Source organism: Pandoraea pnomenusa (genome assembly GCF_000767615.3).
Lineage (GTDB): Bacteria > Pseudomonadota > Gammaproteobacteria > Burkholderiales > Burkholderiaceae > Pandoraea > Pandoraea pnomenusa.
On sequence record NZ_CP009553.3, the window covers coordinates 346,029 to 454,592 of the forward strand.

At 63.3% G+C, this 108,564-nt stretch carries 126 protein-coding genes, 1 tRNA gene, 1 pseudogene and 1 riboswitch (2 of these 129 running past the window's edge); of the genes and pseudogenes, 99 read left to right on the top strand and 29 right to left on the bottom strand.

The genetic code is table 11. From position 1 onward, the window contains the following. On the bottom strand, positions 1-69 hold the 5' portion of the coding sequence (locus tag LV28_RS25545) for an amino acid aminotransferase (protein WP_038619133.1). Its footprint begins 1,131 nt before the window's first position; only the first 69 of its 1,200 coding nucleotides appear in the window; it begins with the start codon at positions 67-69; its stop codon lies beyond the left edge, outside the window. Positions 70-268: 199 nt separating this feature from the next. On the opposite strand from LV28_RS25545, the gene LV28_RS25550 reads away from it, so the two are divergent. Then, positions 269-1,201: a LysR family transcriptional regulator gene (locus tag LV28_RS25550; RefSeq protein WP_023593812.1), complete on the top strand. Its 933-nt coding sequence runs from the start codon at positions 269-271 to the stop codon at positions 1,199-1,201. A gap of 18 nt (positions 1,202-1,219) precedes the next feature. On the opposite strand, the gene LV28_RS25555 is transcribed toward LV28_RS25550, so the two are convergent. Further along, complete coding sequence (locus tag LV28_RS25555) at positions 1,220-1,681, bottom strand: hypothetical protein (protein WP_048806476.1); 462 nt, start codon at positions 1,679-1,681, stop codon at positions 1,220-1,222. A 140-nt stretch (positions 1,682-1,821) separates the two neighbouring features. On the opposite strand from LV28_RS25555, the gene LV28_RS25560 reads away from it, so the two are divergent. Together LV28_RS25560 and LV28_RS25565 are read left to right on the top strand one after the other, a co-directional pair. Beyond that, positions 1,822-2,238, top strand: a complete 417-nt coding sequence (locus tag LV28_RS25560; RefSeq protein WP_036641580.1) for a DUF302 domain-containing protein — start codon at positions 1,822-1,824, stop codon at positions 2,236-2,238. Between the two features lie 281 nt (positions 2,239-2,519). Then, a complete protein-coding gene (locus LV28_RS25565) occupies positions 2,520-3,230 on the top strand; it encodes a dienelactone hydrolase family protein (protein WP_023593815.1) in 711 nt (236 codons plus the stop codon). A 355-nt stretch (positions 3,231-3,585) separates the two neighbouring features. On the opposite strand, the gene LV28_RS25570 is transcribed toward LV28_RS25565, so the two are convergent. Beyond that, positions 3,586-3,894, bottom strand: a complete 309-nt coding sequence (locus tag LV28_RS25570) for a DUF4148 domain-containing protein (RefSeq protein WP_023593816.1) — start codon at positions 3,892-3,894, stop codon at positions 3,586-3,588. Between the two features lie 155 nt (positions 3,895-4,049). Between LV28_RS25570 and LV28_RS25575 the strand changes: the two genes are divergently transcribed. Together LV28_RS25575 and LV28_RS25580 are read left to right on the top strand one after the other, a co-directional pair. Further along, complete coding sequence (locus tag LV28_RS25575) at positions 4,050-4,448, top strand: CopD family protein (RefSeq protein ID WP_023872503.1); 399 nt, start codon at positions 4,050-4,052, stop codon at positions 4,446-4,448. Between the two features lie 127 nt (positions 4,449-4,575). Next, positions 4,576-5,367: an AraC family transcriptional regulator gene (locus tag LV28_RS25580; RefSeq protein ID WP_024788538.1), complete on the top strand. Its 792-nt coding sequence runs from the start codon at positions 4,576-4,578 to the stop codon at positions 5,365-5,367. On the opposite strand, the gene LV28_RS25585 is transcribed toward LV28_RS25580, so the two are convergent. Together LV28_RS25585 and LV28_RS25590 are read right to left on the bottom strand one after the other, a co-directional pair. Continuing rightward, positions 5,315-6,037 (bottom strand): HAD family hydrolase, encoded by a 723-nt coding sequence (locus LV28_RS25585; protein WP_023593819.1) that lies wholly within the window; start codon positions 6,035-6,037, stop codon positions 5,315-5,317. The genes LV28_RS25580 and LV28_RS25585 overlap by 53 nt on opposite strands. Positions 6,038-6,406: 369 nt before the next feature. Further along, on the bottom strand, positions 6,407-7,801 hold the full coding sequence (locus LV28_RS25590) for an aminotransferase-like domain-containing protein (RefSeq protein ID WP_038619129.1): 1,395 nt from the start codon (positions 7,799-7,801) through the stop codon (positions 6,407-6,409). 419 nt (positions 7,802-8,220) lie between these two features. Here LV28_RS25590 and rpsL point away from each other — a divergent pair, with 419 nt between their 5' ends. From rpsL to dsbD, 35 genes are all read left to right on the top strand, one after another. Beyond that, positions 8,221-8,595: a 30S ribosomal protein S12 gene (gene rpsL / locus LV28_RS25595; protein ID WP_010804142.1), complete on the top strand. Its 375-nt coding sequence runs from the start codon at positions 8,221-8,223 to the stop codon at positions 8,593-8,595. 126 nt (positions 8,596-8,721) lie between these two features. Next, complete coding sequence (rpsG, locus tag LV28_RS25600; protein WP_023593821.1) at positions 8,722-9,192, top strand: 30S ribosomal protein S7; 471 nt, start codon at positions 8,722-8,724, stop codon at positions 9,190-9,192. Positions 9,193-9,309: 117 nt separating this feature from the next. Beyond that, positions 9,310-11,412, top strand: a complete 2,103-nt coding sequence (gene fusA / locus LV28_RS25605; protein ID WP_023593822.1) for an elongation factor G — start codon at positions 9,310-9,312, stop codon at positions 11,410-11,412. 83 nt (positions 11,413-11,495) lie between these two features. After that, positions 11,496-12,704, top strand: coding sequence for an elongation factor Tu (tuf, locus tag LV28_RS25610; RefSeq protein ID WP_023593823.1), 1,209 nt, complete (start codon positions 11,496-11,498; stop codon positions 12,702-12,704). Between the two features lie 119 nt (positions 12,705-12,823). Next, complete coding sequence (rpsJ, locus tag LV28_RS25615; protein ID WP_010804138.1) at positions 12,824-13,135, top strand: 30S ribosomal protein S10; 312 nt, start codon at positions 12,824-12,826, stop codon at positions 13,133-13,135. A gap of 205 nt (positions 13,136-13,340) precedes the next feature. Then, entirely contained in the window at positions 13,341-13,997 is a 657-nt protein-coding gene (gene rplC / locus LV28_RS25620; RefSeq protein ID WP_023593824.1) for a 50S ribosomal protein L3, read from the top strand. A gap of 2 nt (positions 13,998-13,999) precedes the next feature. Continuing rightward, a complete protein-coding gene (gene rplD, locus LV28_RS25625; protein WP_010804136.1) occupies positions 14,000-14,620 on the top strand; it encodes a 50S ribosomal protein L4 in 621 nt (206 codons plus the stop codon). Continuing rightward, on the top strand, positions 14,617-14,931 hold the full coding sequence (gene rplW, locus LV28_RS25630) for a 50S ribosomal protein L23 (RefSeq protein WP_010804135.1): 315 nt from the start codon (positions 14,617-14,619) through the stop codon (positions 14,929-14,931). The genes rplD and rplW overlap by 4 nt, the downstream gene beginning before the upstream one ends. Before the next feature lie 2 nt (positions 14,932-14,933). Continuing rightward, positions 14,934-15,764, top strand: coding sequence for a 50S ribosomal protein L2 (gene rplB, locus LV28_RS25635; RefSeq protein WP_023593825.1), 831 nt, complete (start codon positions 14,934-14,936; stop codon positions 15,762-15,764). Positions 15,765-15,777: 13 nt separating this feature from the next. Next, entirely contained in the window at positions 15,778-16,053 is a 276-nt protein-coding gene (gene rpsS, locus LV28_RS25640; RefSeq protein WP_010804133.1) for a 30S ribosomal protein S19, read from the top strand. Positions 16,054-16,063: 10 nt separating this feature from the next. Then, entirely contained in the window at positions 16,064-16,393 is a 330-nt protein-coding gene (gene rplV, locus LV28_RS25645; protein WP_023593826.1) for a 50S ribosomal protein L22, read from the top strand. A 9-nt stretch (positions 16,394-16,402) separates the two neighbouring features. Further along, positions 16,403-17,206, top strand: a complete 804-nt coding sequence (gene rpsC, locus LV28_RS25650; RefSeq protein WP_023593827.1) for a 30S ribosomal protein S3 — start codon at positions 16,403-16,405, stop codon at positions 17,204-17,206. Positions 17,207-17,208: 2 nt separating this feature from the next. Next, positions 17,209-17,625, top strand: a complete 417-nt coding sequence (gene rplP, locus LV28_RS25655; RefSeq protein ID WP_010804130.1) for a 50S ribosomal protein L16 — start codon at positions 17,209-17,211, stop codon at positions 17,623-17,625. Positions 17,626-17,639: 14 nt separating this feature from the next. Continuing rightward, positions 17,640-17,834: a 50S ribosomal protein L29 gene (gene rpmC, locus LV28_RS25660; RefSeq protein ID WP_010804129.1), complete on the top strand. Its 195-nt coding sequence runs from the start codon at positions 17,640-17,642 to the stop codon at positions 17,832-17,834. Continuing rightward, positions 17,831-18,103, top strand: a complete 273-nt coding sequence (gene rpsQ / locus LV28_RS25665; protein ID WP_010804128.1) for a 30S ribosomal protein S17 — start codon at positions 17,831-17,833, stop codon at positions 18,101-18,103. Before rpmC ends, rpsQ begins: the two co-directional genes overlap by 4 nt. A 265-nt stretch (positions 18,104-18,368) precedes the next feature. Then, positions 18,369-18,737, top strand: a complete 369-nt coding sequence (gene rplN, locus LV28_RS25670) for a 50S ribosomal protein L14 (protein WP_010804127.1) — start codon at positions 18,369-18,371, stop codon at positions 18,735-18,737. A gap of 11 nt (positions 18,738-18,748) precedes the next feature. Then, entirely contained in the window at positions 18,749-19,057 is a 309-nt protein-coding gene (gene rplX, locus LV28_RS25675) for a 50S ribosomal protein L24 (protein WP_023593828.1), read from the top strand. Positions 19,058-19,076: 19 nt separating this feature from the next. Then, positions 19,077-19,616 (top strand): 50S ribosomal protein L5, encoded by a 540-nt coding sequence (rplE, locus tag LV28_RS25680; protein WP_023593829.1) that lies wholly within the window; start codon positions 19,077-19,079, stop codon positions 19,614-19,616. A 7-nt stretch (positions 19,617-19,623) separates the two neighbouring features. Continuing rightward, on the top strand, positions 19,624-19,929 hold the full coding sequence (gene rpsN, locus LV28_RS25685) for a 30S ribosomal protein S14 (RefSeq protein WP_023593830.1): 306 nt from the start codon (positions 19,624-19,626) through the stop codon (positions 19,927-19,929). Positions 19,930-19,942: 13 nt separating this feature from the next. Continuing rightward, entirely contained in the window at positions 19,943-20,338 is a 396-nt protein-coding gene (gene rpsH, locus LV28_RS25690) for a 30S ribosomal protein S8 (protein ID WP_010804123.1), read from the top strand. A 15-nt stretch (positions 20,339-20,353) separates the two neighbouring features. Then, a complete protein-coding gene (gene rplF, locus LV28_RS25695) occupies positions 20,354-20,887 on the top strand; it encodes a 50S ribosomal protein L6 (protein WP_023593831.1) in 534 nt (177 codons plus the stop codon). Between the two features lie 11 nt (positions 20,888-20,898). Continuing rightward, positions 20,899-21,264: a 50S ribosomal protein L18 gene (gene rplR / locus LV28_RS25700; protein ID WP_010804121.1), complete on the top strand. Its 366-nt coding sequence runs from the start codon at positions 20,899-20,901 to the stop codon at positions 21,262-21,264. A 13-nt stretch (positions 21,265-21,277) separates the two neighbouring features. After that, complete coding sequence (gene rpsE, locus LV28_RS25705; protein ID WP_010804120.1) at positions 21,278-21,796, top strand: 30S ribosomal protein S5; 519 nt, start codon at positions 21,278-21,280, stop codon at positions 21,794-21,796. An 11-nt stretch (positions 21,797-21,807) separates the two neighbouring features. Continuing rightward, a complete protein-coding gene (gene rpmD / locus LV28_RS25710) occupies positions 21,808-21,990 on the top strand; it encodes a 50S ribosomal protein L30 (RefSeq protein WP_023593832.1) in 183 nt (60 codons plus the stop codon). 11 nt (positions 21,991-22,001) lie between these two features. Then, entirely contained in the window at positions 22,002-22,436 is a 435-nt protein-coding gene (gene rplO / locus LV28_RS25715) for a 50S ribosomal protein L15 (RefSeq protein WP_023593833.1), read from the top strand. 23 nt (positions 22,437-22,459) lie between these two features. Then, entirely contained in the window at positions 22,460-23,797 is a 1,338-nt protein-coding gene (gene secY / locus LV28_RS25720; RefSeq protein WP_023593834.1) for a preprotein translocase subunit SecY, read from the top strand. Positions 23,798-23,806: 9 nt separating this feature from the next. Further along, positions 23,807-24,025 carry a translation initiation factor IF-1 gene (gene infA, locus LV28_RS25725; protein ID WP_010804116.1) on the top strand — a complete coding sequence of 73 codons (219 nt, stop codon included), beginning with the start codon at positions 23,807-23,809 and terminating at the stop codon, positions 24,023-24,025. 19 nt (positions 24,026-24,044) lie between these two features. Next, entirely contained in the window at positions 24,045-24,161 is a 117-nt protein-coding gene (gene rpmJ / locus LV28_RS25730; protein ID WP_010804115.1) for a 50S ribosomal protein L36, read from the top strand. A 35-nt stretch (positions 24,162-24,196) separates the two neighbouring features. Then, the gene (gene rpsM / locus LV28_RS25735) at positions 24,197-24,562 is read left to right on the top strand and encodes a 30S ribosomal protein S13 (RefSeq protein WP_038619124.1); all 366 of its coding nucleotides are present in this window, start codon (positions 24,197-24,199) and stop codon (positions 24,560-24,562) included. A 17-nt stretch (positions 24,563-24,579) separates the two neighbouring features. Next, the gene (rpsK, locus tag LV28_RS25740; protein WP_010804113.1) at positions 24,580-24,984 is read left to right on the top strand and encodes a 30S ribosomal protein S11; all 405 of its coding nucleotides are present in this window, start codon (positions 24,580-24,582) and stop codon (positions 24,982-24,984) included. A gap of 152 nt (positions 24,985-25,136) precedes the next feature. Beyond that, on the top strand, positions 25,137-25,760 hold the full coding sequence (gene rpsD / locus LV28_RS25745) for a 30S ribosomal protein S4 (protein WP_023593836.1): 624 nt from the start codon (positions 25,137-25,139) through the stop codon (positions 25,758-25,760). Positions 25,761-25,865: 105 nt separating this feature from the next. Beyond that, the gene (locus LV28_RS25750) at positions 25,866-26,843 is read left to right on the top strand and encodes a DNA-directed RNA polymerase subunit alpha (protein WP_023593837.1); all 978 of its coding nucleotides are present in this window, start codon (positions 25,866-25,868) and stop codon (positions 26,841-26,843) included. Between the two features lie 155 nt (positions 26,844-26,998). Next, complete coding sequence (rplQ, locus tag LV28_RS25755) at positions 26,999-27,391, top strand: 50S ribosomal protein L17 (RefSeq protein WP_023593838.1); 393 nt, start codon at positions 26,999-27,001, stop codon at positions 27,389-27,391. Positions 27,392-27,584: 193 nt separating this feature from the next. After that, on the top strand, positions 27,585-27,917 hold the full coding sequence (gene cutA / locus LV28_RS25760) for a divalent-cation tolerance protein CutA (RefSeq protein ID WP_023872499.1): 333 nt from the start codon (positions 27,585-27,587) through the stop codon (positions 27,915-27,917). After that, positions 27,910-29,934, top strand: a complete 2,025-nt coding sequence (dsbD, locus tag LV28_RS25765) for a protein-disulfide reductase DsbD (protein WP_255315196.1) — start codon at positions 27,910-27,912, stop codon at positions 29,932-29,934. Before cutA ends, dsbD begins: the two co-directional genes overlap by 8 nt. A 120-nt stretch (positions 29,935-30,054) precedes the next feature. Here dsbD and hemB read toward each other — a convergent pair whose 3' ends face one another. Next, positions 30,055-31,053 carry a porphobilinogen synthase gene (gene hemB, locus LV28_RS25770; RefSeq protein ID WP_023593841.1) on the bottom strand — a complete coding sequence of 333 codons (999 nt, stop codon included), beginning with the start codon at positions 31,051-31,053 and terminating at the stop codon, positions 30,055-30,057. Positions 31,054-31,564: 511 nt separating this feature from the next. After that, positions 31,565-32,233, bottom strand: a complete 669-nt coding sequence (gene yihA / locus LV28_RS25775; RefSeq protein WP_023593842.1) for a ribosome biogenesis GTP-binding protein YihA/YsxC — start codon at positions 32,231-32,233, stop codon at positions 31,565-31,567. A 298-nt stretch (positions 32,234-32,531) separates the two neighbouring features. On the opposite strand from yihA, the gene LV28_RS25780 reads away from it, so the two are divergent. The 5 genes from LV28_RS25780 (at position 32,532) to msrQ (ending at position 38,692) form a co-directional block, all read left to right on the top strand. Continuing rightward, positions 32,532-33,188, top strand: coding sequence for a c-type cytochrome (locus LV28_RS25780; RefSeq protein ID WP_023872497.1), 657 nt, complete (start codon positions 32,532-32,534; stop codon positions 33,186-33,188). 167 nt (positions 33,189-33,355) lie between these two features. Further along, positions 33,356-35,491 carry a cytochrome c biogenesis protein ResB gene (locus LV28_RS25785; protein ID WP_023872496.1) on the top strand — a complete coding sequence of 712 codons (2,136 nt, stop codon included), beginning with the start codon at positions 33,356-33,358 and terminating at the stop codon, positions 35,489-35,491. Positions 35,492-35,502: 11 nt separating this feature from the next. Continuing rightward, positions 35,503-36,687, top strand: coding sequence for a c-type cytochrome biogenesis protein CcsB (gene ccsB / locus LV28_RS25790; RefSeq protein ID WP_023593845.1), 1,185 nt, complete (start codon positions 35,503-35,505; stop codon positions 36,685-36,687). Positions 36,688-36,956: 269 nt separating this feature from the next. Further along, complete coding sequence (msrP, locus tag LV28_RS25795) at positions 36,957-37,958, top strand: protein-methionine-sulfoxide reductase catalytic subunit MsrP (protein ID WP_023872495.1); 1,002 nt, start codon at positions 36,957-36,959, stop codon at positions 37,956-37,958. 29 nt (positions 37,959-37,987) lie between these two features. Continuing rightward, positions 37,988-38,692 carry a protein-methionine-sulfoxide reductase heme-binding subunit MsrQ gene (gene msrQ / locus LV28_RS25800; RefSeq protein ID WP_048806475.1) on the top strand — a complete coding sequence of 235 codons (705 nt, stop codon included), beginning with the start codon at positions 37,988-37,990 and terminating at the stop codon, positions 38,690-38,692. Between the two features lie 30 nt (positions 38,693-38,722). Here msrQ and lysA read toward each other — a convergent pair whose 3' ends face one another. Together lysA and lptM are read right to left on the bottom strand one after the other, a co-directional pair. Beyond that, complete coding sequence (gene lysA, locus LV28_RS25805; RefSeq protein ID WP_023593848.1) at positions 38,723-39,991, bottom strand: diaminopimelate decarboxylase; 1,269 nt, start codon at positions 39,989-39,991, stop codon at positions 38,723-38,725. Between the two features lie 139 nt (positions 39,992-40,130). Beyond that, a complete protein-coding gene (gene lptM, locus LV28_RS49565; RefSeq protein WP_072619126.1) occupies positions 40,131-40,358 on the bottom strand; it encodes an LPS translocon maturation chaperone LptM in 228 nt (75 codons plus the stop codon). A gap of 57 nt (positions 40,359-40,415) precedes the next feature. On the opposite strand from lptM, the gene cyaY reads away from it, so the two are divergent. Next, on the top strand, positions 40,416-40,736 hold the full coding sequence (cyaY, locus tag LV28_RS25810) for an iron donor protein CyaY (RefSeq protein ID WP_023593849.1): 321 nt from the start codon (positions 40,416-40,418) through the stop codon (positions 40,734-40,736). A gap of 95 nt (positions 40,737-40,831) precedes the next feature. Here cyaY and LV28_RS25815 read toward each other — a convergent pair whose 3' ends face one another. Then, positions 40,832-43,285, bottom strand: coding sequence for a penicillin-binding protein 1A (locus tag LV28_RS25815; RefSeq protein WP_023872493.1), 2,454 nt, complete (start codon positions 43,283-43,285; stop codon positions 40,832-40,834). A gap of 244 nt (positions 43,286-43,529) precedes the next feature. On the opposite strand from LV28_RS25815, the gene pilM reads away from it, so the two are divergent. The 6 genes and pseudogenes from pilM to LV28_RS25845 all read left to right on the top strand — a co-directional run bounded on the left by pilM (position 43,530) and on the right by LV28_RS25845 (position 50,817). Then, positions 43,530-44,579, top strand: coding sequence for a type IV pilus biogenesis protein PilM (pilM, locus tag LV28_RS25820; RefSeq protein ID WP_081326791.1), 1,050 nt, complete (start codon positions 43,530-43,532; stop codon positions 44,577-44,579). Next, complete coding sequence (locus tag LV28_RS25825; protein ID WP_038619117.1) at positions 44,570-45,235, top strand: PilN family protein; 666 nt, start codon at positions 44,570-44,572, stop codon at positions 45,233-45,235. Before pilM ends, LV28_RS25825 begins: the two co-directional genes overlap by 10 nt. Then, complete coding sequence (pilQ, locus tag LV28_RS25830; protein ID WP_048806474.1) at positions 45,225-47,876, top strand: type IV pilus secretin PilQ; 2,652 nt, start codon at positions 45,225-45,227, stop codon at positions 47,874-47,876. The genes LV28_RS25825 and pilQ overlap by 11 nt, the downstream gene beginning before the upstream one ends. Continuing rightward, positions 47,782-48,315, top strand: a pseudogene (locus LV28_RS25835) (shikimate kinase); the annotation flags it as partial. The gene pilQ and the pseudogene LV28_RS25835, both read left to right, overlap by 95 nt. A gap of 272 nt (positions 48,316-48,587) precedes the next feature. After that, positions 48,588-49,664, top strand: coding sequence for a 3-dehydroquinate synthase (gene aroB, locus LV28_RS25840; RefSeq protein WP_023593855.1), 1,077 nt, complete (start codon positions 48,588-48,590; stop codon positions 49,662-49,664). A gap of 16 nt (positions 49,665-49,680) precedes the next feature. After that, on the top strand, positions 49,681-50,817 hold the full coding sequence (locus LV28_RS25845) for a deoxyguanosinetriphosphate triphosphohydrolase (RefSeq protein ID WP_023593856.1): 1,137 nt from the start codon (positions 49,681-49,683) through the stop codon (positions 50,815-50,817). 318 nt (positions 50,818-51,135) lie between these two features. Here the strand turns inward: LV28_RS25845 and LV28_RS25850 are convergent, their stop codons facing one another. The 3 genes from LV28_RS25850 to LV28_RS25860 form a co-directional block, all read right to left on the bottom strand. Next, complete coding sequence (locus LV28_RS25850; RefSeq protein ID WP_023593857.1) at positions 51,136-51,513, bottom strand: ElaB/YgaM/YqjD family protein; 378 nt, start codon at positions 51,511-51,513, stop codon at positions 51,136-51,138. A gap of 303 nt (positions 51,514-51,816) precedes the next feature. Next, positions 51,817-52,566, bottom strand: coding sequence for an OmpW/AlkL family protein (locus LV28_RS25855; RefSeq protein ID WP_023593859.1), 750 nt, complete (start codon positions 52,564-52,566; stop codon positions 51,817-51,819). A gap of 267 nt (positions 52,567-52,833) precedes the next feature. Further along, entirely contained in the window at positions 52,834-53,682 is an 849-nt protein-coding gene (locus LV28_RS25860; protein ID WP_023593860.1) for an OmpW/AlkL family protein, read from the bottom strand. Positions 53,683-53,879: 197 nt separating this feature from the next. On the opposite strand from LV28_RS25860, the gene LV28_RS25865 reads away from it, so the two are divergent. From LV28_RS25865 to LV28_RS25890, 6 genes are all read left to right on the top strand, one after another. Then, complete coding sequence (locus tag LV28_RS25865; protein ID WP_023593861.1) at positions 53,880-54,581, top strand: REP-associated tyrosine transposase; 702 nt, start codon at positions 53,880-53,882, stop codon at positions 54,579-54,581. A 379-nt stretch (positions 54,582-54,960) separates the two neighbouring features. Beyond that, positions 54,961-59,694, top strand: a complete 4,734-nt coding sequence (locus LV28_RS25870; protein WP_023872488.1) for a glutamate synthase-related protein — start codon at positions 54,961-54,963, stop codon at positions 59,692-59,694. Between the two features lie 95 nt (positions 59,695-59,789). Beyond that, positions 59,790-61,256 (top strand): glutamate synthase subunit beta, encoded by a 1,467-nt coding sequence (locus LV28_RS25875; protein WP_023593863.1) that lies wholly within the window; start codon positions 59,790-59,792, stop codon positions 61,254-61,256. 425 nt (positions 61,257-61,681) lie between these two features. Continuing rightward, positions 61,682-63,001: an MFS transporter gene (locus LV28_RS25880; protein ID WP_048806764.1), complete on the top strand. Its 1,320-nt coding sequence runs from the start codon at positions 61,682-61,684 to the stop codon at positions 62,999-63,001. 60 nt (positions 63,002-63,061) lie between these two features. After that, entirely contained in the window at positions 63,062-63,895 is an 834-nt protein-coding gene (locus LV28_RS25885; RefSeq protein ID WP_023593865.1) for an NAD-dependent epimerase/dehydratase family protein, read from the top strand. Then, positions 63,892-64,812, top strand: a complete 921-nt coding sequence (locus LV28_RS25890; protein ID WP_025250187.1) for an SMP-30/gluconolactonase/LRE family protein — start codon at positions 63,892-63,894, stop codon at positions 64,810-64,812. The genes LV28_RS25885 and LV28_RS25890 overlap by 4 nt, the downstream gene beginning before the upstream one ends. A 31-nt stretch (positions 64,813-64,843) precedes the next feature. Here LV28_RS25890 and LV28_RS25895 read toward each other — a convergent pair whose 3' ends face one another. From LV28_RS25895 to LV28_RS25905, 3 genes are all read right to left on the bottom strand, one after another. Further along, the gene (locus LV28_RS25895) at positions 64,844-66,103 is read right to left on the bottom strand and encodes an MFS transporter (protein ID WP_023593867.1); all 1,260 of its coding nucleotides are present in this window, start codon (positions 66,101-66,103) and stop codon (positions 64,844-64,846) included. A gap of 174 nt (positions 66,104-66,277) precedes the next feature. Continuing rightward, positions 66,278-67,069, bottom strand: coding sequence for an SDR family NAD(P)-dependent oxidoreductase (locus tag LV28_RS25900; protein ID WP_048806473.1), 792 nt, complete (start codon positions 67,067-67,069; stop codon positions 66,278-66,280). Between the two features lie 94 nt (positions 67,070-67,163). Further along, positions 67,164-68,933 carry an ABC transporter ATP-binding protein/permease gene (locus tag LV28_RS25905; protein WP_038621762.1) on the bottom strand — a complete coding sequence of 590 codons (1,770 nt, stop codon included), beginning with the start codon at positions 68,931-68,933 and terminating at the stop codon, positions 67,164-67,166. 252 nt (positions 68,934-69,185) lie between these two features. After that, a riboswitch (TPP riboswitch) is annotated at positions 69,186-69,328 on the top strand. Between the two features lie 134 nt (positions 69,329-69,462). Here LV28_RS25905 and LV28_RS25910 point away from each other — a divergent pair. From LV28_RS25910 to LV28_RS25925, 4 genes are read left to right on the top strand one after another with little or no spacing between them, the layout of a single operon-like run. After that, positions 69,463-70,587, top strand: a complete 1,125-nt coding sequence (locus LV28_RS25910; RefSeq protein ID WP_023593870.1) for an FAD-dependent oxidoreductase — start codon at positions 69,463-69,465, stop codon at positions 70,585-70,587. A gap of 16 nt (positions 70,588-70,603) precedes the next feature. Next, complete coding sequence (gene thiS / locus LV28_RS25915) at positions 70,604-70,801, top strand: sulfur carrier protein ThiS (protein ID WP_023593871.1); 198 nt, start codon at positions 70,604-70,606, stop codon at positions 70,799-70,801. Position 70,802: 1 nt separating this feature from the next. Next, the gene (locus tag LV28_RS25920) at positions 70,803-71,648 is read left to right on the top strand and encodes a thiazole synthase (RefSeq protein WP_023593872.1); all 846 of its coding nucleotides are present in this window, start codon (positions 70,803-70,805) and stop codon (positions 71,646-71,648) included. Between the two features lie 56 nt (positions 71,649-71,704). Beyond that, positions 71,705-72,916, top strand: coding sequence for a thiamine phosphate synthase (locus LV28_RS25925; protein ID WP_255315195.1), 1,212 nt, complete (start codon positions 71,705-71,707; stop codon positions 72,914-72,916). Positions 72,917-73,036: 120 nt separating this feature from the next. Here the strand turns inward: LV28_RS25925 and LV28_RS25930 are convergent, their stop codons facing one another. After that, the gene (locus LV28_RS25930; RefSeq protein WP_048806472.1) at positions 73,037-73,621 is read right to left on the bottom strand and encodes a GNAT family N-acetyltransferase; all 585 of its coding nucleotides are present in this window, start codon (positions 73,619-73,621) and stop codon (positions 73,037-73,039) included. 262 nt (positions 73,622-73,883) lie between these two features. Between LV28_RS25930 and LV28_RS25935 the strand changes: the two genes are divergently transcribed. From LV28_RS25935 to tatC, 27 genes are all read left to right on the top strand, one after another. Beyond that, complete coding sequence (locus LV28_RS25935; RefSeq protein WP_023593875.1) at positions 73,884-74,702, top strand: ABC transporter ATP-binding protein; 819 nt, start codon at positions 73,884-73,886, stop codon at positions 74,700-74,702. After that, positions 74,699-75,466, top strand: coding sequence for a lipid asymmetry maintenance ABC transporter permease subunit MlaE (gene mlaE / locus LV28_RS25940; protein WP_023593876.1), 768 nt, complete (start codon positions 74,699-74,701; stop codon positions 75,464-75,466). Before LV28_RS25935 ends, mlaE begins: the two co-directional genes overlap by 4 nt. 4 nt (positions 75,467-75,470) lie before the next feature. Continuing rightward, positions 75,471-76,010, top strand: a complete 540-nt coding sequence (mlaD, locus tag LV28_RS25945) for an outer membrane lipid asymmetry maintenance protein MlaD (RefSeq protein WP_023593877.1) — start codon at positions 75,471-75,473, stop codon at positions 76,008-76,010. Positions 76,011-76,015: 5 nt separating this feature from the next. Next, complete coding sequence (locus LV28_RS25950) at positions 76,016-76,936, top strand: MlaA family lipoprotein (protein ID WP_038619112.1); 921 nt, start codon at positions 76,016-76,018, stop codon at positions 76,934-76,936. A 207-nt stretch (positions 76,937-77,143) separates the two neighbouring features. After that, the gene (locus LV28_RS25955) at positions 77,144-77,764 is read left to right on the top strand and encodes an MlaC/ttg2D family ABC transporter substrate-binding protein (protein WP_038619110.1); all 621 of its coding nucleotides are present in this window, start codon (positions 77,144-77,146) and stop codon (positions 77,762-77,764) included. A 4-nt stretch (positions 77,765-77,768) separates the two neighbouring features. Further along, the gene (locus LV28_RS25960; RefSeq protein ID WP_023593879.1) at positions 77,769-78,026 is read left to right on the top strand and encodes an STAS domain-containing protein; all 258 of its coding nucleotides are present in this window, start codon (positions 77,769-77,771) and stop codon (positions 78,024-78,026) included. A 379-nt stretch (positions 78,027-78,405) separates the two neighbouring features. Further along, complete coding sequence (locus LV28_RS25965) at positions 78,406-79,332, top strand: ABC transporter ATP-binding protein (protein WP_023872482.1); 927 nt, start codon at positions 78,406-78,408, stop codon at positions 79,330-79,332. Further along, positions 79,329-80,084: an ABC transporter permease gene (locus LV28_RS25970; RefSeq protein ID WP_023593881.1), complete on the top strand. Its 756-nt coding sequence runs from the start codon at positions 79,329-79,331 to the stop codon at positions 80,082-80,084. Before LV28_RS25965 ends, LV28_RS25970 begins: the two co-directional genes overlap by 4 nt. A gap of 18 nt (positions 80,085-80,102) precedes the next feature. After that, positions 80,103-80,342: a BolA family protein gene (locus LV28_RS25975; RefSeq protein ID WP_023593882.1), complete on the top strand. Its 240-nt coding sequence runs from the start codon at positions 80,103-80,105 to the stop codon at positions 80,340-80,342. Further along, positions 80,339-81,679, top strand: coding sequence for a UDP-N-acetylglucosamine 1-carboxyvinyltransferase (gene murA / locus LV28_RS25980; RefSeq protein ID WP_024788444.1), 1,341 nt, complete (start codon positions 80,339-80,341; stop codon positions 81,677-81,679). The genes LV28_RS25975 and murA overlap by 4 nt, the downstream gene beginning before the upstream one ends. Further along, positions 81,676-82,356 carry an ATP phosphoribosyltransferase gene (gene hisG, locus LV28_RS25985; RefSeq protein WP_010808174.1) on the top strand — a complete coding sequence of 227 codons (681 nt, stop codon included), beginning with the start codon at positions 81,676-81,678 and terminating at the stop codon, positions 82,354-82,356. Before murA ends, hisG begins: the two co-directional genes overlap by 4 nt. After that, positions 82,353-83,675, top strand: a complete 1,323-nt coding sequence (gene hisD, locus LV28_RS25990) for a histidinol dehydrogenase (RefSeq protein WP_038619106.1) — start codon at positions 82,353-82,355, stop codon at positions 83,673-83,675. Before hisG ends, hisD begins: the two co-directional genes overlap by 4 nt. Before the next feature lies 1 nt (position 83,676). Next, positions 83,677-84,237, top strand: coding sequence for a hypothetical protein (locus tag LV28_RS25995; RefSeq protein WP_038619104.1), 561 nt, complete (start codon positions 83,677-83,679; stop codon positions 84,235-84,237). 28 nt (positions 84,238-84,265) lie between these two features. Next, entirely contained in the window at positions 84,266-85,330 is a 1,065-nt protein-coding gene (hisC, locus tag LV28_RS26000) for a histidinol-phosphate transaminase (protein WP_023593886.1), read from the top strand. Positions 85,331-85,358: 28 nt separating this feature from the next. Then, positions 85,359-85,946: an imidazoleglycerol-phosphate dehydratase HisB gene (gene hisB / locus LV28_RS26005; protein ID WP_023593887.1), complete on the top strand. Its 588-nt coding sequence runs from the start codon at positions 85,359-85,361 to the stop codon at positions 85,944-85,946. A 111-nt stretch (positions 85,947-86,057) separates the two neighbouring features. Beyond that, positions 86,058-86,684: a MarC family protein gene (locus LV28_RS26010; RefSeq protein ID WP_023593888.1), complete on the top strand. Its 627-nt coding sequence runs from the start codon at positions 86,058-86,060 to the stop codon at positions 86,682-86,684. Beyond that, a complete protein-coding gene (gene hisH / locus LV28_RS26015; RefSeq protein ID WP_038619102.1) occupies positions 86,681-87,319 on the top strand; it encodes an imidazole glycerol phosphate synthase subunit HisH in 639 nt (212 codons plus the stop codon). Before LV28_RS26010 ends, hisH begins: the two co-directional genes overlap by 4 nt. After that, positions 87,307-87,465, top strand: coding sequence for a hypothetical protein (locus tag LV28_RS48605; RefSeq protein ID WP_023593890.1), 159 nt, complete (start codon positions 87,307-87,309; stop codon positions 87,463-87,465). Before hisH ends, LV28_RS48605 begins: the two co-directional genes overlap by 13 nt. Positions 87,466-87,512: 47 nt before the next feature. Next, complete coding sequence (gene hisA / locus LV28_RS26020) at positions 87,513-88,262, top strand: 1-(5-phosphoribosyl)-5-[(5-phosphoribosylamino)methylideneamino]imidazole-4-carboxamide isomerase (protein ID WP_023593891.1); 750 nt, start codon at positions 87,513-87,515, stop codon at positions 88,260-88,262. A gap of 38 nt (positions 88,263-88,300) precedes the next feature. Further along, positions 88,301-89,074 (top strand): imidazole glycerol phosphate synthase subunit HisF, encoded by a 774-nt coding sequence (hisF, locus tag LV28_RS26025; protein WP_023593892.1) that lies wholly within the window; start codon positions 88,301-88,303, stop codon positions 89,072-89,074. A gap of 17 nt (positions 89,075-89,091) precedes the next feature. Beyond that, a complete protein-coding gene (hisI, locus tag LV28_RS26030; protein WP_023593893.1) occupies positions 89,092-89,490 on the top strand; it encodes a phosphoribosyl-AMP cyclohydrolase in 399 nt (132 codons plus the stop codon). A 5-nt stretch (positions 89,491-89,495) separates the two neighbouring features. After that, on the top strand, positions 89,496-89,852 hold the full coding sequence (locus LV28_RS26035) for a phosphoribosyl-ATP diphosphatase (RefSeq protein ID WP_023593894.1): 357 nt from the start codon (positions 89,496-89,498) through the stop codon (positions 89,850-89,852). A 79-nt stretch (positions 89,853-89,931) separates the two neighbouring features. Next, the gene (locus tag LV28_RS26040; RefSeq protein WP_023593895.1) at positions 89,932-90,363 is read left to right on the top strand and encodes a DUF4870 family protein; all 432 of its coding nucleotides are present in this window, start codon (positions 89,932-89,934) and stop codon (positions 90,361-90,363) included. 53 nt (positions 90,364-90,416) lie between these two features. After that, a complete protein-coding gene (locus tag LV28_RS26045) occupies positions 90,417-90,791 on the top strand; it encodes a histidine triad nucleotide-binding protein (RefSeq protein WP_023593896.1) in 375 nt (124 codons plus the stop codon). Between the two features lie 307 nt (positions 90,792-91,098). After that, on the top strand, positions 91,099-91,344 hold the full coding sequence (tatA, locus tag LV28_RS26050) for a Sec-independent protein translocase subunit TatA (RefSeq protein WP_023593897.1): 246 nt from the start codon (positions 91,099-91,101) through the stop codon (positions 91,342-91,344). Between the two features lie 12 nt (positions 91,345-91,356). After that, positions 91,357-91,899: a Sec-independent protein translocase protein TatB gene (tatB, locus tag LV28_RS26055; protein ID WP_023593898.1), complete on the top strand. Its 543-nt coding sequence runs from the start codon at positions 91,357-91,359 to the stop codon at positions 91,897-91,899. A gap of 65 nt (positions 91,900-91,964) precedes the next feature. Continuing rightward, positions 91,965-92,756: a twin-arginine translocase subunit TatC gene (gene tatC / locus LV28_RS26060; RefSeq protein ID WP_023593899.1), complete on the top strand. Its 792-nt coding sequence runs from the start codon at positions 91,965-91,967 to the stop codon at positions 92,754-92,756. 270 nt (positions 92,757-93,026) lie between these two features. Here tatC and LV28_RS26065 read toward each other — a convergent pair whose 3' ends face one another. Further along, the gene (locus LV28_RS26065) at positions 93,027-94,244 is read right to left on the bottom strand and encodes a Do family serine endopeptidase (protein WP_023593900.1); all 1,218 of its coding nucleotides are present in this window, start codon (positions 94,242-94,244) and stop codon (positions 93,027-93,029) included. 18 nt (positions 94,245-94,262) lie between these two features. Here LV28_RS26065 and LV28_RS26070 point away from each other — a divergent pair, with 18 nt between their 5' ends. After that, positions 94,263-95,012, top strand: a complete 750-nt coding sequence (locus tag LV28_RS26070) for a Nif3-like dinuclear metal center hexameric protein (RefSeq protein ID WP_023593901.1) — start codon at positions 94,263-94,265, stop codon at positions 95,010-95,012. Positions 95,013-95,055: 43 nt separating this feature from the next. Here the strand turns inward: LV28_RS26070 and mscL are convergent, their stop codons facing one another. Then, a complete protein-coding gene (gene mscL, locus LV28_RS26075; RefSeq protein WP_023593902.1) occupies positions 95,056-95,502 on the bottom strand; it encodes a large conductance mechanosensitive channel protein MscL in 447 nt (148 codons plus the stop codon). A gap of 414 nt (positions 95,503-95,916) precedes the next feature. On the opposite strand from mscL, the gene petA reads away from it, so the two are divergent. The 6 genes from petA to LV28_RS26105 all read left to right on the top strand — a co-directional run bounded on the left by petA (position 95,917) and on the right by LV28_RS26105 (position 100,093). Further along, positions 95,917-96,531 carry a ubiquinol-cytochrome c reductase iron-sulfur subunit gene (gene petA, locus LV28_RS26080; protein ID WP_023593903.1) on the top strand — a complete coding sequence of 205 codons (615 nt, stop codon included), beginning with the start codon at positions 95,917-95,919 and terminating at the stop codon, positions 96,529-96,531. Between the two features lie 2 nt (positions 96,532-96,533). Next, on the top strand, positions 96,534-97,919 hold the full coding sequence (locus LV28_RS26085; RefSeq protein WP_023593904.1) for a cytochrome b: 1,386 nt from the start codon (positions 96,534-96,536) through the stop codon (positions 97,917-97,919). A 31-nt stretch (positions 97,920-97,950) separates the two neighbouring features. After that, positions 97,951-98,670, top strand: a complete 720-nt coding sequence (locus LV28_RS26090) for a cytochrome c1 (protein ID WP_023872478.1) — start codon at positions 97,951-97,953, stop codon at positions 98,668-98,670. 83 nt (positions 98,671-98,753) lie between these two features. After that, positions 98,754-99,365: a glutathione S-transferase N-terminal domain-containing protein gene (locus tag LV28_RS26095; protein ID WP_023593906.1), complete on the top strand. Its 612-nt coding sequence runs from the start codon at positions 98,754-98,756 to the stop codon at positions 99,363-99,365. Positions 99,366-99,439: 74 nt separating this feature from the next. After that, positions 99,440-99,898 carry a ClpXP protease specificity-enhancing factor gene (locus LV28_RS26100; RefSeq protein WP_023593907.1) on the top strand — a complete coding sequence of 153 codons (459 nt, stop codon included), beginning with the start codon at positions 99,440-99,442 and terminating at the stop codon, positions 99,896-99,898. A gap of 119 nt (positions 99,899-100,017) precedes the next feature. Further along, positions 100,018-100,093: transfer RNA gene (locus tag LV28_RS26105), tRNA-Thr, on the top strand. A 75-nt stretch (positions 100,094-100,168) separates the two neighbouring features. Here LV28_RS26105 and LV28_RS26110 read toward each other — a convergent pair. From LV28_RS26110 to LV28_RS48610, 10 genes are all read right to left on the bottom strand, one after another. Continuing rightward, on the bottom strand, positions 100,169-101,146 hold the full coding sequence (locus LV28_RS26110; protein ID WP_255315194.1) for a tyrosine-type recombinase/integrase: 978 nt from the start codon (positions 101,144-101,146) through the stop codon (positions 100,169-100,171). A gap of 51 nt (positions 101,147-101,197) precedes the next feature. Continuing rightward, positions 101,198-101,452, bottom strand: a complete 255-nt coding sequence (locus tag LV28_RS48225; RefSeq protein ID WP_081326792.1) for a DUF4224 domain-containing protein — start codon at positions 101,450-101,452, stop codon at positions 101,198-101,200. Beyond that, a complete protein-coding gene (locus LV28_RS26115) occupies positions 101,422-104,133 on the bottom strand; it encodes a toprim domain-containing protein (RefSeq protein ID WP_038619092.1) in 2,712 nt (903 codons plus the stop codon). The genes LV28_RS48225 and LV28_RS26115 overlap by 31 nt, the downstream gene beginning before the upstream one ends. 13 nt (positions 104,134-104,146) lie before the next feature. Continuing rightward, entirely contained in the window at positions 104,147-104,404 is a 258-nt protein-coding gene (locus LV28_RS26120) for a hypothetical protein (protein ID WP_155765744.1), read from the bottom strand. Further along, positions 104,392-104,856, bottom strand: a complete 465-nt coding sequence (locus tag LV28_RS26125; protein WP_048806471.1) for a hypothetical protein — start codon at positions 104,854-104,856, stop codon at positions 104,392-104,394. The genes LV28_RS26120 and LV28_RS26125 overlap by 13 nt, the downstream gene beginning before the upstream one ends. A gap of 13 nt (positions 104,857-104,869) precedes the next feature. Continuing rightward, positions 104,870-105,130, bottom strand: coding sequence for a hypothetical protein (locus LV28_RS26130; protein ID WP_038619086.1), 261 nt, complete (start codon positions 105,128-105,130; stop codon positions 104,870-104,872). Positions 105,131-105,284: 154 nt separating this feature from the next. After that, positions 105,285-105,500 (bottom strand): hypothetical protein, encoded by a 216-nt coding sequence (locus LV28_RS26135; protein ID WP_038619083.1) that lies wholly within the window; start codon positions 105,498-105,500, stop codon positions 105,285-105,287. A gap of 98 nt (positions 105,501-105,598) precedes the next feature. Continuing rightward, positions 105,599-105,979: an Ogr/Delta-like zinc finger protein gene (locus LV28_RS48230; RefSeq protein WP_081326793.1), complete on the bottom strand. Its 381-nt coding sequence runs from the start codon at positions 105,977-105,979 to the stop codon at positions 105,599-105,601. Further along, positions 105,976-106,272: a hypothetical protein gene (locus LV28_RS26145; RefSeq protein WP_038619076.1), complete on the bottom strand. Its 297-nt coding sequence runs from the start codon at positions 106,270-106,272 to the stop codon at positions 105,976-105,978. Before LV28_RS26145 ends, LV28_RS48230 begins: the two co-directional genes overlap by 4 nt. A gap of 3 nt (positions 106,273-106,275) precedes the next feature. Further along, on the bottom strand, positions 106,276-106,458 hold the full coding sequence (locus LV28_RS48610) for a hypothetical protein (RefSeq protein ID WP_155765745.1): 183 nt from the start codon (positions 106,456-106,458) through the stop codon (positions 106,276-106,278). A 120-nt stretch (positions 106,459-106,578) separates the two neighbouring features. Between LV28_RS48610 and LV28_RS26150 the strand changes: the two genes are divergently transcribed. The 3 genes in view from LV28_RS26150 to LV28_RS26160 are tightly spaced (at most 59 nt apart) and all read left to right on the top strand, a layout consistent with a single transcriptional unit that may run on beyond the window. Then, positions 106,579-107,055, top strand: a complete 477-nt coding sequence (locus tag LV28_RS26150) for a helix-turn-helix domain-containing protein (RefSeq protein ID WP_255315192.1) — start codon at positions 106,579-106,581, stop codon at positions 107,053-107,055. A 59-nt stretch (positions 107,056-107,114) separates the two neighbouring features. Further along, positions 107,115-107,852: a hypothetical protein gene (locus LV28_RS26155; RefSeq protein WP_038619071.1), complete on the top strand. Its 738-nt coding sequence runs from the start codon at positions 107,115-107,117 to the stop codon at positions 107,850-107,852. Positions 107,853-107,892: 40 nt separating this feature from the next. Continuing rightward, positions 107,893-108,564, top strand: the 5' portion of a protein-coding gene (locus tag LV28_RS26160; RefSeq protein WP_038619068.1) for a hypothetical protein. The gene runs 177 nt beyond the window's last position; only the first 672 of its 849 coding nucleotides appear in the window; its start codon is at positions 107,893-107,895; its stop codon lies beyond the right edge, outside the window.

Genomic DNA, 108,564 nt, shown 5'->3' on the forward strand with positions numbered 1-108,564 from the left:
ATCCTGTCCGAAGGCTTCGTTCAGGCCGAGGATCGGATCGCCGGGATAGGCGTCGACGTGGGAAAACATGCGGGGTTTCGCTCCTTGCCGCCCGGTCCGCCGAGTTCGGCATACCGCGCGGACATAAAGGGGGGGCAGGGGCCGGAGGGCGCCGGGAGACCGACGATCCGGTACGGAATTTTGAAAATCGATTGTGGGCGACGGCCCTTTACGGAACAATCAATCGATTCTGGTCCATTCGTAAGCCGAACTTGATAATCGACCCGTCATGCCCCTGACCCGCGTAACGCTCCGGCAGTTCGAAGCCCTGGTGGCCATCGCCGAGCTGCACAGTTTTGCCGAAGCCGGCCATCGCATGGGCCTCACGTCGTCCGCCGTGAGTCAGCTCGTCGCGGAACTGGAATCGGTGCTGGGCTTTCGTATCTTCGATCGCACGACACGTCGCGTGGCGCTGTCGAGCGCCGGGCGCGACTTCCTCGCCTCGGCCGAATCGGTGCTGCGGCATGTCCAGGCCGCCGAGAAGACGGCCGATGACCTGCGCAATCGCGCGGCGGGTATCGTGCGCGTGGGCGCGCCGCTGGTCATCGCGAGCATGGCGCTGCCGTCGGCGATTCGCGAGTACGCGCAAACGCGCCCGAAGGTCGTGGTGCGCGTGGTCGACACCCCCGTCGATGGACTCATCGATCGCGTGGCCAACGGCGATCTGGATCTCGCCATCGGCCCGAATCGTTCGACGGGGACGCAGGTGGCCGGCGCGCCCGCGTTCGACAGCCCGTGGGTGCTGTGGTGTACGCCGGACCACCCGCTGGCACGGCGTCGTCGCGTGCGATGGACCGATCTGCGAGACACGCCGCTCGTTGCCGCCGGGCGCGACCACGAGCGCAGCGTTGCGCAGATGCGGCTGTCCGCGCCGCCCGACGCGCGCATCACGCCCATCGACGTCGTCGACAACGTGACGACGGCGCTCGGCGTGGCGGCACAGGGACTGGCCGCCACGCTCACGCCAGGCTACGTGGCGGCGCTCGCGCATTCGTTCGGCCTCGTCATGCGGCGGGTCGTGTCGCCGGAGACGATTCGCCAGGTCTGCGTGTACCGGCCGCTCTCGCGCGCGGCGTCGCCGGCGGCCGAAGGATTCGCACAGTTCCTGATGGAATGGCTGCCTCAGTGGAACGCGCGGGTCATGGCGTCGCAGCAAGTGTGAGACTGGCGCGGCGGGCGATCAGCGTCGCCTGCTGTCGGGCGTCGGCATGGCCGCCAGATCTTCGCTCAATTGCGCACGCAGCGTGGCAATGGCCGCCGTGGTGTCGGCCGGCTTGAGTTCCTCTCGCGCGATGGCTTCGCGCAGGTGATGGCGCAGTATCGGATCGTGCGTTTGGCCGAGTGTTTCGCGATAGAACGGCAGGACGTTCTCCGGATGACCGCCTGCGCGGTACAGGTGCGCAATTTCCTCGATGGTGCGGATGGCCGCGAAGGCAGGGCCACCGAAGCGCCCACCCATACCCGGCGGCGGGGGCGGCTGGTCGCGCAATCCCCGCGTGCCATGCGGGTCCTGAACCGGGCGCGGCGCCATGGGGGCGTCGGCGCGCGCGTCGGCGGCGGGGGCGGCGCCGGCCGACGTCGCGAACGTCAAAGCCAGCATCAGGGCAAGCGCGCCCGAGGCACGGCGCAAGGTGATCGTCATGATATGGACTCCGTAATGAAATCGCGTTCGCTGGAACGTCGAACGTCGGCGCCAAGCGTAACGTGCAGGCAGGTAGTCGCCGCCGCCCCGTAACGACGTGTAAGGTAAGGCATGTCCGAGTCGATCGCAGGAGTTCGCCCATGACAACCGATACCTCACCGTACGTGCATCCCGCCACCCTTACTTCATGGCAAAGTCCGGTGGACTTCTACGCCACGCTCACACGCGTGATGGACGCCCTCCGGGCCCATGACATGACGATCTTTGCCGACATCGATCAGAGCGCAGCCGCTGCGTCGGTCGGACAGACGTTGCGTCCGACGCGTCTGGTCCTCTTCGGGAATCCCAAGGGCGGCACGCCGGTCATGAGTGCCAATCCGCATGCCGGGATCGAGCTGCCGCTCAAGGTCATGGTGTGGGCGGCGGCGCCCGATGACGTGCGCGTCGATTTCCTGAATCCGGGCCCGTTGCTGAGTGCACTTTACGGCATCGATTCGGCGCAGACGGCAGGTTTCGGCGCGGTCGCCAGGATACTCGAGGCGGCGCTCGCCGCCTGAGCCCCGGCATGCCCCACGTGGCGGTTCGGTTGTTGAAACGCGCCGTCGGGCCGAGTGGGGCGGTCAGGCCCCCGTCGCAGGCGCGACGGTGCGGCGCAGGCGCCGGATGTCGGCGCCACCCCCTGTACGGCGGGCGTTGGCGCGCGCTGTGCGCCGACACGAAAATCCCTATACTGATTCGGCCTCTCCGTGCGCGCGCACGCGGCAATCCCGCCCCGGCTTCCCGGGGCGCCGCGATCGGCGCGCGGGCAATCCCCCCTTTTTTTGATGGAGCAACTTCCGTGTCGAACAGTCAATGGATCCGTGTCGAAACCGTGGACGGCAGTTTCGATGCCTATCTGGCATTGCCGCCGACGGGCAAGACGACCAACGCCCCGGGCATCGTGCTGGTACAGGAAATCTTCGGCGTGAACGAGCATATTCGCGGTGTCGCCGATCAATATGCGATGGACGGCTACGTCGTACTCGCACCGGACGTCTTCTGGCGTGACGCCCCCCGCGTCGAACTCGGCTATGCGGGCGACGACATGGCGCGCGCGCTGGAACTGCGCAAGTCGGTCGACGTCGAGAAGACCGTCAGGGACGTCGAGGCGACGGTCAAGGCGCTGCGCGGCAAGCTCGACGCCGGCGCCAAGGTCGCCGCCGTGGGCTACTGCTTCGGCGGTCTGGTGTCGTATCTGAGCGCCGCGCGCGGGCTCGTGGACGCGGCCGTGCCATATTACGGCGGCGGCATTCACAACTATCTGGCCGAGGCGCCCAACCTGAACGTGCCGGTGCAGTTCCACTACGGCGCGCTCGACAGCCACATCACGCCGGACATCGTGAAGCAGGTGAGCGAGGCGGTGAAGTCGCGTCCGAACACGGAGGTGTTCGTGTATCCCGGCGCCGACCACGGCTTCAACTGCTGGGCACGCGGCGCGTATCATCAGCCTTCGGCGGTGCTGGCGCACGGCCGTGCGCTGGAGTTCCTGGCCAAAGCGCTGGCGCGTTGAGCGATGCGGTGTTCCGGCCTGCGGCCCGCTCATCAGGCCAGGCCGATGACACCCGTTCAATGACAGGAAGCCCGCTTCGGCGGGCTTCTTCGTTTCAGGCGCGATGCGGCGAGGGGCGGACGATTGGGCGCATCCGACCGACGCTTGCGCCGATTCGCTAAAAAAGCCCGTCGCCGGAGCGACGGGCAAAGTCCTGTGCGTCGAACCACCACGCACAGCGACAGGAGTCTGAGGCCGTGAATCGCAAGCGGCCGGAATTCAGACGGATAGCGCGGGCTGCGCCTCGCGCGTCGTTATGCGCAGAACGCGCGCCGCGCCGCCACCTCGCATGAGGTCGGCGGCGCGGCGGGTTACATTACGAACCGAAGTAGGTCGTGCCGGCGCGTTGCTGGCCACCGACCGAACCCATCGCAATCGGGCTGCCGGCCGAGACCGGCTGTGCGCTGGGGGCCGCCTTCGGGTACACGGCGTCGTGCTGCACCACGAGACCGGCCCGTTGTGCCTGTACCAGCTCGTCGCGAACCTGGGCGCGACTTAGCACGGTCGTTTGCGGCACCCAGGCAAATTCCGACGGACCGTCGAAGGCGTCGCTGGCGAAGGCGGAACCGGCCGAGACGGCAAGCATGGCGGAAACGAGAGCCGAAGCAATAAGCGTGCGTTGCATGATGTTTTCTCCTGTCTTTTGAAAGGGGCGATGTGTTATTCATCGTCGACAATTGAAGTCTATTGATGCACGCACTAACGATAAAGGCGACTTATTGCAAGCCACTCTTGTGTATTCGGAAACAATCGATCAAGCGCTTCCGAGGAGACGTCCCGATGCTCTATCTGTGGATCAAGGCCGTACATCTCATCGCCGTCATCACGTTCATCGCCGGGATGGTGACGATGGCGTTGGGCGGACGCCTGGCGCAGCCCGAATGGCGCCGAATCGCACGCCGTGCGGATTACGGGCTGGCGTCGCCGGCGCTGATCGTGGTGTGGATCAGCGGCCCGGTGCTGGCCGTCATGGCGAACTGGTGGAGCGCGCCGTGGTTCATGGCGAAGCTGGTGTTCGTGCTGATCATCTCGGCGCTGCATGGACGGTTGTCGGCCACGCTGCGGCGGCTCGAACGAGACGGCGCAGCCACGTCGCCGCCGCTGTTCCGCCGTGCATTGCCCGTGGTCTGGGTGTCGATGGCGATCATCGTGGCGCTCGTCATCGTCAAGCCGTTCTGAGCGTTTCGAGACGTATCGCGCGGGGATGATCCGGAAGGTACCCGGCTTGGTCTCCGGGCCCGCCGGTGTTACGCTGGCGACATCGCCAAAAACGTCCCAAAACTACGTCTTTCAAGGCCTGGTGCCGATGCCGATCACTAGTGCGGTACCCCTGGCGTTTCAGGGCACTGACCGCCCCGTCGGCGCGCTGGCGAAGGATTACCCGGATGGGCATGTCGTGCGCCCGCACAGTCATCGGCGCGCGCAACTGATGTACGCGAGCGCCGGCATTCTCGAAGTGCGCACAGACGCATCGTTCTGGGTCATTCCGCCACAACGCGCGTTATGGATTCCGAGGGATGTCACGCATGAAGTGCGCATGCGGGGCAAGGTCGAAATGCGCACTATTTACGTCGACGTGGATCGATGCGGATTCCGCGCACCCGAAGCGCCGGTCTTGATTCGCGTGTCCGCACTGCTGCGGGAGCTGATCCTGCGCGCGATGACGCTTGGTGAGAACTGGTCGCCCGACGGTCGTGACGGCCTGGTCATGGCGCTGCTGCTCGAGGAGATCGAGTGGAAGAGCGATTCGCCACTGCACCTCCAGGTGCCTCGCGATGCGCGGTTGCGCAAGATCTTCGATACTTACCTGAGTATGCCGGCCGACCCGCGCAGCCTCCAGGACTGGGCGGTCGAGGTCGGCGCGTCGAGCCGCACGCTGGAGCGCCGGTTCATGACGGAGTTCGGTTTGCCGTTCCGGGAGTGGCGTCAGCACATGCGCCTGCTCGGTGCGCTGCCATTGCTGGGGGCCGGACGGCCCATCACCCAGGTGGCGCTCGAAGTCGGTTATGAAACGCCGAGCGCCTTCTCCACCATGTTCCGCCGCTTCATGGGCGTGACGCCAAGCGACTACCTGACGCGCGTCCGCGACCCGGACTGAGCCAGTGCATGGCGTCCCACATGTCGTCGTAGACGGGCACGCCCTCGGCGTAGAGCGGCGAGCGCGCGCGCTTCGAGCCAATACCGACGAAGTCGATGCCGAGCGCTCGCGCCACCTTCAGATCCCACAGGCCGTCGCCAATCGATACGATGGCGCGCGGCTGCGTGATGCCGTAGCCCACCTGCGCCCGTTTGATCGCCTCGGCGACGAGCTGCTCGCGCGAGCTGTATTCGGACGCCGTGATGAGCATCGCGTCGGTGTAGTCGATGGCGACAGAGCGCAGCTTGCGATGGCTCACCTGCCGGATGCCACCCGTGGCGAAAACCACGCCCCAGCGCGAGCGATGCGCGGCTTCGACGAACGCGCGCGCGCCGGGAATTTCCGCCAGCCCGTGGGCATTGAGCAGCGCTGTGAAGCGTTCGTCGATCTCGTGCTCGAAGCGCGCCAGATCGTGCGGTTGCGGCAGGGCGCGACCATGCTCGGCATGGGCGTGAATCAGAATGCCGGTATCGGTGTGATGGGGGTAGCTGCCCCAGTCGGTGTTCAGATCCTCGAATTCCAGCGACTCCATGGCGCCGAGCAGCGCACGCTGATGGATGCGCACCGAATCGGTCAGAGTGCCATCGACATCGAGCACCAGAATGCTGTCTTTTTCGAAACTCGCCTGCATGGCTGTTAGTGGACTCGTGTCAGGTGCGGGGGCGGCCGCCGAATTTTGGGAGTGTACGAATTCGCCGCAACGAATAAAACGCGTCGGGTGACATCGGATACGCCGGATGCGACAGACCGCCCTGCAGGATTTGATAGCTTGATCTCGATCATGCCTGAAGACGGGCCCAAAGCCATCCCGGACATGCGATATGCCGCATACGTTACCCGAAACGCGGGCGCGCTTGCGAGAGGCGTTGCCGGTCGATCCGGATGAACGCGGCGGGGCGTCTCTCAGCCCGGTCGGCGCAGGTTCGCGGTGGCGCGGTCAGTGCGGTCATGGCGGCAAACCCGCCGGGAGGCGGCGACCGGTATCGCACCCGGTGTTTCGTCAGACGACCGCCGCGCGCAGGCTCGGCGGCGCTTCGTGCAACAGGGCCCGCAGGCGCATGAGCGCGCTGCCCAGACGCTCGGGATCGCGCACGCCGCCGAGCGAGATCCGGATGGCATTGGGACCGTCGGGCAACAGGCAGAAGGCGTCGGCCGGCGTTACCGCCAGCCCTTCGGCGCGCGCGGCGACTGTCAGCTCGCGCGCGGTCCACGCCGCGGGCAGGGTATGCCATCGATGAATGCCGTGCGCCGGCGCGCTCGCGGCGTCGCCGAGAATTTCCGCAGCGATCGCCTGGCGCTGGGCGGCGGCTTCCTTCACGCCCTCGAGAATGCGGTCGGCCATGCCGTTGTGAATCCACTGCGTCGCGAGCCCCGTCATCAACGGAGGCGCCATCAGGGCAAAGGAGTGCAGGGTATTGAGAAAGACGTCGCGATGGCGGGCGTCTGCCAGCCGGAGGTAAGCGGTGCGCAACCCCGGCGTGAGGCATTTCGACAGCGTGGCCACGTAGTGCACGCGATGCGGTGCGAGACGCGCGAGCGGCGCCGGCGCACCGGGCGCAAGTCGCCAGTAGGGGTCGTCTTCGATGAACGTCAGGTCGAGGGCCTCTGCCACGTCGAGCAACTCGCGCCGGCGGCGCTCCGGCATGGTGCGGGCCGTCGGGTTCTGCAACGTCGGGTTCAGATAGACGAGCCGGGCGCCATGCCCGCGCGCCGCCTCGCGCAAAGCGTCAGGCAGCATGCCGTGGTCGTCGGTCGCCACGCCGGCGAGCCGGCGGCCGAGCGAATGCGCCGCGCCGCGCAAGCCCGGATAGACGATCGGCTCGCACAACACGGTGTCGTCGCGCGCCGTGGTGGCCAGCAGCAGCGCCGCGAGCGTGGCCTGGGCGCCCGGGCAGACAAGGACGTCCGAAGGCGCCAGCGTGCCCAACATCGGGGCGAGCCACAGCGCGCCAGCCTGGCGGTCCGCCATGCCGCCTTCGCCCAGTTGATACGCCATGAGCATCGAAGCGTCGGTGTGACGCAGCACCTCGTCGATGCCCTTTTGCAACATCTCGCCGAGAAACAGGCCGATCGGCGCGGGCGGAATGTTCATTCCCAGATCGAGCACCTGGTCGATCGCGATGCGCGGGGTGCTCACGAAGGTGCCCAGCGGACCACGTCCCTCGATGGCATGACGGTCGCGCGCCCGGTTGTAGGCGCGCGTGACCGTGGTGAAATCGATGCCGAGCCACGACGCGAGTTCCCGCTGCGCCGGTAACCGGTCGCCCGGCCGCAGGCGACCGTCGGCCACGGACTGCTCGATGAAGCTGGCCAGACGCAGGTAGCGAGGCCCCTTTCCCGTGCTCAAAGCGGGTTTCCAGAAGGTGGCGCGCAGGGTGTCGTGAGAGGCGTCCATGGCGATGTCCGGCTTATGTATGGAGAAAATTGTGAAAATTTCCGATGCGTGAAGTGTAGTTTGCATACATGCGGGTCGCAAGGCTTGCATTCGCGAGAGCTGACCGCATCTCGTGACGGGGCCGGGGCGGCCCATGTATCGCCGCGGCGTTGCGGGTCCTGCCGGCAGGGGTATCAAGAGCCGTTAACAATCAACGACTTACGAAGCGATTCCCTGGGCTATTGCATTGACACTTGCAATGGTCCCATGTATAGTCGCAGGCTCCGGTTTTTCCGGCGGTATGCGCGTGTCCAATGCAAAGTGCTTATGCATCAAGGGTTTGGATGCGGGTAATCCGCAAGGGTGATCGGAGATTTGCAGTGAAGTTGCATGGAGGTCCGCCTTGGCTTTCATGCTTTTGACACATTTAGGAAATCACAATGCCAACGATTAACCAATTGGTCCGCAAGCCGCGCACCTCTGCTCAGATCAAGAGCAAGAGCCCGGCCCTGCAGGACTGCCCGCAGCGTCGCGGCGTGTGCACCCGTGTGTACACCACGACGCCGAAGAAGCCGAACTCCGCACTGCGTAAGGTTGCCAAGGTGCGCCTGACGAACGGTTTCGAAGTCATCTCGTACATCGGCGGTGAAGGCCACAACCTGCAGGAACACTCGGTCGTGCTGATCCGCGGCGGTCGTGTGAAGGACTTGCCGGGTGTGCGTTACCACATGGTGCGCGGTAGCCTCGACACGCAAGGCGTCAAGGACCGTAAGCAGGCCCGTTCGAAGTACGGCGCGAAGCGTCCGAAGGCCTAAGCGGCTGAGCGGATATACGTTCGGTGATGGTGGTACATCGTCACTGAGTAAGTGGTCACTCGGCCAGGTGCTGGCTAGTAGGTGGCCTGGAGCGAAGCTCCAACTGAATCAATCAAGGAAGAAATCATGCCGCGTCGTCGCGAAGTCCCCAAGCGCGAAGTGTTGCCCGATCCGAAGTTCGGCAACGTTGAAGTCGCTAAATTCATGAACGTGCTCATGCTTGCCGGCAAGAAGTCGGTTGCGGAGCGCATCGTTTATGGTGCTTTCGAGCAGATCCAAACCAAGGCGGGCAAGGATCCGCTGGAAGTCTTCAACACCGCTCTCGGCAACGTGAAGCCGGTGGTTGAAGTCAAGAGCCGCCGCGTTGGCGGTGCAAACTATCAGGTTCCGGTCGAAGTGCGTCCGTCGCGTCGTATGGCATTGGCGATGCGTTGGTTGCGTGAGGCCGCGAAAAAGCGTAGCGAGAAGTCGATGGCCCTGCGCCTGGCAGGTGAGCTGATCGAGGCCTCGGAAGGCCGTGGCGGCGCCATGAAGAAGCGTGACGAAGTTCACCGCATGGCCGAAGCCAACAAGGCATTCTCGCACTTCCGCTTCTGACGCTGGCAAGCAGTACCTAGAGCAGAAACCGGGGCGGGTGCGCATGAGAAATTGCGCCTCGCCCGTTTGTGTTAGTAGCCCCCTCAAAAATGGCGGCTACATTGAAAGAGGCTTAAAGTGGCTCGTACAACCCCTATCGAGCGCTACCGCAACATCGGTATTAGCGCTCACATCGACGCAGGTAAGACCACGACGACCGAGCGCATTTTGTTCTACACCGGTGTGAACCACAAGATCGGTGAAGTGCACGATGGCGCCGCGACGATGGACTGGATGGAGCAGGAACAAGAGCGCGGCATCACGATCACGTCGGCTGCCACGACCTGCTTCTGGTCCGGCATGGCGAACAACTACCAAAAGCACCGCATCAACATCATCGACACCCCGGGTCACGTCGACTTCACGATTGAAGTCGAGCGCTCGATGCGTGTTCTCGATGGCGCGTGCATGGTTTACTGTGCCGTGGGTGGCGTGCAGCCCCAGTCGGAAACCGTTTGGCGTCAGGCCAACAAGTACGGCGTGCCGCGTCTGGCGTTCGTCAACAAGATGGACCGTACCGGCGCGAACTTCTTCAAGGTCTACGACCAGCTGAAGAACCGCCTGAAGGCCAACCCGGTGCCGGTGGTGGTGCCGATCGGCGCCGAAGAAAACTTCAAGGGCGTGGTCGACCTCATCAAGATGAAGGCGATCATTTGGGACGAAGCGTCGCAAGGCATGAAGTTCGACTACGTCGACATTCCGGCCGAGCTGCAAGCGGAAGCCCAGAAGTGGCGCGAAAGCATGGTCGAGGCCGCTGCCGAGTCGAGCGAAGAGATGATGAACAAGTACCTCGAAGAGGGCGACCTCCCCGAGGCTGACATCATCGAAGGTATTCGTCTGCGTACCATCGCATGCGAAATCCAGCCGATGCTGTGCGGTACCGCGTTCAAGAACAAGGGTGTGCAGCGTATGCTGGACGCCGTGATCGACTTCCTGCCGTCGCCGGTCGACATTCCGCCGGTCAAGGGCACGGACGACAAGGAACAGCCGGCAGAGCGCAAGGCGTCGGACGACGAGAAGTTCTCGTCGCTGGCGTTCAAGATCATGACGGACCCGTTCGTCGGCCAGCTGATCTTCTTCCGCGTCTACTCGGGCGTTGTGAACAAGGGCGACACGCTGCTGAACTCGGTCAAGGGCAAGAAGGAACGCCTGGGCCGTATCGTGCAGATGCACGCCAACCAGCGTGAAGAAATCGACGAAGTGCGCGCTGGTGACATCGCCGCTGCCGTCGGCCTGAAGGACGCGACCACGGGTGACACGCTGTGCGATCCGAGCGCCCCGATCGTGCTCGAGCGCATGGTGTTCCCGGAGCCGGTGATTTCGCAGGCTGTCGAACCGAAGACCAAGGCCGACCAGGAAAAGATGGGCCTCGCCCTGAACCGCCTGGCGCAGGAAGATCCGTCGTTCCGTGTGCATACCGATGAAGAATCGGGTCAGACCATCATTTCGGGTATGGGCGAGCTCCACCTCGAAATTCTGGTCGATCGCATGAAGCGCGAATTCGGCGTGGAAGCCAACATCGGCGCACCGCAGGTTGCCTACCGCGAAACCATTCGCAAGTCGGCTGTGGACGTCGAAGGCAAGTTCGTCAAGCAGTCGGGCGGTCGCGGCCAGTTCGGTCACGCCGTCATCACGCTTGAGCCGAGCGAGCAGGGCGCTGGTTACAAGTTCCTCGACGAGATCAAGGGTGGTGTCATTCCGCGTGAATACATCCCGGCCGTTGACAAGGGTATTCAAGACACCCTCAAGAGCGGTGTTCTCGCCGGCTTCCCGGTGGTCGACGTCACGGTTCACCTGACGTTCGGTTCGTACCACGATGTGGACTCGAACGAAAACGCGTTCCGCATGGCCGGCTCGATGGCTTTCAAGGAAGCCATGCGTCGCGCCAACCCGGTCATTCTCGAGCCGATGATGGCCGTGGAAGTGGAAACGCCGGAAGACTACATGGGCAACGTGATGGGCGACCTGTCGAGCCGTCGCGGCATCGTGCAGGGCATGGACGACATGGTGGGCGGCGGCAAGATCGTGCGCGCCGAAGTGCCGCTGTCGGAAATGTTCGGCTACTCGACGTCGCTGCGTTCGCTCACGCAGGGTCGCGCCACGTACTCGATGGAGTTCAAGCACTACGCTGAAGCTCCGAAGAACGTGAGCGAAGCCATCATCAGCAACAAGAACAAGTAATTGAATTGTCAGGTGTCTGCATCGGGTGATGCAGCACCTTACGCATTGTTTAAATCGTCTATTCAGTATCTGAGGATTCGGAAATGGCAAAGGAAAAATTCGAGCGGACCAAGCCGCACGTGAACGTCGGCACCATCGGTCACGTTGACCACGGCAAGACCACCCTGACGGCAGCGATCGCAACGGTTCTGTCGGCCAAGTTCGGCGGCGAAGCCAAGAAGTACGACGAAATCGACGCGGCGCCGGAAGAAAAGGCACGCGGCATTACCATCAACACCGCGCACATCGAGTACGAAACGGCTAACCGCCACTACGCACACGTTGACTGCCCGGGCCACGCCGACTACGTCAAGAACATGATTACCGGTGCTGCCCAGATGGACGGCGCCATCCTGGTTTGCTCGGCAGCCGACGGCCCGATGCCGCAAACGCGCGAGCACATCCTGCTGGCCCGTCAGGTCGGCGTGCCGTACATCATCGTGTTCCTGAACAAGTGCGACATGGTCGACGACGCCGAGCTGCTCGAGCTGGTCGAAATGGAAGTTCGCGAACTCCTGTCGAAGTACGACTTCCCGGGCGACGATCTGCCGATCATCAAGGGTTCGGCCAAGCTGGCGCTGGAAGGCGACAAGGGCGAACTCGGCGAAGTGGCCATCATGAACCTGGCCGACGCCCTCGACACGTACATCCCGACGCCGGAGCGCGCCATCGACAAGCCGTTCCTGATGCCGGTGGAAGACGTGTTCTCGATCTCGGGCCGCGGCACGGTTGTGACCGGTCGCGTTGAGTCGGGCATCATCAAGGTCGGCGAAGAAATCGAAATCGTCGGTATCAAGATGGATGGCGGCAAGCCGCAAATCGACAAGACGACCTGCACGGGCGTGGAAATGTTCCGCAAGCTGCTCGACCAGGGTCAGGCCGGCGACAACGTCGGTATCCTGCTGCGCGGCACGAAGCGTGAAGACGTGCAGCGTGGTCAGGTGCTGGCCAAGCCGGGCTCGATCAAGCCGCACATGCACTTCACGGGCGAAGTGTACGTTCTGTCGAAGGATGAAGGTGGTCGTCACACCCCGTTCTTCAACAACTACCGTCCGCAGTTCTACTTCCGTACCACGGACGTGACGGGCTCGATCGTTCTGCCGGCCGACAAGGAAATGGTCATGCCGGGCGACAACGTGTCGATCGAAGTCAAGCTGATCGCCCCGATCGCCATGGACGAAGGTCTGCGTTTCGCAATCCGCGAAGGTGGCCGTACCGTCGGCGCCGGCGTGGTTGCCAAGATCCTCGACTAATTCGCGGATTCGATGGAACGGGCGCCGGTTCGCCGGCGCCTGTTTCAGAAATGTCTGTTTGCTCTTTGTGATGTACCCGGCACCCGAACGAGGGCTGCCACGCTCTTTGGAGAATTTCCATGCAGAACCAGAAGATCCGCATTCGCCTGAAGGCTTTCGACTACCGCCTGATCGACCAGTCGGCCGCCGAAATCGTTGAGACCGCCAAGCGCACCGGCGCCATCGTCAAGGGCCCGGTGCCCCTGCCGACGCGCATCGAGCGTTTCGACATCCTGCGTTCGCCGCACGTCAACAAGACGTCGCGCGACCAGCTCGAGATCCGCACGCACCAGCGCCTGATGGACATCGTCGATCCGACCGACAAGACGGTCGATGCGCTGATGAAGCTCGACCTGCCGGCTGGCGTCGACGTCGAAATCAAGCTGCAGTAAGGCTTGCGAGCGACTTTGCTCTTGAAAGCCCCGCCAATGCTGAACCGGCGGGGCTTTTGTTATGCGATTTAGCAACACTTGTCAAGCGATAAAGGCTCGTCTATAATGTCGGGCTCAAGTGTAGTTTTGAAAAGATGGCCCACGTCCGTGGACCATCCTTTTGTCATTTAGCCCCGGCCAATCGCAGTCGGGAATGGAGAAAATCATGAGCCTTGGCCTTGCCGGTCGCAAGGTTGGCATGACGCGTATTTTCACGGAAGACGGTGATTCGATCCCCGTTACCGTGATCGACGTGTCTAACAACCGTGTGACGCAAATCAAGACGGATGAAACGGACGGCTACACCGCCGTTCAAGTCACTTTCGGTAAGCGTCGCGCCACGCGCGTGACCAAAGCCGCCGCTGGCCACTTCGCGAAAGCGGGTGTCGAAGCCGGTGAAATCCTCAAAGAGTTCCGCGTTGACGCCGCCAAAGCTGCAGAGCTGAAGGTGGGCGACGTTGTGAGCACCGATCTGTTCCAGGTGGGCCAGAAGGTCGACGTGCAAGGCGTGTCGATCGGTAAGGGCTACGCCGGTACCATCAAGCGTTACAACTTCGGTTCGGGCCGCGCATCGCACGGTAACTCGCGTTCGCACAACGTTCCGGGTTCGATCGGTATGGCGCAGGATCCGGGTCGTGTGTTCCCGGGTAAGCGCATGACGGGTCACCTGGGTGACGTTACGACCACGGTGCAGAATCTCGTGATCGCGCGTATTGACGCTGAACGTGGCCTGATCTTCGTGAAGGGTGCCATTCCTGGCGCCAACGAAGGCAAGGTTTTCGTGACCTCGGCTGTCAAGGCCAAACTCGCGAAGGGAGCGTAACAATGGAACTGAAGCTCCTGAATGAGCAAGGTCAGGAAGGCGCTGCTGTCAACGCGTCGGACGTCGTGTTCGGCCGTGACTACAACGAAGCGCTGATCCATCAGGTCGTGGTGGCTTACCAAGCCAACGCCCGTAGCGGCAATCGTGCGCAGAAAGACCGTGAACAGGTCAAGCACACGACGAAGAAGCCGTGGCGTCAGAAGGGTACGGGCCGTGCTCGTGCCGGTATGTCGTCGAGCCCGCTGTGGCGCGGCGGTGGCCGTATCTTCCCGAATTCGCCGGAAGAGAACTTCACCCACAAGGTCAACAAGAAGATGTACCGCGCCGGTGTGTGCTCGATTCTGTCGCAGCTCGCCCGTGAAGGTCGTCTGTCGGTCGTCGAGGACATCAAGCTGGATGCTCCGAAGACCAAACTGCTCGCTGAAAAGATCAAGGCCATGGGTCTTGAGTCGGTGCTGCTGATCACGGATAGCGTGGACGAGAACCTGTTCCTGGCCTCGCGCAATCTGGCTCACGTTGCCGTCACCGAGCCGCGTTTCGCCGACCCGCTGTCGCTCATCTACTTCAAGAAGGTGCTGCTGACGAAGGGCGCGATCGCCAAGATTGAGGAGATGCTGTCATGAGCGACGTGCGTAAAAACGACCATCGTCTGTACCAGGTCCTGCTCGCGCCGGTGATCTCCGAAAAGGCGACGCTGGTGGCTGACAAGAATGAACAAGTGGTGTTCCAAGTTGCACGCGACGCGAACAAGCAAGAAGTGAAGGCTGCGGTTGAGCTTCTCTTCAAGGTTGAAGTCGAGTCGGTGCAGATCCTGAACCGCAAGGGCAAGCAAAAGCGCTTTGGCCGCTTCATGGGTCGTCGCGACCACGAGAAGAAGGCCTACGTCAGCCTGAAGCCGGGTCAGGAAATCAATTTTGAAGCGGAGGCCAAGTAATCATGGCACTCGTCAAAACGAAACCGACGTCGCCGGGCCGCCGTTCGCTGGTCAAGGTCGTCAACAAGGATCTGCACAAGGGCAAGCCGTTCGCCCCGCTGCTCGATACCAAGAGCAAGACCGCTGGCCGTAACAACAACGGTCACATCACCACCCGTCACATGGGTGGCGGTCACAAGCAGCACTACCGTATCGTCGATTTCCGTCGCAACAAGGACGGCATCACGGCGAAGGTCGAGCGCCTGGAATACGATCCGAACCGCAGCGCGAACATCGCACTGTTGTGCTACGCCGACGGCGAGCGTCGTTACATTCTTGCACCGAAGGGCATGACCGTCGGCCAGCAAGTGGTGAGCGGCTCGGAAGCGCCGATCAAGGCTGGCAACACGCTGCCGATCCGCAACATTCCGGTCGGTACGACGATTCACGGCATCGAACTGCAGCCGGGCAAGGGTGCGCAGATCGCGCGCGCTGCCGGTACGTCCGCAATGCTGCTGGCTCGCGAAGGCACGTACGCTCAAGTGCGTCTGCGTTCGGGTGAAGTCCGTCGCGTGCACATCGAGTGCCGCGCCACCATCGGTGAAGTCGGCAACGAAGAGCACAGCCTGCGCCAACTGGGCAAGGCCGGTGCGAAGCGTTGGCGCGGTATTCGCCCGACCGTTCGCGGTGTGGCGATGAACCCGGTGGATCACCCGCACGGTGGTGGTGAAGGTCGTACGGCTGCTGGTCGTCATCCGGTCAGCCCGTGGGGTCAGCATACCAAGGGTAAGCGTACCCGCTCGACCAAGCGCACCGACAGCATGATCGTTCAGCGTCGCGGCAAGAAGCGTTAATTGGAGCTAGCAAATGACTCGTTCTGTTAAAAAAGGTCCGTTTTGCGACGCTCATCTGCTGAAGAAAGTGGAAGCGGCAGCTGCATCGCGTGACAAGAAGCCGATCAAGACCTGGTCGCGTCGTTCGACCGTCCTGCCCGATTTCATCGGCCTGACGATCGCTGTGCACAATGGCCGTCAACACGTGCCGGTGTACGTGACGGAAAACATGGTCGGCCACAAGCTGGGTGAGTTCGCGCTCACCCGTACCTTCAAGGGCCATGCGGCCGACAAGAAGGCGAAGAAATAAGGGGCCGATCATGGAAGTGAAAGCAATTCATCGCGGTGCCCGTATCTCGGCGCAGAAGACGCGTCTGGTCGCTGACCAGATCCGCGGCCTGCCGCTGGAGCGTGCGCTCAATGTCCTGACCTTCTCGCCGAAGAAGGCCGCGGTCATCATCAAGAAGGTGCTGGAGTCGGCAATCGCCAACGCCGAGCACAACGAAGGTGCTGACATCGACGAACTGCGCGTCAAGGGCATTTACGTCGACAAGGCGACCTCGCTCAAGCGTTTCACCGCGCGCGCCAAGGGCCGTGGTAATCGCATCGAGAAGCAAACCTGTCACATCACTGTGACGCTGGGCAACTAAGGGGTCACGATGGGACAGAAAATTCATCCGACTGGCTTCCGTCTGGCTGTCAGCCGTAACTGGGCTTCGCGTTGGTACGCCAACAACCAGAATTTCGCGCAAATGCTGAAGGAAGACATCGGCGTTCGCGAATATCTGAAGAAGAAGCTGAAGAACGCTTCGGTCGGCCGCGTGGTCATCGAACGTCCGGCCAAGAATGCCCGCATCACGATTTTCAGCTCGCGTCCGGGCGTTGTGATCGGCAAGAAGGGCGAGGACATCGAGATCCTCAAGGCTGAGCTGCAGAAGCGCATGGGCGTGCCCGTGCACGTGAACATCGAGGAAATCCGCAAGCCGGAAACCGATGCGCAGCTGATCGCCGATTCGATCGCTCAGCAGCTCGAGCGCCGTATCATGTTCCGTCGCGCAATGAAGCGTGCGATGCAGAACGCGATGCGTCTGGGTGCCCAGGGCATCAAGATCATGAGCGCCGGCCGTCTGAACGGCATCGAAATCGCCCGTACCGAGTGGTATCGCGAAGGCCGTGTGCCCCTGCACACCCTGCGCGCCGACATCGACTACGCAACCTCGGAAGCGAAGACGACCTACGGCATCATCGGTATCAAGGTGTGGGTGTACAAGGGTGACACGCTGGGCCGCAACGACGCTCCGGTGGCTGAAGAGCCGGCGGAAGAAAAGCGTCCGCGCCGCAACGCGCGTCCGGGCGACCGCCGCCCCCGTCGTGACGATGCTGGCGACAAGGCCGGCGCGAAGCGCGGTGGTGCACGCCGCCCGGCTGGCAAGCCTGAAGGCGACGCCAAGACTGGAGAATAATCATGCTGCAACCGAAACGCAGAAAGTATCGCAAAGAGCAGAAGGGCCGTAACACTGGCGTCGCCACCCGTGGCAACGAAGTGTCGTTCGGCGAATTCGGCCTGAAGGCGGTCGGTCGTGGTCGTCTGACGGCTCGTCAAATCGAAGCCGCGCGTCGCGCCATGACTCGCCACATCAAGCGCGGTGGCCGTATCTGGATCCGTATCTTCCCGGACAAGCCGATCTCGCAAAAGCCGGCAGAAGTGCGTATGGGTAACGGTAAGGGTAACCCGGAGTACTACGTCGCCGAGATTCAACCGGGCAAGATGCTGTACGAAATGGACGGTGTGGATGAAGCGCTGGCGCGCGAGGCGTTCCGCCTGGCCGCAGCCAAGCTGCCGATTCAGACGACGTTCTTCGTGCGTCGCCTTGGCGCCTGAAGGGAGAATTTGAAATGAAAGCATCCGAACTTCGTGCCAAGGATGTCGACGGCCTGAACAAGGAACTGTCGGATCTGTTGAAGGCCCAATTCGGTCTTCGCATGCAAGCGGGCACCCAACAGCTGAGCAACACCAGCCAGCTGAAGAAGGTGCGCAAGGACATCGCGCGTGTGCGTACCGTGTTGACTGAGAAGGCGAGCCAGAAATGAACGATACCGCTAAGACCTCGCTGAAGCGTACCCTGGTGGGTAAGGTTGTCAGCGACAAGATGGACAAGACGGTTACCGTGCTGGTCGAGCGTCAAATGAAGCACCCGCTCTACGGCAAGTACATCGTGCGTTCGAAGAAGTACCACGCGCACGACGAGACCAACCAGTACAAGGAAGGCGATACGGTCGAGATTCAAGAATCCCGTCCGCTGTCGAAGACCAAGGCCTGGACGGTTTCCCGTCTCGTGGAAGCTGCCCGCATCATCTAAGGCACGCTGAAGCGAAGGCTTGACTTGCAAGTCCGGAATTATCATTGTATAATTCCGGACTTTCCGCTTCTTTCGCCAAAACCGGTCTTTGGTTTCGCAAGGAAGTGGATGGCTTCCGAGGCCGATTCGTATCCTCTGCGAGTCTGGTTGAGGTAGCAAAGTTGTCCACTTTTGAACGACTCAACCCAAACGGCACCCTTTGGTGCTGACGGGGACCAAGACTGACCGACATGTATGTGTCGGATTAAGTTGGGAAGATAACACCATGATTCAAACTGAAACCCGGCTCGAAGTAGCCGACAACACCGGTGCGCGCGAAGTGATGTGCATCAAGGTGCTGGGCGGCTCCAAGCGTCGCTACGCCGGCATTGGCGACATCATCAAGGTCAGCGTGAAGGATGCTGCCCCGCGTGGTCGCGTCAAGAAGGGCGAAATCTACAACGCAGTGGTCGTGCGCACCGCCAAGGGCGTGCGTCGCCAGGACGGCTCGCTGGTCAAATTCGACGGCAACGCCGCCGTGCTGCTCAACACCAAGCTCGAGCCGATCGGCACCCGTATCTTCGGGCCGGTTACGCGTGAACTGCGTACCGAACGCTTCATGAAGATCGTGTCGCTGGCCCCGGAAGTGCTGTAAGGAGCCGACACATGAACAAGATTCGCAAGGGTGACCAGGTCATCGTGCTGACGGGTAAGGACAAGGCCAAGCGTGGCACGGTCCTGGCCGTTGATGGCGACAAGTTGGTCGTCGAGGGCGTGAACGTTGCCAAGAAGCACGTCAAGCCGAACCCGATGAAGGGCACGCAAGGTGGCGTGGTCGACAAGACGATGCCGATCCACGTTTCGAACGTGGCGCTGGTGGATGCCAATGGCAAGCCGTCGCGCGTGGGCATCAAGGTCGAAGACGGCAAGAAGGTCCGCTTCCTCAAGACGACCGGCGCGGTCGTCGGTGCCTAAGTCGCAGGGAGTATAGATAATGGCCCGTTTGCAAGAATTCTATAAGGACAAGATTGTCGCCGAGCTCACGAAGCAGTTCGGTTACAAGTCTGTCATGGAAGTGCCGCGCATCACCAAGATCACCCTGAACATGGGCCTTGGTCAAGCCGTCGCCGACAAGAAGATCATTGAGCACGCCGTTGGCGACCTGACGAAGATCGCCGGCCAGAAGCCGGTGGTGACGAAGGCTCGCAAGGCTATCGCCGGTTTCAAGATCCGCGAGGGTTATCCGATCGGTACGATGGTGACGCTGCGTGGTGAGCGTATGTTCGAATTCCTGGATCGTTTCATCACCGTGGCCCTGCCGCGCGTGCGTGACTTCCGTGGTATTTCGGGCCGTGCGTTCGATGGTCGTGGCAACTACAACATCGGTGTGAAAGAGCAGATCATTTTCCCCGAAATCGAGTACGACAAAATCGACGCGCTGCGTGGTCTGAACATCAGCATCACCACGACCGCGAAGACTGACGAAGAAGCCAAGGCTCTTCTGTCGGCGTTCAAATTCCCGTTCCGTAACTGAGGTAATCGTGGCTAAACTGGCACTTATCGAACGCGAAAAGAAGCGCGCCCGTCTGGCAGCGAAGTACGCTGACAAGCGTGCTGCCCTCAAAGCGATCATCGAAGACACCAGCAAGTCGGAAGACGAGCGTTATGAAGCACGCCTGGCGCTGCAACAGCTGCCGCGTAACGCCAACCCGACCCGTCAACGCAATCGTTGCGATCTGACCGGCCGTCCGCGCGGTACCTTCCGCAAATTCGGCCTGGCCCGTAACAAGATCCGTGAAATCGCCTTCCGTGGCGAAATCCCGGGCGTGACCAAAGCAAGCTGGTAATAGGAGAAGCACCATGAGCATGAGCGATCCTATCGCCGATATGCTGACTCGCATCCGCAACGCTCAGATGGTTGAGAAGGCATCGGTGAAGATGCCCTCGTCCAAGCTGAAGGTCTCGATCGCCAAGGTCCTCAAGGACGAAGGCTACATCGAAGACTTCGCGGTTGAAGCAGAAGAAACCAAGCCGGTGCTGAACATTGCACTGAAGTACTACGCTGGCCGTCCCGTGATCGAGCGCCTCGAGCGTGTGTCGCGTCCGGGTCTGCGTGTGTACAAGAGCCGCAACGACATTCCGCAGGTCATGAACGGCCTCGGCGTTGCAATCGTCTCGACCCCGAAGGGCGTGATGACCGATCGCAAGGCACGCGCCACCGGCGTGGGCGGCGAAGTCATCTGCTACGTCGCCTAACCGAGGAGAGTTGAAATGTCTCGAGTAGGTAAGAGTCCCATTGCGCTGCCGAAGGGCGTTGAAGCAACGCTGGCTGGCAATGTGCTGACGGTCAAGGGTGCCCTGGGTTCGCTGACCCGCGGCGTGAACGCCCTCGTGAACGTCAAGATCGAAGACGGCACCATCACCTTCGCCCCGGCCGACGAAAGCCGCGAAGCGAATGCGCTGTACGGTACCGAACGTGCACTGGTCAACAATATGGTGACCGGTGTGAGCAAGGGTTTCGAAAAGAAGCTGCAACTCGTTGGCGTGGGTTACCGTGCCAAGGCTGAGGGTAACAACCTGAAGCTCGAGCTGGGTTTCTCGCACGATGTCGTGCATGCCATGCCGGAAGGCGTGAAGGCAGAGACCCCGACGCAGACGGAGATCATCATCAAGGGCGTTGATAAGCAACGCATCGGACAAGTGGCTGCGGAAGTTCGCGGTTACCGTCCGCCCGAGCCCTACAAGGGTAAGGGCGTCCGCTATGCGGACGAGGTGGTGATCCTCAAGGAAACCAAGAAGAAGTAAGGGTGCGAAACATGGACAAGAAACAATCTCGTGTGCGCCGCGCTCGCCAGACTCGTATCAAGCTGGCAGCTCAGAAGGTGCATCGCCTTTCCGTGCATCGCACCAACGTGCACATTTACGCGCAAGTTTTTTCGGAAGACGGCACGCAAGTGCTCGCCAGCGCTTCGACGCTGGAAGCCGAAGTGCGCAAGGAACTGGGCGACAAGGAAGGCAAGGGTGGCAACGCTGCTGCTGCCGCGCTGATCGGCCGTCGTATCGCCGAGAAGGCGAAGGCTGCCGGCATCGAAAGCGTGGCTTTCGACCGCTCGGGCTTCCGCTATCACGGTCGCGTCAAGGCTCTCGCCGACGCTGCCCGTGAAGCCGGCCTCAAGTTCTAAGTAAGGATCCGTCATGGCAAAGATGCAAGCGAAAGTTCAGGCTGACGAACGCGACGACGGCCTTCGCGAGAAGATGATCGCGGTCAACCGTGTCACGAAGGTTGTGAAGGGTGGCCGTATTCTCGGTTTTGCCGCGTTGACCGTGGTTGGTGACGGCGATGGCCGCATCGGCATGGGCAAGGGCAAGGCGAAGGAAGTCCCGGTTGCCGTTCAAAAGGCAATGGAACAAGCCCGCCGCAACATGTTCAAGGTGCCCCTGAAGAACGGCACCCTGCAACACAACGTTCTCGGCCAGCATGGCGCCTCGCGCGTCCTGATGTCGCCGGCGAAGGACGGTACCGGCGTGATCGCCGGTGGTCCGATGCGCGCGGTGTTCGAGGTGATGGGCGTGACCAACGTGGTGACGAAGAGCCTTGGCTCGACGAACCCGTACAACCTGGTCCGCGCCACGCTCGACGGCCTGAAGAAACAATCGACTCCTGCTGACATCGCCGCCAAGCGTGGCAAGTCGGTGGAAGAGATCCTCGGCTAAGGGTGATCAATATGTCGCAGCAAACTGTGAAAGTTAAGCTGGTCAAGAGCCTGATCGGCACGCGCGAAGACCATCGCGCGACCGTGAAGGGTCTGGGCCTGCGTCGCCTCAATTCGGTCAGCGAGTTGCAGGATACGCCCGCTGTGCGGGGCATGATCAACAAGGTCTCGTACCTTGTGAAGATCGTCGACTGAGCGAGGGCAACATGGAATTGAATTCGATTAAGCCGGCAGAAGGCGCCAAGCACGCCAAGCGCCGCGTTGGCCGTGGCATCGGTTCGGGTCTGGGTAAAACCGCCGGCCGTGGTCACAAGGGTCAGAAGTCGCGTTCGGGCGGCTTCCACAAGGTGGGCTTCGAAGGCGGTCAAATGCCGCTGCAACGTCGTCTGCCGAAGCGTGGCTTCAAGTCGCTGACGCGTCGTTTCGTGGGCGAAGTTCGCCTGTCGGACCTGAACAACCTGCCGGTCGATGAAATCGATCTGCTCGTTCTGAAGCAGGCCGGTCTGGTGAGCGAGCTGTCGCTGTCGGCCAAGATCATCGCCTCCGGCGAGATCACCCGCAAGGTCGTTGTGAAGGGTCTGGGCGTCACCAAAGGTGCGCTCACTGCCATTCAAGCGGCCGGCGGTTCGGTCGCAGAGTAAGTTAGGACACCCCGGAGCCAGCATTGGCCAAGTCTCCTAATCTCGCTAAGCCTGGTACGCAGGGCCCGAAGTATGCGGATCTGCGTCGGCGGCTGGTTTTCCTGCTGCTGGCGCTGATTGTCTACCGTATTGGTGCGCATATCCCGGTGCCGGGCATCGACCCCGATCAGCTGGCGCAGTTGTTCCAGCGCCAGTCGGGCGGGATCCTGGGCATGTTCAACATGTTCTCGGGCGGTGCGTTGTCGCGTTTCACGATCTTCGCGCTCGGGATCATGCCGTACATCTCGGCGTCGATCATCATGCAGCTGCTGGCGATGGTCTCGCCGCAGTTGGAAGCATTGCGTAAGGAAGGCCAGGCCGGACAGCGCAAGATCACGCAGTACACCCGGTATTTCACGGTGGTGCTCGCGCTCTTCCAGGCAGCGGCGATCGCGGTGACGTTGGAAAGCGAGCCGGGGCTCGTCGTCGATCCGGGCATGCTGTTCCGCCTGACGACGGTGATCACGCTCGTGACCGGCACGATGTTCCTGATGTGGCTGGGTGAGCAAATCACCGAACGCGGGCTCGGTAACGGTATCTCGATCATCATCTTTGGTGGTATCGCGGCCGGTTTGCCGAACGCAGTGGGTGGTTTGTTCGAGCTCGTCAGCACCGGTTCGATCGGCCCGTTCTCGGCGATCGTGATCTGTGCCCTCGTGGTGCTCGTGACGTTCTTCGTCGTGTTCGTCGAACGTGGTCAGCGCAAGATCCTTGTGAACTACGCCAAGCGTCAGGTCGGCAACAAGGTGTACGGTGGTCAGGCTTCGCACCTGCCGCTCAAGCTGAACATGGCAGGCGTGATTCCGCCGATTTTCGCGTCGTCGATCATCCTGTTCCCGGCAACGATCGCGAATTGGTTCGGTGCGGGTGACAACGCGCGCTGGCTCAAGGACATCGCGGCAAAGTTGTCGCCGGGTCAGCCGATCTACGTGATGCTCTACGCACTGGCGATCGTGTTCTTCTGCTTCTTCTACACCGCTCTGGTGTTCAACAGCAAGGAGACCGCCGATAACCTGAAGAAGAGCGGCGCGTTCGTTCCGGGTATTCGTCCGGGCGACCAGACGGCGCGGTATATCGACAAGATCCTGACGCGCCTTACGCTGGCCGGCGCGGCATACGTCACCCTGGTGTGTTTGCTGCCTGAGTTTCTGGTGTTGCGTTGGAATGTCCCGTTCTACTTCGGTGGGACCTCACTGCTGATTATCGTGGTGGTGACGATGGACTTCATGGCGCAAGTGCAGTCGTATGTGATGTCGCAACAGTATGAGTCGCTGCTCCGCAAGGCGAATTTCAAGGGCGGCAATAACATGACGCTTCGCTGATCCGGGATCATGTCGAAAGACGACGTTATTCAAATGCAGGGTGAGGTCCTTGAAAACCTCCCCAATGCCACCTTCCGGGTAAAGCTGGAAAATGGCCATGTAGTACTCGGACATATTTCCGGCAAGATGCGGATGCATTACATCCGCATTCTGCCCGGGGATAAGGTGACGGTAGAGTTGACGCCCTACGATCTGTCGCGTGCGCGGATCGTCTTCCGGGCGAAGTGATTAGAGAGAGGGAATTGTCATGAAAGTTTTGGCATCTGTTAAGTGCATCTGCCGCAATTGCAAGTTTGTGAAGCGCAAAGGCGTGCTGCGTGTGATCTGCAGTTCGGATCCGCGTCACAAGCAACGTCAGGGCTAATCGGCCTTTAACGCTATTTAGTTGGGGAATTACGAATGGCTCGTATCGCAGGGGTTAACATCCCGAACCACCAGCACACCGCAATCGGCCTGACGGCTATTTACGGTATCGGCCGTACGCGCGCTCGCCAGATTTGCGACGCCGCCGGCGTGGCTTACTCGAAGAAGGTCAATGACCTCGACGACGCCGATCTCGAAAAGCTGCGTGACCAAGTCGGCCAACTGACGGTCGAAGGCGACCTGCGCCGTGAAGTGACCATGAGCATCAAGCGCCTGATGGACCTGGGCTGCTATCGTGGTATGCGTCACCGCAAGGGCTTGCCGCTTCGCGGTCAGCGCACCCGTACCAATGCGCGTACCCGCAAGGGCCCGCGTAAGGCCGGCGTCTCGCTGAAGAAGTAACCAGAGGATAGGAACTCATGGCTAAGCAACAGAACAACGCCGCTTCGCAGCGCGTTCGCAAGAAGGTCAAGAAGAGCGTTGCCGAAGGCGTCGTGCACGTCCACGCTTCGTTCAACAACACCATCATCACGATCACCGATCGTCAGGGCAATGCGCTGGCATGGGCGACGTCGGGTGGCCAGGGCTTCAAGGGTTCGCGCAAGTCGACCCCGTTCGCTGCCCAGGTTGCTGCCGAGTCGGCTGGTCGCGTGGCACTGGAATACGGTGTGAAGAACCTCGAAGTTCGCATCAAGGGCCCGGGCCCGGGTCGCGAATCGGCGGTTCGTGCATTGAATGCGCTGGGTATCAAGATCACGGCCATCTCGGACGTGACGCCGGTCCCGCACAACGGCTGCCGCCCGCCGAAGCGTCGTCGTATCTAAGACGCTTCAGAAAATCCTGCTATAATCGCGGGTTCGCGCACGGTCAAGGCCGTGCGCGTAGCAATTTCTAAGACCACCGTCCGGTACATTGGTACCGGACTTGCGTAGTGGGCAAAGTCCGCTGCGTCAGATTTTGAGAAAAAGGAACAACCGTGGCACGTTATATCGGCCCGAAGGCCAAACTCTCCCGCCGTGAAGGTACTGACCTCTTCCTGAAGAGCGCACGTCGCTCGCTCGCCGACAAGTGCAAGCTGGATAGCAAGCCGGGTCAGCATGGCCGCACCTCGGGTGCTCGCACGTCGGACTACGGCAACCAACTGCGCGAAAAGCAGAAGGTCAAGCGTATCTACGGCGTGCTTGAGCGTCAGTTCCGTCGTTATTTCGCGGAAGCCGACCGCGTCAAGGGCAACACGGGTGAAAACCTGCTGCAATTGCTCGAGTCGCGCCTGGACAACGTCGTGTACCGCATGGGCTTTGGCTCGACGCGCGCCGAAGCGCGCCAGCTGGTCGGCCACAAGGCGATCGTGCTGAATGGTGTTGTTGCCAACATCCCGTCGATCAAGGTCAAGGCCGGTGATGTGATCACCGTGCGTGAAAAGGCCAAGAAGCAAGTGCGTATTCAAGAAGCACTGTCGCTGGCTGAGCAAGTCGGTTTCCCGATCTGGGTTTCGGTTGACGCCAAGAAGATGGAAGGCACTTTCAAGGCACTGCCGGAACGTAGCGATATCGCGGGCGACATCAACGAAAGCCTGATCGTCGAATTGTATTCGCGTTAATCCGTATGATGCTGACGCGCCTCACGGCGCGTTTTGCGTTCCGTGCAGGTTGTCACCCATCAGCCTTATCGGTGTAACGAGCCGAGGGTATTGAAAAGGAAACCTATGCAAACCAGTTTGTTGAAGCCCAAGATCATTGCGGTTGAGCCGGTCGGCGAGCATCACGCCAAAGTCGTGATGGAGCCGTTCGAACGTGGCTATGGCCACACCTTGGGCAATGCGCTTCGCCGCGTGCTGTTGTCGTCGATGGTGGGCTACGCGCCGACCGAAGTGACGATCGCCGGCGTTGTGCACGAGTATTCCACCATGGATGGTGTCGAGGAAGATGTCGTCAACTTCCTGCTGAACCTCAAGGGTGTCGTGTTCAAGCTGCATAACCGTGACGAAGTCACCGTTACGCTGCGCAAGGATGGTGAAGGTGTGGTGCGCGCTTCGGATATCGAAGTGCCGCATGATGTGGAACTCATCAACCCCGATCACGTGATCGCGCATCTGGCCAAGGGCGGCAAGCTCGACGTTCAGATCAAGATCGAGAAGGGTCGTGGTTATGTCCCGGGTAACGTTCGTCGTTATGGCGACGAGTCGGCCAAGGTGATCGGCCGCATCGTTCTCGATGCGTCGTTCTCGCCGGTCAAGCGTGTGAGCTATGCGGTCGAGTCGGCCCGTGTGGAACAGCGCACGGACCTGGACAAGCTTGTGATGAACATCGAGACCAACGGTGTGGTGTCGCCGGAAGAAGCGATCCGTCAATCGGCCCGCATTCTGGTGGATCAACTGTCGGTGTTCGCTGCGCTGGAAGGCACGGAAGCCGCCAGCGAAGCGCCGTCGCGTGCGCCGCAGATCGATCCGATCCTGCTGCGTCCGGTGGACGATCTCGAGCTGACGGTGCGTTCGGCCAACTGCCTGAAGGCCGAAAACATCTACTACATCGGCGACCTGATCCAGCGTACCGAGAACGAATTGCTCAAGACCCCGAACCTGGGTCGCAAGTCGCTCAACGAAATCAAGGAAGTCCTTGCCTCGCGTGGTCTCACGCTGGGCATGAAGCTCGAAAACTGGCCGCCGGCCGGTCTCGAGAAGTAAGTTGTATCGACATGGCCGCCCCTGGGCGGCCGTGTTGCTACGTAAGTGCGGCGCGTCGGAAGATTCCGATACGGCCGATAGCGAAGGTACCGGCCCGCGGTGGTTGTCACCGATAGAAGAGCTTGGTCGAAAACTCTGTTTAAAGGAAAGTTGAAATGCGTCACCGTCATGGTCTGCGTAAACTGAACCGTACCAGCAGCCACCGTCTGGCAATGCTGCGTAACATGTCGAACTCGCTGCTGCAACACGAAGCGATCAAGACCACGCTGCCGAAGGCCAAGGAACTGCGTAAGGTCGTCGAGCCCCTCATCACCCTCGGTAAGAAGGACACGGTTGCCAACCGTCGTCTGGCGTTCAACCGCCTGCGCGATCGCGAAATGGTCACGAAGCTGTTCAACGAACTCGGCCCGCGTTTTGCCAACCGTCCGGGCGGCTACCTGCGTATCCTGAAGATGGGTTTCCGCGTGGGTGACAACGCACCGATGGCTTTCGTCGAACTGCTGGATCGTCCGGAAGTCGACACGGAAGCGCCGGAAGTCGCTGAGTAAGCGGTTCCCGCAACGGTCCGTTCAGGACTGTCAGCCGTAATAAGAAGCCAGGTCGTCGACCTGGCTTTTTTGCTTTGAGGTGTTGTCCGAAGCCGGGATCGTCCGCTGCCTGAAAACAATGGGAGATTGCGCACGCTTCATGGCGTCGGTGTACAGTGAACAATCCTCACGCTTGAGCTGTCTATCGCACATCATGGATGCCCTACTCATCGTCTTGACGACGTTTCCCGACGAGGCCAGCGCGGAAGCTGCCGTCGACGGCATGCTTGCCGCACGATTGGCCGCCTGCGTGCAGCAAATGGCGCCGGTGCGTTCGAGCTATCGCTGGCAAGGCAAGCGCGAGACGAGCGTAGAGGTGCCACTGATGATCAAAACGACTGCCGCGCGCTACAGTGCGCTTGAGCAATACATCAAGGAACACCACCCTTACGACGTACCCGAGATCGTCGCCTGGCCCGCCAGCGCGGCATTACCGGCATATGCACGTTGGGTGGAGAGCGAGACGCGGGGAGAGTTGCATGTCTGAGGTTTCGTCGGGGTTCGCCGCGGGGTTCAGTCGTGTTCGGCGCGACGCCAGAGGTGCGCGTGCGTCGATGCATGGCCGAGCGCTACCTGTCTGGCGGTTCGGGGTGTTCATATTCGCGCTGCTGCTGGCATTGCTGGCCGGGCGGGTCCATGCCGCCGACGACTTTCTCGATCCGGATGTTGCCTTCAAGGTTTCGAAGACAGAGCAACCCGGCGTGATCGTGCTGCGGTTCGACGTGGCGAAGGGATATTACCTCTACCGCGAGCGGTTTGCCTTCGCCGCGGACGCGCCTGGCGTGACGCTGGGAGCCCCCGAATTTCCGAAGGGCGAGGTCAAGCACGACGAGACCTTCGGCAAGGACATGGAGGTTTATCACGAGCCCATCGACGTTCGGATCCCGGTGAGCCAGGCCAATGGACCGTTCACGTTGAACGTCACCATGCAGGGGTGTGCTGACAAGGGCTTGTGTTACCCGCCCATGGACAAGCCGCTGAAGATCTCGGCTTCCGCCGTTCGCGGTACACCTGGAGGGCAGGGCGGCGTACAGACCTCGGATGGTCCGAGCAGCGGCACGTCGGGAATGGGGCCGGTATCGCAGGCGTTGCTCGGTGGGAATCCCCGAATGTCGGGCAATTCGCCGATCGCGAGCGCGGCGCCGCAGACGCCGGCCGCGGCGACTTCCGGCGGATGGTTGTCGGCCCGTGAGGACTACAGCGAGGCCGAACGCATCCTGTCCGGGGGAAGCTTCGCACTGGCACTCGGCATTTTCTTTCTGTTGGGGGTAGGGCTGGCGTTTACGCCGTGCGTGCTGCCGATGGTGCCGATTCTCCTGTCGATCGTTGCCGGGCAGGAAGCCAGCCGTGGTAAAGCCGTGCGACTGGCCATTGCCTATGTACTAGGCATGGCGGTGGTCAATACGGTCATCGGCATCGCTGCCGGGCTGTTGGGGCAGGGACTGATCGCGTTCCTTCAGGCCCCCTGGGTCCTGGCACTGTTCGCGCTGTTGATGGTGGGCCTGTCGCTGTCGATGTTCGGGATGTACGAGATCCAGTTGCCGACGGCGCTGCGTGAGCGCATCGACGACGCCGCCCGCAGGCAGCAGTCGGGACAGTGGATCGGCGCCGCGACGATGGGTGTGCTGTCGGGGCTCATCGTGAGCCCGTGCGTGACGGCACCGCTGGCCGCCGCGCTGGCTTTCATCGCGAAGACGGGCGACGCCGTGTTCGGTGGAGCGACGCTCTTCGCGCTGTCGCTGGGCATGGGGTTACCACTCGTCATCCTGGCTGGCGGCGGCGGCGCGCTGCTGCCGCGCGCGGGTGCATGGATGGATGGGGTGAAGCGCTTCTTCGGCTTCCTGTTGCTCGGCGTCGCGCTCTGGATCGTCCGCCCGCTGCTGCCGACGCCGGTGCTGTTGCTCGCTGCCGGTATCCTGCTGTTGGTCGCGGCCACGTTCATGCACGTTTTCGACGGCCTGCCGGATGGTGCCGGCGCCGCGCGGCGTCTGCTCAAGGGGCTGGGCGTGGTGATCGCCTTGATGGGGGCGGTCGCGCTCGTGGGCGCTGCCTCGGGCGCTCGAGACCCGCTGACGCCGCTTGCCGGATTCACGAGCGCAGCCGCTGGCAACGGGAACACGGGGGCGCCGCTGGCGGAAGGCGTCGAGTTTCGTCGTGTGCGCAGCCTCGCCGAGCTGGACCAGGTCGTCTCGGCTGCCGGGCGTCCGGTCATGTTCGACTTCTACGCCGACTGGTGTATCAGTTGCAAGGAGATGGAGCGTTTTGTCTTCACGGATCCGCGGGTGAAGGCCCGGCTCGATCGCGTGGTGCTGATCCAGGCTGACGTGACCGCCAATAACGCCGACGACCAGGCGCTGCTCAAGCGCTTCGGGTTGTTCGGACCGCCGGGCATCATCTTCTTCGACGGAAAGGGTGCCGAAATCGACGGAACGCGCGTGATTGGCGCGCAGTCTGCCGATCAATTTCTGAAGAGCCTGGACAGGGCGTTCGGCCCTGCGGTCTGAGACGCGGCGCGCGGTCAGGCGGATGCTGGCAGGTGCCGCAAGTTGCGGCAGGCTAAAGGAGAAACCGGCCAACCCTCACCTGGGCTGGCCGTTTTTTTGACGCGTCACCCGCAGCGGGCCTTACGCCTGCGCGCGGATCAAGCGTGCTGCGTCGAGCGCGAAGTACGTCAGGATGCCGTCGGCGCCAGCGCGCTTGAACGCGAGCAACGACTCCATCATCACCTTGTCGTGGTCGAGCCACCCGTTCTGTGCGGCGGCCTTGAGCATCGCGTACTCGCCGCTCACCTGATAGGCGTAGGTGGGGAATCGGAACTCGTCCTTCACGCGACGGACGATGTCGAGGTATGGCATGCCGGGCTTGACCATCACCATGTCCGCGCCTTCCTCGATATCGAGCGCAACCTCGCGCAACGCTTCGTCGGAGTTGGCGGGGTCCATCTGGTAGGTCATCTTGTTGCCCTTGCCGAGGTTCGATGCCGAACCCACGGCGTCGCGGAACGGGCCGTAGAAGGCCGAGGCGTACTTCGCCGCATAGGCCATGATCCGCGTGTGAATGTGCCCGCCGGCTTCGAGCGCTTCGCGAATGGCACCGATGCGTCCGTCCATCATGTCGGACGGTGCCACGATGTCCACGCCGGCCTCGGCCTGCGTGAGCGCCTGCTTGACGAGAATGCCTGTCGTCACATCGTTGATCACATACCCGTTTTCGTCGAGTACGCCGTCCTGACCGTGGCTGGTGTATGGGTCCAACGCGACGTCGGTCAGCACGCCCAGGTCCGGGAAGTGTCGCTTGAGCTCGCGCACGGCGCGCGGAATCAGGCCGTCGGGATTCGTGGCTTCGATGCCGTCGGGCGTCTTGAGCGAGGCGTCGACATTCGGAAAGAGCGAAATGACCGGCACGCCGAGCGTCACGCACGTATCGGCTACGCGCAGCAGCTCATCGACCGAGACGCGTTCGACGCCGGGCATGGAGTCGACCGCCTCGCGGCGGTTCTCGCCGTCGAGCACGAACACTGGATAGATGAGGTCGTCGCAGGTTAGGCGGTTTTCGCGCATCAGCCGGCGCGAGAAGTCGTCGCGTCGCATGCGGCGCGGGCGAAGCAAGGGGTAGGAACTCATGCGATCGGTCCTTTGGACGAAAGAATGGTGCGTCGAAAATTTCCGGAAATCGGTCGTGTCGACGTGTCTCGACGACGCAGTGTCGTTGCGGCGGGCTCAACGATTTCGTCAGCGGGAAGGCGCGCAAAAAAAGGCGCTTGCCGGGAAACTTTCGAACGCATGGTATATCATACCAACCGGATGTCCGCACTGCGTGTGGCGTCCCCCGCTTCTCCTCCCTGAGCGGGCGCCTGTCGTTCTACGATTAGGCTTATTTAAACCCGCCGTGCCTACACGGCGGTTTTTTTATGTGCGCGCGAATCGTTACGCCTGCATGCCCGGCGGCCGGGCATTCCGAACGAGGGGGCGCGCGCCTCATCCGTTCGGCCGAGGGGGCGCGATCCGTTTGCCACATCCCCCGAATTTCCCGCAAGACCTAGACGCCTCACCTGGGCCAGCCGCGACGATTTGTCGCGCCTGGCTGCATGCCGGGCCGTCTACCTTACGGGGGCGGAGCGCGAGCGCGCCGGGCTTATTTCCTGGCGCCGTCGCGCGCCGGAATGGCCAGCCAATCCTCAAGCACGCGTTGGGCGGCGTCGACGCCGGTGCGCTTGAGCGACGAGAACAGCTGCGCAGTGAACTGTGGCGGCGTATCGGGATCGTCCGACGGCAGGCCATCGGTACGCGGCAAGGCGGCGAAGCGCTTTTGCGTATCGCGCAACACGACCGTCGCCTCCTGACGCGTGAGCTTGTCGGCCTTGGTCAGCAGCGCGTGAATGGGGCGTCCGGTCGGGAGGAACCAGTCGATCAGCTCGCAATCGAGGTCGGTAAACGGTCGGCGCGAGTCCATGACGAGCACGAGGCCGCGCAACTGAGGACGTTGCACCAGATAGTCGCCGAGCAGTTGTTGCCAGTGCACTTTCACGCCGCCACCCACTTCGGCGTAGCCGTAGCCGGGCAGGTCGACGAGATAGCCGTAGAGATGCTCCAGGTGGGCGATCTCGAAATAGTTGATGTGTTGCGTACGACCCGGCGTCTTGCTCGAGAACGCCAGGCGCTTCTGATTGCACAGGATGTTCAGCGCGCTGGACTTGCCCGCGTTCGAGCGGCCCGCGAAGGCGACCTCGGGCACGGCCGTGGGTGGCAGGTCGCGCAGATGATTGACGGTCGTGAAGAAGCGGGCTTGATGAAGTAGGGACATGGCGGAAACCGGGGAGCGCCGCAGCCACCGAAACCGGGCTGCAACGCGGGCGCAGGCACGCAGGACGGCGAATCGAGTCGCTCACCGGCGAGAGGCCGGGAAGCCCCATTCTGCGGCCTTCTACATGGAAATCCCCTAAAGCCGGGGAAAGTCTTTATTGTACAATATGAAAGTTAACCTTGGCCTTGCCAAGGGCTGCCCGAACGTCTCGCGCGCCGTGAGGTTGGAGGAGAAACATGGCGTCGGACGGTGAGTTCGAACGACCGATTTCCCGACAAAACAGATATAAGGTGTGCGAATGAACCGAGGAGTGTGGAAGTCTCTCGCTGCAACACCGTTGGCGCTGGCATGCTTTCTTCTGAGCGGCGCCGCACAAGCCGCCGACCCTCAGGCGCCCGCCAAGCCGGACCTGAACCGCGGACAGGCAATCGCCACCCAGGTCTGCGCCGCCTGTCATGCGGCGGACGGCAACAGCACTGGCGGCGCGTATCCGAAGCTCGCCGGGCAGCACGCCGAATACCTGGACAAGCAACTTCACGATTTCAAGGCACAGCCCGGCAAGACTGCCGCGCGCAATAATCCGATCATGGCCGGCATGGTTGCGGCACTCTCCGATCAGGACATGCGCAACGTGGCGGCCTACTTCGCTTCGCAGACCCCGAAGCCCGGCGCGGCCCGCGACAAGGACACGGTGGCGCTCGGCCAGAAGATTTACCGCGGCGGCATCGCCGACAAGGGCGTGCCCGCGTGCGCTTCCTGCCACGGCCCGACCGGCGCCGGCATGCCCGCGCAGTACCCGCGCTTGTCCGGCCAATGGGCGGAATACACCGCCGCCCAACTCGTGGCGTTCCGCAGCGGCGCCCGCGCCAACAACGTGCCGATGCACGATGTGAGCTCGCGCCTGTCGGACAATGAAATCAAGGCGGTCGCGGATTACATCGCTGGTTTGCACTGATCGGCGTGCGCTGCCCTGACACCATGTGAACGTCAGGGTATATTCGCTGACTTATAACGAAACCCGCTGCGGCGCCGCAGGGCGACCGGATCGAACTGGTTTAGCATACACAGGGTGGCGGGCGCGTGAGACACGCGTCCCCGCCCTTTTTTGTTGTCGGAAACAGGATGAGCATCAGTACCTCCGGAATGCAGATCAAGGGCGCGCAACGATGGGTGCGCGACGGCGTCGAGCTGGTCAGCTCGATGCGCTTCGCCATCAGCCTGCTCACCGTGCTCGCGATTGCCAGCATCGTCGGTACCGTGCTCAAGCAAGGCGACCCATATCCCAACTACGTCAATCAGTTCGGTCCGTTCTGGGCCGACGTCTTTCGCTCGCTTGGCCTGTACACGGTCTACAGCTCGTGGTGGTTTCTGCTGATCCTGTTTTTCCTGATGGCGTCGACGACGCTATGCATCGTGCGCAATGCGCCGAAGATGATCGCCGATATTCGTAGCTGGCGCGATCACGTGCGCGAGGGCAGTCTGCGCGCCTTCGGTCACAAAGGGGAATTCACCGGACCGGCGCCGCGCGGCGAACTCGTGCCGCGTCTCACGCATTACCTCGGACGTCGCGGCTATCGGTTCGTCGTTCGCGAGCGCGACGGCGCCACGCTCGTCGCCGCCAAGGCCGGCGCGATCAACAAGATCGGCTATATCTTCGCGCACAGCGCGATCGTGATCATCTGCCTGGGCGGGCTGATCGACAGCGATCTGCTGATTCGCGTTCAGATGGCGCTGTTCGGCAAGTCGCCGCTGCAGGGCAACGCGGTGATCGCCCAGATTCCGGAGTCGCACCGTCTCTCGCCGAACAATCCGGCGTTTCGCGGTTACGCCTTCGTGCCGGAAGGCGGCAAGTCGAACACCGCAATCCTGAATTTCCAGGACGGCTCGGTGGTCCAGGATCTTCCGTTCTCGATCGAGCTGAAGAAATTCCACGTCGACTACTACTCGACGGGCATGCCGAAGCTGTTCGCGAGCGACATCGTGGTGACCGATCCCGAGACCGGCAAGACGATGGATGCCACGGTGAAGGTCAACGAGCCGTTCATCTACAAGGGCGTGGCGATCTACCAGTCGAGCTTCGAGGACGGCGGTAGCAAGCTGAAGCTCACCGGTTACCCGATGCGGGGCGCGTCGGACCGTACGTTCGCCTTCTCGGGCGACGTCGGCGGTTCGACCCAACTGCGCGGCGCCGCGGCAGCCAAGGACGAATACACCATCGAATTCAGCGATTTCCGCGCCATCAACGTCGAGAACATCAGCAACGGCAACGGCGAGCGCGACGCTCGAGGCGTGGCTCGCAAGTCGCTGCGCGAAGAAATGGGCAAGCAGCTGGGCTCGGGCGCACGCACCGATCTGGGCAAGGACCTGCGCAATGTCGGTCCGTCGGTGCAATACAAGGTTCGCGACCGCAGCGGCCAGGCGAAGGAATACCGCAATTACATGCTGCCGATCCTCATGGGCGACGGCGAGCGCGTGTTCATGACGGGGGTGCGCGACACGCCGGACGGGCCGTTCCAGTACCTGCGCATTCCGGCGGATGCGGACGGTTCCGTGAAGCAATGGATGATGATCCGGGCCGCGCTGCAGGACGACGCGGCGCGCGCCGAGGCCGCTCGCCGTTTCGCCGCGGAGTCGCTGCCGTCGCAAACGTCGACCGAACTGCGCAAACAGTTGCAGGAGAGCACCAAGCGCGAGCTGGATCTGTTTGCCGGCGTGATCCCGGCAAGCAAAAACAGTCAGGCGCGCGGCGGCCTACAAGCGATCGCGGAATTCGTGAACGAAAAGGTGCCGCAGGATCAGCAATCGAGCGCCGCGGACATGTTCCGCCGCATTCTCGACGGCGCGATCTGGCAGTTGTGGCAGGTTGCCCGTGAGCAGGCGGGGTTGCCGGCCGTCACGCCGTCGCCGCAGACGGAGCTGTTCGTACACACGGCCACCAACGCGCTGTCGGACAACTTCCTGTACGACGCCCCGGTCTTCCTGCAACTGGACTCGTTCGACCAGATCCAGGCGAGCGTCTTCCAGCTCACGCGCTCGCCGGGGAAAAAGATCGTGTATCTTGGCAGCTTGCTGCTGGTGCTCGGTATTTTCTCGATGTTCTATGTGCGCGAGCGGCGTCTGTGGCTGTGGCTCAAGGACACGCCGGAAGGTGGGAGTTCGGTATTGATGGCGGTGTCGACCACGCGCCGTACACTGGATTTCGAAAAGGAATTCGCCCGCACGAAGGCGGAAATCGACGAGATCGTCACACAACGATGAGGGTGAGACAGATGGAGTTATCGCAAAGCTATTCGGAGGCCTCGTGGCTGCGTCGTCGCAGCATCGGCGACTGGCTGTTCGCGCTGGCGCTGGCGCTGGGCGCGGGCTTTGCCCTCAACCGCTACGGCCACTACATGGATTACTACGAGCACACGATTCTGGTGCTCGCGGTGCCGACGTTCGCGGCGCTCGGGTGGCACTGGCGCGCCGTGCGGTGGTTGATGGCGGGCATCGCCATCCTCGCGCTGTCGGGCATCGGGATGTATCACCATGAGCTGGCGCGCGCGGATCAGGCGTTCTTCCTCAAGTACTTCCTCTCGAGCCAGTCCGCCATCCTGTGGATGAGCGCCCTGTTCTTCCTGTCGACACTGTTCTACTGGGGCGGGCTCCTCGCGCGCTCGCCGTTCGGTGCGAGTGTCGGTTCGGCGCTGTGCTGGTCGGCCGTGCTGCTCGGTTTTACCGGCATGATGGTTCGCTGGTACGAGTCGTATCTCGTCGGGGCGGACATCGGTCACATTCCCATTTCGAACCTTTATGAAGTGTTCGTGCTGTTCTGCCTGATCACGGCGTTGTTCTACCTGTATTACGAGCATCGCTACGAAACCCGTTCGCTTGGCCCGTTCGTGTTGCTGGTGATCAGTGCGGCGGTCGGTTTCAACCTCTGGTACAGCGTGGCGCGCAGCGCCTACGAAATTCAGCCGTTGGTGCCGGCCTTGCAGAGCTGGTGGATGAAGATCCACGTGCCGGCCAACTTCATTGGCTACGGCACCTTTGCGCTCGCCGCCATGGTGGCCGTGGCGTACCTGCTCAAGTCGGGCGAGAACAAGCGTCTGGCGGCGGCCGGCAAGCCGCTCGACAGCGGGTTCTTCTCGTCGCGACTGCCGTCGCTCGAACTGCTCGACGACGTGATGTACAAGGCGATTGCCGTCGGTTTCGCCTTCTTCACGATCGCAACGATCCTCGGCGCGCTGTGGGCCGCCGATGCTTGGGGCGGTTACTGGAGCTGGGACCCGAAGGAAACCTGGGCCCTTATCGTCTGGCTGAACTATGCGGCGTGGCTGCACATGCGTTTGATGAAGGGGCTGCGCGGTGTGGTGGCCGCCTGGTGGTCGCTGACCGGTCTGCTGATCACGACGTTTGCCTTCCTCGGCGTGAACATGTTCCTCTCGGGACTGCACAGCTACGGTCAGCTCTGAGTCACCCAAGCCGGGCGGGGGCGATCGGGTCGTCCCGCGCCCCTCGGAAAGCCGCCGCGGGTTCTTGCCGGCGGCTTTTCTCATGACGCAATGTGATCGTACGCAGTGGCTTATGATTGCCGCATGTGGCATGGCGAACGCGAGGAACATCGCGCCTGCGCCATCTGTCTCAAGCTGCATAGGCGGACCGGAACACTGCGCCATGTGGACAAGAGGTCGCGCTGCCGTTTCTTTTGGCGAAACGAGGTGCGCGTCAGGAGAGAGTCATCATGAGTACGCATCAACGCAAACTTCGCGGGGTGGACATCCCGGCGAGCAGCATCACGCCACGTGAGGCCGCCACAGGGCGGCGGCGCTTCCTTCAGGCGTCCGGCGTGGGGTTGACCGGTTGGGGAACTGCCGCGGCGCTTGGCATGCTGGCGCAAACCGACGCGCTGGCGGCAGACAGTCCAGGCACCGGTCTGGCCAGACTGAGTGCCACGCGTAACACGCGTTATGTCGTGACCGACAAGCCGACCGACATCAAGGACGTCACCACCTACAACAACTTCTACGAGTTCGGCACGGACAAGTCCGATCCTGCGCGGCACGCCGGCACACTCAAGCCGCGTCCGTGGCAGATCGCGATCGAAGGCGAGGTCAGGCAGCCGAGGGTGTACGACATCGACGCGCTGCTCAAGCTCGCCCCGCTCGAAGAGCGCGTCTACCGCCATCGCTGTGTGGAGGGATGGTCGATGGTGATCCCCTGGATCGGTTATTCGCTCTCGGCGCTCATCAAACAGGTGCAGCCGACCGGCAATGCCCGGTACGTGGAATTCGTCACCCTGGCCGATCCGAAGCAGATGCCGGGGTTGTCGTACCCGGTGCTGAGCTGGCCGTATGTGGAAGGGCTGCGCATGGACGAGGCGATGCACCCGCTCGCCCTGCTGACGTTCGGCTTGTACGGAGAGGTGTTGCCGAACCAGAACGGCGCACCGGTGCGCATGGTTGTACCGTGGAAATACGGTTTCAAGAGCGCGAAGTCCATCGTGAAAATCCGCTTCGTGGAAAAGATGCCGCTCACCAGCTGGAATCGCGCCGCACCCGATGAGTATGGTTTCTATTCCAACGTCAACCCCGATGTGGATCACCCGCGCTGGAGCCAGGCGACGGAGCGTCGCATTGGCGAGGGCGGTATCTTCACGCCTAAGCGCAAGACGCTGATGTTCAACGGGTATGGCGAACAGGTTGCCAGCCTGTACCAGGGCATGGACCTGCGGAAATTCTTCTGATCGCTTCCCACCTTTCGAGTCGACGCGACGTGTCAGGCACTCCCTCCAAGCCCGGCGACGCCTCCCACGCTCCCCGTGCCGGCGTCGCGACTGGCCGCAGCTCGCGTACCGTGCAGCGCGGGTCGCCATGGATCAAGGTCCTGGTGTTCGCGTTGGCGCTTGCGCCGCTGCTGCGGCTCGTCGTCTACGGACTGACGGATCGATTGGGGGCGAATCCGGTGGAGTTCATTACCCGCTCGACCGGCACCTGGACGCTCGTCCTGCTATGCGTGACGCTGGCAGTGTCGCCGGTGCGGCGCCTGTCGTCGCGCCTGGCATGGCTGCTGCGGTGCCGTCGGATGCTCGGGCTGTTCGCCTTTTTCTATGCAGCGCTGCACTTCACGACGTACTTCTGGCTGGACCAGTGGTTCGACTGGAGCGGCATTCTGCGCGACGTCTCGGGCAAGCGGCCGTTCATTACCGTGGGATTTGCCGCGTTCGTGCTGATGGTGCCGCTCGCGCTGACATCGCCGCATGCGATGGTGCGATGGCTCGGCGGGCGGCGCTGGCAGCGTCTGCACCGCCTGATCTACGTGATCGCCGTGCTGGCGATCCTGCACTATTGGTGGATGAAGGCGGGCAAGAACGATCTTGCCCAGCCGGCGATCTATGCGATCGTGGTGGCGGGCCTGCTGGGCGCACGTCTGGTGGGGTTCGGGCGCCGCGGGGCGTCCCGGGCAGCGCAAACGGACTGAGCGCGGGCAGGCCAGTCCGTGCGCGCGAACTCAGGCGTTGCCGGGCAGCAGCCGTTCGCCCGCGAACAGCGATTCGATCGTCTCGCGTTCGCGCACGAGATAGGCTTCGATGCCGTCGACCATCACTTCGGCGGCGCGCGGACGCGTGTTGTAGTTCGAGCTCATCGTGAAGCCGTAGGCGCCAGCCGAACGAATCGCGAGCAAATCGCCCGGAGCAATGGCCAGGGTGCGATCGCGGCCGAGCCAATCGCCGCTTTCGCAAACCGGACCCACGACGTCATAGGTCGCCCCGTCAGCCGACCGTCGCGTGACCGGATCGATTCCGTGATAGGCCTCGTACATCGCCGGGCGTGCGAGATCGTTCATTGCCGCGTCGACGATGGCGAAGTTCTTCGTCTCGCCGTGCTTGAGAAACTCCACTTTCGTGAGCAACACACCGGCATTGCCCACGAGCGAGCGGCCCGGTTCGAAGAGCACCTGGCGATGACCGTGGCCGCGCTTCGCGATGTGGTCGAGAACGGTGGTCGCGAATGCCGTGATGTCCGGCGGCGTTTCGTCGGTATAGGTGATGCCCAGCCCTCCGCCCACGTCGATGTGATGCAGCGAGATGCCCGCCGCTTCGAGCCTCTCGACCAGATCGAGCACCTTGTCGGTGGCGTCGAGATACGGTGAGATTTCCGTGATCTGAGAGCCGATGTGGCAATCGATCCCGACGACTTCGAGATGCGGCATGGCCGCGGCGGCACGATAGGCGTCGAAGGCTTCTTCGTAGGCAACGCCGAATTTGTTGCCGCGCAGGCCAGTCGAGATATAAGGATGTGTCTTCGCGTCGACATTCGGATTCACGCGCAGCGACACGCGGGCGCGCTTGCCGACTTGCCCCGCCACCTCGTTGAGACGGTCCAGTTCCGGGCGCGACTCCACGTTGAAGCAGAACACGTCCTTCTCCAGTGCGTAGCGCATCTCGTCCGCATGCTTGCCCACGCCCGAGAAGACGGTGCGCTTCGGGTCGCCGCCGGCGGCGATCACGCGGGCGAGTTCGCCCGCCGAAACAATATCGAATCCCGCGCCGAGTTTCGCAAATACGCCGAGCACCGCCAGGTTCGAATTGGCCTTCGCGGCGTAATGCACCGAGGCATTCCGGCCTTCGCAAGCTTTGGTGTAGGCCTGATAGGCGTTCGTCAGAGCCGCCTTCGAGTAGACGTAGAGCGGTGTGCCGAAACGCTCTGCGAGCGCGGGCAGGGCGACGCCCTCTGCATGGAGAACGTCGTCGCGGTAGGAGAAGATGGCGTCGGACATCGCGGATACTCGGTAGTCAAAGGGTTCGCCGCCCAAGCGGCGTGGGGGGCGGTCGCGGCAGATATCGGGGCAGCGATCGGTTTTCGCATGCCCGCCGCCGCTGGCCGGCGCCGGGTGACGCCGGCGCATGCCTGCCAGTTTATTCGGGTTTGGCTGCCGGGATCGAAGCCGCCGGCGGTACCTCGACCGACGGTCCGCGCTGGGGCTCTGGCACGCGCACCGGTGGGGGCAGTGGCGCGCCCGGGGGCGGTGTCGGTTTCACCGGACGTGCGGGCATATACAGCGGCCCGGCCTGGCCGCAGCCGGCCAACACGCTCGAAAGGGCAATCGACGCTACAATCGCGCAGGTTCGAATAGGTGCAGTCATGGGGGTATCGCCGCGTGGTGCGGCATGCAAACGATGACGCAAACCGTGGAGTTTAGCATGACGGAAAGTGAATTCCTGGCGCTCGCCGAGGCAGTGCTGACGCAGGTGGAGGCCGCTGTGGAAGACGGCGACGTGGACATCGACTGCGAGCGCTCGGGCAACGTGCTGACGCTCGAATTTCAGGATCGCAGCAAAATCATCGTCAATTTGCAAACGCCGATGAGCGAGATCTGGGTTGCCGCGCGCTCGGGCGGCTTCCATTTCCGATTGAAAGGTGACGAGTGGCGCGATACGCGCGACGACACCGAGTTGTTCGAGGCGCTCTCGCGCTTTGCCACGCAGCAGGCGGGCGAGACGGTGACGTTGAAGGCCGACTGACGTAGCCATCGCGGCGCAGTGCCCCGGATCCACCGGGGTACTGCGCCGCAAAGCGGTCCCGGGCACACCGGGAACCACGGAATCGCACAGGCCCGTCAGGGCTTGCTGTTGAACATGTCCAGAATACGCTGACGTTCCTGCCGGTCCACCGGTGCCGGCGCGGGTGACGGGCCCGGTTGCGCCGGCATCTGGCCAGGCAGCGCGCCTGTCGACGGGCCCGGTGCGGCCGCCCCGTCCGGCGTGGTATCTGCGCTCAGGCCCACCGTGCTGACGGCGCGACCCGGCGGGTAGTCGTCGTAAAAGTAATCCCCGTTGGCCTGAATGACGCCGGACGGCATGGTGCGCGTCGACTCCTGCACCCCTCGCAGCGCCTTCGACATGTAGTTGATCCAGATCGGCAATGCCAGGCCACCGCCCGTTTCGCGATCGCCCAGGTTGCGCGGCTGATCGAAGCCAATCCAAGCCACGCCCACCAGTTGGGACTGATAGCCCGCGAACCAGGCATCGTGCGAATCGTTCGTCGTTCCGGTCTTGCCTGCCAGGTCGCTGCGCTTGAGCACGTTGGTCTTGGCTGCCGTGCCTCGCGTAGCCACGTCGTGGAGCATCGAGTTCATGATGAATGCGTTGCGCGCGGGAATCGCCCGGATCGTCTCGTCACCCGCCGTCGCCGGCTTTTCTTCCATGATGACGTTACCCTTCGAGTCCGTGATGCGCGCCACAATGAACGGATTCACACGGAAGCCGCCGTTGGCGAACACGGCATACGCGCTTGCCATCTGGAGCGGCGTGACCATGCCGGCGCCCAGCGCCATCGGCAGATAGGCCGGATGCTTGTCGGCCTCGAAGCCGAATCGGCCGATGAATTTCTGTGCGTAGGCCGGGGTGATGCTCTGCAGAATCCGGATCGACACGAGGTTGCGAGAGCGCATCAGCGCCACGCGCATCGGCATCGGGCCTTCGAATCCACCGCCGTAGTTCTTCGGCTCCCACGGCTGCCCGCCGGTCTGTGCCGCCGTGAAATACAGCGGGCCGTCGTTGATGATCGTGGCGGGTGCAAATCCCTTTTCGAGCGCAGCGGAGTAGATGAACGGCTTGAAGCTCGACCCCGGCTGACGCCACGCCTGCGTCACGTGATTGAATTTGTTGCGATTGAAGTCGAACCCGCCGACGAGCGATCGGATGGCGCCGTTTTGCGGATCGAGCGACACGAACGCGGCCTCGATGTCCGGCATCTGCACGATGCGCCAGTTGTCCTTCTCGTCCTTCGTCACGCGGATCACCGAGCCACGGCGAATCTTCTGCTTCGGCTGTGCCTTGGCGCTCAGGCCCGCCGCCGCAAACCGGAGGCCGTCGCCGGTCACGGTCACGTCGTCGCCGTTCAGGAGCACGGCCTTGACCTGTTGCGGCGACGCGGACAGCACCACGGCCGCCACCATGTCCCCGCTGTCAGGGTGCTCGACGAGCGTGTCGTCGATCAATTGCTCGCGCTCGTCCTGATCGTCGGGCAGGTCGATGTTGGCTTCGGGGCCACGGTAGCCATGGCGAAGCTCGTAGGCCATCACCCCTGCGCGCAGCGCCTCGTAGGCCGCTTCCTGATCGGCGGAGTTGATCGTGGTGTAGACGTTGAAGCCGCGCGTATAGATCTCGTCCTTGAACTGGGCGTAGAGCAGTTGCCGGACCATTTCGGCGACGTATCCCGCATGGACGCTGAACTCGCTGCCCAGGCCTCGCACCACGAGTTCCTGCGCAATCGCCTGGTCGTACTCGTCCTTCGAGATGTACCCGAGGTCAAACATCCGCTTCAGGATGTATTCCTGACGCACGCGTGCGCGCTTGTAGTTGACGATCGGGTTGTACGCCGACGGGGCTTTCGGCAGGCCGGCGAGCATGGCGGCCTCGGCCAGCGTGATGTCCTTGAGGTCCTTGCCGAAGTAGACGCGCGCAGCGCTGGCGAAACCGTACGCGCGCTCGCCCAGATAGATCTGATTCATGTACAGCTCGAGAATCTGATCCTTGGTCAGCCGCGACTCGATCTTGTAGGCGAGCAGGGCCTCGTAAATCTTGCGCGTGTAGGTTTTTTCGCTCGACAGGAAGAAGTTGCGCGCGACCTGCATCGTGATCGTGCTGGCACCCTGGGAGGAGCCGCCACGGGCGAAATTGGCCACGCCCGCGCGGAAGATGCCGATGAAGTCGACCCCGCCGTGTTGGTAGAAGCGGTCGTCCTCGATGGCGAGCACGGCCTTCTTCATGACGTCGGGAATGTCGGCGAAGCGCACGAGATTGCGGCGCTCCTCGCCGAACTCGCCGATCTGGATTTCGTCGGCGGTGTAGATGCGCAGCGGAATCTTCGGCCGGTAGTCGACGATGGTGTCGAGCGACGGCAACTGCGGCGTCATCACCACCAGGATGTACCCCGCGAGCAGCGCGCCACATACGACCATCGCGGCGATCAGGCCAACGAACCAAAGCGCGAGGCGCAGCCAGAGGGAGCGGCGCGGTTTGGGCGGGCGCTTGTCGCGGGGTGTCTCGGTTTGGGGTGTGCTTGCCATGGGGGAACTGGAAAAAACGATTGGCTGATTATAACGAACGCCCCGTGACTCCCTCCGGCACGGGACCGAAATCGGAGTTCGAGCCTAACGGGCGTCGGACTCGTCCGACCAAAAAGCGGCACGAATTCCGAAAGCGCCGGGAAGGGGGCACGTCGCCCGGTGGATTCGGACGCGTCCGATTGGCCCCCCTTTCGGTGCTCGATAGGATCGATTCCATCGACAAGCCGGAAGGGGGGAGGAAATCATGATCAAAGCGGTCCTGCAGGGGGTTTGCCGGATGGGAAAGTCCCTGGCGGCGTCGCTGCCACGCCGTACGGGCGGCGGTTGCGGTGTCCACTTTGACGCGGACGGTGTGCATTTCGTTCGCCTGACCCGCATACCGGGCCCGGCCCGGTTGCAAGTGGACGCCCACGGGGCAGCCATGCTCGAGGACGGCATGTTGCGCGGGGCGGCGCTCGCCAAGCCGGAAGCGGTGGCGCGCCGTCTCGGGGAGCTGCTGGAACGCCTCGGGATGACGGCGCAGGCGATGTGCGACGACGTTGTTGTCACGGCGTTGCCTACCCATGGACTCAGAACGCAGGTCGTCGACTGTCCGGACGGATTGCCGCCACGCGCCTTTCAAGCCTGGTGCGAGCGCAGGGCGGCACTGCTGCTTCCGGGGGACGGCGATCCGGACCTGCGTAGCCGCGTTGGCGTCACGTGGGCGGAGCCGGGCAGTCATCGACTTCGCCTGTATGCCTGCGACGCCGAGCTGGCCGATGACCGCGTCGCTGTCCTGGAAATGGCCGGATTGCGGGTCCACGCGATCGACGCCGCGCATGAAGCGGGTCGTCGGGCGTTCCGATGGGCGAGGCCGCCCGACGAGGACGCCACGGCATCAGGTCGCCGCGATGTTCCTGTTGCGTTGTTGCAGGTCGATTCGCAGGCACTCGATTTTTCCGCCTTCGACGGGCAGGTCTGCGTCGCACATGCGCAGGAACGATTCGACGGCGCGGGCGGATCTGCCGATGCGCTGGCCGGGATCGCCAGGCGCGTTTGGGCAAAACTTCCAGTCGCGCCCGGCATGATGTACCTGGCGACAAGCGGCGCCAGCCCGGCGGCGCTCGTGGCGATCTGCGATGCGCTTGCCGCGGCGTGCGGCGTGCCGGTGCGTCCTTTCGACCCGCTTCGACGATTCGGCGGCGCGGCGACAGGCGACCCCAGGCGGCCGACGTTCGCTCAACGCACCGCGCTCGCTGTGCCCTGTGGTCTGGCACTGCGTGCCATGGCGATGCAGGGGGTGCCATGCGATTGAAGACGACACTGGTGCCGCTCGATTTCCTTCCGACCCTGGCGCAACGCCGCCGCCGGGAATTTCGACGGCAATGGCGGTGCTGGGCGGGTGTGGCCGCGTGCGGCGCACTCACCGCACTGGCGCCGATCCTGCACGAGCGCTATCGCTCGACAGCGGCTCGGGCGCAACTGATGGCGATGCGCTCGGCGTCCGAGGCGCTGCGCGGAGAGTCGGCGGCGTTCGATATGACCTCGCGGACACTGGCGACGATGGCGGCGCATCGCCGGGCCGCCGTGACGTTGATCGAGCGACGCGAACCAGTGGCGCGTCGGTTGCTCGACGTGATGCTCGCTTGCGCCGACGGCGTGCGTCTGACGGTGGTGAAGACCGGGGACGGACAACTGCGCGTCGAGGGTTATGCGACCACGCAATCGCGCGTGCGCGAGACGCAGAAGCGTCTGAGAACCCTGGCATGGGTCCGCAAGGTCGTGGAGTTGGAGTCGAGCGTTGTGCCGCACAGTGTGACGCGTCAGTGGGCGGGGGCAACGAATGACGTGGACATGCCGAATATTCGCCGATTCGCGTTGCGTCTCGACCTGAAGCCGATGTCGACGACGGGTTCGTCGGCTATCGACATGGACGCGATCTCACGCGAGGAGGTACCGGATGCACGGTGATTCGAGTCCGCCCGACGATGTGCGGGACATCTTCCATGAGACGAGGGATCGATGGCGCGCGCGTTGGCACGCCTGGATGTCGGTGCCGCCGGCCGAGTGGCCGCGCGCGGTGCGCTGGGGACTCGCCGGGGCCGCGTGGGCAATCGGGTTGGCGCTCGCGTGGTCGGTCTGGTGGCTGGTCGGACTGCCGGCCCGCGCGACGTTGCAGAAGGACCTGGCCGTCGCGCAACAGACGCTCGATCGGGCCAATGAGGCGGCGCGTCGCTTGCCGATATTGATGCAGACGCTACGCGATGCACAGGCGCAAGCTGCGGCATGGCGGCGTTTGCTGCCGGCGGCGGGCGCCGGGCTGACATCCAGCGGGGCGGCGTCACACGGCGAAGATGATGTGCCCGCGCCGAGCGACGATCCACCGTCGGGATGGCGCGCCGATCTCGAGAGACTTCTCGCGCGGTACGGGTTGACGTTGACCTCGGCCAGACCGGGCCCCTCCGCGTCGAAGGGCGAGATCGAGCTGGAGCGAGCCGAAATGCGCGTTCAGGGCGAGGTGGCGCATTTACTCCGCTGGCTGGCCGAGATTGACCAGATGCCACGCCACCTTGCCGTCGAGCGGTTCTCGTTGGAGGGCGCGGGTATGGGGGCGTCGAGCGAGGCGCCGTCGACGTTGGCGATCACGGTAGCCGCCTACCGCTGGCGCCGGCCTGCCGAGCTTGCTCCCCGATCCGGCGAGCAGGCATTGCCCGCACTTCCCGAACCGCCGCCGCCATGGCAGATGCCGCATGACACGGTTGACGTCTTTCGCACCCCGCTCACCCGCCACGCCGCGCAGGACGCGGTCACGATGGCGGCGTCCGGGCCGGTGGCCCCGGCCGCAATCCCTGTAGGCGCGATGCGAGCGGGATCGCGACGCGTGGTGTTGCGGCAAACGTCCGCGGCGCGACTCACGGCGACGTGGAGTGACGTATCCCCACCGCACGGCAAAGGCGCACGCGTGGAAGGAGGAGGTGTTACGCAGCGAGAAGACGCGGCAGATGTCGACGTGACGCTCCACGGCGTGCCGGCGACCGACGCATTGCGGGCATTCGCACGTCTGACGGGGCGCAGCATCGTGATCGGAGAGCACATTGCAGGTCGTATCGACATGGAAGTGCGGGGGGTGACCGCGGAGACGGCATTCGACGTGATGGTCCGCAGCGCCGGACTGGGCGTGCAATCGGTGAACGGCGTGGACTGGATCGCGCCGCGTGCCGATCTGCTGGCCGACGAACAGACGCGACTGGAAGCGGCGTCCAAGCGCGAGGCCCTGCTCCCCCTGGCGAGCCGCCGCTTCGTTCTGAACTATCCGAGAGCGCTGGCGCTTCGCGAAATCATCCTGGGAGAGAAAGACAGCAAGGGGCAACGTCTGCTGTCGCCGCGAGGCAGCCTGATCGCCGACCCTCGGACCAATCAGTTGTTCGTGACCGACCTGCCGGAGAAACTCGAAGCGCTGGCGTCGTTCATCGCGCGAATCGATGTGCCGGTCAGGCAAGTGCTGATCGAGGCGCGAATCGTCGAGGCCGACGATCGGTTCAGCGAATCGCTCGGTGTCCGGCTGGCCGCACGCGACGGCGGCGCTGACGGCAACGCTCGCGGCAAGGCGGCGAGATCGGGCGACGCATCGGGAACTTCGCGCGATGCCGACGGCGGCCAGGGGCGCCGCGGCGACACTGGCGCGGACGACCGCTTCCGGGGCAGCGGCGTCGACATCGGGCTACCCGCGGCGGCACTGGCGGGGGTCGTGCCGCCAAGCCTGGCGATAACACTGTTTGGCCGGTCTGCGACCCGCTTTCTGCAACTGGAGCTCTCGGCGCTGGAAACGTCCGGGCGCGGACGCGTTGTGTCACGCCCGAGAATCGTGACTGCCGACAAGATTCAGGCGGTCATCGAGCAAGGCACGGAATTGCCCTATCAAACCCGCGGCGGCCGGCGAAGCGCCGCGTCGATCCAGTTCCGCAAAGCGACGCTGCGTCTGGAGGTCACGCCCCTGATTACGCCGGACGGTCAGGTAATTCTGGATGTCGACGTGCGCAAGGATAGTGTGGGTCAGCAGGTTGCCGAGGGATTTGCCGTGGATACCCGGCACGTCAAGACCCAGGTGCAGGTCGAGAATGGGGGAACCGTCGCGATTGGCGGCATCTATCAGGAGGAGCGCCGGGACCGCCGGGCCAGCGTGCCATGGTTGGGCGACGTGCCGCTGCTGGGGGCCTTGTTCCGCAATCGATCCAACGAAGACCGGCGCACGGAATTGCTGGTGTTTCTTACGCCAAGCGTGGTGCCGCGCGGTGTGCCGGACGAGGCCCGGGCCGCGCCAACGCTGGAGCCGGCGCCAAACCGAGCGGCGGCGGGAGCCGCACCTGGGCCGGCGACAACGCCATCGTCCCCGTCGCGGGATGACCTGCCGGCAGGGCACCGTCGCCTCACTGGTGCGCTCTTCGAGGCGACGCGTTCCGCACGCCCGACGCATATCCCGGTATTATCGGGGGTTGGAACCCAAATATCAGCGATTTATGCTGGAAAACGTAATACTTGTCGGACTGATGGGGGCGGGCAAGACCACGGTTGGGCGCGCAGTGGCACGACGTCTGGGACGGCAGTTCTATGACTCCGACCACGAGATCGAAGCGCGCACGGGCGTGCGCATTCCGGTCATCTTCGAGCACGAAGGCGAAGACGGTTTTCGTCAGCGCGAAGCCCAGACCATCGACGAACTCACCCAACGCAACGGTATCGTACTCGCCACCGGCGGGGGGGCCGTGCTGCGCGCGGAAAATCGCGAGCACATCAAGTCGCGCGGTACGGTCGTTTATTTGCGGGCAAATCCGCACGATCTCTGGCTGCGGACCCGACGTGACAAGAACCGGCCGTTGCTGCAGACGGCGGATCCGCGCGCGCGCCTCGAGCAACTGTTTCAGGAGCGCGATGCGCTTTATCGTGAGTGCGCCACCTTCGTCATCGAAACCGGTCGGCCGAGCGTCAATGCCCTCGTCAATATGGTGTTGATGCAACTGGAGATGGCAGGGATCGTGCCGAATCCTACCGAGATCTCGCGAACGGCGCACGAGGCGCAGGATGCGCAGGGCGCCGGGCGAGTCGCGGCGGTAGGCTCGGCGGACACGGCCGACACGGCGGCAAAAGCCGCGAGCCCGGCGGGCGAAGTGCACGATCCGGCGCATCCCACCGGCCACGACGACGTTGGGAATACGCCCGTGCCACCGTCGCGTGATACCTTCTCCCGCTAGGAAACGCCAATAGGCCAACAGGCGCGGCTCGACGTCGATGCCGCGCGGCAACGCTGAACATGACAACAAGCGGCATGATTACCCTCAAACTGGATCTGGGCGAGCGCGGTTACCCCATTCACATTGGCACCGACCTGCTTTCGCAAGAGGCGCTGTTCGCGCCGCACGTGCGTGGCACGCACGCCGTGATCGTCACGAATACGACCGTGGCGCCGCTCTACGCCGAGCGCGTCGCGCAGACCTTGCAACGTCTCGGCAAGCGTGTGGTCACGGCGGTCCTGCCCGATGGCGAAAAGCACAAGAACTGGCAAACACTCAACCTGATCTTTGACGAACTCCTCGGTGCCCAAGCGGATCGCAAGGCTACGCTGATCGCCCTGGGCGGCGGCGTCGTGGGCGACATGACAGGGTTTGCCGCCGCTTGCTATATGCGTGGGGTGCCATTCGTTCAGGTGCCGACGACATTGCTGTCGCAGGTCGACTCGTCGGTCGGCGGCAAGACCGGCATCAATCATCCGCTGGGCAAGAACATGATCGGCGCCTTCTGGCAGCCCAGCGCCGTGCTGGCGGACATCGGCACGCTCTCCACGCTGCCGGATCGCGAACTCGCCGCCGGCATGGCGGAAGTGATCAAACACGGCGCGATTGCCGACGAAAAGTACTTCGACTGGATCGAAGCGAACATTGACGCACTGAATACCCGCGACACCGACGCACTCATCCACGCGGTGCAACGTTCCTGCGAGATCAAGGCTCGGGTGGTGGCGAGCGACGAGCGTGAGCAAGGACTGCGCGCCACGCTGAACTTCGGCCATACGTTCGGTCACGCCATCGAAGCCGGCCTGGGCTATGGCGAGTGGTTGCATGGCGAAGCCGTGGGCTGCGGTATGGTCATGGGTGCCGACCTGTCGGCCCGGTTGGGTTTCATCGACGAAGCGCTCGTGGCTCGCATCAAGGCGCTGGTGGCGGCGGCCAGGTTGCCGGTCACCGGCCCGAACCTCGGGGAAGACCGCTATATCGAGCTGATGCGCGTCGACAAGAAGGCCGAAGGTGGCGATATTCGATTCGTATTGCTCAACCGGCTGGGGCAGGCGTTCATGACGACGGCGCCCGAGGCCGACCTGCGCGCGACGCTGCGCGCCAACGTCTGACGAAGGAGGGCAGGCGATGATCGATTACGAAGCGTCGCTTGCCTCATATGCGGCGCGCTCGAACGCGTCGCGTGGACGACGTTTTGCAGAGCCGGCGCCGGCTACGCGCACCGAATTCCAGCGGGATCGGGATCGCATCATCCATTCGACCGCGTTCCGGCGTCTCGAATACAAGACGCAGGTATTCGTGAATCACGAAGGCGATCTGTTTCGCACGCGTCTCACGCACAGTCTCGAAGTCGCCCAGATCGGCCGATCGATCGCAAGAAACCTGCGCGTCAACGAAGATCTCGTCGAGGCGATCGCGCTGGCCCACGATCTCGGTCATACCCCGTTCGGTCACGCCGGGCAGGATGCGCTCAACGGATGCATGCACGAATTCGGCGGGTTCGAGCACAATCTGCAGAGCCTGATCGTTGTCGATGAACTCGAGGAGCATTACGGCGGCTTCAATGGACTGAATCTGAGCTTCGAGACACGCGAGGGCATTCTGAAGCACTGTTCGCGTGCGAATGCCCGACAGCTCGGTGAGCTTGGCGAGCGCTTCCTCAAGGGGCGCCAGCCAGGCATCGAAGCGCAGATCGCGAATCTTGCGGACGAGATCGCCTACAACAACCACGATATCGACGATGGCGTACGCTCGGGCCTCATTTCGCTCGAGCAACTCGATGACGTCCCGCTCTGGGCCCGGTACTGCTCGGAGTCGCGGCAAGCGTGGCCGGAAATTTCGGGCCGTCGCCTGGTGCACGAGACGACGCGCCGGATCATCAACGCACTGATCGTCGATTTGATCTCCACCACGCGCCAGCGCGTTGCCGACGCCTCGCCTTTTTCCATGGACGACGTGCGAGGCGCCGGGCCGTTGGTTGCGTTCAGCGATACCATGCGCGAGCAAGCGGGGCAGCTCAAACGGTTCCTGTTCGACAATCTGTACCGGCACTATCTCGTCATGCGCATGGCGGCGAAGGCGCAGCGCATCGTGCAGGAACTGTTCGATGCTTTTCTTAACGATCCGCGCCTGTTGCCGCCAGCGTACCGCACGGAAGCGCCTGACGAGCAGCCGCGCTGGATCGCGCATTACATCGCGGGCATGACGGACCGTTACGCGATCAAGGAATATCGCCGGCTTTTCGCCATCGAGCCGACGCTTTGATCACTTCTGGGCGCATCTCGCCAGGACGCGATCGGGAGCGATCGGAGGCGATTGCGATCGCGCGGGCGGATCAGTGCACATGCGATGCAAGCCGACATGCCAATCGACCGAGGTTCGACGGCGCGGAGATGGCATACGCCTTCCGGCAACCTGGACATTGACGCCCGGCAGATCGTGCGGCGCATCGTCCAACAAAAAAACAGCCGGCATTTGCCGGCTGTTTTTATTGTCGCGGCCCTCGGGCGCGACCTCAGTGGACACCGCGCATGCGAATCGCAAGCCCCGATCGCTCCGAGGACGCACACGTCCCGCGCAGGGTCAGCTTCGTCCCGCAATGAAGCCGAGCACCAGAGCCACTGCGGCCACAGCGCCCAGGGTCTGCCAGGGTCGCTCATGGACATAGCCGTCGGCCTCCTCCCAGACTTCGTTCGCACGAAGACGCAAGTTGGCGCGGGCATCGCCGAATTCGCTGCGTGCCTGACGCAGCTTGTCGCCAATTTCAGCCCGCAGTGCTTCAACGTCCGACGCCGACTTGGCATTGGATAAGGCGTGGTCGAGATCATCGAGCAGATCGCGCACTCGCGAGGAAACATCGCCGGTGGCCAGACGCGCCGCGCGGGCCGTGCGGCGTCCGGCAAATCGCGCATCTTCCAGTCCGCTATTCAGTGCTGCTTCCGCTTTCGAGGCAATTCCCATTTTCAGACTCCCAATAGGTGGTATTGAAATGCGGTGCTCTGACGACTCGGGGGAGGCGACGACGACACCGGTGGAACCCTGAGGCGAGCGGCCATTATGGCGCGACCATTCGCCGACGTACATCATCACAGACCTACGGGAAATATCGAAAGTTGCGGCGTGTTGGCTGAATTTCGTGTGAGAAGGCACTGACATGGGCAAAAAACGCGAAAACGCCGCACTGGGCGGCGTTTTCGGAGTCGCGCGGCGCGACTTTCGTCGCGCCGGAGCGGCTCGGATGCGGCAGGCGTATGCCGTCGTGGCTTAGAAGCGGTAGCCCAGCGACAGGAACGTCACCACCGGGTTCAGCTTGACCTTGGCTTCGCTGGTGGTCACGATCGGGCCACGCGTCGTGGTCAGCTTGGCCGTGGTGCTCACCGGGATGTACGACACGGAGAAAGCGAGGGTCCAGTGCTTGTCCATGTTGTAGTTGATACCGGCGTTGAACACGGGGGCCCACGAGTTCGTCAGCTTGGCCGTGGTGTTGCCTCCCGGGCCGCCGGTCAGGGCGTTGCTCGCGAGCGACTGGAAACCCGGCGTCAGTTCGATGTTCGAGTACCAGAAGTAGCTCGCACCGATGCCGACGAACGGACGCCACTTGTCGTTGGCCTGGCCGAAATAGTATTTCAGCAACAGTGCCGGGCTCCACTGCTTGGCCGAGGCCAGCGAACCGCCGCCCGGCAGGGCGAGGGCGCCTTGACCGTACAGGCGGAACTTCGGCGGAAGCCCCATCACGGCTTCAACGGCCACATTGTCGGTGAAGAAGTGAGAGAAGGTAAGGCCGACCGTATCGGCGTCGTCGACCTGAGCGCCCGTGCTGCCGAGACGGCTGTTCACGAGTGAGGCCAGACCCGGCACGTTCGATCCGGTGACGTGCAGCGGATCACTGGAAACCTGGGGCGAGAGGTGGAACCAGCCAAGGTTGACAACGTTATCGCCGGCTTGCTGTGCGAACGCGGCCCCCGATGCCGTCAACATGGCCACGGCAGCAATCGTCAAATGCTTCAACTTCATCGATTCGTCTCCTGCTCAAGATTCTTTATTGTCGAGAATTTCGTTAAATGAAATTCAGGGCCATTATGCCGACGGTGCATAGGCGCGGATAGCAAGAGTCTGGAGGCCGCGCTCTAAAGGTGTTGTATTCATGCATCGCCTCATGGAATGCCCCTAGGAAAAAGCGCTGGACGAAAGAAAAGCGCGCCCTTATATGTCAGGCACGCTTTTAGGAATTCACTGCGGAGTCCGATATGCTGGGCGCAACCTGCGTCCCGCACGCTGGGTTTAGAACTTGTAGCCGAGCGATACGAAGGTCACAATCGGATTCAGTTTGATCTCGGCGTCCGAAGAAGAGAGCACCGTACCATCCTGCGCCTTGATCTTGATGTTCGCTGTGGTCTTGAGCGGCACGTAGGAGACGGAGGCGCTCGCGACCCAGTGCTTGTCGAAGGCATAGGAAAAGCCGGCATTGAAAACCGGTTGCCACGACGCCGATGATTTCGCTTCGACGCTCGTCGGTCCATTGTGACCGGAAGTAAAAGCGAGCACGCTGCCGAAATTCTGATTCAGCGCCGCTTCAAAACTGGGATTGAGATTGACGTTTGTGAAGAACGTATAACTCACGCCGATTCCGAGAAAAGGGCGCCACGCCGAATTGGCTTGTCCGAAGTAGTACTGCAATACCAGCGCCGGGCTCCATTGGCGCACGCTTTGCACAATCGGGTTGTTTTGTGGTGCGCCCAGGTCGATACTCGTGAGCGCGCCGGCCAGTCCGGGCGGCGCGATGACGCCCTGCCCGGTGAGTTTGAACTTGGCGGGAATGCCGGCCACTGTCTGCAGGGCGATGTTGTCGGTGAAGAAGTGGGTGACCACGAGCCCGAGCGTATCGGCGTTGCTGACCTTGGCGCCGCTGCCGGGCGAGGTGAAGCTCGACGGCACGAGGCCTGGTGTGATGCCCTCCTGCGTGACGCCGGTCGTCATGGGTTTGCTGGAGTCCTGCGGGGCGATGTGGAACCATCCGAGGTTGACGACGTTGTCGCCGGCCTGCTGTGCACTGGCGTCGGGGGACGCCAGGGAAATGCCGAGTCCGAGCGCGCACAGGCACGCCGCGGACCGATAGGTCCGAATTGTCATTTGTCTATCCTCCCAAGATTATTTATTTATTTTTCGATGCATTATGCGCTTGGGATTTCGTCGCGCAATCGTCGGATCTAGAGTTTTTGTACGAATCAACGGGGTTTGGCGAGATATCAGTATTTAAAGAGTTTTTTCGGTCGAAATTCTCTTTTGAATCGTGATATCGAGCTTTAAAGCATTACATTTGAATCCGCATGGCCCGATTACCGCGACTATTTATTCCGCGCCAGCCGCAGCACGTCATTCTGCGTGGCAATAACCGGCAGGCGATCTTCGTCGACGACGAGGACCGACGTGTCTTCCATGATCGATTGCGCGATGCCGCGCGTGCGCACGGTTTGGCGATCCATGCGTGGTGCATGATGCCGAACCATCTGCATCTGGTGGCCACGCCAGCCGACGAGCGCAGTCTGCCCGCGACGCTGCAGGCCGTTGGCCGCTACTACGTGCTGTATTTCAACCGTCGGCACCAGCGTACCGGCACGTTGTGGGAAGGCCGGTATCGTGCCACCGTGATCGAAGCCGAGCATTACCTGCTGCTTGCGAGCCGGTATGTCGAACTCAACCCGGTGCGTGCCGGACTGGTCGACGCACCCGGTAACTACGCGTGGTCAAGCTACAACCATCACGTCGGCGTGACCGTCGACAGTCTGGTCACCGACCACGCGCTTTACTGGGCGTTGGGCAACACGCCGTTCGAACGTCAACGCGCTTACGCAGAGGGGTTCTCGATCCCGCTGCCCGCGCACGAGGTCGACGCATTGCGTACAGCCACGCAAAAGGGCTGGTTGCTCGGCAGCCCCGAGTATCAGGCGCGCATGGCACTCGCCGCCAATCGTCGAGTGAGTCCCCTCACACGCGGCCGTCCCCGCAAGGCCGTGTCCTCAGCCCTCTGAGGCGCTTTCCCGACAGACCGCACCTGGTCTGTCGGACTTCCCCAAGCTTTTGAAATCACGGAATTTTTCAGCGAGTTCCGTTTGGGCACGATACATCTGACCCCATTAAAATAAAGCCTTCTTTTGGTGCGGTTTTTTAATAGAATCTGACCCCATTAAAATATTTTGTCATTGTGAATTTCATGGCGTATATTCCAACTTCGGCCGATTGGTGCGATGCGCAAAAGCGTGCGCGCTGAGTCGGTTTCCTGTGGCAACGCCCGAGAAAGACCTTCGACGCGCGCGAATCCGCAGCCTGGCCCGCCCGGCCAACCCCACTTAACCCGGTCGACCGCGACGAGCATGCGCGCGGCGGCCTCGCCAAGAGACGGTGTAACTCGTGGAAAAGAAACAGCAACCGATTGCGACGGCAGCAGCGCTGCCGGGTGAGGCGTACTTGGCGCCGGACGCACAGGGCATGTACGACCCGGCAAACGAACACGACGCCTGCGGCGTCGGCTTCGTGGCCCACATCAAGGGCGTGAAGAGCCATGCGATCGTCGAGCAGGGCCTGAAGATTCTCGAAAACCTCGACCACCGGGGCGCCGTGGGCGCCGACCCGCTGATGGGCGACGGTGCCGGTATCCTGCTGCAGATCCCCGATCAGTTCTTCCGTGAAGAGATGGCAAAGCAGGGCGTGACCCTGCCGCCGGCCGGCGAATACGGCGTGGGCATGATCTTCCTGCCGAAGGAGCACGCCTCGCGCCTGGCCTGCGAACAGGAGCTCGAGCGCACCGTGAAGGCCGAAGGCCAGGTCGTGCTCGGCTGGCGCGACGTGGCGATCGATCGCGACATGCCGATGTCGCCGAACGTGAAGGCCACCGAGCCGGTGATCCGCCAGATCTTCATCGGTCGCGGGCAGGACATCATGGTGACGGACGCGCTCGAGCGCAAGCTTTACGTCATCCGCAAGACCGCGAGCCACCGCATCCAGGCCCTCAAGCTCAAGCACGGCAAGGAATACTTCGTGCCGTCGATGTCGGCACGTACGATCGTCTACAAAGGCCTGCTGCTTTGCGACCAGGTCGGCCGCTATTACCGCGACCTGGCTGATCCGCGCACCGTCTCGGCACTCGCCCTCGTTCACCAGCGCTTCTCGACGAACACGTTCCCGGCATGGGAACTGGCTCACCCGTATCGCATGGTGGCGCACAACGGTGAAATCAACACCGTGAAGGGCAACGTCAACTGGATCAACGCCCGCACCGGCGCGATCTCGTCGGCCGTGCTCGGCGACGATCTGCAGAAGCTGTGGCCGTTGATCTACCCGGGCCAGTCGGACACGGCCTCGTTCGACAACTGCCTCGAAATGCTCACGATGGCCGGCTATCCGCTCGCCCATGCCGTGATGATGATGATTCCGGAAGCGTGGGAGCAGCACACGTTGATGGACGAGAACCGCCGCGCGTTCTACGAGTACCACGCGGCGATGATGGAGCCGTGGGACGGCCCCGCCGCCATCGCGTTCACCGACGGTCGTCAGATCGGCGCCACGCTCGACCGCAACGGTCTGCGCCCGGCCCGTTACCTGATCACCGACGACGACATGGTCATCATGGCCTCGGAGTCGGGCGTGCTGCCGATTCCCGAATCGAAGATCGTGAAGAAGTGGCGCCTGCAGCCGGGCAAGATGTTCCTGATCGACATGCAGCAGGGCCGCATCATCGACGACAAGGAACTCAAGGACAACCTCGCCAACGCCAAGCCGTACAAGAGCTGGATCGACGCCGTGCGCATCAAGCTCGACGAGATCGAGTCGAAGGTCGAGGAAGCCGGTGTGCACCATGACACGGCCACGCCGCTGCTCGATCTGCAGCAGGCGTTCGGCTACACGCAGGAAGAAGTGAAACTGTTGATGACGCCGATGGCGATCAACGGCGAAGAAGCCGTGGGCTCGATGGGCAACGACAGCCCGCTCGCGGTCATGAGCAACAAGAACAAGACGCTCTACCACTACTTCCGTCAGCTGTTCGCGCAAGTCACGAACCCGCCGATCGACCCGATCCGCGAAAACATGGTGATGTCGCTGGTGTCGTTCATCGGCCCGAAGCCGAACCTGCTCGACACGAACAACATCAACCCGCCGATGCGTCTCGAAGTGTCGCAGCCGGTGCTGGACTTCAAGGAAATCTCGAAGATCCGTCACATCGACAAGTACACCGGCGGCAAATTCCGCTCGTACGAGTTGAACATCTGCTATCCGGTCGCCTGGGGCAAGGAAGGGATCGAAGCGCGCCTCGCGTCGCTGTGCGCCGAAGCGGTCGACGCCGTGAAGTCGGGCTACAACATCCTGATCGTGTCCGATCGGCTCACGAACCGCGAGCAGGTCGCGATTCCGGCGCTGCTCGCCACGTCGGCCGTGCACCAGCATCTGGTGGCACAGGGCCTGCGCACGAGCACGGGCCTCGTGGTGGAGACCGGCTCGGCGCGTGAAGTGCACCACTTCGCACTGCTGGCCGGCTACGGCGCCGAAGCCGTTCACCCGTACCTCGCGATGGAAACGCTCGCGCAGATCGCCCGCAAGCAAGGCGGCGATCTGACGCCCGAGAAGGCGATCAAGCACTTCGTCAAGGCGATCGGCAAGGGCCTGCACAAGGTCATGTCGAAGATGGGCATCTCGACGTACATGTCGTACACGGGCGCGCAGATCTTCGAAGCGATCGGCCTCTCGCAGGAACTGGTCAGGAAGTATTTCCAGGGCACGGCCTCGAACGTCGGTGGCATCGGCATCTTCGAGGTGGCGGAGGAAGCGGTGCGTCTGCATCGCGACGCCTTCGGTGACGATCCGGTGCTCGCGAACATGCTCGACGCCGGCGGCGAATACGCATTCCGCATTCGTGGCGAAGACCACATGTGGACGCCGGACGCGATCGCCAAGCTCCAGCATTCGACCCGCGCCAATTCGTACCAGACGTACAAGGAATACGCGAACCTCATCAACGACCAGAGCAAGCGTCACATGACGCTGCGTGGCCTGTTCGAATTCCGCGTCGATCCGCAGCGCGCGATTCCGCTTGACCAGGTGGAATCGGCCAAGGAGATCGTGAAGCGTTTCGCCACGGGCGCCATGTCGCTCGGCTCGATCTCCACCGAGGCGCACGCCACGCTGGCCGTCGCGATGAACCGCATCGGCGGCAAGTCGAACACGGGTGAGGGCGGCGAAGATCCGCGCCGCTATCGCAACGAACTCAAGGGTATTCCGATCAAGAAGGGCGAATCGCTTGCCTCGATCGTGGGCCGCGACGTCATCGAGACCGACATCGAACTGCAGGACGGCGACTCGCTGCGCTCGAAGATCAAGCAGGTGGCCTCGGGGCGCTTCGGCGTGACCGCCGATTATCTGGTCTCGGCCGATCAGATCCAGATCAAGATGGCGCAGGGCGCCAAGCCGGGCGAAGGCGGTCAGTTGCCGGGCCACAAGGTGACGGAGTACATCGGCAAGCTGCGTTACTCGGTGCCGGGCGTGGGCCTGATTTCACCGCCGCCGCACCACGACATCTACTCGATCGAAGATCTGGCGCAGCTCATTCACGATTTGAAGAACGTGAACGCCTCGTCGTCGATTTCGGTGAAGCTGGTGTCGGAAGTGGGCGTGGGCACGGTGGCCGCGGGTGTGGCCAAGGCCAAGGCCGATCACGTGGTGATCGCCGGTCATGACGGCGGTACCGGCGCTTCGCCGCTCTCGTCGGTCAAGTACGCCGGCACGCCGTGGGAGCTGGGTCTGGCCGAGACGCAGCAGACGCTGGTGCTCAACCGCCTGCGTGGCCGTATCCGCGTGCAGGCCGACGGCCAGATGAAGACCGGTCGCGACGTGGTCATCGGCGCGCTGCTCGGCGCCGACGAGTTCGGCTTCGCCACGGCTCCGCTCGTCGTCGAAGGCTGCATCATGATGCGCAAGTGCCACCTGAACACGTGTCCGGTGGGCGTGGCCACGCAGGATCCGGTGCTGCGCAAGAAGTTCCAGGGCAAGCCGGAGCATGTCGTCAACTACTTCTTCTTCGTCGCCGAGGAAGTGCGCGAGATCATGGCGCAACTCGGTATCGCGAAGTTCGACGACCTGATCGGTCGCGCCGACCTGCTCAACACCAAGGCGGGCGTGGAGCACTGGAAGGCGAAGGGTCTCGACTTCGCGCGCATCTTCCACCTGCCGGAAATCGAAGCCGACGTGCCGCGTCTGCATGTCGAGACGCAGGACCACGGTCTGGCCGGCGCACTCGATCACGCACTCATCGAAAAGGCGATGCCGGCCCTCGAAAAGGGCGAGCACGTGTCGTTCATCCAGCCGGTGCGCAACCGCAACCGTACGGTCGGTGCGATGCTTTCGGGTGAAGTGGCCAAGCGCTACGGCCACGACGGTCTGCCTGACGACACGATCCACGTGCAGCTCAAGGGCACGGCGGGTCAGAGCTTCGGGGCGTTCCTCGCCCGCGGCATCACGCTCGATCTGGTGGGCGACGGCAACGACTACGTTGGCAAGGGCCTGTCAGGCGGTCGCATCATCGTGCGTCCGACCAACGACTTCCGTGGCAACGCCGAAGACAACATCATCGTGGGCAACACCGTGATGATCGGCGCCATCGAGGGCGAGGCGTTCTTCAACGGGGTGGCCGGCGAGCGCTTCTGCGTGCGCAACTCGGGCGCCACCGCCGTGGTGGAAGGCACGGGCGATCACGGCTGCGAATACATGACCGGCGGTACGGTGGTCGTGCTGGGCGAGACCGGCCGCAACTTCGCGGCGGGTATGTCGGGCGGTGTGGCTTACGTGTACGACGCTGACGGCACGTTCGCCGCCAAGTGCAACACGGCGATGGTCGCGCTCGATCCGGTGCTGCCGCATGGCGAGCAGGAGCGCACGGTGAGCCAGGGGTTGTGGCATCGCGGCCAGACGGACGAGGCGCAGCTGCGCGAGCTCATCGAGCGTCACTTCCAGTACACGGGTTCGACGCGCGCCAAGGCGTTGCTCGAGGACTGGGACGGCGCACGTCGCAAGTTCGTGAAGGTGTTCCCGAACGAGTACAAGCGCGCCTTGGGCGACATGGCCAAGGCGGCCGAAAAACAAGCACTGGCGGCCTGAGACCGCTCGCGCGGCGGCGCCACGGAGTGAGGGCTCCGGGGCGCGCCGCGCGCGGGTGAGGCACGGTAACCACAAAACTTTCCGACTGAAGAAACATGGGCAAGGTCACAGGTTTTCTCGAATTCGAGCGCCAGAGCGAGTCGTACGAAGCACCGCTGGCACGCGTGAAGCACTACAAGGAGTTCGTGCTCGCGCTCTCCGACGAACAGGCAAAGGTGCAGGGCGCACGCTGCATGGACTGCGGCATTCCGTTCTGCAACAACGGATGCCCGGTCAACAACATCATTCCCGACTTCAACGATCTGGTGTATCGCCAGGACTGGAAGGCGGCCATCGGCGTGCTGCACTCGACGAACAACTTCCCGGAGTTCACGGGTCGCATTTGTCCGGCGCCGTGTGAGGCGGCCTGCACGCTGAACATCAACAACGACCCCGTGGGCATCAAGTCGATCGAGCACGCGATCATCGACAAGGCGTGGAGCGAAGGCTGGGTCGAGCCGCAACCCGCGAAGCACAAGACCGGCAAGACGGTCGCCGTCGTCGGCTCCGGCCCGGCGGGCCTGGCCGCGGCGCAGCAACTCGCGCGCGCCGGTCACGACGTGACCGTGTTCGAGAAGAACGATCGCGTGGGCGGTCTGCTGCGCTACGGCATTCCCGACTTCAAGCTGGAGAAGTGGCTGATCGATCGTCGCATGCGCCAGATGGAAGCCGAAGGCGTGACGTTCCGCACCGGCGTCTACGTGGGCAAGGACGCCCCCGATGCGCATATCAACAACTTCTCCAGGGAAACGATTTCGCCGGAGCAGTTGCAGGCGCAGTTCGACGCCGTAGTGATCGCCGGCGGCGCCGAGCAGCCGCGCGACCTGCCGGTGCCGGGCCGTGAGCTCGACGGCATTCACTTCGCGATGGAATTCCTGCCGCAGCAGAACAAGGTCAACGCGGGCGACAAACTGGCGAACCAGCTGTTGGCGACCGGCAAGAGCGTGATCGTGATCGGCGGCGGCGATACCGGTTCGGATTGCGTGGGCACGTCGAATCGTCATGGTGCGAAGCACGTCACGCAATTCGAACTGCTGCCGCAGCCGCCCGAGCAGGAGAACAAGCCGATGGTGTGGCCGTACTGGCCGACCAAGCTGCGCACGTCGTCGAGCCACGAAGAAGGCTGCGAGCGCGACTGGTCCGTTGCGACGAAGCGCTTCGAGGGCAAGAACGGTAAGGTCGAGAAGCTGATCGCCGTTCGCCTGGAGTGGAAGGACGGCAAGATGCAGGAAGTCGCGGGCTCGGAATTCGAGCTCAAGGCCGATCTGGTGCTGCTCGCCATGGGTTTCGTCTCGCCCTTGCAGACGGTGCTCGACGCATTCGGTGTGGACAAGGACGCACGCGGCAACGTGCGTGCCGCCACCGAGGGCGAGCGCGCGTACACGACGAACCTGCCGAAGGTGTTCGCGGCGGGCGACGTGCGGCGCGGCCAGTCGCTCGTGGTCTGGGCGATTCGCGAGGGCCGTCAGTGCGCCCGGGCCGTCGATGAGTTCCTGATGGGGCATTCGGTGCTGCCGCGCTGAGAGCGAAAGCATTCGCCTGCCAAAACCACGAATACGGGGAAGTTGAGAGGAGGGGCGCGGAGGTAGGCATCTGCGTCACTGTGAAGAAACCGTCCGGGCGTAAACGTCCGGGCGGTTTTTTCTTGTCCGGCGGCGCTGCGCGGGGGCGTTCAGGGTGCTGATCGGATAATGAAAATCGTTAAAAATACGATGTCATACAACAAGGCGATTCTGATCGATGTTCACCTATGCGCTGATCCTCCCGACATGTGCGAATGCCATTGCCTTCAAAGCTGTCGGGGTGGAGATGAGGAAGCGTTCGAAACCCTAGGGATTATCCGTAAACGATGCAATTCTTGATTGTCATCGTACATCGTCTCACGTAGGATGCCTCTCCATGCGAGCCACGCACTCGCAACAGAAGACTCATGGAGAGAGACAACATCATGGCCCTCAGGATCAAAGGCCTGCGCTGGTGGATGATCGGCTTGCTCACGCTCGGCACGGTCATGAACTACCTCGCGCGCAGCTCGCTTGCCGTTGCCGCCCCCACGGTAATGAAGGACCTCCACATTACCACCCAGCAATATGGCTGGATCACCGGCGCCTTCCTCGTTCTGTATCCGATCGGCGGACCCGTCACCGGTTACCTGATGGACCGCATCGGGCTTCGTCTCGGCTTCCTGCTGTGCGGGGTCATGTGGTCGGTCGTGTGCATGCTGCACGGGCTCGCCGACGGCTGGGTCGGCCTGTTCGTGCTGCGCGGGTTGCTCGGGCTCGCTGAAGCGTCGTTCATTCCGGCGGGCATGCGTGCCGCGGCGTTCTGGTTCCCGACGAAGGAGCGCGCGCTCGCGGCCGGGATCTTCAACGTCGGCACGTCCGTCGGGGCGATCCTCGCGCCGCCGCTGATCGCCTGGTCGATCATGCGCTACAACTGGGAGACGGCGTTCGTGATCGCGGGCGGGCTCGGGCTGGTGTGGGGTGTCCTGTGGTACGTCTTCTATCGTCACCCGACCGATCATCCCGCGCTCACGCAAGCCGAGTCGGACTACATCAACGAAGGCCGCGCCGTCGACGCGGCGGCCGATGCTCGCAAGCCCGATCTGCTCACCATCGTGCGCCAGCGCAACTTCTGGGGGATCGCGCTGCCGCGCTTTTTCGCCGATCCGGTGTGGGGCACGATCGTATTCTGGATGCCGTTGTACCTCAACCAGGCGCGCGGCTTCGATCTGAAGACGATCGCGGCCACGGCGTGGCTTCCGTTCGTGGCGGCGGACGTCGGCTGCCTGATGGGCGGCACGATCTCCGTCTGGCTGAACCGGCACTTCCGGATGACCATCTTCAACGGCAAGCGCGTGGTGTTTACGATCGGCGCGATCATCATGACGGCGATGTGCGGCGTGGGTTTCGTCAAGGACCCGATGATGGCGATCTTCCTGCTGTGCCTGGGCGGATTCGCGCACCAGACCCTCTCGATCAGCGTGATCTCGATGTCGGCGGATCTGTTCCCGCGCAACGAGGTCGCCACCGTCACCGGTCTCGCGGGGTTGTCCGCGGGCATCGGCAACCTGCTGTTCACGCTGGTGATCGGCACGTTCGTGACCGCCGTGGGCTACGCGCCGTTCTTCGTGGCCCTGGGGCTTGGCGACCTGATCGGAGCCGTGATCCTGTGGACCCTCGTCAAGCCGCACATCACCGGCACCGCAACGCCGGTGACGCGGGCGCGCACCGGCGGTGTCGATGCGGCGCGCACGGCAAACGCCTGAGCCGCGAGTTCATGCATTCGTGCACGCTCGCGGTCGATATACCGATGAACAAGGACTGATATGAGCCAGACTTCCGGCAACCCCTCCAAGCCGTTTCGTCGCCTGCTGCTGACCGGCGCCGCGGGCAATCTGGGCAAACAACTGCGCGGCAAGCTCGCCGAGTGGGCGGACATCGTGCGCGTGAGCGACATCGTGCCGATCACCGCCGACGCGCCTCACGAGGAAGCGATGCAGGTCGATCTCGCCGATCGTGCGGCAGTGCATGCGTTGCTCGCGGACGTCGATGCCCTGGTGCATCTGGGCGGCATTTCCGTCGAGGCGCCGTTCGACGATATTCTGCAAGCGAACATTCTCGGCCTGTACAACGTGTACAGCGCGGCGCAGAAGCAGGGCGTCAGGCGCATCATCTACGCGAGCTCGAACCACGCGGTGGGCTTCCATCCCGTGACGGAGGTGCTCGACACCGACGTGCCGCATCGTCCCGATGGCATGTACGGTCTGTCCAAGTGCTTCGGCGAAGACCTGTCGCGCTATTACTTCGATCGCTTCGGCCTCGAGACGGTCTGCCTGCGCATCGGCTCGTCGTTCGAGCAGCCGAAGAACCCGCGCATGATGGTGACGTATCTGAGCTATCGTGATTTCGCAGAGCTCGTGCGATGCTCGCTGTTCACGAATCGCGTGGGACACGCCATCGTCTACGGTGTGTCGGACAACCCGACGCTCTGGGTCGACAACACGAAGGCGGCCTTTCTTGGCTATCGTCCCCAGGACAGCTCGGCCGAGTTCGCAGGACTGTTCCCGGCGAAGGCACCCGACACGCAGATGGACGACTGGGCGCAGCGCTTCCAGGGTGGCCCGTTTGTGCTGATGGGGCCGATGGAGCCCAAGGCATGAGCGTGTCGATCGAGCGGCTAGAGCCGTCGCGTGCAACGCCCCATGCCGTCGGCGAGAGCCCGCTGTGGCGCGCCGACGAACAGGCGCTGTACTGGGTCGACATCCCGGCGCGACAGTTGCATTGCGTCACGCCGGCCGACGGCATTCACCGGCAATGGACGTTCCCCGAGCAGATCGCCTGCTTCACGTTCGACGCCGCCGGCACGCTGCTGGCGGGCTGCGAGAGCGGCCTGTTCGCCGCGCGACTCGGTGCGTCGGACACCGTGACCGAATCGCAGTGGCAACGACTCGCGGCACCGGCGTTTCCGGCCTCGGGCATGCGCTTCAACGATGGCCGCTGCGACCGGCAGGGGCGCTTCTGGGCGGGCACGATGGTGCAGGACATGTCGCTCGTGAGCGACGTTGGCGCGCTCTTCCGCTATGACGCCGAGGGACGGCTGTCCGCGCCGCTGGTCGACCGTCTGGTCACGCAGAATGGCCTCGGCTTCTCGCCCGACAGTCGCACGATGTACCTGAGCGACTCGCATCCGGCGCGTCGGCGCGTATGGGCGTTCGACTTCGATGCCGAGCGCGGTGTCATCGGCGCGCAGCGTCTGTTCGTCGACATGAACGACTACCCGGGGCGGCCGGACGGCGCCGCGGTCGATGCCGACGGCGCCTACTGGACCTGTGCCAACGACGGCAGTCGCCTGCTGCGCTTCACGCCGGCGGGTGTACTCGATCGGGAAATCGTGCTGCCCGTGTCGAAGCCGTCGATGTGCGCATTCGGCGGACGCGATTTCGACACGCTGTTCGTCACGTCGATTCGGCCGGGCGTGGGAGCCAACGAGCACGACGGGCATGTGTTCGCCGTGCGTTGCGGGGTGCAGGGGTTACCGGAAGCGCCCTATGCCGGCGCGCTTCCGGTGGCGGGCTGAAGCCGGGCGCTTCAGCCGCGGCGTGCCGCGATCAGTGCGTGAAGTCAGGCGTGGCGAGCGACTTGCCGCGTGTCTCGGGCAGCAGCAGGGCGCACAGCACCACGAGCAGATAGCCGCCGCCGGCCACCATGCCGATCGCCTTCACGAGCGAACCCGTCTGTGCGAGCGTGCCCACGGCGATGGGGAAAAACGACCCGATGCCGCGCCCCAGGTTGTAACAGAAGCCCTGCCCCGAACCGCGAATGTGGTTCGGGTAGAGCTCGGTCAGATACGCGCCGATACCCGCGAAGATGCCTTGCACGACGATGCCCAGCGGAAAGCCGAGCAGCAGCATGGCGCTGTCGGTGATCGGCAGCATGGTGTAGGCCATGCCCAGCAGGAACGACGCGATGGCGAAGAAGATGAAGGCGCCGCGCCGGCCGAGCTTGTCCGAGAGAATCGCGCCGACAATGTAGCCCACGAACGAGCCGACGATCAGCACGATCAGATAGGCGCTGGTGTTGAATACCGACAGACCGCGCACCGTTTTCAGGTACGTCGGCAGCCATGTGGTGATGGCGTAGTAACCGCCAAGCATGCCCGAGCACAGCAGGCTGCCGAGGATCGTCGTCTTCAGATGCTCCGGCGAGAAAATCTGCATGAAGTTGCCCTGCAATTGTCCCTCGGCGACCTTGCGGCGCGTTTGCGTGAAGATCTCGGGGTCCGACACGTTACGACGCACGTACGTGATCCACAGCGCCGGCACGATGCCGATCCAGAAACACGCGCGCCATGCCGTGCCTTCGTCGAGCACCGCGAAGAAGAACCAGTACAGCAGCGCGGCGGCGGCCCAGCCCACGGACCAGCTGCTTTGCACCGTGCCGACCGCTTTGGCGCGATGCTGCGGCGATCGAATCATCTCGCCCATCATCATCGTGACCACCGTCCATTCGCCGCCGAAGCCGATGCCCTGCAACGTGCGCGTGACGAGCAACTGCCAGAACGAGTTCGTGAAGCCAGAGAGGAAGGTGAACAGGCAGAACGTGGCAATCGTCCACTGCAGCACGCGCACCCGCCCGAAGCGATCCGCGAGAATGCCCGCCAGCCACCCGCCGACCGCCGACGAGATCAGCGAGCTGGTGGCGATCATGCCTGCCTCGCTCTTCGACATGCCCCATGCGGCAATGAGCGTGGGAATGAGAAACGAATAGATCATGAAGTCGAACGCGTCGACGGCGTAGCCGCCGAAGCCCGCATACAGGGCCTTGCGTTCCTTCGTGTTGAGTTCGTTGAACCAGGAAAAAAATGCCATGGAAACTCCTCGGTGGATCCTGTGCCTGTCGTTATGTGTGCTGCGTGTGTGCGGATAAACGTGTGCGGATAAACGGTGGCGCTCTCCGGCGCCGTGCCCCGCGGCTGCGTCCCTGTGCGTGCGATGTTCGCCATCCGCCATGACGCGGCGCATCGATGTGTCGGCGCGTCAGCGTCAGAGCGTGAGGCCGCCGTCGACGTGGATGACCTGGCCGGTGATCTGCCGCGCGTGCGGGCCGAGCAGGAAGACGGCGAGTGCGGCGACATCGTCGGGCTCGCACAGGCGTGCGGTCGGGGTGGCGTCGGCCGCGCGCTGCCATGCGGTGGGGTCGATGGCCGAATGGCCGCCGTCCTTGCGCGTATAGCCGGGGGCCACGCAGTTGATCGTTACGCCGGCGCGCGCATACTCGGCGGCGGCGCTTTTGGCGAGTGCCTCGATGGCGGCCTTGGCTGCCGCCGTGGCCGGAAAGCCCGCCTGATTGGGTGCGAAACGATGCGCGACGAACGAGCTGATGGCGACCACGCTGGCCTGCGACGAGCGTTGCAGATCGGGCAGGGCGCTGCGCAGCAGGGCGGCGAAGGCGCCTGGCATGGCGGCGAGCGTGCGGGCAAAAGCGTCGTCGTCGATGTCGGCGAGGCTTTGCCGCGTGGCAAAGCCGGCATTGCTCACGACCTGATCGACCGGACCGAAGGCGTCATGCGCGGCGTCGATCAGGCGCGCGCCCGCCGACGGGTCCGTCAGGTCGCCGAACCAAACGGCGCACTGGGCGCCGAATCCCTCGCAGGCGTGACGCACGTCCGCCAGCCGCGCCTGACTCGCGTCGGATGCGCCTCGGGTATGCAGGAGCAGGCGGGTGTCGGGAGAGGCAAGCCGGCGCGCGATGGCGGCGCCGATGCCCGATGCCGCGCCGGTCACGACGATGGTGCGCGCGGCGCGCGGGCCGGACGGGAAAGCGGGGGTAGTCACGATGTGCCCGAAGCAAGCCAGAGGTGCTCGTGATTATGCCAAACCCCCTGCCCGCCGGAACAGGCGCGTCAATAATATTTATGAAGTGAACGAATCAGGCCGCGCCGACCACCCGTGACCTTTCGACGTCCGCCGTCGCGGGCAGCGTGAGGGTGTGCTGATGGAAGCGTCCAAGCGTATCGCGATGCGCCACGCTCACAAGGGTCGTGGCCGGCAGGCGGGCATGGAGCGCTTCGTACACCGCTTCTTCGGTCTGGACGTCGAGCGCGCTGGTGGCCTCGTCGAGGAACAGATAGTCGGGCTTTTGCAGCAGGGCGCGCGCCGCGGCGAGCCGTTGCTGCTCGCCGCCGGACAGCCGCCGCGCCCAGTGCGCGACGCTCAGGAGTTCGTCGCCGTACTGACCGAGCTTCACGGCGTCGAGCGCGGCGCGACATTCGGCGTCGGTAAAGGCGTCGGGTGCGGAAGGAAAGGCGAGCGCGGCCTTGAGGGTGTCGATCGGCAGGTAGCTTTGCTGCGAGAGGAAGAGGACGCGGGCGCTCGCGGGCACCTCGATGCGCCCGCTGCCGAACGGCCACAGGCCGGCGAGCGCGCGCAGCATGGTGCTCTTGCCGCAACCCGAGCGTCCGCGAACGAGCCAGCGCGAGCCGGGGGCGAAGATGAACGAGCCGGCGTCCACGAGCGGGGCGCCGTTAGGCAGCGTGAGCGTGAGGTCGGTCGCCGCGAAGGCGAGTGCCTGGTCGGCCGTGCGCACGTCGATGCCCCCCGCGCGTGGCGCGGCATCGATCACGCGCGTGAATTCGCGCAGACGGTTGATCGTCGCCTTCCAGTCCGCCAGCGTCGAGAAGCTGTTCACAAACCAGGAGAAGCCGTCGCTGACCTGCCCGAACGCGTCGATGATGCGCATGAGCACGCCGAGCGTGAAGGCGCCCGCGAAGTAGCGCGGCGCGGCCGCCATGATCGGGAACACGATGGCGATCTGCGCATAGATCGAGTTCGCGAAAATCAGGCGCTTGGTCACGACCATGATTTGCCACCAGTTGTCGCGCACGGCGCCGAATGCCGCTTTCAGGCGCGACAGCTCGGCGCCCTCGCCGCGGTAGAGCGCCACCTGCTCGGCCGATTCGCGCAAGCGCACCAGCAGGAAACGAAAGTCGGCTTCGACCTGCTGTTGGCGATAGCTCAGGCCCACGAGCGGGCGCCCGACCTTGAAGATGAAGAACGAGCCCACGAGCGCATACAGCGCCGCGACCCACACCATGTAGCCGGGAATCGTCACGTTCATGCCGGCGAGCGCGAACGACACCGCGCCCGAGATCGTCCAGAGGATCGTCACGAACGAGAACAGCGAGACGAGCGTGGTGAGCAGGTCGAGCGACAGCGCGAGCGACGAACTTACCAGCGTGCGAATGTCTTCCGATACGCGCTGGTCGGGGTTGTCGGTCAGGTGATCGCGCTCGATGCGGTAGTACGCCTGATGCGCGAACCACTTCGTGAGCGTGGCATCGGTGACCCATTGCCGCCAGCGGATCTCGAGCATCTGCCGGAAGTACGTGCGGAACGTCGCGATGATGATGAAGCTGAAGGCGAGGATCGCGAATTCGACGAGCGACGACTTGAAGACGGGCCAGTTGCGCTTGTCCAGCGCGTCGTAAAAGCTGGCGTTCCACGCGTTGAGCCGCACGTTGATGAACACCACGGCCAGATTGAGCACGACGACGAGTGCCAGCAGCCGGCGGCCTTCCCAACGCTTTTCCGACACCCAGTAGGGGCGGATCAGTTGCCAGGCGCTCGGGTGCTTCGGCGGGGTGGGGGCGGGGGTGGCCGGATCGACCGGCGGCGGGACGTCGGGCGACGCGGAGGACATCGGCGTGTGGACCATGATCGTCGGGCGGCATTGCCGCAAGGAGCCAATTTGTTATGGGGGAAACGGTTCGTTTGACCGTTGTTCAGGATGCTGCGTTGCACGATTTGCGGCCCGAAACGCGCGTCACATCGAAATTCAGTTTACGCGTTGTTACAAGGCCCGGGGGATTCGTCAAAAAACGAGACGCGATGAGCGTGCAACCGCCCGGGAGGCCAGCTTGCACGGGCGTCGGCATCTATGTTGTAATGGCTGCGGGCGAAACAGGGGTGCTCCGTGTCGGACGCGGGGGTTAACTGACAAGGTTAACCATGCGTCACAAAGGAACGCGGGGCTGAGAGAGACCCTTTGCACCCGACCCGGGTAATACCGGCGTGGGAAGTTTCCGACTCCTCCAGTGGGGTAAGGTGTCCAGACACCGTTTCGTCCTTTTGCTTTCATGAGGAAAGGACCCCATGCGTTACCTTCCACACACACCTTCGCGGCTTCCCGAGTGCCTGCGCGCCGTCACGGCCTGCGCGGCAATGCGCGTATGAGCGCCCCGATTTCGCATCCCGACATCGCCATTCTGGGCGGCGGCCTGTCCGGTCGTCTGCTCGCCTGGCAGTTGATTCGTGGGGGCGCGCGCGTCGCGCTGTACGAACGCGGCGATGCCGACGGTTCGAGCGCGGCGGGTTGGGTGGCCGCCGCCATGCTCGCGCCGCTGGCCGAAGCGGCCGTGGCCGAGCCGAGCATCGTCGAGATGGGAGCCGTCGGCCTGGAGCGCTGGCCGGGGCTCATCGACGGCCTGCCCGAGCCCGTGTTCTTCCAGCGCAACGGCACACTGGTCGTGTGGCATCAGCCCGATCGCGCCGAATCCGTGATGTTCGACCGCCGCATGCGCGCGAACGCGCCGCCGGCCCTGCTGCGCGGCGGCGTGGAGCGGCTGGCCGGGCCGCAGTTGGGCGAGGTCGAGCCGGCGCTGGCCGGTCGTTTTCAGGAAGGTTGGCTGTTGCCCAACGAAGGGCAGCTCGACAACCGTCAACTGCTGCGCGCGCTGGCGGCTGGCCTGGCAAAGGCCGGGGCGGAACTGCACTGGCATACCGAGATCGCCGAGGGCGCGTATCCGCAGGCGGGGCTCGTCATCGATTGCCGCGGGCTCGGTGCGCGTACAGCATTGACGCAACTGCGCGGCGTTCGCGGTGAAGTGGCGCGCATTCACGCGCCGGGCATCGGGCTGCGGCGACCGGTACGCCTGCTGCACCCGCGCTATCCGATCTATATCGCGCCAAAGGAAAACGATCTGTACGTGATTGGCGCGACCGAGCTGGAATCGGAGGACATGTCACCGATGACCGTACGCTCGGCGCTCGAGCTGCTGTCGGCGGCGCATTCGCTGAACCCGGCATTCGGCGAGGCGCGCATCGTGGAACTCAATGTGAACTGTCGCCCGGCGCTGCCGGACCATCTGCCCCGCGTGCAGTGGGACGGCGCCCGGCTGATGCGCGTGAACGGACTTTACCGTCACGGCTATCTGCTCGCGCCTGCGGTGACGGGAGAGGCTTGCGCGCTGGCACAGGCATTGATGCAAACAACGAGCGCGCCGTCGGGGCAGGCGTTCGACTGGGAGACGTGGCGAGCGAGCCGGCCGTGGCCGGACCTGTTCCGCCAGGCATGAGAGGGAGCCGTACGAGATGGATATCCATATCAATCAACAGACACTGAGCGTGGCCGAGACCGCGACGTTGGCCGAGGCGTTGAACGCCTATGGCGCGAAGCCGCCGTTTGCGGCGGCTATCAACGGACAATTCGTGCCCAAGACGCAATACACCGCGCGCGTGCTCGCGCAGGGCGACAAGATCGACGTTGTGCAACCGGTCGCCGGAGGCTGACATGAACGCATTCACCGAATCCGCCAACGTGGCGGCCGGCAGCGCGCGAGACGCGCTCACGCTCTACGACACCCGTTTCGGCAGCCGTTTCCTGCTGGGCACCGCCCGTTATCCGTCGCTGCAGGCGCTCAACGACTCGATCGACGCCGCCCGGCCGGGCATGGTCACGGTGGCATTGCGCCGCCAGTTGTCGGGCACGGGCGCACAGGCGTCGGAAGGGCATTTCTGGGAGACGCTGCGCCGCCTCGCGGTGCCGGTGCTGCCCAACACCGCCGGCTGCCATTCGGTGCAGGAAGCGGTGACAACGGCGCAAATGGCGCGCGAAGTCTTCGAGACCGACTGGATCAAGCTCGAACTCATTGGCGACGACTACACGCTCCAGCCCGATCCGTTCGGCCTGGTGACGGCCGCCGAACAACTGATTCGCGACGGCTTCAAGGTGCTGCCCTACTGCACGGAGGATCTGGTGCTCTGCCGCCGTTTGCTCGACGTGGGCTGCCAGGCGCTCATGCCGTGGGGCGCGCCCATCGGCACGGGCAAGGGCGTGATCAATCCTTACGGCCTGCGCCTGCTGCGCGACCGCCTGCCGGACACGCCGCTCATCGTCGACGCCGGCCTCGGCCTGCCGTCGCACGCGTGCCAGGTGATGGAGTGGGGCTACGATGGCGTATTGCTCAACACGGCCGTGGCGCTCGCCGCGCAACCTGTGGAGATGGCCGGCGCGTTCGCCGCCGCGATCCGGGCAGGCCGCGCCGCGTGGCTCGCCGGACCGATGGCCGAGCGCGAGAGTGCGCAGGCCAGCACGCCGGTCGTGGGCGTGCCGTTCTGGCATCAGACGGGCGCCTGAGCGCCCGCGAGCCTCGCCGCCATCGGCGCGCATCGATCGACATTCAAGGAATTTTCATGACGACGCACTCCGGCGCCGCCGCACCCTCGCACGACTTGCACCTCTCGAACGTGCGATGCCTGCCCGACGATGCACCGCTGGCCATGGCCTGGCAGCAGGCCGCGGCGCAAATTCGCGCGCGGCTCGCGCCATGGCCCGACGACGCCTCGGCGCCCCGCTGGCGCCTGCATGCGCAAACGCCGGCAAGTGCGGGCAAGGGCGACGTGATCTGGTGGCCGATGTCGTCGGCGCAAACGCCGGGCACGGCGGCGCTGATGCAACGCGATGCCTGGCGCGCGGCGGGCGCCGTGGTGCTCGACTCACGGGCGTTGGCCGCAGGTCGTGCCGAGGATACTTTGTATACGTCCGATACGATCTATCGGGTGGCCGGCGTGGACGATCCGGCCTTCTTCCCGGCGTTTGCGGCGTTTCTCGACTGTGGTTTCATGCCGCAGGACGCGCTCGTACTCGCGCGTGCCTGGCGTACCGACGGCAGCCACGCCCATGCGGAGGATGCCGGCACGCTGGGCGCGTGGCCGACCCGTCTCGAAACGTTCCCGGAAGTCCTCGGGCAAGTGCCGTCGCCGGGCCGCTTTCCGGGCTGCCCCAAGCGACTGGGACTCTATCCCGTGCTGCCGAACGCCGAATGGTGCGAGCGCATGGCCGACCTTCAGGTGGGTACCGTGCAATTGCGCATCAAGGATCCGGCGCACCCCGCGCTGGGCTCGGACATCGAGCGTACGGTCGCCGCTGCCCGACGGGTGACGCACGACAGTGCGTGGTTCATCAACGACCATTGGCGCGAAGCCGCCCGCGCGCAGGCGTACGGGGTGCATCTCGGCCAGGAGGACATGGCGGCGCTGTCGGCCGGCGAAGTGGCCGAACTGCACGCCAGCGGCATGCGGCTGGGCATCAGCACGCATGGCTATTACGAGATTCTCGCTGCGCATCATTTCCAGCCGAGCTATCTCGCCGTGGGCGCCGTATTTCCCACCACGACGAAGGTGATCGCGACGGCGCCCCAGGGGCTCGCGAAGCTGGCCCGCTACGTGAAACTGATCGCGCCGCATTACCCGCTTGTCGCCATCGGTGGCATCGACGCCGCGAATCTCGCTCAGGTGCTCGACACGGGGGTGGGGTCCACTGCGGTGGTGCGCGCCGTGACGCAAGCCGCGGACGTGGCGGCGGCCGTCAAGGAAATGCAGGCCGAGTTCGCCCGGCGGGACTGACTCACACGCGCCCGGGGACGTCAGGGCGCCCGGACGGTCAGACGGTCAGGCGATCGAGATGCCAAGGGTGCAAGGGTGCAAGGGTGCAAGGGTGCAAGGTTGGCGGGGGGTTCGAATCCCTCAGTGCGGAAGCGGGCGCGTCATGAACACGGCGCCGTCTCCGTACCCGGCCAGTTTGGCGGCGATCGACGGCGAGACGTCCGAAGCCGCGACATAGCCGAAGCGTGCCCAGAAGGTTTGCGACTGTTGCACCGCCACCAGCGCCGACGACCGCAGGCCCAGCGTCTGCGCGACCGCGAGGGCTGCGGCATACAACTGGCGGGCCACGCCTGCGCCGCGTGTGCGGGGCGCCAGGGCCATGTCGTGGACGTACCAGCAGTCGGGCGCGTCGGGCAGTGCGTCGAGAACGGTGTCGAGCGGCGCAGGCGCCGCGATGCACCAGGGGTGCGTGAACAGGTAGCCGGCCACTCGCTCGCGCGTACCGTCCGACGTCTCGTCATCCGGCGCATGGTCCACGGCAACCCAGCAGGTGGTGGGCGAGAGCGCCAGCCGCGACGCCAAAGTCGCCTCCGACTCGTGCATCACTTCCGCATACGCTTCGGCCTGAACGGCCAGCACCTGAGCCATGTCGGCCAGTCGCATCGGACGAATCTGGAACGCGCTGGGCGCAAGGGCATGGAGCGATGTGGGCAGGTGGAGAGGCATCGAGACAAAAGTGCATTGCGCAAAACGGGGTTATTGTAGCAACGGCGCAACACCTGCACCCGGCGGTGCAAGGTAAGTCGTTGGCGCGGTTACGTTTTCCCCCCGTTGCGATTGGCGCAACCCGATCGGGCGCGGACACGAAGGCCCTGTAAAATGCCGCGGGACAGCGCCGGGCATCGTTTCGGTGGCCCGCCCTTGAACGGCATCGAATGGCATTCGCCCCTATAATTGGCGTTTTGCACCGCACTATAAGACTCGAAACGTGCCTACTCCGAATCCGGAAAATCTGCTCGAATTGCGCGACGTCAGCTTCGGCTATGGCGAGCGTCTGGTGCTTTCCGGGCTGAATATGCGGTTTGCCCGCGGCAAGGTCGTCGGCGTGATGGGGGGCTCCGGCTGCGGGAAAACGACGGTGCTGCGCCTGATCGGTGGCCTCGTGCATGCGAGTCGCGGCGCCATCGACTTCGACGGCACCGACGTGTCCACGCTCGATCGCGACGGCTGGTACCGGCTGCGCCGGCGCATGGGCATGCTGTTTCAGTTCGGCGCGCTCTTTACCGACATGACGGTGTTCGAGAACGTGGCCTTCCCGCTGCGCGAACATACGAAGCTCGACGAAACGCTGATTCGCGACCTTGTGCTCATGAAGCTCAATGCGGTGGGCCTGCGCGGCGCGCGCGACATGAAGCCGGCCGAGATTTCGGGCGGCATGGCGCGGCGCGTTGCGCTGGCGCGAACGATTGCGCTGGACCCGGATCTCGTCATGTACGACGAGCCGTTCACCGGGCTCGATCCGATTTCGATGGGCATCACCGCGAACCTGATTCGCAAGCTCAATGACGCGTTGGGAGCCACGTCGATCATCGTGTCACACGATGTCTCGGAGACGTTCGCCATCGCCGACTACATCTATTTCATCAGCGAGGGCCGCATTGGCGCCGAGGGCACGCCCGACGCACTGCGCGCCTCGAACGACCCGACGGTGCGACAGTTCATCGACGCGCAACCGGACGGCCCCGTGAAGTTCCAGTATCCCGCGCCGCCGCTCGCGGAAGACTTCGGTATCGGAGCGCGTGCATGATCACTACCATCGGCAGTTTTGTCCGAGGCCACGTCGAACGGCTGGGCTACGGCGCCCGAATGTTCCTGCGCATGCTGGCGTCGAGCGGTCCGCTGCTGCGCCGACCGCGCCTGGTGACCGACCAGATTCATTTCGTCGGCAACTACTCGTTCGTCATCATCGCCGTGTCGGGCCTGTTCGTCGGCTTCGTGCTCGGGCTGCAGGGCTACTACACGCTCAACAAATACGGCTCGGAGCAGGCGCTGGGCCTGCTCGTCGCGCTCTCGCTGGTGCGCGAGCTCGGACCGGTGGTCACGGCGTTGCTGTTCGCGGGGCGCGCGGGCACGTCGCTCACGGCCGAAATCGGCCTGATGAAAGCAGGCGAGCAACTCACCGCCATGGAGATGATGGCAATCGATCCGATCGCCCGCGTGGTGGCGCCGCGCTTCTGGGCGGGCGTGATCGCCATGCCGATTCTGGCGGCGATTTTCTCGGCCGTCGGTGTGTTCGGCGGCTACCTCGTCGGCGTGAAGTTGATCGGCGTGGACACCGGTGCGTTCTGGTCGCAGATGCAGGGCGGCGTGGACGTGTGGTCCGATGTTGCCAACGGCGTCATCAAGAGCATCGTTTTCGGTATCGCGGTGACGTTCATCGCGCTGTATCAGGGTTTCGAAGCAAAGCCGACGCCGGAAGGCGTGTCGCGTGCGACGACGCGCACGGTGGTGCAAGCGTCGCTTGCCGTGCTCGGTCTCGACTTCCTGCTCACCGCCCTTATGTTCAGCTAACACAATGAAAAAACACCCCCTCGACTTCTGGGTCGGCCTGTTCGTCGTTCTCGGCTTCGCCGCGCTGCTCTTCCTCGCGCTCAAGGCAGGCAACATGAGTTCGCTGTCGTTCTCGAGCTCGTACCCGATCACGGTGCGCTTCGACAATATCGGCGGGCTCAAGCCGCGCGCCCCCGTCAAGAGCGCGGGTGTGGTGGTGGGCCGCGTGGCGTCGATCCGGTTCGACGACAAGCGTTATCTGGCCGACGTGACGCTCAACATCGAGTCGCAGTACCAGTTCCCGAAGGACTCGTCGGCGAAGATCCTGACATCGGGCCTGCTCGGCGAGCAGTACATCGGGCTGGAGCCCGGCGGCGACGATCAGATGCTCAAGAGCGGTGATACGATCACGCTCACGCAATCCGCGATCGTGCTGGAAAACCTGATCGGTCAGTTCCTGTACAACAAGGCGGCGGATGCCGGTGGCGCCCAGGCGGGCGGTGCATCGACGGCTCCGGCACCGGCCGCCCCCGCGGCTGCAGCACCGGTAACCCAAGGAAAATAAGAGAAATGACCAGCTTCCGAACTTCGGCCGTGCTGGCCGCCGGCGCCATGGCGCTGGCAGGTTGCGCCACTGTCACGAATCCGAACCCCGCCGATCCCATCGAAGGTTTCAACCGTTCGATGTACTCGTTCAACGACACGCTCGACAAGACGGTCATGACCCCGGTGGCCAAGGGCTACCGTTTCGTGGTGCCGGAACCGGCGCGCGACATGGTCACGAACTTCTTCTCGAACATCGGCGACGTGTACAACTTCGCCAACAACCTCCTGCAGCTGCAAGTCACGGCGGCCGTGCAGGATCTGATGCGCCTGACGATCAACACGGTGTTCGGCGTGGGCGGTCTGATCGACTTCGCGTCGCCGGCCGGATTGCCGAAGCACAGCCAGGATTTTGGCGTCACGCTCGGCAAGTGGGGCTTGCCCGACGGTCCGTACCTCGTGCTGCCGCTGCTCGGGCCGAGTACCGTGCGCGATACGGTCGGCATGGCGGGCAATATGTTCATCGACCCGACCTCGTACATCAAGCCTGACTGGGTCAGCTACACCATCTACGGCGTGCGTCTCGTGAATACGCGCGCGAACCTGCTCGACGCCTCGAACCTGCTCGAAGCGGCCGCGCTCGATCCGTATTCGTTCACGCGCGACGCCTATCTGGCGCGTCGCAAATATCTGATCAACGGCGGCGCCTCGGGCAATGCCGCGCTGCCGAACTACGACGAAGAGGAAGGCGGCGCCGGTGCTGCCGTCCCGGGCGCGGCAAGTGCGGCAGGGGCAGCAGGGGCGGCAGGGGCGGTGGGCGCCGGCGCTCAGCCGATGCCGGCTGCGGCACCCCATCCGGCGTCGGGCGTGACGGCCGAGCCGGAGAGCCCGCAAGGGTCGCCCGTGCCGGGCAGGATGGTGCCGGGCGGTCTGCCGTTCCGTCGCTGATCGACGTCGGTCACGTCGCGTTCGTCGCCGTTTTGCGCCGAACCGAGCCAATTGTGTCCGCAACATAGCGCCCCGCCGGGCGGGGCGCCGCGGGCAGGCTCGCCGGGCAACAGTTTGTTACACGACGCTGCGCGCGATTCGAGAACTCAACACGCGAAGCGGGTATCCAAACCCGCAACACTCGTCACTCGAAAGAGGAAGTCCACAATGAAGAAGTTCTGGCTCATTCCCGTCATGGCATTCATGACGTATACCGCCGCGGGTTCGGCGATGGCGCAGGCGCAAGCTCCGGATGTGCTGGTCAAGCAGACGGTCACGGAAGTGATGTCGGCCGCCAAGAGCGATCCGAATATCCAGAAGGGCGATCTGAACAGCATCACGCGTCTGGTCGAGCAGAAGATCATGCCGCACGCCGACTTCACGCGCACCACGCAACTGGCCACCGGCAGGGCATGGCGCGACGCCACGCCGCAACAGCGCCAGCAGCTCACCGAGCAGTTCAAGCAACTGCTGCTGCGCACGTACGCCGGCGCCATCGCCCAGATTCGCGATCAGCAGGTCAACTACAAGCCGTTCCGCGCCCAGCCGGGCGATACCGACGTGGTCGTGTACACCGACGTGGTGAACAACGGTCAGCCCGTCGAACTCGACTACCGTCTCTACAAGACGGCCAGCGGCGAGTGGAAGCTGTATGACCTGAACGTGCTGGGCGCCTGGCTGGTGCAGACGTATCGCAACCAGTTCGCGGAAAAGGTCAACGCGTCGGGGATCGACGGTCTGATCAAGTTCCTGACCGAGCGCAACCAGCAACTCGCAGGCGGCAAGTAAGCGCATGCTCGCGTTGCAGACCGATCTCACTCACGACACCGCCGGCGACGTTCTCGCGCAGGCCATCGACCGCATCGACGCTGGCGAAACCCAGATCGATTGCGCGGGGCTCACGCACTTCGACTCGTCGGCGCTCGCCGTGCTGCTGGCCTTGCGCCGCCACGCGAGCCGGCGGGGGGCGACGTTGGCGTTCACTAACTTGCCGACGGGACTCGCCAGCCTGGCGCTGGTGTACGGCGTCGACCATCTGCTCTCGAGCTGATGCGTCGGACCGGGTAGCGGTCCTGACAAGAAGCGCCGTCTCGCGACGGCGCTTTTTTTATGGCGCGTGTCTGGACTGCCATCCCTGGCCGCCGACGATGTGGCCTGCGGCGCTCGCATTGCCGATGTTGCCGTTACCGCACGTTACCGCGTTACCGAGGTTACGGGCGGTGTCGGGCGGCTTGGGGTGCCATCCCCACGGTCGCCATCGGCTTCCTTTATAATCGGGGGTTTTCTGCCGATTTTTAGGCAAATATCCCTTTCCGGGCACCCACCTTGCCGACCTTGCCCTGGCCGCCACGCCAGCGGGCGATGCGCGCGGGGGCAGCGGTGACCGGAATACAAACATGGCGCATCCGCCAGGGCGGGTGCGTGCAGTCATGGCCGCCATCGAAATCCGTAACGTCAAAAAACGCTATCAGGCGTTGCAGGCGCTCAAGGGCGTCAGCTTTTCGATCGAAGAAGGCGAATTCTTCGGTCTGCTCGGTCCCAACGGCGCCGGCAAGACCACGCTGATCAGCATTCTCGCGGGCCTCGCCCGCGCGGATTCCGGCAATATCAGCGTGCTTGGCCACGACGTGGTGCGCGACTACCGCAACGCCCGTCGCAAACTCGGCGTGGTACCGCAGGAGCTCGTCTTCGATCCGTTTTTCTCCGTGCGCGAGACGCTGCGTATCCAGTCCGGCTACTTCGGGCTCAAGCGCAACGACGACTGGATCGACGAAGTGATGGCCAATCTCGATCTGACCGACAAGGCCGACGCCAACATGCGCCAACTGTCCGGCGGCATGAAGCGCCGCGTGCTGGTGGCGCAGGCGCTCGTGCACCGTCCACCGGTGATCGTGCTCGACGAGCCGACCGCCGGGGTCGACGTCGAGTTGCGTCAGACGCTCTGGAAGTTCATTTCGCGCCTGAACCGCGAAGGGCACACCATCGTGCTTACCACGCACTATCTCGAAGAAGCGGAAACGCTGTGCGATCGCATCGCCATGCTCAAGCGCGGCGAAGTGGTGGCGCTCGAGCGTACGGCGTCGCTGCTGCAGCGCTTCGCGGGCACGCGTCTCGTGCTGCGCTTCAGGCAGGGCACGCTGCCGGACGAATTGCGCCCGCTGCTGGTGGACGGGCAGGACACCGGCGGGCACCAGTTCGCGCTGCGCCTGTCCGGCTGCGACGAAGTGGAATCGATTCTCGCCACCTGCCGGGCGGCGGGCGGCATCGTCGAGGACATCGACATCCAGAAGGCCGACCTCGAGGACGTATTCGTGCAGATCATGTCGGGCTCGCGTGCGCAGGAGGTGGCGGCATGATCGGCTTTCGCACGCTGTTGTACAAGGAAGTGCTGCGCTTCTGGAAGGTGAGCTTCCAGACCGTGGCCGCACCGGTGCTCACCGCGCTGCTCTACCTGATGATCTTCGGCCATGTGCTCGAAGACCGGGTGAAGGTCTACGACCAGATCACTTATACGTCCTTCCTCGTGCCCGGGCTGGTGATGATGAGCGTGTTGCAGAACGCTTTCGCGAACAGCTCCTCGTCGCTGATCCAGTCGAAGATCACGGGCAACCTCGTGTTCGTGCTGCTGCCGCCGCTTTCGCACTGGGAGATGTATGGGGCCTACGTGCTCGCCGCGGTGGTGCGCGGCCTGTGCGTGGGGCTCGGCGTGTTCCTCGTGACGGTGGCTTTCACGCATCTGTCGTTTGCCGCACCGCTGTGGATCATCGGTTTCGCGTTCCTCGGCGCGGCCATTCTGGGCACGCTGGGCCTGATTGCGGGCATCTGGGCGGAGAAATTCGACCAGCTCGCGGCGTTCCAGAACTTCCTCATCATGCCGGCGACGTTCCTCGCGGGCGTGTTTTACTCGATTCACTCGCTGCCGCCGGTGTGGCAGGCTGTGTCGCATTTCAATCCGTTCTTCTACATGATCGACGGATTCCGCTACGGTTTCTTCGGCGTGTCGGACGTGGCGCCGCAGACCAGCCTCGCCGTCGTTGGCGCGACGTTCCTGATACTCGCAACCGTGGCGCTGGGTCTGCTGCGCCGCGGCTACAAACTGCGTCACTGAACTTCTCCAGGATCAGCAATGCTGCCTACCCCAGAACAAATCAAACAGTACATCGAAGCCGGCCTGGCTTGCGATCACGTGGCCGTCGAAGGTGACGGCCAGCACTTCTTCGCGACCATCGTGAGCGCGCAGTTCGAAGGCAAGCGCCTCATTGCGCGCCATCAGCTCGTGTACGCCGCGCTGGGCGACCGCATGAAGGCGGAAATCCACGCATTGTCGATGAAGACCCTCACGCCGGCGGAGTATCAGGCGCAATGAGGATGACGCAAGAGAGCACCGGCGCCGCCGGCAATGGCGAGGCGGCCGCCGGCGAGCGTGTGGCCGCGGACCACCTGGAGATCGAAGGTGGCGAGCGGCTGGCGGGAGAGATTACCGTCTCGGGCGCGAAGAACGCGGCCCTGCCCATTCTCTGTGCGAGCCTGCTGACGGCCGAGCCGCTCGTGCTCGGCAACGTGCCGGATCTGCACGACGTGCGCACCATGCTCACGTTGCTCGCGCGCATGGGCGTGAAGGTCGAGCGCAAGGGCGAATCGGTGACGCTCGACGCGTCGTGCATCGCGGCGCCCGCCGCGCCGTACGAGCTGGTCAAGACCATGCGGGCATCGATTCTCGTGCTCGGCCCGCTGCTGGCGCGCTGCGGCGAGGCGCGCGTGTCGCTGCCCGGCGGATGCGCCATCGGGGCGCGGCCTGTCGATCAGCACATCAAGGGCCTGCAGAAGATGGGCGCCGAGATCACCCTCGCGCACGGCGATATCGTGGCTCGCGCCACGCGACTGCGCGGCGAGACGCTGGTGACGGACATGATCACCGTGACGGGCACCGAGAACCTGCTCATGGCGGCCGTGCTCGCCGACGGCGTGACCGTGCTGGCCAACGCCGCACGTGAGCCGGAGGTGACCGATCTGGCGAACCTGCTGGTGAAGATGGGGGCGAAGATCGAGGGCATCGGCTCGGAACGACTGGTCGTGACCGGGGTGGCGCGCCTGCATGGGGCCACGCACGACGTGGTGCCCGACCGAATCGAAGCCGGCACGTTCCTGTGCGCGGCCGTGGCCACGCGCGGCGACCTCACGCTGCGCCGCGTGGTGCCGGGCACGCTCGACGCCGTGATCGAAAAGCTGCGTGAAACCGGCGCCGACGTGAGCGCCGGTGCGGATTGGCTGCGTGTGACGATGGATCGGCGCGCGCGGGCGGTGAGTTTCCGCACGTCCGAATACCCCGCCTTCCCGACCGACATGCAGGCCCAGTTCATGGCGCTGAACTGCATCGCCGAAGGTGCGTCGCAGGTCGTCGAAACGATCTTCGAGAACCGCTTCATGCATGTGCAGGAGTTGATGCGCCTGGGCGCGAATATCGGCATCGACGGCAACACCGCGCGCATTTCGGGCGTGGAGCGCCTGTCGGGTGCGCACGTGATGGCGACCGATCTGCGCGCGTCCGCCAGTCTGATCGTCGCGGGGCTGGCGGCCGAGGGCCGCACGCTCGTCGACCGTATTCATCACCTCGATCGCGGCTATCATCGTATCGAGGCCAAGTTGTGCGCCGTGGGCGCGCGAATCCGGCGTGTCGAAGCACGCCAGGGAGAAATTGCATGAGTTCCGCCAAGCCGGCCCAGCCGCTCGCTCAACCGCTGACGCTGGCCCTCTCGAAAGGGCGTATCTTTACGGAAACGCTGCCGTTGCTCGCCGCTGCCGGTATCGAAGTCACGGAAGACCCGGAGACCTCGCGCAAGCTGATTCTGCCGACCACGGACCCGAACCTGCGCGTGATCATCGTGCGCGCGACCGACGTGCCGACCTATGTGCAATACGGGGCCGCCGACTTCGGCGTGGCCGGCAAGGATGTGCTCATCGAGCACGGCGGCGGTGGACTGTATCAGCCGATCGATTTGAACATTGCCCGCTGCCGCATGTCTGTGGCTGTACCGAAGGGCTTCGATTACGCGAATGCGGTCCGTCAGGGTGCGCGCCTGCGGGTGGCGACCAAGTACGTGCAGACCGCGCGCGAGCACTTCGCGGCCAAGGGCGTGCACGTCGACCTGATCAAGCTGTATGGTTCGATGGAGCTGGGTCCGCTCGTGGGCCTGGCCGACGCGATTGTCGATCTGGTGAGTACCGGCGGCACGCTTCGGGCCAACAATCTGGTGGAAGTGGAGGAGATCATGGATATCTCGTCCCGCCTCGTGATCAACCAGGCTGCGCTCAAGCTCAAGCGCGAGTCGTTGCAGCCCATTCTGGACGCCTTCGAGCAGGCGTCCCGGCAAACAGCATGAAACTCGAAATCCGCAAACTCGACTCCGGTGCCGAAGGCTTCGCGACCCAGCTTCGCGACGTGCTGGCATTCGAAGCGAGTGAAGACGCCGCCATCGACCGTGCGGCCGCCGAGATCCTCGCCGACGTGAAGACGCGCGGCGATGAGGCCGTCATCGAGTACACGAACCGCTTCGATCGTCTGAACGCGCCGAACATGGCCGCGCTGGAGCTGTCGGCCGACGTGCTGGCTGAAGCGCTCGAAAGTCTCGAGCCGAAGCGCCGCGCCGCGCTGGAGGCTGCCGCCGCGCGCGTGCGCGCCTATCACGAGAAGCAGCGCATCGAGTGCGGCACCCATAGCTGGCAGTACACCGAGTCGGACGGCACGGTGCTGGGCCAGAAGGTCACACCGCTCGATCGCGTGGGCATTTACGTGCCGGGCGGCAAGGCCGCGTACCCGTCGTCGGTGTTGATGAACGCCATTCCGGCACGCGTGGCCGGTGTGAAGGACATCATCATGGTGGTGCCCACGCCGGACGGCGTGCAGAACCCCCTGGTGCTCGCCGCCGCGCACATCGCCGGCGTGGATCGCGTGTTCACCATCGGCGGCGCGCAGGCCGTCGGCGCGTTGGCGTACGGCACCGAGACCGTGCCGGCCGTCGACAAGATCGTGGGTCCGGGCAACGCCTTCGTGGCGGCGGCCAAGCGCCGCGTGTTCGGCACCGTCGGCATCGACATGATCGCCGGCCCGTCGGAGATTCTCGTGATTTGCGACGGATCGACCGACCCCGACTGGGTGGCGATGGACCTGTTCTCGCAAGCCGAGCATGACGAGCTTGCCCAGTCGATCCTGCTGTGCCCGGACGCCGAGTACATCGCGCGCGTGCACGCGTCGCTGGAGCGCCAGATCGACGACATGCCGCGCCGCGACGTGATCGCCGCCTCGCTGCAGGGGCGCGGCGCGCTGGTCAAGGTGCGCGATATGGCCGAAGCGTGCGAGATCGCCAACGTGATCGCCCCCGAGCACCTCGAAATCTCGGCCGAGACGCCGCAACAGTGGAGCGACAGGATCCGCCACGCCGGTGCGATCTTCCTCGGCAAGTTCACGAGCGAAAGCCTGGGCGACTATTGCGCCGGGCCGAACCACGTGCTGCCGACGTCGCGCACCGCACGTTTCTCCTCGCCGCTTGGCGTGTACGACTTCATCAAGCGTTCGAGCCTGATCGAAGTGAGCGAGGGCGGCGCCCGCATGCTGGGCGAGATCGCCGCCGAGCTGGCGTACGGCGAAGGCCTGCAAGCGCACGCGCGCAGCGCCGAGTACCGTCTGCATCACGAGTCCTGACATGCGCGACGACGCCCTGCGGTCCGCGCCTGGTCCCACGACGCCGGCGACCGCCTGGCGTCGGATCCGCGCAATCGCGGCCTGCGATGCCCCCTGGCTTTCGCTGTCGGCCCGCCTCACGCGGGCCGCGCTGCGAGCCGTCTCCGTGGCGACGCTCGGCATGATCGCGGGCACGGCCGCGCAAGCGGCGGGAACCGATTGCCAGCACGCTACGTTCGAGGGCGCCTCGGTCGAGCGCATGACGGTCTGTGTGCGTCGGCAGGCGTTCGACAACGATGTCTATGTACTGCGTCTGGACGGCAAGCCGGCGTTGCGCGGCACCGACGAGGAAGTGGGGCATGGCGTGTTCGGACGCGTGGGCAACCGGCTGGTGGCCATGCGTTGCGAGGCCGAGGCCTCGCCCGCCCGGGTGAGCCCGGGCGTCGCGCAGGCGCTCTCGTGGCAAACCGGGGTGCGTGTGCAGCGCATTACCGCGGCGCTCGGCAGCGTGGAAACCGGCCGCCGATGCACCGTCAAGATCGACGGCGCGGACGCCGGTCTGCTCACGTTCGCCTTCAACTGATTCGACTCGCCCGATCCTTCCTTTCGCCATGTCCGTCGACCAAGTGATTCGCCCCGACGTGCTCGCCATGAGCACCTACCCCGTGCCCGACGCCACCGGGTTCCTCAAGCTCGATGCGATGGAGAATCCGTACGGCTTGCCGCAGGCATTGCGCACCGAACTGGGGCGGCGCCTGGCCGACGTGGCGCTCAATCGCTATCCGGCGCCGCGCCCGCAGGCGCTGCTGGAGAAGCTTTCGCGCGCGATGGAGGTGCCGGCCGGGATGAAATTGCTGCTGGGCAACGGCTCCGACGAGATCATCAACATGATCGCGATGGCCACGGCCCGTCCGGGGGCCGCCGTGATCGCGCCGATGCCGGGCTTCGTCATGTACGAGATGTCGTCGCGCTTCGCGGGCATCGAGTTCGTGGGTGTGCCGTTGCGCCCCGACTTTTCGCTCGACATGCCGGCGATGCTCAACGCCATCGCGGCGCATCCGGGCGCGGTGGTGTATCTGGCCTATCCGAACAATCCGACCGGCAACCTGTTCGCCGACGACGACATCGAGACCCTGGTGCGCGCGGCCGACCGTGGGCTGGTGGTGATCGACGAGGCCTATCAGCCGTTCGCGGGCAAGACCTGGATGCCGCGCCTGCCCGAATTCCCCAACCTGCTGGTCATGCGCACCGTCTCGAAGCTGGGCCTGGCCGGGATCCGGCTCGGCTACGTGGCAGGCGGAGCGCACTGGCTGGACCAGCTCGACAAGGTGAGGCCGCCTTACAACGTGAACGTGCTGACGCAGGCGTGTGCCGAATTCATGCTCGATCACCTCGACGTGCTCGACGCGCAGGCGGCCGAATTGCGCGCGCAGCGCGAGCGGCTGGCGGCCGCGGTGGCGGCGCTGCCCGGGGTGCACGTGTTCCCGAGCGACGCCAATTTCCTGCTGGTACGCGTGCCGGACGCCGACAAAACCCACGCCGGACTGCTGGCACACAAGGTATTGATCAAAAACGTGGGTAAAATGCACGTATTGCTGGCCAATTGCCTGAGATTGACGGTCGGCACCCCCACGGAGAATACGGCCATGGTGCAAGCCCTGGCCGCATCGCTCTAATAAAGCCATACGACGAGAACTCACCATCATGCGCATTGCGGAAGTCGTTCGCGATACCAGCGAAACGCAAATACGCGTCAAGATCGATCTGGACGGCACCGGCCGCAAGACGCTCGATACCGGCGTGCCGTTCCTGGACCACATGCTCGACCAGATCGCGCGCCACGGCCTCATCGACATGGAAGTCGAGGCCAAGGGCGACACGTTCATCGACGATCACCATACGGTGGAAGACGTCGGCATCACGCTGGGCATGGCCGTCGCCAAGGCCATTGGCGACAAGAAGGGCATCGTGCGCTATGGCCACAGCTACGTGCCGCTCGACGAGGCGCTCTCGCGTGTGGTGATCGACTTCTCGGGCCGTCCCGGCCTCGAATTCCACGTGCCGTTCACGCGCGCTCGCGTGGGCAACTTCGACGTCGACCTGACCATTGAATTCTTCCGCGGTTTCGTGAACCACGCCGGCGTGACGCTGCATATCGACAATCTGCGCGGTATCAACGCCCACCACCAGTGCGAAACGGTGTTCAAGGCGTTCGGTCGTGCCCTGCGCATGGCGGTCGAGATCGACCCGCGTGCGGCGGGTGTCGTGCCGTCGACCAAGGGAAGCCTGTAGACGTGAGACTCGCCGGCTGGCGCACAGCGCCGGCCGGATAGCCCGCCGGCCCGTGCCGGCGCCCCTGCGACGCTTCACCGCCCGGCCGGAAGCCGGCGCCGTGTGCCCCCCATGACGCTCGACGCCTTCAAGTTCTTCATTTCGCTGCTGGCCCTGATCAACCCGCTCGGGGCGATCCCGCTGTTCATCAGCCTGACGTCGTCGCAGACGCGCGAAGAGAAGCGTCATACGATCAGGATTGCGGCGATCGCCGTGGCGTTGGTCGTGGCGGGCTCGGGGCTGTTCGGCGAGGCGATCATCCGCTTTTTCGGCATTTCGATCGCGTCGCTCGAAGTCGGCGGCGGGATCATCATGCTGCTCATGGCGGTCAACATGATCAACGCGCAGACGGGGAACACGCGGGCCACGCCGGAAGAACGCCATGAAGCCGAGGAGCGGCCGAACATCGCCGTGGTACCGCTGGCGATCCCGCTGCTCACCGGTCCGGGCACGATCAGTACCGTGATCATCTACTCGGGCCGCGCACACGGGTGGGCCCAGGTGCTGGCGCTGGTGGCGATCGGCGTGGGTGTCGGCGCGGTTTGCTGGGTGGCGCTGCGCAGCGCCTCGCGTATCGAAGGCTGGCTCGGACGCACGGGCATCAACATCGGCACGCGTTTGATGGGGTTGATCCTCTCGGCGCTGGCCGTTGAATTCATTATGGATGGTTTGAAAATACTGCTGCCGGGTTTGAGATGAATAAGATTGCGATTGTCGACTACGGAATGGGCAACCTGCGCTCGGTCTATCAGGCACTGCGTGCGGCGGCACCCGAGGCCGACGTGAGCATCAGCAGCGACGCCGCCGAGATTCGGGCCGCCGACCGCGTGGTGCTGCCGGGGCAGGGCGCCATGCGCGACTGCATGGGCTGCCTGAACGAATCGGGGCTGCGCGAAGCGGTCGTCGAGGCTGCCGCGAGCAAGCCGATGTTCGGCGTGTGCGTGGGCGAGCAGATGCTCTTCGACATCTCGGACGAGGGCAACACGCCCGCGCTCGGCCTGTTGCCGGGCCGCGTGGTGCGCTTCGAGCTCGAGGGGCAGCTTCAGGACGACGGCTCGCGCTTCAAGATCCCGCAAATGGGCTGGAACCGCGTGCGTCAAACGCGCAGCCACCCGATCTGGGCGGACGTGCCCGACAACAGCTATTTCTACTTCGTGCACAGCTATTACGCCGTGCCCGCGAAGCCCGAACTGACGGTCGGCGAGACGGTCTATGGGGTGCCCTTTACCTGTGCGGTGGCCCAAGATAATATCTTCGCCACCCAGTTCCACCCGGAAAAGAGCGCCCAGGCCGGCCTGGCCCTGTATCGAAACTTTGCCCAGTGGAAGCCCTGATCGCGACGCGGGCGGCGCAATTGCGCTTCCTTGCCTTTCAGGGCGTGTCCTCTGTCACCGCTTATACTGTGTGTCATGTTGATGAATCCGAAGCCGATGTGCCGATGTCCGGCAAGGCGGGCGTCGGATTCGCGTTGTGCGCGTAAATCGCGAATTTCTTTTACTTCCCACTAGCGACGTTTCACGATTGCCTATGCTGCTCATCCCGGCCATCGACCTTAAAGACGGTCAATGTGTTCGCCTCAAACAAGGCGACATGGATCAAGCCACCGTATTCTCGGAGGACCCCGCTGCCATGGCCCGGCATTGGGTCGAGCAAGGCGCGCGGCGTCTGCACCTGGTGGACCTGAACGGCGCATTCGCTGGCAAGCCGCGCAACGAGGCGGCCATTCGCGCCATCATCCAGGAAGTGGGCGAAGACATCCCCGTGCAACTGGGCGGCGGCATTCGCGATCTCGGCACCATCGAGCGCTACCTCGACGACGGCTTGTCGTACGTCATCATCGGCACCGCCGCGGTGAAGAACCCCGGTTTCCTGCGCGATGCCTGCAGTGCGTTCGGCGGCCACATCATCGTGGGCCTCGACGCCAAGGACGGCAAGGTCGCCACCGACGGCTGGAGCAAGCTCACGGGCCACGAAGTGGTGGACCTGGCGCGCAAGTTCGAGGATTACGGCGTGGAGTCGATCATCTACACGGATATCGGTCGCGACGGCATGCTGCAGGGCATCAACATCGAAGCGACCGTGCGTCTCGCGCAGGCCGTGACGGTGCCGGTGATCGCCAGCGGCGGCCTGTCGAACCTGAACGACATCGACGCGCTGTGCAAGGTCCAGGACGAAGGCGTCGAAGGCGTCATCTGCGGCCGTGCGATTTACTCGGGCGATCTGAATTTCTCCTCGGCGCAAAAGCGCGCCGACGAGCTTACCGAAGGAGCGGCATAAGCGAGCCCGCGGCTGCGGCCGCCTCGCGTGCCAACATCATGGCTCTCCCCAAACGCATCATCCCGTGCCTGGACGTGACAGCCGGCCGCGTGGTCAAGGGCGTCAATTTCGTCGAACTCCGCGATGCGGGCGACCCCGTCGAAATCGCCCGTCGCTACGACGAGCAGGGCGCCGACGAACTCACGTTCCTCGACATCACGGCAACCTCCGACGGACGCGATCTCATCCTGCCGATCATCGAGGCGGTGGCCGCACAGGTCTTCATTCCGCTGACCGTGGGTGGTGGCGTGCGCGAGGTGGCCGACGTGCGCCGCCTGCTCAACGCCGGCGCCGACAAGATCAGCATGAATTCGTCGGCCGTGGCCAACCCGCAACTGGTTGCCGACGCCGCCGACAAGTACGGCTCGCAGTGCATCGTCGTGGCGATCGACGCCAAGCGTGTCTCGGCCGACGGCGAACCGCCGCGCTGGGAGGTCTTCACGCACGGCGGGCGCAAGGGCACCGGGTTGGATGCGGTGGCCTGGGCCAAGCGGGTCGAGGCGCTCGGCGCCGGTGAAATCCTGCTGACCAGCATGGATCGCGACGGCACGAAGAGCGGCTTCGACCTGGCGCTCACGCGCGCGGTCTCCGACGCCGTCAACATCCCCGTGATCGCCTCGGGTGGCGTGGGGTCGCTGGCCGACCTGGCCAACGGCGTGACCGAAGGCCATGCAGATGCCGTGCTCGCCGCCAGCATCTTCCACTACGGCGAGCACACCGTGGGCGAAGCCAAGCGCTTCATGGCCGACAAGGGCATCTCGGTGCGGCTCTGAACGGGAATCGACGGATCATGACGCAAGACTGGCTGGACAAGGTAAGTTGGGACGCGCAGGGTCTCGTGCCCGCGATCGCGCAGGAGGTCGGCAGCAACGACGTGCTGATGTTCGCCTGGATGAACCGCGAGGCGCTCGCGCGCACGGTCGAGACCGGCGAGGCCGTCTACTACTCGCGCTCGCGCAAACGCCTGTGGCACAAGGGCGAGGAGTCGGGGCACGTGCAGAAGGTGCACGAGATCCGTCTGGATTGCGACGAGGATGTCGTGCTGCTCAAGGTCGAGCAGATCGACGGCATCGCCTGCCATACCGGCCGCCATTCCTGCTTCTTCCAGAAGTTCGAGGGCGGCGTCGACGACGGCCGCTGGGCCACGGTCGAGCCGGTGCTCAAAGACCCGCACAAGATCTACAAGTGACTGCCATGAACGATACGCTCGAGCGTGTTGCCGAAGTCATCGCCTCGCGTAAAGGGGGCGATCCCGACAAATCGTACGTTGCCCGCCTGTTCCACAAGGGCGACGACGCCATCTGCAAGAAGATCGGCGAGGAAGCGACCGAAGTCGTGCTCGCGGCCAAGGACATCCGTATTGGCGGCGCCGACAACCTGCGTCAGAAGCTCGTCAACGAGACGGCCGACCTGTGGTTCCATTGCATGGTGCTGCTGGCCCATCACGATCTGAGCCCGCAGGAAGTGCTCGCCGAACTGGCGCGCCGCGAAGGTCTGTCGGGTCTCGTCGAGAAGGCGCAGCGCGGCACGCGCGGCGAACACGCCGACTGATCGACGCCCGGCCGCCGCACCGGTCTGTCACGGGCCGGCAAGGGAACGCGCCGCAAAGGCTCACGCGAGGAGACGCCTCATGAACGATTCGCAATACCCGGGTTCGACCGGCTCGCCCGGCAGCACGGACCATCCTTACGTGGTGAATACCGCGCCGATCCAGAGCGCCCCGAGCGCCGAGCAGGAACGCGCGCTGCGCAAGCTCACGCACGTGCTCTACGCGCTCTACGCGCTGTTCTGGCTTACCGGCGGCGTGACCGCCATCGTGGCGATCATCATCAATTACATCAAGCGAGACGACGCGGCCGGCACGCTCTACGCGTCGCACTTCACCTGGCAGATCCGCACCTTCTGGTGGTCGGTGGTGTGGGGTGTGCTCGGCGTGGCGCTGGCCGTGGTGATGGTCGGTTTCGCGATTCTCTGGGTGCTTGGCATCTGGACGCTGTACCGAATCGTCAAGGGCTGGCTCTATCTGAACGACAACAAGCCGATGTACGCCGCGCGACCCTGAGTGTCGGCGGCCACGCTTCGATCCATTCGAGAATGCGAGAGGAAGACACACGCATGACGCACGATAACTGTATCTTCTGCAAAATCGTTGCCGGGCAGATCCCGAGCACGCAGGTGTACACCGACGACGACGTCGTGGTGTTCAAGGACATCAACCCGGCGGCCGACCTGCACCTGCTGATGGTGCCGCGCAAGCACATCGCCACGCTGCAGGACTGTCAGCCCGAAGACCAGGCGCTGGTGGGCAAGATGATGCTGCTTGCACCGAAACTGGCGGCGGAGCACGGCTACCGCTTCGATGGCGATGCGTCGAACGTCGACAGCAATGGGTTTCGCGTGGTGACGAACGTCGGGCCGGGAGGCGGGCAGGAGGTTTATCATCTTCACATGCATATTCTGGCCGGGCCGAGGCCGTGGAAGCGCATGTGAGCGACGGGGGCCTGGACGGCTTCGGGCGGAAGCGGCCGATATGAACGGCAATTCGCCGCGCGATGCCACCCGTACGTGCAGGGATGCCGCATTGGGCAATGTTTCAACAAACATTTATTTCTACCCGGTGTCCGGCCCGGTTACGATGCAGGACGTGACGCGCGATGTGCCACAATGGGGCACGTGGCTGCGGGCACGGGGGCAAACACAGGGCACCTGCCCGACGGCCGGGCGGCCGTCAGGCAACGCGGCTCGACAAGACCCCGTCGCGAGGCGGCAGGGGTAGGGAAACGCAAGGAGAGTGGTCATGGGTTCGTTGAGTATTTGGCACTGGCTGATCGTGCTGGTGATCGTGATGATGGTGTTCGGTACCAAGAAGCTGCGTAACATCGGCAGCGATCTGGGCGGTGCGGTCAAGGGCTTCAAGGACGGCATGAAAGAGGGCGAAGGCAATGCCCCGGCCAAGGAAGACCCGGCGGCTGCCAAGGAACTGCGCGATTCGACCACCATCGACGTGCAGGCCAAGGACGCGAGCAATCACAAGCAAGGCTAAGCCGGCGTCGACATGATCGATCTCGGCCTTTCCAAACTGATGCTGATCGGCGTGGTTGCGCTGGTCGTGATCGGTCCGGAGCGCTTGCCGAAGGTGGCCCGCACCGCGGGCGCCCTTTTTGGCCGCGCGCAGCGCTATATCAACGATGTGAAGGCGGAGGTGAGCCGCGAGATGGAGCTCGATGAGCTGCGCAACATGCGCACGCAATTCGAAGACGCGGCCCGCAGCGCTCAGAACACGATTCAGAAGCAGTTGCATGAGCAGGAGGCGTCGCTCAACGACGCCTGGGCAAGTGCTACCGGGACTTCGACGGGCGAGACGGCCGGCGGCACTACGGACGCGGCGACCGGGTACTCGGACAGCTATCTCGGTGAGCCGGTGGTGACGTCGGGTGTGCGCGGGTCGACAAAGCGTCGCAACTGGCGCGTGCGCCGGGCTGCCACGCCGATGTGGTTCAAGCAGGCCAGCGCCACGCGTACGCGGGTTCAGTCGGGGGCGGCGCGCGTGGCGCGTCATACACCGGCCAAACTGCGCCGACCCGTCAAGTTCTTCTGAGGCGCGGGCGCCACGAACTTCCTGTCATCTGGCACTGTGCCGGCTTCATTCCTGGATAAGTCGACGTGAGCGACGACAAGCAAATCCCCGAAGGGGGTACCGAAGAGACCTTCATCTCGCATCTGATCGAGCTGCGCAATCGCATCATTCGCGCGGGCGTTGCCGTGATCGTGGTGTTCCTGTCCCTGGTCTACTGGGCGCCGGACATCTTCCGCCTGTTCGCCCGTCCGTTGATGCAATCGCTGCCGGCCGGCGGCAAGATGATCGTGACCGACATCACCGGCTCCTTCTTCGTGCCGATGAAGGTCACGATGATGGTCGCATTCGTCATCGCGCTGCCCGTGGTGCTGTACCAGATCTGGGCCTTCGTGGCGCCGGGGCTGTACCAGCACGAGAAGAAGCTGGTGATGCCGCTGGTGGTGAGCAGTTACCTGCTCTTCCTGCTCGGCATGGCGTTCGCCTACTTCCTGGTGTTCCCGACCGTGTTCCATTTCATGGCGCACTACAACGCGCCGCTGGGCGCGGAGATGAACACCGATATCGACAATTACCTGAGTTTTGTGCTCACGATGTTCCTGTGCTTCGGGGTAACGTTCGAAGTGCCGGTCGTGGTGGTGGTGCTCGCGCGCATGGGCGTGGTGAGTATCGACAAGCTCAAGCAGATTCGTCCGTATGTGGTGGTGGGCGCGTTTGTGCTGGCGGCCGTGGTGACGCCGCCGGATATCCTCTCTCAACTGATGCTGGCCGTGCCGCTTTGCATTCTTTACGAGCTCGGTTTAGTGGCGGCGCGCCTGTTCGTCAAACAAGGCCAGCAGACCGAAGAGAGCAGCGAGGGCAACGGGCAGGCAACGCCATAAGCGAGGCGTTGAACGGTCGAGACGCCGGGGCGAGGCAAGTTTTGTCACCGGGCGCGTCGGACGCAAGAAAAGCACGGGTTTCGTCCCGTGCTTTTTTATTGCCCGTCGGTGGCCCGGCGCATGCGGCCGGGCAATCCGCCGGCACGCAGCGCTGACGGCATTGTCGAGGCATGTGCACGCGGTGGGGGCGTCGGCTGGTGCGCAAACGAAAACGGCCGCGCCGAAGCGCAGCCGTTTGTCCAGTCTTGCGGTCGACGCCGCGGCGCAACCTCAATCGCTGCTGTTGTCGCCGGTGCCGTCGTCTTCTTCCGGCGTCGGCCGCTTGGGCGGCGGCGGGCGCTTGCCGATGACCACACTCAGGTCCAGTTCCTTCTTCTTGCGGGTAACGTGAATCCTGGCCTGCGCGCCCGGCTTGATCTGTGCGATGACGTTGAGCAGTTCGGTGGTGTCGCGAATCGACTCGTCGTTCACCTTGGTCAGGATATCGCCCGGTTGCACGCCAGCCTTGTCGGCCGGCCCGCCTTGCACCACGCCTGCGATGATGACCCCCGAGTCCTGCTGCAAGCCGAACGACTCGGCAATGTCGGACGTGATGTCCTGAGGCTCGACGCCCACCCAGCCGCGCGTGACCGTGCCGGTCGTGATGATGCTCTCGAGCACCGAGCGGGCCGTCGACACCGGAATCGCGAAGCCGATCCCCATGTTCCCGCCGCTGCGCGAATAGATCGCGGTATTGATGCCCAGCAGATTGCCGTTCACGTCGACCAGCGCGCCGCCCGAGTTGCCCGGGTTGATGGCGGCGTCCGTCTGGATGAAGTTTTCGAACGTGCTGATATCGAGGTGGTTCCGGCCCAGGGCGCTGATGATACCCATCGTCACCGTCTGGCCCACGCCGAACGGATTGCCGATGGCGAGCACCACGTCGCCCACGCGCACCTGGTCCATGCGACCGAGCGTGATGGCCGGCAGGTTGTCGAGCGTGATCTTGAGCACGGCCAGATCGGTTTCGGGGTCGCTGCCGACCAGCTTGGCGCGGGCCTTGCGGCCATCCGCGAGGGCGACCTCGATCTCGTCGGCGCCGTCCACCACGTGATGATTCGTGAGAATATAGCCTTCGCTGCTCACGATCACGCCCGAGCCGAGGCTCGAGACCGGGTCTTGCCGCACCGTGCCGCCGCCGTCGCCGAAGAAGTAGCGGAACAGCGGGTCATCGAGACGCGGATCGCGGTTCTGCTTTTGTTCCTTGCTGGAAAAGATGCTGACGACCGCGGGCATGGCCTTTTGCGCGCCGTCGGCGTACGAGCCTGCGGAAGGCTTCTCGGACAGGCTTGGCCCGACTTCCTGCAAGGCGATGATCGGATTGGCCAGTTGCTTGCCGAACGAACCCTGGCGTTGCAGCCACTGCGGCTTGAGTGTGGCGATGATGAAGAGCAACGCAAGCAGCACGGTGACCGCTTGCGCGAACAGTAGCCAGAAGCGTCTGAGCATGAAAGAGCGAGACCTTATATGAATCGTGTTGAACTCGAATTGTATCTGAACGATACCCTGCAAATCGCGCAATTTCGCGATTACTGCCCGAACGGCCTACAGGTCGAGGGGCGCAGCGATATTCGCAGAATCGCCAGCGGCGTGACCGCCAGCCTGGCGTTCCTCGAGGCGGCCCGGGATTGGGGGGCGGATGCCGTTCTTGTCCATCACGGCTATTTCTGGAAGAACGAAGATGCCCGCATTACCGGGATGAAGCGCAGGCGTCTCGGGGTGTTGATCGGCAACGACATCAATCTGTTTGCCTTTCATCTGCCCCTCGACGCGCACCCGGAGCTCGGCAATAACGCCCAGCTCGGCAAGTTGCTCGGTTTCGCCGACGATGGCGGCCGTTTCGGCCCGGATCAGCTCGGATGGCTTGGCGCGCCGTCGCAACCGACCACGCTTGCGGCACTGGCCGCCCACGTCGAGGCGAAACTGGGGCGCGTACCGCTGATGCTCGGAGCGCCGAACCGCGAAGTGCGCCGTGTGGCGTGGTGCACCGGCGGGGCGCAAGGCTTTTTCGAGGCGGCCATCGCGGCCGGCGCCGACGTCTACATCAGCGGCGAGGTGTCCGAGCCGACCCAGCATCTCGCGCTCGAGAGCGGGGTGGGGTACCTCGCGGCGGGCCATCACGCCACCGAACGCGGCGGCGCGAGGGCGCTGGGCGAGCATCTCGCCAGCCGGTTCGGGCTCGAGCACAGGTTCTTCGACATGCCGAACCCGGCCTGAGCGGCGCCCGGCCGGCCCGACGACGTCCGGCGCGGTGCGCGCCTTAGCCGTTCTGCTTCTTGAGGCTGTCGCGGATTTCGCGCAGCAGGACGATGTCTTCCGGCGTGGGCGCCGGTGCGGCCGGGGCTTCCGGAGCGGGGCGCTTGAGTCGGTTGATTTGCTTGACCATCAGGAAAATGATGAAAGCGAGAATCAGGAAGTTGAGGGCGACGGTAATGAAATTACCGTATCCGAACACGGCCACGCCGGCCTTGGTGAGGTCGGCATAGGACGTTGGGTTGCCCTTGAAGTCGGGGGGAATCGCGCCGAGCAGAATGAACTTGCTCGAGAAGTCCAGGCCACCGAAGATGGCGCCGACCAACGGCATGATGAGGTCCTTGACGACCGAATCGACGATCTTGCCGAAGGCGCCGCCGATGATCACACCGACGGCCAGATCGATCACGTTGCCCTTGACGGCAAATTCCTTGAATTCCGACATGAAGCTCATGCCATTCCTCCGCTGTTGTGATGAGTGGCCGGTGGATGTCGTTTCGCCGGCACTCACGAATTGGCATTGATTGACCGGTGAAGTCCCGCGGGCTGTCAGGCGGCGGCCGGTTCGCGTCGGTCATTGTCACGCGATTGCCTCAGGCCCGCAGGCCCGATGTTATCAGGGCGCGACAATGAAAATGTTACTAATTGCGTGCGCACATCGGCGAAAGCGGCGATCATAGCGGTTCTCGTGCAGCATCCCAGAAGCGAAACCCCGGGTGTGCATCAGCCGCCCGCAGGGTACGTTAATCCTTTGAAAATACGCGAAAACCACTAGGAGACTGGGGCGTTTTGCCGTTGTTTCAGGCATTTACGCTCGCGTATGATTTAAGGTTGACGGAAATACCAAATCAACCGTGTGGGGCTTGTGATGAGTGACAATCAAGAAAAGGCCGTCGACAGTAGCCGCCGGAATCTGCTGATTGCAACGTCCGTAGCTGGAGGCGTGGGCGGCGTTGCAACGTTAGTTCCTTTCGTCAGTTCCCTTCAACCCTCGGAGCGCGCCAAGGCTGGCGGAGCGCCCGTCGAGGCCGATATCAGCGGCCTCCAGCCAGGCCAGATGATGACGGTGTCCTGGCGTGGTCTGCCGGTGTGGATTGTCAATCGCACCCCGGAGCAAATGGCTTCGCTGTCCAAAGTGACTGCGGAACTGGCCGATCCGGACTCCAAGCAAACGTTTTCCTTCCCGATGCCCGATTACTGCAAGAATGCGTTCCGGGCGCGCGAATCGCGCAAGGAAATGCTCGTCGTGGTCGGCGTTTGCACCCATCTCGGTTGCATCCCTTCCGGGCCGTTCGGGCCCGACACCAATGCTGCGCTGGGCCATGACCCCGGTTTCCTTTGTCCGTGCCACGGCTCGACCTACGACATGTCGGGTCGCGTGTTCAAGAACAAGCCGGCGCCAAAGAATCTCGACGTTCCTCGTTTCATGTTCGTGAACGACACCAAGATCGTGATCGGTAAAGACGAAAAAGGAGAAGCGTAATCATGGCCGCCGACAAACAGGTCGACACGACGGGCTTGCTGGGCTGGATCGATCGCCGGTTCCCGCTTACGCAGCTCTGGAGAGAGCACGCCTCCGAGTATTACGCACCCAAGAATTTCAATTTCTGGTACTTCTTCGGATCGCTGGCCATGCTGGTGCTGGTGATCCAGATTCTCACCGGCATTTTCCTGGTGATGAACTACAAGCCCGACGCCAACCTCGCGTTCGCTTCGGTCGAGTACATCATGCGCGAGGTGCCTTGGGGCTGGCTCATCCGTTACATGCACTCGACGGGCGCCTCGATGTTCTTCGTCGTGGTGTACCTGCACATGTTCCGGGGGTTGCTGTACGGTTCGTACCGCAAGCCGCGCGAGCTGGTGTGGGTGTTCGGCTGCCTGATCTTCCTGTGCCTGATGGCCGAGGCGTTCATGGGCTATCTGCTGCCGTGGGGGCAGATGTCGTACTGGGGCGCGCAGGTGATCGTGAACCTGTTCTCGGCGATCCCGTTCATCGGTCCGGATCTGTCGCTGTGGATTCGCGGCGACTACGTCGTGTCCGACGCCACGCTCAACCGCTTCTTCGCGTTCCATGTGATCGCGATTCCGTTGGTGCTCATCGGTTTGATCGTGGCGCACATCATTGCGCTGCACGAAGTCGGCTCGAACAATCCTGACGGTGTGGAGATCAAGGACAAGAAGGACGCCAATGGCCGGCCGCTCGACGGCATTCCGTTCCATCCGTACTACACGGTCCACGACATCATGGGCGTGGGCGTGTTCCTGATGGTCTTCTCGGCGATCGTGTTCTTCGCGCCGACGATGGGCGGCTATTTCCTTGAAGCGAACAACTTCATTCCGTCCGATCCGCTCAAGACGCCGCCGCACATTGCGCCGGTGTGGTATTTCACGCCGTTTTATTCGATGCTGCGTGCCACCACGGACGACTTCAAGTACGTGTTGATGGGGCTGGCGGTGCTGGTGACGGCGGTCTGGTGGATCAAGGGCAAGGCGGCGGCGACCACGAAGGTGGCGGCGTCCGGCGGCGTGGTGTTGCTGCTGCTGGCCATGTACCTGACCGAGGCCAAGTTCTGGGGGGTGGTGGTGATGGGGGGCGCGGTGGTCACGCTGTTCTTCCTGCCGTGGCTGGATCACAGTCCGGTCAAGTCGATTCGTTACCGTCCGGGATTCCACAAGGTGCTTTTGGGTATTCTCGTCGTTGTTTTTGCGGTGCTGGGGTATCTGGGGATCCAGGAGCCGACGCCCGTGAAGACCGCCATTTCGCAGGTTGGCGCGCTGTATTACTTCGGATTCTTCTGGCTGATGCCGCTGTGGAGCAAGCGCGGCACCTTCAAGCCGGTGCCGGAGCGCGTGACCTTCGCGGCGCATTGAGCGCAAGCCAACGACGACTAGGGATATCAAGATGAGAAAACTGATGCTTATCCTGGCGCTCCTGAGTGGTTTCGCCGCGCCGGCCATGGCAGAAGAGGGGGCGAAGCTCGACACGGCGCCGAACCGGATCGACGATCTGGCGTCGCTGCAGCGCGGGGCGAAGCTGTTCGTGAACTATTGCCTGAACTGCCATTCGGCGGCGTCGATGCGTTATTCGCGCCTGAAGGATCTGGGGCTGTCCGAGGCGGAGATCAAGAATAATTTGCTGTTCACGACGGACAAGATTGGCGAGACGATGACCGTGGCGATGCGCAAGGCGGATGCCAAGGCGTGGTTCGGCGTGGCCCCGCCGGACTTGTCGGTTGAGGCGCGGGCACGCGGGACGGACTGGCTGTATACCTACTTGCGGACGTTTTACCGTGACGACACGCGTCCGACGGGGTGGAACAACCTGGCGTATCCGAATGTGGGCATGCCCAACCCGTTCTGGCAGATGCAGGGTCAGCGGAGTTTGAAGCATGTGGAGGGGGCGGAGCATGGTCCGGCGCAGTTCGTGCAGATCACGCAGGGGACGATGAAACCGGTGGAATTTGATTCTGCCATGGCGGATTTGGTATCTTATCTGGATTGGATGTCGGAACCGGCGCAGCGAACGCGTCGGCAGTTGGGTGTCTGGGTTCTGTTGTTCCTGGGACTCTTTACGGTACTTGCCTGGCGCCTGAATGCGGCCTATTGGAAGGACGTGAAGTAAAATAACGTCTGTACGACGGGGCCAGGGTTTGGGAAGCGCCGATTTCCCGCCCCGGCCCCGTTGGTTTTTAAGGAAGACGCGCTATGATGGTTTTGTACTCGGGCACGACGTGCCCCTTCTCCCAGCGTTGCCGGCTGGTCCTGTTCGAAAAGGGCATGGATTTTGAAATCCGTGACGTCGATCTGTTCAACAAGCCGGAAGACATTGCGGTGATGAATCCGTACGGTCAGGTGCCGATTCTTGTTGAGCGCGATCTGATTCTGTACGAATCGAACATCATCAATGAGTACATTGACGAGCGCTTCCCGCATCCGCAGTTGATGCCGGCGGATCCGGTGCAGCGTGCCCGTGCGCGATTGTTCCTGTTCAATTTCGAGAAAGAGTTGTTTGTGCATGTGAGTGCACTCGAGAACGAGAAGGGCAAGGCGGCCGAGAAGACGCATGAAAAGGCCCGCGCTTCGATTCGTGATCGTCTGACGCAGCTTGCGCCGATTTTCGTGAAGAACAAGTACATGTTGGGCGAGGAGTTTTCGATGCTCGACGTGGCGATTGCTCCGTTGCTGTGGCGTTTGGATCATTACGGCATTGAGTTGTCGAAGAATGCTGCGCCGTTGATGAAGTATGCCGAGCGGATTTTCAGCCGTCCGGCGTACATTGAAGCGCTGACGCCGTCCGAAAAGGTCATGCGTCGCTGATGCGTTGATATGCCCGCTGGCGAGGCGGCCCGGGAAGGATGTGGGCGGGCTTCGCGGCGGGAAGAGTTGCTTATATGCCGGAAACATCTACCAAGCCTTATCTTTTGCGCGCGCTGTACGAGTGGTGTACCGACAATGGGTACACGCCGTATTTGGCCGTGCATGTCGATGCCAGAACGCGAGTCCCGCGCGAGTTTGTGAAAGATGGCGAGATCGTGCTGAACATCAGCTTCGATGCCACGAGCGGACTGCAGATGGGCAACGACTTGATTGAATTCAGCGCTCGTTTCGGCGGCATTTCACAGAAGGTGGAAGTGCAGGTGTCGAACGTGCTGGCGATATATGCCCGGGAGAATGGACAGGGGATGGCGTTCCCGGTCGACAAGCAGGCAACTGCCGAAGAGGGGATCGAGCTGGAAGCGGTGCCGTCGGTGCAGGAGTCGGTCGACGAGGATCCGGATCCGACGCGTCCTGGCGGGAATGGGGCGACTGGCGGCAACGCCGGACGCGCACATCTGAAGGTGGTGAAGTAATTCGAGACGGCGGGCGCGGGGTGAGGCGATACACTGCACACCAATGCCTGCCGTAGCGAGCGAATTTGCACCGACAGGTAGTCGCAGTGACCGACGAATCGGTTACAATACACGACTTCGCCGGCTTAGCTCATCTGGTAGAGCAGTTGATTTGTAATCATCAGGTGGCGGGTTCGAGTCCTGCAGCCGGCACCAATACTGTCGGGCCTTTGCGGCCGTTTTGAGCAAAGGCCCGACGTTCGCAATCCCCCCCTGACGTTCGCAATTCCTTCATCGGGACGGCTTTACCGGGCGTGCGCCACGCGAATAATGGGCGGTCATCCCCGGCGTTGTGTGGCCTGCAAGACGCTGCGCCTCCTCCAAGCCCGACTCGATCGCCTTTCGCGTCACGCTCCGCGCACGCAAGTCCCGGAACTGAAAATCCGCCTTGTCAATTTTGGCTTTGTCGCGCGCGTTGTCGAACCGCGAGCGCAGTTGGCCGCGCGTAAGCGGGTGCCCTTTCTCATCGCGCAGCAGGTACGGCGAGACGTCGACCTCGCTTCCTCGCCATGCCTGCAACGCATCAACGAGTTTCTTCAGCTCGCCGGTCACTTCGATAACGACAACGTTGCCGGTCTTCGCCTGCGAGAACCGAAGGTATCCGTTCGATATGTCCGTGCGCCGAACGGCGAGCAGATCGCCGGGGCGCTGGCTCGTCAGGTCTGCCAAGTCCATCGCGTTGCGAAGCGGTTGGTCGGCGTGCTTGTAAACGGCGTCGTACAGTTCGTCGGAGACAAGCACGCCCTTGCGGCCGGTCTCTTTACGGCCACGAATACCGGCGCACGGGTTTGCCTGTGTCATGAGACCCCACAAACGGGCCTGATTTAGCGTCAACGACAACACCGCCTTGGTGCGGTTGGCGGTGACGACGCCGCGCTTCTCTGCCGTTACCTGCCAGATTTGGGCAACGTCCGCAGGGCGGATGTCGTCAAGAGCGCGCTCGCCTAGTGTGCCTTGCAGGCGGGTGAGTATGATGTCGTAGAGGCGTCGCGTGGACAGCGCCTTGGCAGGCAACTCCTTCTTGCGATATTCGGTGACCAGTGCGGCAAACGTCGGCCGCACGTCGACGGCCGCGGAAGTGCGCAGCCCTTCGATCTCCGCCCACTTGACCAGTGCAGCTTGTCGGTCGTTGCCGAGCGGCTCCAAGATGCGCTTCCCGTCCGCCCAGCCGTGGTCGTAGTAATAGCGCACCGTCCCGTTGTCATTCACGCGGGTCCGGAAATTTGGAATCGCACCGGGGTTGTTTGGCTTTCGTCCCATTTACGCGGCATTGAGGTTTAAAGGGGGCGGGCTAGGGCGAGCGTCCGGCGAGATCTGGCCGCTGGCGATCCCCAAGCGCTTGTCATGATACGCCCGAGCAATAAGCACCCTGCCGCGCGAGTCGATCTCATGCGGCCATCGGTTGGCGGATAACCACCGAACTTGCCGCTGGCGAATCGGGGTTCCAGTCAACTCGCGCACTTCCGTGCGGGAGAGGTAGAGGCTCACGATGCCTCCTTTGCGAACACCCAGCACTTGATAGTCGTGGGGGCAGTAGGACTGCCATCACGAGCGTAGATCGCACTCTTGACGGTGGTGTATTCGATGAAGCGACGACGCTTGCTGGTCCGCAGTACCTGCTTGAGATCGCGCAACAACGGAATCTGCTGGCGCCGATCGGCGGCGACTTGCACGAAGTGGTTGAGGTTCACGGCGATCAACTCGGGATCGTGCGAGTGATTCAGCCGTGGTTGGTCGGCACCGTCGAGATAGTCGAATGCTTCCCAGAACTCGCGCACCATCGGGTGATCGTCGTTGATCGCTTCCTGCCGCTCGACGGCCATCGCTTCGACCTGGCCGGCAAGCGCAGCCCTCTGCTCATCCGTGAGCTTTACGACGTGGCACAACGCATCAGCCAATGCCATGAGCTGGCCGTGGTTCTTCGCTATTCGGGTCGACTTTATGCCGGGATTCGCGAGCAGCGCCTTCTCATGCAGTGCCGCTCGCTCCTCCACCGTTTTCAGGATCGCCGCTTCGGCCTTCGTGGCCCGGAGAATGAAGCCCGACACGGCTTCGGTCGGGAGGCTCTCGAGCGCCATAGCTGCCTCGCGCGTGCGTGGCGTCTGGCCGGATGTGTCGAAGTGCAGATGCACAATGCGCTGAAGGATAGGCACAGACGCGTTCACAGTGGCGTTCTGGCTGATGACGATAGCGCCGCGGAACGGCGGCTCATACGTCTCGTTGCCGCCGGTCGCCATGCCCCGGGCGCGCACGCTGCGGCCGTTGTACGCCGTTTTCAGCTCGTCCCAATCAAATGACTTGACGTGGGTCTTGTCTTCGCCGATGCGCTCGCGGTCTGACTCGATCAGGACGACGGGCAGGCCAGACACCTGCGCGAAATTGCGTGCCCGAGCTGCCAACGATGACTTGCTTGGGTCGAAGCCCTCGTAGTCGCGTCGGCCGAACAGCTTCCAGAGGAATTCGATCAGTGTGGACTTGCCCGCGCCAGCCTCGCCGACGATCTCGAGAAACGGATATGACTTTTGCGTCGCGCGAATCTGCTCGGCAAAAAGCGACCCCAGCCAGTAGGCCAGCGCGGCAAGTCCTTTCGCTCCGAAGCATGTCCACAACAGGTTTATCCAGCCTTCCTGATACTCCTTCGGGTCGTCGTTGATCGACAGCGCCACGGACTGATTCAGTGACTTCACGGCCAGCTTGCCAATCTCGAAGAAGTCTTCGCCGTTGATGTGATGGACGCGACCGTCTTTGACCGCGAGGTCACCCAGAACGTAGCAGCCGTACTCGCGGCTGTAGCCGATGAAGTCAATCGTTTCCACGCTTTTGATGTTGAAGAGCTGCCGTTCCATCATTCGCTCGAGCATGCTGCTGGTTCCGGAATAGACCGCGCCCGGCGCGATACCGAGCAAGCGTTTTTTGAACTCGCTGGCCGTGGAGATCTGTGAGCTGGAAAACGTGTTTTTCACGGCCGGGCCGTCGTGAGGAAACTGCACGCGGAAGTAATACCAGCTTTCGTCGGTGATTCGGTTTTGCTGAAAGTACAGCGGCATCGGAAAGCAATTTGCAATAGGGCGGATGGTGCCTGCCTGCTGCAGTGCCTTTTCACGCTTTTGCTCGTCGCTCATGTCGGCGGCGTGGGGCCAATCTTCGATTTCGTCGCGTGCCTTGTTGTAGCGGTCGAGATCGAACTTGAACCAGTACAACCGCTTGCCGAATTCGAAGTCAAACTCGGAGCGGTGACCGTCGCTGTGCGAGTAAATGAGCATCCCCTTCTCGCTGGCACTCTTCGCGATGAGCACCGCGCCATGATGGCGGTATTCGGCCAAACCTTCTTTCGAGAGCCGGTGGCGTTTCGCGTCGTCGTTGTGTCGGTCGAGCAGGTGCAGGTCGTTCCAGTCGATCTTGCGATTGCCGTTCTGTGGAATCTGTGCGGCGGAACACTTCCAGCCAGACTCTCGTGCCCGTTCGACGTGCTTGCGGGTGAAGCTACTGCCAGCGGCGTCTCCATCGAGCGCCCAGACAAGGGCGGGGCGATCACTGCCAGACTCCGACAACGTCATTGCGAGGTCGCGCAGTGCGTGCTCGGGGTAGTTGTTGCATGACATCATGGCCACGGCGGCGATGCCGTGATGATGGAGCGCGATCGCGTCGAAGATGCCCTCGACAAGCCACAGCTCATGCACTCCCTGAAACACCAGAACGGGCGGTTTCCACCATTGCCCTTGATATTGGAGACCGGGATTGAAGCGTGCTTTCTTTTTACCGAAGCGGCCAGGCTTGTCGATGAGCCGCTCCCAATATCCGCCAGCGAACGGAAAGCGCACGGTCGACGTGGCCGCGTTCGCGTCCCGGTCGAAATACTGCTCCTGTGTGTACCACCCGCCAACAACGGCAATGTCGAAGCCGCGAGCCTCCCGCATGTACGCGTCGGCTGCTGCGTTGGGATTGGTTTCGGTGGGCGTCTGGTAGCGATCTGTCCAGCTCTCGAACAGGTCGGGATAGATCTCCTTGACGTGACCTTCCCATGCGCACTTACTCAAGCGGCCACAACGAAGAACCCACGGGTGTTCGGCGTGCGTGTAAAGCTCCTTCTTGCCGCAATCCGGACACACCCCTTGACGCAAGTAGCCGCCGCGCTCCTTGAACTGGTAATCGTTCAACAGGCGGGGCAGGAGTTCTTTATGAAGGCTGTTTTCCATACGTCACTTCTGGTCAGTATTTTGCGACTTCCTCGGGGTGAGCGGCACGCCAGCGCATGAACGGCGCGCGGATCTCGCTCAAGAAAATCGCAGCGGCATCGTGGTTGGTCTCCAGCTCACGCCGCGAGCTGACATTGCACTTGATGTGGATCAGCTCGACGGCGTCATCCGGCGTGAACGCGTGGCCTGAGATGTCCTCAAGCCACGCGAGGAATACGCGGTCGTTGCACCAGATCCCGGCGAGCTGTGCGAGGCCTTTCATCGAATGCACGTGAATACCTCCCCGGCGGGCACCTGTGCCGCCGTTCTGAGCGCGAACTGGTGAGCCTCGAGCTGCTCGCGACGGGTCGTGATCTTCTGTAGATCGTCGGTGAGGGTCAGGCCGCGCGCGATCGCTCGGAACTGATCGCCGGTGACGCCGAGCCGATTCTCGGTCATGTAGCGCTTCCCGACCTCCGAAACCGCGATGGCGGCTTCGGAGAGCGCTTCGCGCACGTCGGGCGTGAAGTAGGCGACGGCGAGCGCCTGTCCAACGTTGATGCGAAATGCCAGCGTGTGCCAGGACTCTTCCGTGGCCATGCCGGTGCGCAGCTTCTCGAGTTCCTCGTGGGGCACGAGCATGAGTTGGCACTCGGCGGCACTGTTGTGACGAAGGATGATCGGGATGCGGCGCGCGCTTGGCACGTAGGCACGGCGCTGCTTGCGATGCTTGCTGGTTGGCATGGCAGTCTCCGTATCAGGCGTGACCGGCCGGGAAGTCCGACAGTTCAACGACGAAGGGAATGACCATGCGATTGACGGTGAGGCCGAAGCCATACGTCCATCCGCCGACCATTTGCGGGAGCGGGCACACGGTAGGGCGGTAACCAAGGGCGCGGCCGGCGTCGATGGCCTCCTCGAGTGGGCGGCCGCGGTGCGCCAGCATGAAGGCGACTGCGGCGGCCGGGACGAGAAACTCAGGGAACGACTCGGGCAGTCCGAAGGTGCGAATGTTCATCGGGCACCTCCGATCCAGGCGAAGATTCGCGCGATGAGGCCACGCACGCCGCGGTCTCGGTTGTAGGGCCCTTCAATGGTGTAGCCGCCCAGGGCAGAGCGGTGGATCAGGTCACAACGGGAATTGCGATGGCGCATGATTGCTCCTGCTACGGTTAATCGCGGTCGCCGGCAGCCAGACGTTTCACGTCGACGCGGGAGATCTCGCGGGGTGACGGCAGAGGCACGGCGGGCCGGTTCAGGGCGCAGCGGGCGACGACTGCCAAAGTGGTACGCATGAACGGGGTGAGGGCTTCTACTGGGGTATCGTCCAGGCCCATCGCGCGTTGTACGCGGCGCAGCTCGTCGGCCGGAACAGCGTTCTTACTCATGCTTTGCAGCCTCCCGTTCAAGGAAATTTGGGTAAAAAAATCCCCTCGCGCCGCAGGGGCGCGATGCGAGGGGAAACTGCGGTGAAAAGGTGAAGCGGCTAGGTGCCGGTGGGCTGTGCCGCGTTGGAATCCGCGAGCAGGTCCATCTGTCGGTGATCCTGCGGGAGGATCTTGGTTTTGCCGACCGGGAGGTAGACCAAAGGGTTCGGGTTCTGACTTGGAGTGAGCGTCACGGCGAGCTCCAGGAAGCCCTTCGACGTGAAGCAACAATCAGGCACGTTGACGCACTGGAAGTAGATCTCCTTCATCATGAGCGACAGCATGCGACTTGTCCGCACCTGCATCGGCTTCCCGCAGTGTGGGCACTTGAATGCTGGGTTCCGTGCCGACGGCCTGCGCGGCTGCCGTTGCACGCTCCGAACCCTGCGGAGACGGAATTTCTTTCTGACTTGCTGCTTTTTCTGACGTACTGCTTTCATGCCTCATCCCCGACATCCAGACCACACTCACCCAACCCACGCCGAGCGCACTCACAATGCGCGCCGACCTTGCACAGGGTCGTAATTGCTTCGAAATACCGATCACTGACCAGCCGATAGCCGGACGAAGAGAACAGTGCATCGATCTTGTCGATGACAATGCCCTGTCCACCGCTCAAGAAGCGGCTTACCTGCGATTCGTCCCAACCCACGGCCGCCATGGCGTTCTGCCGGCCAGGGCCGGTAAGTGCGCGACGCAGAGCGTGCTCGATTCGAACAGGCTGCTTTTTCATTGCTCATCGTCCCTCAACGGATCTTGCGTGCTGTTGATCGTCGCGAGACTTAATGTCTGCGATGACGTTGGCGAACAAATTGGGGTTTCGGTCGCGCAGCGCGAGGGCTGTACGAACCAGAACGCGGCCGGCATAGGTGAAGGCCAGAACCTGTCCCGGAAATGCCTCGGAAGCGAAGGCATCCACGATCGCCTTCTCGGGATCTGTGAGCGAGATTGAAACCACATGCACGCGTATTCCGCGGGGGGAATAGCGACGCGCAGGTTTTGCGCATGTCGGCATGGCGATATACTCGGGATCGAAGCTATGAACAAGCTCGATATTAGTGCTCGTTTGAGCACATGTCAAACAAATTGTTATCGGATGACAACATTAGGTGAGCGCTTAAAGCAGGAGCGCAAACGTCTCGGGCTTAACCAAGAAGAGTTTGCGGCGCACGGTGGCGTGAAACGTTACGCACAGCTCAATTACGAGAACGGGTCGCGGAAGCCCGATTCCGACTATTTGGCGGCGGTTGCTTCACTCGGCGTCGACGTGCTTTTTGTGCTCACTGGGCGTTGCGACCCCGGTAGCCTTCCTTCGGACGAGGCCGAACTGCTTCGCCGATATCGGGAGGCGTCGGACGCGCTCAAAGCGGCGGCACTCGGGGCGCTGATCGGCGGCGCGGCGCCAGCAAAGGTCCAGCAGAATTTTCACAGTGGGGTAAACATCGGCCAGCAGATCACGGGCAACGTGACAGCGCCGCAGGCCTTCACCGTTGGCGGTTCTAAGAAGAAAAAGTAGTCGTTGACCAGACGGGCCCCGCGCACACGCTGAAAAATGCGGGGCAAGGATTCGGGGTTATGAGCGAGCAGAAGAACGAGCAGAATTTCCACAGTGACATCGGTCAGGTGGCGGGTGAAAGCATCGTCAATCACACGAACGGCCCGACGCAGAGCAACATCATCACGATCCACGGTGCAGCACCACCGGAACCGCCGGCACCGATCACTGAACTGCAGCGAAAGGCCATCGGCGCGAAGGTGGCACAGATCGCCGAGCGCGGAGGCGTAGAGAAAATTCACGTCTATCGCATCATCCTTACGCACTTTGGCGTGAATCGAATCCGAGAGCTGCCCAAGACTGATTTCCACGCGACGATGGCGTTTCTCGACGAGCTCGAGAAGGGCGGCGACGATGCATCAAGCGAGGGCGACGCAGCAGAAGAGGGGGATGGCGCGTTGTGCGGCGCTCCCGGTGCTCAGGCGATTCATATCCATCCAGCCCCTTGTCAGGGCTGTATTGGGTTGACGGACGAACTCGGATTGGTCGAACGTCAGGCACGAGCGGCGCGCGTTTGGGCGGGCGCCGCGATGTCGGCGTTGTTCGTTGGTGTCATTGGCGTTGCAGCGGCGTTCTACACAGGCCACATCGAAGCGAAGGGGCGTTTCGAACGTAAGGCGTGCTACTTCGGCAGCGGGATCTATTCTGTGGGTAGCGTCCTGCCCGTAGCTGGGAGCAAGACGCGGGAGTGTCTTCCGAACGTGGATGGTAGCGGGGCACATTGGGAGACCATTGGCTCGCCATCATCGCGCAAATAGGGATGTTTCAACGCCAATAGGCCGGATAAGAACGACAAGCATGAAGCTCCCAAACTGGTTGAAGATTGTATGGTGGGCGGTATTGACCATCATGCTCGGATATTTTCTGCGGGCGCGATTACCCGCGCTCCTAAGCGGCGAGGCCACTGCAGGCGACATCGTGGTATTCGGCGTCTGGATGGCCCTACTTCTGGCTCCGCTTTTCACCGAAGTTTCTGTGATGGGCGTCACCATAAAATCGGAAATCGAGGAACTGAAGGGTTCGATCGGTGCACAAATTTCCGACATGCGAGCGGAGATGCGGACGTACGTTGGCGTTAGCAATACGATAAGCCCGACAATTCAATTCAACCAGCAGGCTCCGGTACCAGACGCCGAGTTGCCCGACTTAGAGACGCGGGTAAAGAACACGGTGGACGAGATATTTAAGAAACGTGAGAGCGAAGCAGCCCCAAAGTATTCCGTCCGCCCCCCTACGGAAGAAATGCCCAAGGACATGGCGGCGGAAAGGCCATCGTCACACGTCGATCTGACCATCGATGACGACACGAGCATGCTCTTCGCCGCGAGATATAACCTTGAACTCGAGCTGAATCGCATCGCGGAGGAAATGGGCATTTCTCCACTCCGGCGCCCGGTGCCCTTCCGCGAGCTTCTTATGGCGCTGACCAGTGCGGGGCACCTGAATGGGGATGTGAGCGAAGCAATTCAG

Excerpts from the sequence above, each read along its gene's own strand:
- LV28_RS25550 (WP_023593812.1), top strand. The coding sequence starts at position 269 with ATGCCCCTGACCCGCGTAACGCTCCGGCAGTTCGAAGCCCTGGTGGCC.
- LV28_RS25555 (WP_048806476.1), bottom strand. The coding sequence starts at position 1,681 with ATGACGATCACCTTGCGCCGTGCCTCGGGCGCGCTTGCCCTGATGCTG.
- LV28_RS25560 (WP_036641580.1), top strand. The coding sequence starts at position 1,822 with ATGACAACCGATACCTCACCGTACGTGCATCCCGCCACCCTTACTTCA.
- LV28_RS25570 (WP_023593816.1), bottom strand. The coding sequence starts at position 3,894 with ATGCAACGCACGCTTATTGCTTCGGCTCTCGTTTCCGCCATGCTTGCC.
- LV28_RS25575 (WP_023872503.1), top strand. The coding sequence starts at position 4,050 with ATGCTCTATCTGTGGATCAAGGCCGTACATCTCATCGCCGTCATCACG.
- LV28_RS25580 (WP_024788538.1), top strand. The coding sequence starts at position 4,576 with ATGCCGATCACTAGTGCGGTACCCCTGGCGTTTCAGGGCACTGACCGC.
- LV28_RS25585 (WP_023593819.1), bottom strand. The coding sequence starts at position 6,037 with ATGCAGGCGAGTTTCGAAAAAGACAGCATTCTGGTGCTCGATGTCGAT.
- LV28_RS25590 (WP_038619129.1), bottom strand. The coding sequence starts at position 7,801 with ATGGACGCCTCTCACGACACCCTGCGCGCCACCTTCTGGAAACCCGCT.
- rpsL (WP_010804142.1), top strand. The coding sequence starts at position 8,221 with ATGCCAACGATTAACCAATTGGTCCGCAAGCCGCGCACCTCTGCTCAG.
- rpsG (WP_023593821.1), top strand. The coding sequence starts at position 8,722 with ATGCCGCGTCGTCGCGAAGTCCCCAAGCGCGAAGTGTTGCCCGATCCG.
- tuf (WP_023593823.1), top strand. The coding sequence starts at position 11,496 with ATGGCAAAGGAAAAATTCGAGCGGACCAAGCCGCACGTGAACGTCGGC.
- rpsJ (WP_010804138.1), top strand. The coding sequence starts at position 12,824 with ATGCAGAACCAGAAGATCCGCATTCGCCTGAAGGCTTTCGACTACCGC.
- rplC (WP_023593824.1), top strand. The coding sequence starts at position 13,341 with ATGAGCCTTGGCCTTGCCGGTCGCAAGGTTGGCATGACGCGTATTTTC.
- rplD (WP_010804136.1), top strand. The coding sequence starts at position 14,000 with ATGGAACTGAAGCTCCTGAATGAGCAAGGTCAGGAAGGCGCTGCTGTC.
- rplW (WP_010804135.1), top strand. The coding sequence starts at position 14,617 with ATGAGCGACGTGCGTAAAAACGACCATCGTCTGTACCAGGTCCTGCTC.
- rplB (WP_023593825.1), top strand. The coding sequence starts at position 14,934 with ATGGCACTCGTCAAAACGAAACCGACGTCGCCGGGCCGCCGTTCGCTG.
- rpsS (WP_010804133.1), top strand. The coding sequence starts at position 15,778 with ATGACTCGTTCTGTTAAAAAAGGTCCGTTTTGCGACGCTCATCTGCTG.
- rplV (WP_023593826.1), top strand. The coding sequence starts at position 16,064 with ATGGAAGTGAAAGCAATTCATCGCGGTGCCCGTATCTCGGCGCAGAAG.
- rpsC (WP_023593827.1), top strand. The coding sequence starts at position 16,403 with ATGGGACAGAAAATTCATCCGACTGGCTTCCGTCTGGCTGTCAGCCGT.
- rplP (WP_010804130.1), top strand. The coding sequence starts at position 17,209 with ATGCTGCAACCGAAACGCAGAAAGTATCGCAAAGAGCAGAAGGGCCGT.
- rpmC (WP_010804129.1), top strand. The coding sequence starts at position 17,640 with ATGAAAGCATCCGAACTTCGTGCCAAGGATGTCGACGGCCTGAACAAG.
- rpsQ (WP_010804128.1), top strand. The coding sequence starts at position 17,831 with ATGAACGATACCGCTAAGACCTCGCTGAAGCGTACCCTGGTGGGTAAG.
- rplN (WP_010804127.1), top strand. The coding sequence starts at position 18,369 with ATGATTCAAACTGAAACCCGGCTCGAAGTAGCCGACAACACCGGTGCG.
- rplX (WP_023593828.1), top strand. The coding sequence starts at position 18,749 with ATGAACAAGATTCGCAAGGGTGACCAGGTCATCGTGCTGACGGGTAAG.
- rplE (WP_023593829.1), top strand. The coding sequence starts at position 19,077 with ATGGCCCGTTTGCAAGAATTCTATAAGGACAAGATTGTCGCCGAGCTC.
- rpsH (WP_010804123.1), top strand. The coding sequence starts at position 19,943 with ATGAGCATGAGCGATCCTATCGCCGATATGCTGACTCGCATCCGCAAC.
- rplF (WP_023593831.1), top strand. The coding sequence starts at position 20,354 with ATGTCTCGAGTAGGTAAGAGTCCCATTGCGCTGCCGAAGGGCGTTGAA.
- rplR (WP_010804121.1), top strand. The coding sequence starts at position 20,899 with ATGGACAAGAAACAATCTCGTGTGCGCCGCGCTCGCCAGACTCGTATC.
- rpsE (WP_010804120.1), top strand. The coding sequence starts at position 21,278 with ATGGCAAAGATGCAAGCGAAAGTTCAGGCTGACGAACGCGACGACGGC.
- rpmD (WP_023593832.1), top strand. The coding sequence starts at position 21,808 with ATGTCGCAGCAAACTGTGAAAGTTAAGCTGGTCAAGAGCCTGATCGGC.
- rplO (WP_023593833.1), top strand. The coding sequence starts at position 22,002 with ATGGAATTGAATTCGATTAAGCCGGCAGAAGGCGCCAAGCACGCCAAG.
- infA (WP_010804116.1), top strand. The coding sequence starts at position 23,807 with ATGTCGAAAGACGACGTTATTCAAATGCAGGGTGAGGTCCTTGAAAAC.
- rpmJ (WP_010804115.1), top strand. The coding sequence starts at position 24,045 with ATGAAAGTTTTGGCATCTGTTAAGTGCATCTGCCGCAATTGCAAGTTT.
- rpsM (WP_038619124.1), top strand. The coding sequence starts at position 24,197 with ATGGCTCGTATCGCAGGGGTTAACATCCCGAACCACCAGCACACCGCA.
- rpsK (WP_010804113.1), top strand. The coding sequence starts at position 24,580 with ATGGCTAAGCAACAGAACAACGCCGCTTCGCAGCGCGTTCGCAAGAAG.
- LV28_RS25750 (WP_023593837.1), top strand. The coding sequence starts at position 25,866 with ATGCAAACCAGTTTGTTGAAGCCCAAGATCATTGCGGTTGAGCCGGTC.
- rplQ (WP_023593838.1), top strand. The coding sequence starts at position 26,999 with ATGCGTCACCGTCATGGTCTGCGTAAACTGAACCGTACCAGCAGCCAC.
- cutA (WP_023872499.1), top strand. The coding sequence starts at position 27,585 with ATGGATGCCCTACTCATCGTCTTGACGACGTTTCCCGACGAGGCCAGC.
- dsbD (WP_255315196.1), top strand. The coding sequence starts at position 27,910 with ATGTCTGAGGTTTCGTCGGGGTTCGCCGCGGGGTTCAGTCGTGTTCGG.
- hemB (WP_023593841.1), bottom strand. The coding sequence starts at position 31,053 with ATGAGTTCCTACCCCTTGCTTCGCCCGCGCCGCATGCGACGCGACGAC.
- yihA (WP_023593842.1), bottom strand. The coding sequence starts at position 32,233 with ATGTCCCTACTTCATCAAGCCCGCTTCTTCACGACCGTCAATCATCTG.
- LV28_RS25780 (WP_023872497.1), top strand. The coding sequence starts at position 32,532 with ATGAACCGAGGAGTGTGGAAGTCTCTCGCTGCAACACCGTTGGCGCTG.
- LV28_RS25785 (WP_023872496.1), top strand. The coding sequence starts at position 33,356 with ATGAGCATCAGTACCTCCGGAATGCAGATCAAGGGCGCGCAACGATGG.
- ccsB (WP_023593845.1), top strand. The coding sequence starts at position 35,503 with ATGGAGTTATCGCAAAGCTATTCGGAGGCCTCGTGGCTGCGTCGTCGC.
- msrP (WP_023872495.1), top strand. The coding sequence starts at position 36,957 with ATGAGTACGCATCAACGCAAACTTCGCGGGGTGGACATCCCGGCGAGC.
- lysA (WP_023593848.1), bottom strand. The coding sequence starts at position 39,991 with ATGTCCGACGCCATCTTCTCCTACCGCGACGACGTTCTCCATGCAGAG.
- lptM (WP_072619126.1), bottom strand. The coding sequence starts at position 40,358 with ATGACTGCACCTATTCGAACCTGCGCGATTGTAGCGTCGATTGCCCTT.
- cyaY (WP_023593849.1), top strand. The coding sequence starts at position 40,416 with ATGACGGAAAGTGAATTCCTGGCGCTCGCCGAGGCAGTGCTGACGCAG.
- LV28_RS25815 (WP_023872493.1), bottom strand. The coding sequence starts at position 43,285 with ATGGCAAGCACACCCCAAACCGAGACACCCCGCGACAAGCGCCCGCCC.
- pilM (WP_081326791.1), top strand. The coding sequence starts at position 43,530 with ATGATCAAAGCGGTCCTGCAGGGGGTTTGCCGGATGGGAAAGTCCCTG.
- LV28_RS25825 (WP_038619117.1), top strand. The coding sequence starts at position 44,570 with ATGCGATTGAAGACGACACTGGTGCCGCTCGATTTCCTTCCGACCCTG.
- pilQ (WP_048806474.1), top strand. The coding sequence starts at position 45,225 with ATGCACGGTGATTCGAGTCCGCCCGACGATGTGCGGGACATCTTCCAT.
- aroB (WP_023593855.1), top strand. The coding sequence starts at position 48,588 with ATGATTACCCTCAAACTGGATCTGGGCGAGCGCGGTTACCCCATTCAC.
- LV28_RS25845 (WP_023593856.1), top strand. The coding sequence starts at position 49,681 with ATGATCGATTACGAAGCGTCGCTTGCCTCATATGCGGCGCGCTCGAAC.
- LV28_RS25850 (WP_023593857.1), bottom strand. The coding sequence starts at position 51,513 with ATGGGAATTGCCTCGAAAGCGGAAGCAGCACTGAATAGCGGACTGGAA.
- LV28_RS25855 (WP_023593859.1), bottom strand. The coding sequence starts at position 52,566 with ATGAAGTTGAAGCATTTGACGATTGCTGCCGTGGCCATGTTGACGGCA.
- LV28_RS25860 (WP_023593860.1), bottom strand. The coding sequence starts at position 53,682 with ATGACAATTCGGACCTATCGGTCCGCGGCGTGCCTGTGCGCGCTCGGA.
- LV28_RS25865 (WP_023593861.1), top strand. The coding sequence starts at position 53,880 with ATGGCCCGATTACCGCGACTATTTATTCCGCGCCAGCCGCAGCACGTC.
- LV28_RS25875 (WP_023593863.1), top strand. The coding sequence starts at position 59,790 with ATGGGCAAGGTCACAGGTTTTCTCGAATTCGAGCGCCAGAGCGAGTCG.
- LV28_RS25880 (WP_048806764.1), top strand. The coding sequence starts at position 61,682 with ATGGCCCTCAGGATCAAAGGCCTGCGCTGGTGGATGATCGGCTTGCTC.
- LV28_RS25885 (WP_023593865.1), top strand. The coding sequence starts at position 63,062 with ATGAGCCAGACTTCCGGCAACCCCTCCAAGCCGTTTCGTCGCCTGCTG.
- LV28_RS25890 (WP_025250187.1), top strand. The coding sequence starts at position 63,892 with ATGAGCGTGTCGATCGAGCGGCTAGAGCCGTCGCGTGCAACGCCCCAT.
- LV28_RS25895 (WP_023593867.1), bottom strand. The coding sequence starts at position 66,103 with ATGGCATTTTTTTCCTGGTTCAACGAACTCAACACGAAGGAACGCAAG.
- LV28_RS25905 (WP_038621762.1), bottom strand. The coding sequence starts at position 68,933 with ATGTCCTCCGCGTCGCCCGACGTCCCGCCGCCGGTCGATCCGGCCACC.
- LV28_RS25910 (WP_023593870.1), top strand. The coding sequence starts at position 69,463 with ATGAGCGCCCCGATTTCGCATCCCGACATCGCCATTCTGGGCGGCGGC.
- thiS (WP_023593871.1), top strand. The coding sequence starts at position 70,604 with ATGGATATCCATATCAATCAACAGACACTGAGCGTGGCCGAGACCGCG.
- LV28_RS25920 (WP_023593872.1), top strand. The coding sequence starts at position 70,803 with ATGAACGCATTCACCGAATCCGCCAACGTGGCGGCCGGCAGCGCGCGA.
- LV28_RS25925 (WP_255315195.1), top strand. The coding sequence starts at position 71,705 with ATGACGACGCACTCCGGCGCCGCCGCACCCTCGCACGACTTGCACCTC.
- LV28_RS25930 (WP_048806472.1), bottom strand. The coding sequence starts at position 73,621 with ATGCCTCTCCACCTGCCCACATCGCTCCATGCCCTTGCGCCCAGCGCG.
- mlaE (WP_023593876.1), top strand. The coding sequence starts at position 74,699 with ATGATCACTACCATCGGCAGTTTTGTCCGAGGCCACGTCGAACGGCTG.
- mlaD (WP_023593877.1), top strand. The coding sequence starts at position 75,471 with ATGAAAAAACACCCCCTCGACTTCTGGGTCGGCCTGTTCGTCGTTCTC.
- LV28_RS25950 (WP_038619112.1), top strand. The coding sequence starts at position 76,016 with ATGACCAGCTTCCGAACTTCGGCCGTGCTGGCCGCCGGCGCCATGGCG.
- LV28_RS25955 (WP_038619110.1), top strand. The coding sequence starts at position 77,144 with ATGAAGAAGTTCTGGCTCATTCCCGTCATGGCATTCATGACGTATACC.
- LV28_RS25960 (WP_023593879.1), top strand. The coding sequence starts at position 77,769 with ATGCTCGCGTTGCAGACCGATCTCACTCACGACACCGCCGGCGACGTT.
- LV28_RS25965 (WP_023872482.1), top strand. The coding sequence starts at position 78,406 with ATGGCCGCCATCGAAATCCGTAACGTCAAAAAACGCTATCAGGCGTTG.
- LV28_RS25970 (WP_023593881.1), top strand. The coding sequence starts at position 79,329 with ATGATCGGCTTTCGCACGCTGTTGTACAAGGAAGTGCTGCGCTTCTGG.
- LV28_RS25975 (WP_023593882.1), top strand. The coding sequence starts at position 80,103 with ATGCTGCCTACCCCAGAACAAATCAAACAGTACATCGAAGCCGGCCTG.
- murA (WP_024788444.1), top strand. The coding sequence starts at position 80,339 with ATGAGGATGACGCAAGAGAGCACCGGCGCCGCCGGCAATGGCGAGGCG.
- hisG (WP_010808174.1), top strand. The coding sequence starts at position 81,676 with ATGAGTTCCGCCAAGCCGGCCCAGCCGCTCGCTCAACCGCTGACGCTG.
- hisD (WP_038619106.1), top strand. The coding sequence starts at position 82,353 with ATGAAACTCGAAATCCGCAAACTCGACTCCGGTGCCGAAGGCTTCGCG.
- LV28_RS25995 (WP_038619104.1), top strand. The coding sequence starts at position 83,677 with ATGCGCGACGACGCCCTGCGGTCCGCGCCTGGTCCCACGACGCCGGCG.
- hisC (WP_023593886.1), top strand. The coding sequence starts at position 84,266 with ATGTCCGTCGACCAAGTGATTCGCCCCGACGTGCTCGCCATGAGCACC.
- hisB (WP_023593887.1), top strand. The coding sequence starts at position 85,359 with ATGCGCATTGCGGAAGTCGTTCGCGATACCAGCGAAACGCAAATACGC.
- LV28_RS26010 (WP_023593888.1), top strand. The coding sequence starts at position 86,058 with ATGACGCTCGACGCCTTCAAGTTCTTCATTTCGCTGCTGGCCCTGATC.
- hisH (WP_038619102.1), top strand. The coding sequence starts at position 86,681 with ATGAATAAGATTGCGATTGTCGACTACGGAATGGGCAACCTGCGCTCG.
- hisA (WP_023593891.1), top strand. The coding sequence starts at position 87,513 with ATGCTGCTCATCCCGGCCATCGACCTTAAAGACGGTCAATGTGTTCGC.
- hisF (WP_023593892.1), top strand. The coding sequence starts at position 88,301 with ATGGCTCTCCCCAAACGCATCATCCCGTGCCTGGACGTGACAGCCGGC.
- hisI (WP_023593893.1), top strand. The coding sequence starts at position 89,092 with ATGACGCAAGACTGGCTGGACAAGGTAAGTTGGGACGCGCAGGGTCTC.
- LV28_RS26035 (WP_023593894.1), top strand. The coding sequence starts at position 89,496 with ATGAACGATACGCTCGAGCGTGTTGCCGAAGTCATCGCCTCGCGTAAA.
- LV28_RS26040 (WP_023593895.1), top strand. The coding sequence starts at position 89,932 with ATGAACGATTCGCAATACCCGGGTTCGACCGGCTCGCCCGGCAGCACG.
- LV28_RS26045 (WP_023593896.1), top strand. The coding sequence starts at position 90,417 with ATGACGCACGATAACTGTATCTTCTGCAAAATCGTTGCCGGGCAGATC.
- tatA (WP_023593897.1), top strand. The coding sequence starts at position 91,099 with ATGGGTTCGTTGAGTATTTGGCACTGGCTGATCGTGCTGGTGATCGTG.
- tatB (WP_023593898.1), top strand. The coding sequence starts at position 91,357 with ATGATCGATCTCGGCCTTTCCAAACTGATGCTGATCGGCGTGGTTGCG.
- LV28_RS26065 (WP_023593900.1), bottom strand. The coding sequence starts at position 94,244 with ATGCTCAGACGCTTCTGGCTACTGTTCGCGCAAGCGGTCACCGTGCTG.
- LV28_RS26070 (WP_023593901.1), top strand. The coding sequence starts at position 94,263 with ATGAATCGTGTTGAACTCGAATTGTATCTGAACGATACCCTGCAAATC.
- mscL (WP_023593902.1), bottom strand. The coding sequence starts at position 95,502 with ATGAGCTTCATGTCGGAATTCAAGGAATTTGCCGTCAAGGGCAACGTG.
- petA (WP_023593903.1), top strand. The coding sequence starts at position 95,917 with ATGAGTGACAATCAAGAAAAGGCCGTCGACAGTAGCCGCCGGAATCTG.
- LV28_RS26085 (WP_023593904.1), top strand. The coding sequence starts at position 96,534 with ATGGCCGCCGACAAACAGGTCGACACGACGGGCTTGCTGGGCTGGATC.
- LV28_RS26090 (WP_023872478.1), top strand. The coding sequence starts at position 97,951 with ATGAGAAAACTGATGCTTATCCTGGCGCTCCTGAGTGGTTTCGCCGCG.
- LV28_RS26095 (WP_023593906.1), top strand. The coding sequence starts at position 98,754 with ATGATGGTTTTGTACTCGGGCACGACGTGCCCCTTCTCCCAGCGTTGC.
- LV28_RS26100 (WP_023593907.1), top strand. The coding sequence starts at position 99,440 with ATGCCGGAAACATCTACCAAGCCTTATCTTTTGCGCGCGCTGTACGAG.
- LV28_RS26115 (WP_038619092.1), bottom strand. The coding sequence starts at position 104,133 with ATGGAAAACAGCCTTCATAAAGAACTCCTGCCCCGCCTGTTGAACGAT.
- LV28_RS26125 (WP_048806471.1), bottom strand. The coding sequence starts at position 104,856 with ATGCCAACCAGCAAGCATCGCAAGCAGCGCCGTGCCTACGTGCCAAGC.
- LV28_RS26130 (WP_038619086.1), bottom strand. The coding sequence starts at position 105,130 with ATGAACATTCGCACCTTCGGACTGCCCGAGTCGTTCCCTGAGTTTCTC.
- LV28_RS26135 (WP_038619083.1), bottom strand. The coding sequence starts at position 105,500 with ATGAGTAAGAACGCTGTTCCGGCCGACGAGCTGCGCCGCGTACAACGC.
- LV28_RS48230 (WP_081326793.1), bottom strand. The coding sequence starts at position 105,979 with ATGAAAGCAGTACGTCAGAAAAAGCAGCAAGTCAGAAAGAAATTCCGT.
- LV28_RS26145 (WP_038619076.1), bottom strand. The coding sequence starts at position 106,272 with ATGAAAAAGCAGCCTGTTCGAATCGAGCACGCTCTGCGTCGCGCACTT.
- LV28_RS26150 (WP_255315192.1), top strand. The coding sequence starts at position 106,579 with ATGAACAAGCTCGATATTAGTGCTCGTTTGAGCACATGTCAAACAAAT.
- LV28_RS26155 (WP_038619071.1), top strand. The coding sequence starts at position 107,115 with ATGAGCGAGCAGAAGAACGAGCAGAATTTCCACAGTGACATCGGTCAG.